General features: G+C 71.4%; 100 protein-coding genes and 1 tRNA gene (2 of these 101 only partly in view). 61 read left to right on the forward strand and 40 right to left on the reverse strand.

Annotation, left to right across the window (positions count from 1 at the left end; translation table 11 throughout):
* The 3 genes from ACFYQ6_RS12530 to ACFYQ6_RS12540 form a co-directional block, all read right to left on the reverse strand.
* On the reverse strand, window positions 1–979 hold the 5' portion of the coding sequence (locus tag ACFYQ6_RS12530; protein WP_361573635.1) for an ATP-binding protein. 98 nt of this gene lie to the left of the window's left edge; the window shows 979 of its 1,077 coding nt (coding positions 1–979); the start codon lies at window positions 977–979; its stop codon lies beyond the left edge, outside the window.
* Window positions 976–1,713 (reverse strand): response regulator transcription factor, encoded by a 738-nt coding sequence (locus tag ACFYQ6_RS12535; protein ID WP_056794186.1) that lies wholly within the window; start codon window positions 1,711–1,713, stop codon window positions 976–978. Before ACFYQ6_RS12535 ends, ACFYQ6_RS12530 begins: the two co-directional genes overlap by 4 nt.
* Window positions 1,714–1,945: 232 nt before the next feature.
* Window positions 1,946–2,629 carry a spermidine synthase gene (locus tag ACFYQ6_RS12540; protein ID WP_361573638.1) on the reverse strand — a complete coding sequence of 228 codons (684 nt, stop codon included), beginning with the start codon at window positions 2,627–2,629 and terminating at the stop codon, window positions 1,946–1,948.
* A gap of 395 nt (window positions 2,630–3,024) precedes the next feature.
* Here ACFYQ6_RS12540 and lon point away from each other — a divergent pair, with 395 nt between their 5' ends.
* Window positions 3,025–5,454: an endopeptidase La gene (lon, locus tag ACFYQ6_RS12545; RefSeq protein WP_361573640.1), complete on the forward strand. Its 2,430-nt coding sequence runs from the start codon at window positions 3,025–3,027 to the stop codon at window positions 5,452–5,454.
* Between the two features lie 242 nt (window positions 5,455–5,696).
* On the opposite strand, the gene ACFYQ6_RS12550 is transcribed toward lon, so the two are convergent.
* Both ACFYQ6_RS12550 and ACFYQ6_RS12555 read right to left on the reverse strand, forming a co-directional pair.
* Window positions 5,697–6,449: a polysaccharide deacetylase family protein gene (locus ACFYQ6_RS12550; protein WP_361573642.1), complete on the reverse strand. Its 753-nt coding sequence runs from the start codon at window positions 6,447–6,449 to the stop codon at window positions 5,697–5,699.
* A gap of 230 nt (window positions 6,450–6,679) precedes the next feature.
* Window positions 6,680–7,522, reverse strand: a complete 843-nt coding sequence (locus ACFYQ6_RS12555) for a lysozyme (RefSeq protein WP_388762818.1) — start codon at window positions 7,520–7,522, stop codon at window positions 6,680–6,682.
* A 251-nt stretch (window positions 7,523–7,773) separates the two neighbouring features.
* On the opposite strand from ACFYQ6_RS12555, the gene ACFYQ6_RS12560 reads away from it, so the two are divergent.
* Entirely contained in the window at window positions 7,774–8,256 is a 483-nt protein-coding gene (locus tag ACFYQ6_RS12560) for a MarR family transcriptional regulator (RefSeq protein WP_361573646.1), read from the forward strand.
* A gap of 81 nt (window positions 8,257–8,337) precedes the next feature.
* Here the strand turns inward: ACFYQ6_RS12560 and ACFYQ6_RS12565 are convergent, their stop codons facing one another.
* Window positions 8,338–9,123 carry a hypothetical protein gene (locus ACFYQ6_RS12565; RefSeq protein ID WP_361573648.1) on the reverse strand — a complete coding sequence of 262 codons (786 nt, stop codon included), beginning with the start codon at window positions 9,121–9,123 and terminating at the stop codon, window positions 8,338–8,340.
* Between the two features lie 367 nt (window positions 9,124–9,490).
* Here ACFYQ6_RS12565 and ACFYQ6_RS12570 point away from each other — a divergent pair, with 367 nt between their 5' ends.
* The 5 genes from ACFYQ6_RS12570 to ACFYQ6_RS12590 are packed head-to-tail and all read left to right on the forward strand — an operon-like array spanning window position 9,491 to window position 15,259.
* On the forward strand, window positions 9,491–12,469 hold the full coding sequence (locus ACFYQ6_RS12570; RefSeq protein WP_388762820.1) for a nitrate- and nitrite sensing domain-containing protein: 2,979 nt from the start codon (window positions 9,491–9,493) through the stop codon (window positions 12,467–12,469).
* Window positions 12,466–12,945: a roadblock/LC7 domain-containing protein gene (locus tag ACFYQ6_RS12575; RefSeq protein ID WP_145803228.1), complete on the forward strand. Its 480-nt coding sequence runs from the start codon at window positions 12,466–12,468 to the stop codon at window positions 12,943–12,945. Before ACFYQ6_RS12570 ends, ACFYQ6_RS12575 begins: the two co-directional genes overlap by 4 nt.
* The gene (locus ACFYQ6_RS12580) at window positions 12,942–13,355 is read left to right on the forward strand and encodes a DUF742 domain-containing protein (RefSeq protein ID WP_145803226.1); all 414 of its coding nucleotides are present in this window, start codon (window positions 12,942–12,944) and stop codon (window positions 13,353–13,355) included. Before ACFYQ6_RS12575 ends, ACFYQ6_RS12580 begins: the two co-directional genes overlap by 4 nt.
* A complete protein-coding gene (locus ACFYQ6_RS12585) occupies window positions 13,336–13,986 on the forward strand; it encodes an ATP/GTP-binding protein (protein WP_361573653.1) in 651 nt (216 codons plus the stop codon). Before ACFYQ6_RS12580 ends, ACFYQ6_RS12585 begins: the two co-directional genes overlap by 20 nt.
* A 37-nt stretch (window positions 13,987–14,023) precedes the next feature.
* Window positions 14,024–15,259 carry a styrene monooxygenase/indole monooxygenase family protein gene (locus tag ACFYQ6_RS12590; protein ID WP_361573655.1) on the forward strand — a complete coding sequence of 412 codons (1,236 nt, stop codon included), beginning with the start codon at window positions 14,024–14,026 and terminating at the stop codon, window positions 15,257–15,259.
* A 142-nt stretch (window positions 15,260–15,401) separates the two neighbouring features.
* On the opposite strand, the gene ACFYQ6_RS12595 is transcribed toward ACFYQ6_RS12590, so the two are convergent.
* The 5 genes from ACFYQ6_RS12595 to ACFYQ6_RS12615 all read right to left on the reverse strand — a co-directional run bounded on the left by ACFYQ6_RS12595 (window position 15,402) and on the right by ACFYQ6_RS12615 (window position 21,571).
* On the reverse strand, window positions 15,402–16,544 hold the full coding sequence (locus ACFYQ6_RS12595; protein WP_361573657.1) for an NlpC/P60 family protein: 1,143 nt from the start codon (window positions 16,542–16,544) through the stop codon (window positions 15,402–15,404).
* A 250-nt stretch (window positions 16,545–16,794) separates the two neighbouring features.
* Window positions 16,795–19,467: a PQQ-binding-like beta-propeller repeat protein gene (locus ACFYQ6_RS12600; RefSeq protein ID WP_388762823.1), complete on the reverse strand. Its 2,673-nt coding sequence runs from the start codon at window positions 19,465–19,467 to the stop codon at window positions 16,795–16,797.
* A 71-nt stretch (window positions 19,468–19,538) separates the two neighbouring features.
* Window positions 19,539–19,814, reverse strand: coding sequence for a hypothetical protein (locus ACFYQ6_RS12605; protein ID WP_361573661.1), 276 nt, complete (start codon window positions 19,812–19,814; stop codon window positions 19,539–19,541).
* 24 nt (window positions 19,815–19,838) lie between these two features.
* Entirely contained in the window at window positions 19,839–20,600 is a 762-nt protein-coding gene (locus ACFYQ6_RS12610; protein WP_361573663.1) for a TetR/AcrR family transcriptional regulator, read from the reverse strand.
* A 35-nt stretch (window positions 20,601–20,635) separates the two neighbouring features.
* A complete protein-coding gene (locus ACFYQ6_RS12615) occupies window positions 20,636–21,571 on the reverse strand; it encodes a diiron oxygenase (protein ID WP_361573665.1) in 936 nt (311 codons plus the stop codon).
* 191 nt (window positions 21,572–21,762) lie between these two features.
* Between ACFYQ6_RS12615 and ACFYQ6_RS12620 the strand changes: the two genes are divergently transcribed.
* The 3 genes from ACFYQ6_RS12620 (at window position 21,763) to ACFYQ6_RS12630 (ending at window position 24,842) form a co-directional block, all read left to right on the forward strand.
* Window positions 21,763–22,872 (forward strand): ferritin-like domain-containing protein, encoded by a 1,110-nt coding sequence (locus tag ACFYQ6_RS12620; protein WP_361573667.1) that lies wholly within the window; start codon window positions 21,763–21,765, stop codon window positions 22,870–22,872.
* A 64-nt stretch (window positions 22,873–22,936) separates the two neighbouring features.
* Complete coding sequence (locus tag ACFYQ6_RS12625; RefSeq protein WP_361573669.1) at window positions 22,937–23,827, forward strand: ADP-ribosylglycohydrolase family protein; 891 nt, start codon at window positions 22,937–22,939, stop codon at window positions 23,825–23,827.
* Window positions 23,828–23,987: 160 nt separating this feature from the next.
* Window positions 23,988–24,842 carry a hypothetical protein gene (locus ACFYQ6_RS12630; protein WP_388762825.1) on the forward strand — a complete coding sequence of 285 codons (855 nt, stop codon included), beginning with the start codon at window positions 23,988–23,990 and terminating at the stop codon, window positions 24,840–24,842.
* Here ACFYQ6_RS12630 and ACFYQ6_RS12635 read toward each other — a convergent pair.
* From ACFYQ6_RS12635 to ligD, 6 genes are all read right to left on the reverse strand, one after another.
* Window positions 24,835–25,908: an amidase family protein gene (locus ACFYQ6_RS12635; RefSeq protein WP_388762827.1), complete on the reverse strand. Its 1,074-nt coding sequence runs from the start codon at window positions 25,906–25,908 to the stop codon at window positions 24,835–24,837. The genes ACFYQ6_RS12630 and ACFYQ6_RS12635 overlap by 8 nt on opposite strands.
* Window positions 25,909–25,950: 42 nt before the next feature.
* Complete coding sequence (locus ACFYQ6_RS12640; RefSeq protein WP_361573675.1) at window positions 25,951–27,408, reverse strand: penicillin-binding transpeptidase domain-containing protein; 1,458 nt, start codon at window positions 27,406–27,408, stop codon at window positions 25,951–25,953.
* Window positions 27,405–28,832: an FtsW/RodA/SpoVE family cell cycle protein gene (locus ACFYQ6_RS12645; protein ID WP_361573677.1), complete on the reverse strand. Its 1,428-nt coding sequence runs from the start codon at window positions 28,830–28,832 to the stop codon at window positions 27,405–27,407. The genes ACFYQ6_RS12640 and ACFYQ6_RS12645 overlap by 4 nt, the downstream gene beginning before the upstream one ends.
* 82 nt (window positions 28,833–28,914) lie before the next feature.
* A complete protein-coding gene (locus ACFYQ6_RS12650; RefSeq protein ID WP_356738256.1) occupies window positions 28,915–29,235 on the reverse strand; it encodes a zinc-ribbon domain-containing protein in 321 nt (106 codons plus the stop codon).
* Entirely contained in the window at window positions 29,232–31,361 is a 2,130-nt protein-coding gene (locus ACFYQ6_RS12655) for a PBS lyase (protein WP_361573679.1), read from the reverse strand. The genes ACFYQ6_RS12650 and ACFYQ6_RS12655 overlap by 4 nt, the downstream gene beginning before the upstream one ends.
* A 271-nt stretch (window positions 31,362–31,632) precedes the next feature.
* Window positions 31,633–32,526: a non-homologous end-joining DNA ligase gene (gene ligD / locus ACFYQ6_RS12660; RefSeq protein ID WP_361573681.1), complete on the reverse strand. Its 894-nt coding sequence runs from the start codon at window positions 32,524–32,526 to the stop codon at window positions 31,633–31,635.
* Window positions 32,527–32,585: 59 nt separating this feature from the next.
* Between ligD and ACFYQ6_RS12665 the strand changes: the two genes are divergently transcribed.
* Window positions 32,586–33,749, forward strand: a complete 1,164-nt coding sequence (locus ACFYQ6_RS12665; RefSeq protein WP_388762830.1) for a Ku protein — start codon at window positions 32,586–32,588, stop codon at window positions 33,747–33,749.
* A gap of 167 nt (window positions 33,750–33,916) precedes the next feature.
* Here ACFYQ6_RS12665 and ACFYQ6_RS12670 read toward each other — a convergent pair whose 3' ends face one another.
* A complete protein-coding gene (locus ACFYQ6_RS12670) occupies window positions 33,917–35,593 on the reverse strand; it encodes a hypothetical protein (RefSeq protein WP_388762831.1) in 1,677 nt (558 codons plus the stop codon).
* Window positions 35,594–35,901: 308 nt separating this feature from the next.
* Between ACFYQ6_RS12670 and glyA (ACFYQ6_RS12675) the strand changes: the two genes are divergently transcribed.
* The 8 genes from glyA (ACFYQ6_RS12675) (at window position 35,902) to ACFYQ6_RS12710 (ending at window position 44,886) form a co-directional block, all read left to right on the forward strand.
* Window positions 35,902–37,218, forward strand: a complete 1,317-nt coding sequence (gene glyA / locus ACFYQ6_RS12675; protein WP_361573687.1) for a serine hydroxymethyltransferase — start codon at window positions 35,902–35,904, stop codon at window positions 37,216–37,218.
* Between the two features lie 164 nt (window positions 37,219–37,382).
* On the forward strand, window positions 37,383–38,555 hold the full coding sequence (locus tag ACFYQ6_RS12680) for an NERD domain-containing protein (RefSeq protein WP_388762833.1): 1,173 nt from the start codon (window positions 37,383–37,385) through the stop codon (window positions 38,553–38,555).
* A 138-nt stretch (window positions 38,556–38,693) separates the two neighbouring features.
* Window positions 38,694–39,653 (forward strand): D-2-hydroxyacid dehydrogenase family protein, encoded by a 960-nt coding sequence (locus ACFYQ6_RS12685; protein ID WP_388762835.1) that lies wholly within the window; start codon window positions 38,694–38,696, stop codon window positions 39,651–39,653.
* A gap of 126 nt (window positions 39,654–39,779) precedes the next feature.
* Complete coding sequence (locus tag ACFYQ6_RS12690) at window positions 39,780–40,460, forward strand: SUMF1/EgtB/PvdO family nonheme iron enzyme (RefSeq protein WP_361573693.1); 681 nt, start codon at window positions 39,780–39,782, stop codon at window positions 40,458–40,460.
* A 66-nt stretch (window positions 40,461–40,526) separates the two neighbouring features.
* Window positions 40,527–41,063 carry a DUF488 domain-containing protein gene (locus ACFYQ6_RS12695; protein WP_361573695.1) on the forward strand — a complete coding sequence of 179 codons (537 nt, stop codon included), beginning with the start codon at window positions 40,527–40,529 and terminating at the stop codon, window positions 41,061–41,063.
* 74 nt (window positions 41,064–41,137) lie between these two features.
* A complete protein-coding gene (locus ACFYQ6_RS12700) occupies window positions 41,138–41,869 on the forward strand; it encodes a hypothetical protein (protein ID WP_361573697.1) in 732 nt (243 codons plus the stop codon).
* Window positions 41,870–42,709: 840 nt separating this feature from the next.
* Window positions 42,710–43,567 (forward strand): hypothetical protein, encoded by an 858-nt coding sequence (locus ACFYQ6_RS12705; RefSeq protein ID WP_388762837.1) that lies wholly within the window; start codon window positions 42,710–42,712, stop codon window positions 43,565–43,567.
* A 320-nt stretch (window positions 43,568–43,887) separates the two neighbouring features.
* Window positions 43,888–44,886: a hypothetical protein gene (locus ACFYQ6_RS12710; RefSeq protein WP_388762839.1), complete on the forward strand. Its 999-nt coding sequence runs from the start codon at window positions 43,888–43,890 to the stop codon at window positions 44,884–44,886.
* A 482-nt stretch (window positions 44,887–45,368) separates the two neighbouring features.
* Here ACFYQ6_RS12710 and ACFYQ6_RS12715 read toward each other — a convergent pair.
* A tRNA-Arg gene (locus tag ACFYQ6_RS12715) sits at window positions 45,369–45,440 on the reverse strand.
* A 137-nt stretch (window positions 45,441–45,577) separates the two neighbouring features.
* On the opposite strand from ACFYQ6_RS12715, the gene ACFYQ6_RS12720 reads away from it, so the two are divergent.
* From ACFYQ6_RS12720 to ACFYQ6_RS12845, 26 genes are all read left to right on the forward strand, one after another.
* Complete coding sequence (locus tag ACFYQ6_RS12720) at window positions 45,578–46,060, forward strand: response regulator (protein WP_361573703.1); 483 nt, start codon at window positions 45,578–45,580, stop codon at window positions 46,058–46,060.
* A gap of 91 nt (window positions 46,061–46,151) precedes the next feature.
* Window positions 46,152–47,339: an ArgS-related anticodon-binding protein NrtL gene (gene nrtL, locus ACFYQ6_RS12725; protein ID WP_388762841.1), complete on the forward strand. Its 1,188-nt coding sequence runs from the start codon at window positions 46,152–46,154 to the stop codon at window positions 47,337–47,339.
* A gap of 24 nt (window positions 47,340–47,363) precedes the next feature.
* Window positions 47,364–48,755: a diaminopimelate decarboxylase gene (lysA, locus tag ACFYQ6_RS12730; protein ID WP_388762843.1), complete on the forward strand. Its 1,392-nt coding sequence runs from the start codon at window positions 47,364–47,366 to the stop codon at window positions 48,753–48,755.
* Between the two features lie 95 nt (window positions 48,756–48,850).
* Window positions 48,851–50,161, forward strand: a complete 1,311-nt coding sequence (locus tag ACFYQ6_RS12735; protein WP_356738288.1) for a homoserine dehydrogenase — start codon at window positions 48,851–48,853, stop codon at window positions 50,159–50,161.
* Window positions 50,162–50,167: 6 nt separating this feature from the next.
* Window positions 50,168–51,238 (forward strand): threonine synthase, encoded by a 1,071-nt coding sequence (gene thrC, locus ACFYQ6_RS12740; protein ID WP_361573710.1) that lies wholly within the window; start codon window positions 50,168–50,170, stop codon window positions 51,236–51,238.
* Between the two features lie 295 nt (window positions 51,239–51,533).
* Complete coding sequence (thrB, locus tag ACFYQ6_RS12745; protein ID WP_361573712.1) at window positions 51,534–52,451, forward strand: homoserine kinase; 918 nt, start codon at window positions 51,534–51,536, stop codon at window positions 52,449–52,451.
* A gap of 388 nt (window positions 52,452–52,839) precedes the next feature.
* The gene (rho, locus tag ACFYQ6_RS12750; protein ID WP_361573714.1) at window positions 52,840–54,900 is read left to right on the forward strand and encodes a transcription termination factor Rho; all 2,061 of its coding nucleotides are present in this window, start codon (window positions 52,840–52,842) and stop codon (window positions 54,898–54,900) included.
* A 162-nt stretch (window positions 54,901–55,062) separates the two neighbouring features.
* Window positions 55,063–56,778, forward strand: coding sequence for a trypsin-like serine protease (locus ACFYQ6_RS12755; protein WP_361573716.1), 1,716 nt, complete (start codon window positions 55,063–55,065; stop codon window positions 56,776–56,778).
* Between the two features lie 186 nt (window positions 56,779–56,964).
* Complete coding sequence (locus ACFYQ6_RS12760) at window positions 56,965–58,068, forward strand: LCP family protein (protein WP_361573718.1); 1,104 nt, start codon at window positions 56,965–56,967, stop codon at window positions 58,066–58,068.
* A gap of 177 nt (window positions 58,069–58,245) precedes the next feature.
* Window positions 58,246–58,470, forward strand: a complete 225-nt coding sequence (gene rpmE, locus ACFYQ6_RS12765) for a 50S ribosomal protein L31 (RefSeq protein WP_145803162.1) — start codon at window positions 58,246–58,248, stop codon at window positions 58,468–58,470.
* A 157-nt stretch (window positions 58,471–58,627) separates the two neighbouring features.
* Window positions 58,628–59,704: a peptide chain release factor 1 gene (gene prfA, locus ACFYQ6_RS12770; protein ID WP_361573721.1), complete on the forward strand. Its 1,077-nt coding sequence runs from the start codon at window positions 58,628–58,630 to the stop codon at window positions 59,702–59,704.
* A gap of 45 nt (window positions 59,705–59,749) precedes the next feature.
* Window positions 59,750–60,595, forward strand: a complete 846-nt coding sequence (prmC, locus tag ACFYQ6_RS12775; RefSeq protein WP_356738302.1) for a peptide chain release factor N(5)-glutamine methyltransferase — start codon at window positions 59,750–59,752, stop codon at window positions 60,593–60,595.
* Between the two features lie 67 nt (window positions 60,596–60,662).
* Window positions 60,663–61,310: an L-threonylcarbamoyladenylate synthase gene (locus ACFYQ6_RS12780; RefSeq protein WP_361573723.1), complete on the forward strand. Its 648-nt coding sequence runs from the start codon at window positions 60,663–60,665 to the stop codon at window positions 61,308–61,310.
* Window positions 61,307–61,948, forward strand: coding sequence for a protein-tyrosine-phosphatase (locus tag ACFYQ6_RS12785; RefSeq protein WP_361573725.1), 642 nt, complete (start codon window positions 61,307–61,309; stop codon window positions 61,946–61,948). The genes ACFYQ6_RS12780 and ACFYQ6_RS12785 overlap by 4 nt, the downstream gene beginning before the upstream one ends.
* 110 nt (window positions 61,949–62,058) lie before the next feature.
* Window positions 62,059–63,369 (forward strand): serine hydroxymethyltransferase, encoded by a 1,311-nt coding sequence (gene glyA / locus ACFYQ6_RS12790; protein WP_361573727.1) that lies wholly within the window; start codon window positions 62,059–62,061, stop codon window positions 63,367–63,369.
* A gap of 291 nt (window positions 63,370–63,660) precedes the next feature.
* Entirely contained in the window at window positions 63,661–65,025 is a 1,365-nt protein-coding gene (locus tag ACFYQ6_RS12795; RefSeq protein WP_361574122.1) for an MraY family glycosyltransferase, read from the forward strand.
* Between the two features lie 262 nt (window positions 65,026–65,287).
* Window positions 65,288–65,725: a hypothetical protein gene (locus tag ACFYQ6_RS12800; RefSeq protein WP_356738310.1), complete on the forward strand. Its 438-nt coding sequence runs from the start codon at window positions 65,288–65,290 to the stop codon at window positions 65,723–65,725.
* Window positions 65,726–65,947: 222 nt separating this feature from the next.
* A complete protein-coding gene (atpB, locus tag ACFYQ6_RS12805; RefSeq protein WP_361573730.1) occupies window positions 65,948–66,763 on the forward strand; it encodes a F0F1 ATP synthase subunit A in 816 nt (271 codons plus the stop codon).
* A gap of 73 nt (window positions 66,764–66,836) precedes the next feature.
* Window positions 66,837–67,082, forward strand: a complete 246-nt coding sequence (gene atpE, locus ACFYQ6_RS12810; RefSeq protein WP_014048348.1) for an ATP synthase F0 subunit C — start codon at window positions 66,837–66,839, stop codon at window positions 67,080–67,082.
* Window positions 67,083–67,124: 42 nt separating this feature from the next.
* Window positions 67,125–67,670, forward strand: a complete 546-nt coding sequence (locus tag ACFYQ6_RS12815) for a F0F1 ATP synthase subunit B (RefSeq protein ID WP_073745251.1) — start codon at window positions 67,125–67,127, stop codon at window positions 67,668–67,670.
* Entirely contained in the window at window positions 67,667–68,482 is an 816-nt protein-coding gene (locus ACFYQ6_RS12820; RefSeq protein ID WP_361573732.1) for a F0F1 ATP synthase subunit delta, read from the forward strand. Before ACFYQ6_RS12815 ends, ACFYQ6_RS12820 begins: the two co-directional genes overlap by 4 nt.
* A gap of 144 nt (window positions 68,483–68,626) precedes the next feature.
* The gene (gene atpA, locus ACFYQ6_RS12825) at window positions 68,627–70,198 is read left to right on the forward strand and encodes a F0F1 ATP synthase subunit alpha (protein ID WP_145803146.1); all 1,572 of its coding nucleotides are present in this window, start codon (window positions 68,627–68,629) and stop codon (window positions 70,196–70,198) included.
* A gap of 3 nt (window positions 70,199–70,201) precedes the next feature.
* Window positions 70,202–71,119, forward strand: coding sequence for a F0F1 ATP synthase subunit gamma (locus ACFYQ6_RS12830; RefSeq protein WP_361573735.1), 918 nt, complete (start codon window positions 70,202–70,204; stop codon window positions 71,117–71,119).
* Window positions 71,119–72,561: a F0F1 ATP synthase subunit beta gene (gene atpD, locus ACFYQ6_RS12835; protein ID WP_356738321.1), complete on the forward strand. Its 1,443-nt coding sequence runs from the start codon at window positions 71,119–71,121 to the stop codon at window positions 72,559–72,561. The genes ACFYQ6_RS12830 and atpD overlap by 1 nt, the downstream gene beginning before the upstream one ends.
* 109 nt (window positions 72,562–72,670) lie before the next feature.
* Entirely contained in the window at window positions 72,671–73,045 is a 375-nt protein-coding gene (locus ACFYQ6_RS12840; RefSeq protein WP_069170672.1) for a F0F1 ATP synthase subunit epsilon, read from the forward strand.
* Between the two features lie 142 nt (window positions 73,046–73,187).
* The gene (locus tag ACFYQ6_RS12845) at window positions 73,188–73,634 is read left to right on the forward strand and encodes a DUF2550 domain-containing protein (protein ID WP_361573738.1); all 447 of its coding nucleotides are present in this window, start codon (window positions 73,188–73,190) and stop codon (window positions 73,632–73,634) included.
* A gap of 68 nt (window positions 73,635–73,702) precedes the next feature.
* Here ACFYQ6_RS12845 and ACFYQ6_RS12850 read toward each other — a convergent pair whose 3' ends face one another.
* From ACFYQ6_RS12850 to ACFYQ6_RS12865, 4 genes are all read right to left on the reverse strand, one after another.
* On the reverse strand, window positions 73,703–74,281 hold the full coding sequence (locus ACFYQ6_RS12850) for a 1,4-alpha-glucan branching protein (protein WP_361573740.1): 579 nt from the start codon (window positions 74,279–74,281) through the stop codon (window positions 73,703–73,705).
* A 162-nt stretch (window positions 74,282–74,443) separates the two neighbouring features.
* Complete coding sequence (locus ACFYQ6_RS12855; protein WP_361573742.1) at window positions 74,444–76,330, reverse strand: glycoside hydrolase family 18 chitinase; 1,887 nt, start codon at window positions 76,328–76,330, stop codon at window positions 74,444–74,446.
* A 167-nt stretch (window positions 76,331–76,497) separates the two neighbouring features.
* Entirely contained in the window at window positions 76,498–77,145 is a 648-nt protein-coding gene (locus ACFYQ6_RS12860; RefSeq protein WP_361573744.1) for a response regulator transcription factor, read from the reverse strand.
* 5 nt (window positions 77,146–77,150) lie between these two features.
* Window positions 77,151–78,338 carry a sensor histidine kinase gene (locus ACFYQ6_RS12865; RefSeq protein ID WP_388762851.1) on the reverse strand — a complete coding sequence of 396 codons (1,188 nt, stop codon included), beginning with the start codon at window positions 78,336–78,338 and terminating at the stop codon, window positions 77,151–77,153.
* A gap of 150 nt (window positions 78,339–78,488) precedes the next feature.
* Between ACFYQ6_RS12865 and ACFYQ6_RS12870 the strand changes: the two genes are divergently transcribed.
* Entirely contained in the window at window positions 78,489–79,046 is a 558-nt protein-coding gene (locus tag ACFYQ6_RS12870) for a hypothetical protein (RefSeq protein ID WP_388762853.1), read from the forward strand.
* On the opposite strand, the gene ACFYQ6_RS12875 is transcribed toward ACFYQ6_RS12870, so the two are convergent.
* The 3 genes from ACFYQ6_RS12875 to ACFYQ6_RS12885 are packed head-to-tail and all read right to left on the reverse strand — an operon-like array spanning window position 79,047 to window position 81,184.
* Window positions 79,047–79,619 (reverse strand): cob(I)yrinic acid a,c-diamide adenosyltransferase, encoded by a 573-nt coding sequence (locus tag ACFYQ6_RS12875; protein ID WP_356738333.1) that lies wholly within the window; start codon window positions 79,617–79,619, stop codon window positions 79,047–79,049.
* Window positions 79,620–79,642: 23 nt separating this feature from the next.
* The gene (locus tag ACFYQ6_RS12880; RefSeq protein WP_388762855.1) at window positions 79,643–80,392 is read right to left on the reverse strand and encodes an ABC transporter permease; all 750 of its coding nucleotides are present in this window, start codon (window positions 80,390–80,392) and stop codon (window positions 79,643–79,645) included.
* A 9-nt stretch (window positions 80,393–80,401) separates the two neighbouring features.
* Complete coding sequence (locus ACFYQ6_RS12885; RefSeq protein ID WP_388762857.1) at window positions 80,402–81,184, reverse strand: ABC transporter ATP-binding protein; 783 nt, start codon at window positions 81,182–81,184, stop codon at window positions 80,402–80,404.
* 82 nt (window positions 81,185–81,266) lie between these two features.
* On the opposite strand from ACFYQ6_RS12885, the gene ACFYQ6_RS12890 reads away from it, so the two are divergent.
* The 4 genes from ACFYQ6_RS12890 (at window position 81,267) to ACFYQ6_RS12905 (ending at window position 86,159) form a co-directional block, all read left to right on the forward strand.
* The gene (locus ACFYQ6_RS12890; RefSeq protein WP_361573755.1) at window positions 81,267–81,908 is read left to right on the forward strand and encodes a TetR/AcrR family transcriptional regulator; all 642 of its coding nucleotides are present in this window, start codon (window positions 81,267–81,269) and stop codon (window positions 81,906–81,908) included.
* A 128-nt stretch (window positions 81,909–82,036) separates the two neighbouring features.
* Window positions 82,037–82,885, forward strand: a complete 849-nt coding sequence (locus ACFYQ6_RS12895; RefSeq protein ID WP_361573757.1) for a 3-hydroxyacyl-CoA dehydrogenase family protein — start codon at window positions 82,037–82,039, stop codon at window positions 82,883–82,885.
* A gap of 244 nt (window positions 82,886–83,129) precedes the next feature.
* Window positions 83,130–83,453: an STAS domain-containing protein gene (locus ACFYQ6_RS12900; protein ID WP_145803121.1), complete on the forward strand. Its 324-nt coding sequence runs from the start codon at window positions 83,130–83,132 to the stop codon at window positions 83,451–83,453.
* 237 nt (window positions 83,454–83,690) lie between these two features.
* The gene (locus ACFYQ6_RS12905; protein ID WP_361573759.1) at window positions 83,691–86,159 is read left to right on the forward strand and encodes an ATP-binding protein; all 2,469 of its coding nucleotides are present in this window, start codon (window positions 83,691–83,693) and stop codon (window positions 86,157–86,159) included.
* Window positions 86,160–86,223: 64 nt separating this feature from the next.
* On the opposite strand, the gene nucS is transcribed toward ACFYQ6_RS12905, so the two are convergent.
* Entirely contained in the window at window positions 86,224–86,895 is a 672-nt protein-coding gene (gene nucS, locus ACFYQ6_RS12910) for an endonuclease NucS (protein ID WP_356738346.1), read from the reverse strand.
* Window positions 86,896–87,155: 260 nt separating this feature from the next.
* On the opposite strand from nucS, the gene ACFYQ6_RS12915 reads away from it, so the two are divergent.
* Complete coding sequence (locus ACFYQ6_RS12915; RefSeq protein ID WP_014154035.1) at window positions 87,156–87,548, forward strand: SCO5389 family protein; 393 nt, start codon at window positions 87,156–87,158, stop codon at window positions 87,546–87,548.
* A gap of 101 nt (window positions 87,549–87,649) precedes the next feature.
* On the opposite strand, the gene ACFYQ6_RS12920 is transcribed toward ACFYQ6_RS12915, so the two are convergent.
* Window positions 87,650–88,681, reverse strand: a complete 1,032-nt coding sequence (locus ACFYQ6_RS12920) for an LLM class flavin-dependent oxidoreductase (RefSeq protein WP_388762861.1) — start codon at window positions 88,679–88,681, stop codon at window positions 87,650–87,652.
* Window positions 88,682–88,894: 213 nt separating this feature from the next.
* Here ACFYQ6_RS12920 and ACFYQ6_RS12925 point away from each other — a divergent pair, with 213 nt between their 5' ends.
* Window positions 88,895–89,224, forward strand: a complete 330-nt coding sequence (locus ACFYQ6_RS12925; RefSeq protein WP_361573764.1) for an ATP/GTP-binding protein — start codon at window positions 88,895–88,897, stop codon at window positions 89,222–89,224.
* A gap of 1 nt (window position 89,225) precedes the next feature.
* On the opposite strand, the gene ACFYQ6_RS12930 is transcribed toward ACFYQ6_RS12925, so the two are convergent.
* The 7 genes from ACFYQ6_RS12930 to mce all read right to left on the reverse strand — a co-directional run bounded on the left by ACFYQ6_RS12930 (window position 89,226) and on the right by mce (window position 98,946).
* The gene (locus tag ACFYQ6_RS12930) at window positions 89,226–90,119 is read right to left on the reverse strand and encodes an ABC transporter permease subunit (protein WP_388762863.1); all 894 of its coding nucleotides are present in this window, start codon (window positions 90,117–90,119) and stop codon (window positions 89,226–89,228) included.
* Complete coding sequence (locus ACFYQ6_RS12935; protein WP_388762865.1) at window positions 90,116–91,246, reverse strand: ATP-binding cassette domain-containing protein; 1,131 nt, start codon at window positions 91,244–91,246, stop codon at window positions 90,116–90,118. The genes ACFYQ6_RS12930 and ACFYQ6_RS12935 overlap by 4 nt, the downstream gene beginning before the upstream one ends.
* 155 nt (window positions 91,247–91,401) lie before the next feature.
* A complete protein-coding gene (locus ACFYQ6_RS12940; RefSeq protein WP_361573774.1) occupies window positions 91,402–92,181 on the reverse strand; it encodes an ABC transporter permease subunit in 780 nt (259 codons plus the stop codon).
* Between the two features lie 5 nt (window positions 92,182–92,186).
* Entirely contained in the window at window positions 92,187–93,281 is a 1,095-nt protein-coding gene (locus ACFYQ6_RS12945; protein WP_361573776.1) for an ATP-binding cassette domain-containing protein, read from the reverse strand.
* An 84-nt stretch (window positions 93,282–93,365) separates the two neighbouring features.
* Window positions 93,366–94,304, reverse strand: a complete 939-nt coding sequence (locus ACFYQ6_RS12950) for a cellulose-binding protein (RefSeq protein WP_361573778.1) — start codon at window positions 94,302–94,304, stop codon at window positions 93,366–93,368.
* Between the two features lie 175 nt (window positions 94,305–94,479).
* On the reverse strand, window positions 94,480–98,274 hold the full coding sequence (gene scy / locus ACFYQ6_RS12955) for a polarized growth protein Scy (RefSeq protein WP_388762868.1): 3,795 nt from the start codon (window positions 98,272–98,274) through the stop codon (window positions 94,480–94,482).
* 243 nt (window positions 98,275–98,517) lie between these two features.
* Window positions 98,518–98,946, reverse strand: coding sequence for a methylmalonyl-CoA epimerase (gene mce, locus ACFYQ6_RS12960; protein ID WP_361573782.1), 429 nt, complete (start codon window positions 98,944–98,946; stop codon window positions 98,518–98,520).
* A 135-nt stretch (window positions 98,947–99,081) separates the two neighbouring features.
* Between mce and ACFYQ6_RS12965 the strand changes: the two genes are divergently transcribed.
* The 4 genes from ACFYQ6_RS12965 to ACFYQ6_RS12980 all read left to right on the forward strand — a co-directional run bounded on the left by ACFYQ6_RS12965 (window position 99,082) and on the right by ACFYQ6_RS12980 (window position 106,079).
* Window positions 99,082–100,284, forward strand: coding sequence for an acetyl-CoA C-acetyltransferase (locus ACFYQ6_RS12965; protein ID WP_356738366.1), 1,203 nt, complete (start codon window positions 99,082–99,084; stop codon window positions 100,282–100,284).
* A gap of 28 nt (window positions 100,285–100,312) precedes the next feature.
* A complete protein-coding gene (gene meaB / locus ACFYQ6_RS12970) occupies window positions 100,313–101,296 on the forward strand; it encodes a methylmalonyl Co-A mutase-associated GTPase MeaB (RefSeq protein WP_361573784.1) in 984 nt (327 codons plus the stop codon).
* Between the two features lie 239 nt (window positions 101,297–101,535).
* Window positions 101,536–103,857 (forward strand): protein kinase, encoded by a 2,322-nt coding sequence (locus ACFYQ6_RS12975; protein WP_388762871.1) that lies wholly within the window; start codon window positions 101,536–101,538, stop codon window positions 103,855–103,857.
* A complete protein-coding gene (locus tag ACFYQ6_RS12980; protein WP_361573788.1) occupies window positions 103,854–106,079 on the forward strand; it encodes a protein kinase in 2,226 nt (741 codons plus the stop codon). The genes ACFYQ6_RS12975 and ACFYQ6_RS12980 overlap by 4 nt, the downstream gene beginning before the upstream one ends.
* Window positions 106,080–106,115: 36 nt before the next feature.
* On the opposite strand, the gene ACFYQ6_RS12985 is transcribed toward ACFYQ6_RS12980, so the two are convergent.
* Window positions 106,116–106,745 (reverse strand): PepSY domain-containing protein, encoded by a 630-nt coding sequence (locus tag ACFYQ6_RS12985; RefSeq protein ID WP_388762873.1) that lies wholly within the window; start codon window positions 106,743–106,745, stop codon window positions 106,116–106,118.
* Window positions 106,746–106,863: 118 nt separating this feature from the next.
* On the opposite strand from ACFYQ6_RS12985, the gene ACFYQ6_RS12990 reads away from it, so the two are divergent.
* On the forward strand, window positions 106,864–107,523 hold the full coding sequence (locus ACFYQ6_RS12990) for a response regulator transcription factor (protein ID WP_361573792.1): 660 nt from the start codon (window positions 106,864–106,866) through the stop codon (window positions 107,521–107,523).
* Window positions 107,520–108,956, forward strand: a complete 1,437-nt coding sequence (locus ACFYQ6_RS12995) for a HAMP domain-containing sensor histidine kinase (protein WP_361573794.1) — start codon at window positions 107,520–107,522, stop codon at window positions 108,954–108,956. Before ACFYQ6_RS12990 ends, ACFYQ6_RS12995 begins: the two co-directional genes overlap by 4 nt.
* Before the next feature lie 134 nt (window positions 108,957–109,090).
* Here the strand turns inward: ACFYQ6_RS12995 and ACFYQ6_RS13000 are convergent, their stop codons facing one another.
* The 4 genes from ACFYQ6_RS13000 to ACFYQ6_RS13015 all read right to left on the reverse strand — a co-directional run bounded on the left by ACFYQ6_RS13000 (window position 109,091) and on the right by ACFYQ6_RS13015 (window position 111,719).
* Complete coding sequence (locus ACFYQ6_RS13000; protein ID WP_356738380.1) at window positions 109,091–109,567, reverse strand: MarR family transcriptional regulator; 477 nt, start codon at window positions 109,565–109,567, stop codon at window positions 109,091–109,093.
* A 96-nt stretch (window positions 109,568–109,663) separates the two neighbouring features.
* On the reverse strand, window positions 109,664–110,440 hold the full coding sequence (locus ACFYQ6_RS13005) for an AIM24 family protein (protein ID WP_388762876.1): 777 nt from the start codon (window positions 110,438–110,440) through the stop codon (window positions 109,664–109,666).
* Window positions 110,437–111,087 carry an AIM24 family protein gene (locus tag ACFYQ6_RS13010; RefSeq protein ID WP_361573798.1) on the reverse strand — a complete coding sequence of 217 codons (651 nt, stop codon included), beginning with the start codon at window positions 111,085–111,087 and terminating at the stop codon, window positions 110,437–110,439. The genes ACFYQ6_RS13005 and ACFYQ6_RS13010 overlap by 4 nt, the downstream gene beginning before the upstream one ends.
* On the reverse strand, window positions 111,087–111,719 hold the full coding sequence (locus tag ACFYQ6_RS13015; RefSeq protein WP_356738783.1) for an AIM24 family protein: 633 nt from the start codon (window positions 111,717–111,719) through the stop codon (window positions 111,087–111,089). The genes ACFYQ6_RS13010 and ACFYQ6_RS13015 overlap by 1 nt, the downstream gene beginning before the upstream one ends.
* 210 nt (window positions 111,720–111,929) lie before the next feature.
* On the opposite strand from ACFYQ6_RS13015, the gene ACFYQ6_RS13020 reads away from it, so the two are divergent.
* From ACFYQ6_RS13020 to ACFYQ6_RS13030, 3 genes are all read left to right on the forward strand, one after another.
* Window positions 111,930–112,280, forward strand: coding sequence for a DUF3817 domain-containing protein (locus ACFYQ6_RS13020; protein ID WP_145803080.1), 351 nt, complete (start codon window positions 111,930–111,932; stop codon window positions 112,278–112,280).
* Window positions 112,277–112,570 (forward strand): MTH1187 family thiamine-binding protein, encoded by a 294-nt coding sequence (locus tag ACFYQ6_RS13025; RefSeq protein ID WP_145803078.1) that lies wholly within the window; start codon window positions 112,277–112,279, stop codon window positions 112,568–112,570. The genes ACFYQ6_RS13020 and ACFYQ6_RS13025 overlap by 4 nt, the downstream gene beginning before the upstream one ends.
* A 325-nt stretch (window positions 112,571–112,895) precedes the next feature.
* Window positions 112,896–113,887 carry the 5' portion of a glycosyl transferase gene (locus ACFYQ6_RS13030; protein WP_388762879.1) on the forward strand. 388 nt of this gene lie beyond the right edge of the window, so the window shows 992 of its 1,380 coding nt (coding positions 1–992); its start codon is at window positions 112,896–112,898; the stop codon falls past the right edge of the window.

Raw genomic sequence — 113,887 nt, forward strand, 5'->3', positions numbered from 1 at the left:
CCCACCGGGCGATCGCGAGCCCCAGTCCCGTACCGCCGTCGCTGCCCGGGCCGTGCGGCGACGGGGCCTGGCCCCGGTTGAACCGCTCGAAGACCCGGTGGCGCTCCGCCTCCGGGATGCCGGGGCCCTCGTCGACGACTTCCAGCTCCAGCGACTCGGGGTGGGCTCCACGCCGGGCCAGCACGGTGACCCGGCCGTGCGGCGGGCTGTGCTTGACGGCGTTGTCGATCAGGTTGGCGACCACCTGGTGCAGCCGCTCGGCGTCGGCGTACGCCGTGAGTTCCGGCGGTGACACGTCCAGATGCAGATGGACGTCCGTACGCGAGTGATTGCCGGAGCCGGAGGAGAGCCGGCGCTGGGAGGCGGCCAGGTTCGCCTCCTTCAGCACGCCCGACAGGTACGGCCAGACCTCGAAGCGGCGGGCCTTGATCGCCACCACCCCGTTGTCCAGCCGGGAGAGGTCCAGCAGGGTCTCCACGAGTCTGCCGAGGCGCTCGGTCTGCTTCAGCGCCGTGCGCATCGTCTCGGGATCGGCGGCGGACACCCCGTCCACCACGTTCTCGAGCACGGCTCTGAGCGCGGCGATGGGGGTGCGCAGTTCGTGCGAGACGTTGGCGACCAGCTCCTTGCGGTGCCGGTCCTCCGCCTCCAGGTCGTCCGTCATGCGGTTGATCGTCTGCGCCAGGTCCCCGAGCTCGTCGCGCCGCCCGGCGCCGCTCACCCGGCGCGTGTAGTCGCCGTGCGAGATCGACCGCGCGACCGCGCGCATCTCGTCGAGAGGCGCGGTCAGGCCGTGCGCCACGAACTGGGTGATCAGCAGCGTGGCGATCACGGAGAAGACCGTGATGAAACGGAATTCCGTCCTGGTCCGCAGGGCGACGATGAGCAGTCCGGTCGTGATGAAGACGGATATCACGACGAGGGTGCCCAGCTTGGCCTTGATGGAGAAGGGCCGCAGTCCGGACCCGGGCCGGGTCATGGCGCTGGGGTCTCCAGGGCGTAGCCGACGCCGTGCACGGTACGGATCCGCTCGGCGCCGATCTTCCGGCGCAGAGCCTTGATGTGGCTGTCGACCGTCCGGGTCCCGGACGCGTCGGCCCAGTCCCAGACCTCCGCGAGCAGCTGTTCCCGGGAGAGCACGGCGCGGGGGGTGTTGGCCAGGCAGACCAGCAGGTCGAACTCGGTCGGGGTGAGGTGGACGTCGTCCGCGCGCACCCGCACCCGGCGCTGGGCGTGGTCGATCTCCAGCTCGCCGAGCCGCAGGATGCCGCTGCGCGGGGTCACGGCGGCCAGCGCGGCCCGTTCGACCCGGCGCAGCAGGACGTGCACCCGCGCCGCCAGTTCCCTCATGGAGAAGGGCTTGGTCATGTAGTCGTCCGCGCCGACCCCGAGCCCGACGAGCATGTCGGTCTCGTCGTCGCGAGCGGTGAGCATCAGCACCGGCACGGGGCGCTGAGCCTGCACGCGACGGCAGACCTCCAGGCCGTCGAAGCCGGGAAGCATGATGTCGAGCACCATCAGGTCGGGCTGCCATGCCTCGGCCGCGTCCACGGCCGCGGGCCCGTCCAGTGCGGTCTGCACCAGGAAGCCCTCGGCCCGCAGCCGGGCGGAAATGGCGTCGACGATCGTCGGGTCGTCCTCTACCACCAGCACCCGGCGCTGAGCCCCGGGGGTGGCCGCGACGCCGTTGTGGGTGGTGTGTGTCTGTTCCATCGCCCCGCCCCTGCCCGTTCTCGCGGAGGCCATTCCCCCGGAGGCACGGTTATCGCTTGTGGATTTCGTCGGTGATCCCTTGTGCCGCCAAGCAGCGTAAAGGCTGAGGACGCCTCTCGGCTACGCAGGGTGTTGTCCGACGTGAAGGTGTTACCCATGGGATAGGGACGGATCGGCGGACTTGAGACGTGTGATCCGCAGGGGAACGGGGGTGGGCATACCGGGTGGGGGTTCAGTCCCCCCGCAGTGCGAGATGGACCACGTCCGGCACACCTCGGGCAACGGCTACTTCTTCGGTGCTTACTGCGCGGAATCCGGCATTCCGCAGAGATTCCCCGAAGTCCTCGGACGGCTGGGCGGACCACACCGCGAGCACTCCGCCGGGCTTCAGGCGTGCGCGGCAGGTCGCGAGACCGGTGGCGGAATAGAGGCTTCCGTTGCCCTCGGTGACGGTCCAGTCGGGCCCGTTGTCGATGTCCAGACACAGTGCGTCGTAACGCTCCGTGGCCGTGCGGAGGTGGGCGACGAGATCGGTACGGAGGATGACGGTGCGCGGGTCCGCGAGGGCGGCGCGGGAGATGCGGCCGAGCGGTCCTTCCAGGTGCCAGTCCACGATCGCCTCCTCCCGCTCGACGACGGTGATCCGGCCCCAGCGCGGCTCGGCGGCGGCGTGTGCCAGGGAGAACCCGACGCCCAGTCCGCCGATCAGTACCGACGGGTCCGCCCGGCCGGCGGGCAGCGCGTCGAGCGCCGCGTCGACCAGCAGGCGTTCGGAACGCCCGTCGGAGGTGTCCATCAGGAAGCAGCCGTTGGCGATGATCTCGAAGTCCTCACCGCGCTCCCGCAGCACGACTTCGCCGAAGGGCCCGTCGCGGCGGTCCAGGACGACGGGGCGGTGGGCGTCTGTGGCGGGCATGGGCGCGGTCTCCGGTCTCCGGTCGGCGGGGCTCGACGGCGGCCATTTTTCCCGTGCGAGGAGACCCGGACCACCGGATTCGCAAGATCTCACCCTCCCCGTCCGGGGGGTGCGCGTCCCGTCCGTCCTGGGCCGCACGGGGGCCGGGCCCGTCGTCCTGTCCTTCGGTGGTGAGGGTCGGGGGAATGGACGCTCCTCGCCGGATGCTGCCGTAGAGGCAGGCGCCCCGTGCGGTCCGTCGGGACCCCCGTGCCGGAGTTCGTCCGTACGCGATTTTGTGGGCTCCGGACCTGGTGTGACGGGTGATCGCTCACAGCGAACACGGCGTGGGGAACATTCGGGGACTCACAAGCATTGAGCCCACATAGCTCAACTTGCCTGCCGAAGGGGAGATCATGACTGCCGAATCCAATGCGTCCAAGGCGTCCACGCCGATCGACCTGCCCGTGCTGCCGCTCGACGACGAGGTCGTACTGCCCGGAATGGTGGTTCCGCTGGACCTGTCGGACGCGGAGGTGCGCGCCGCGGTGGAGGCCGCACAGGCCGTCGCGCGGCCCGGTGGCGGCAAGCCCGAGGTGCTGCTCGTGCCGCGCATCGACGGGAACTACACCGGGACCGGAGTCCTGGGCACCGTCGAACAGGTCGGACGGCTGTCGGACGGCGACCCCGGCGCCCTCATCCGGGCCCGTGACCGGGTGCGCATCGGTGCCGGCACCAGCGGGCCCGGCAACGCCCTCTGGGTCGAGGGCACCAGGATCGACGTGGCCCTGCCCGACCCTCTTCCCGGTGCCGCCGCCGAGCTGGCCAAGGAGTACAAGGCGCTGGCCACCAGCTGGCTGAAGAAGCGCGGTGCCTGGCAGGTCGTGGACCGGGTGCAGCAGATCGACGACATCTCCGCCCTCGCGGACAACTCCGGGTACTCCCCCTTCCTCACCTCGGCGCAGAAGGTCCAGCTGCTGGAGACCACGGACGCGGTCGCCCGGCTGAAGCTCGCCATCCAGTGGCTCGGCGAGCACCTCGCCGAGCAGGATGTCGCCGAGTCCATCGCCAAGGACGTCCAGGAGGGCGTCGACAAGCAGCAGCGCGAGTTCCTGCTGCGGCGCCAGCTCGACGCCGTACGCAAGGAGCTGTCCGAGCTCAACGGCGATCCCGAGGACGAGACGGACGACTACCGGGCCCGCGTCGAGGCCGCCGACCTTCCCGCGCACGTCCGTGAGGCCGCGCTCAAGGAGGTCGACAAGCTGGAGCGTGCCTCCGATCAGAGCCCCGAGGGCTCCTGGATCCGGACCTGGCTGGACACCGTCCTCGAACTCCCCTGGACCGAGCGGACCGAGGACGCGTACGACATCCGGGGCGCTCAGGCGGTCCTCGACGCCGAGCACGCGGGTCTGCAGGACGTGAAGGAGCGCATCACCGAATACCTCGCGGTACGCAAGCGGCGCGCCGACCGGGGCCTCGGTGTCGTCGGCGGACGGCGCGGCGGCGCGGTGCTGGCGCTGGTCGGTCCTCCCGGGGTCGGTAAGACGTCCCTCGGGGAGAGCGTCGCCCACGCCATGGGGCGCAAGTTCGTCCGGGTCGCGCTCGGCGGTGTCCGGGACGAGGCGGAGATCCGCGGCCACCGGCGTACATACGTCGGGGCGCTGCCTGGGCGGATCGTCCGGGCCATCAAGGAGGCCGGCTCGATGAACCCGGTCGTCCTGCTGGACGAGATCGACAAGGTCGGCTCCGACTTCCGGGGCGACCCGGCCGCGGCGCTGCTCGAAGTCCTCGACCCGGCTCAGAACCACACCTTCCGCGACCACTACCTGGAGGTCGAACTCGACCTCAGCGACGTCGTGTTCCTCGCGACGGCCAACGTCCTGGACGCCATTCCGGAGGCCCTGCTCGACCGCATGGAGCTGGTCACGCTGGACGGCTACACCGAGGACGAGAAGGTCGTCATCGCCCGGGACCACCTGCTCCCGCGCCAGCTGGAGCGGGCCGGTCTCGAGGAGGGCGAGGTGAGCCTCGACGAGTCCGCGCTGCGCAAGCTGGCCGGCGAGTACACCCGTGAGGCCGGGGTGCGGAACCTGGAGCGGGCCGTCGCGCGGCTGCTCCGCAAGGCCGCGGCCCAGCACGAGCTCGGTGAACGGGAGCTTCCGTTCACGGTGACCGACCAGGACCTGCGGGGCCTGATCGGCCGGCCGCACCACGTGCCCGAGTCCGCCCAGGACCCGGCCGAGCGCCGTACCGCGGTGCCCGGCGTGGCCACCGGGCTCGCGGTGACCGGAGCCGGCGGCGACGTGCTGTTCGTCGAGGCCTCGCTCGCCGATCCGGAGACCGGGGCGTCCGGACTGACCCTGACCGGTCAGCTCGGCGACGTCATGAAGGAGTCCGCGCAGATCGCCCTGAGTTTCCTGCGCTCGCACGGGGCGGAGCTGGAGCTCCCCGTGGCCGATCTCAAGGACCGGGGCGTGCACATCCACTTCCCGGCGGGTGCGGTCCCGAAGGACGGCCCGAGCGCCGGTATCACCCTGACGACCGCGCTGGCCTCGCTGCTCTCCGGACGGCTGGTCCGTACGGACGTGGCGATGACCGGCGAGGTGTCGCTGACCGGGCGGGTGCTGCCGATCGGCGGCCTGAAGCAGAAGCTGCTGGCCGCTCACCGTGCGGGCATCACCACCGTGGTGATCCCCCAGCGCAACGAGGCCGACCTGGACGACGTCCCGGCGGAGGTCCTCGACACCCTGGAGGTGCACCCGGTGACCGATGTGCGCCAGGTCCTGGAGATCGCGCTCGCCCCGGCCTCGGCCGAGGTGCGGGAGAGGATCCCGGCCGCCGCATAGGTGTCACGTGGTGACGGACGCGGCGCCACGCGCACGGCCGGTACGGACGGCCCGCCCTCCCCCCGGAGGGCGGGCCGTTCCGCGTGCGGGGCGGGGCCGCCGGCCCTTCCCGGCCCGGGGCGCCGGCCCTTCTCGGGCAGGGCCTCCGGCCCCTTCCGGCCCGGGACCGACGGCCCCAGAAGCGGGGCCCGCCGTGGGCCGCAGGTGCGGGTCGCGGTGGCGGCGCAGGGCGGGTCCGCGGGTCAGGGGCGGTAGACCGTGCCGGGCTGCGGCTCCGCGGGGGCCATCAGCTGGGGGACGGTCACGAAGGTGTAGCCCCGCTCCTTCAGCGTGTCGATGATGCCTGGCACCGCGGGCATCGTCCCCGCGTAGATGTCGTGCAGCAGGATGATCCCGTCCCTGCTCGCCTGGTCGAGTATCCGCTCCTCGATCAGCGCGGAGTCGTCGGTGGAGTAGTCCTTGGCGGTCGCGCTCCACAGGACCTGTGAGAGCCCGAGCTCCTCGCAGATCTCCGACACGGTGCCGTCGGTGCGGCCCTGGGGCGGGCGCATCAGCCGGGGCCGTGTCCCGGTGATCCGTTCGATCGCCCGCTGGGTCTTCTCCAGCTCGGCCCGTATCCCGGCGCGGCTCATGTCCGTCAATATCTTGTGCGACCAGGTGTGGTTCGCGACCTCGTGTCCCTCGTCGGCGATGCGCCGCACGGTGTCCGGGTGCTTCAGCACGTGGCTCCGGCCGAGCAGGAAGAACGTGGCCGGCACCTTCTTCTCCTCGAGGACGTCCAGGAGGTGCGGGGTGTCCTTCCCCGGTCCCGCGTCGAACGTCAAGGCGATGCACTTGGCCTCGGCGCAGTCCACGGAGCCGTAGGCCCCCTTGGCGTCGGATGCCGCATCGGCGCGTGCCGACGCGGGGGCCGAGGTCGGCGCCGAACACCCCCCGAGCGCCAGTGTGAGCACGGTCACGAAGACGGCGGTCAACCGCATGCGGGACAAGGGCATCTTTCTGGGCGCAGCAGGCACGGCAGGTCACTCCCCGTGGGCAGGCCGCACACCGGTGGAGCGGCACGGGGTGACTATACATAGCGTGTATACGCTTGGTTCATAGTAGGGGTGGCCGGGCAGCGTGAAGCCCCGGTGACCTGGGGACGGTCACCGGGGCTCATCCGTACGTGGCGCTGTCGGGGCGGGCCCCCGGGCGTGCGCGCGCCGGCTCTCCGCCGTGTGCGGGCTCAGCCGTTGGCGAGCGCCACCACTCGGTCGAGGGCGCCGTTGAAGCGGTTGTGGTCACCGACCGTCGGGCCCGACGACGTGTACTGCCACATCGTGTAGAAGCCCCAGCCGGCCGGGAGCTCGCCGACCGTGGTGTTGTAGCGGGCCACCCAGAGCGGGTTGGTGCTGCCGAAGCTCGCGTTGTTGCCCGTGCAGTCCTTCCACCAGCTGGTCGCGGTGTAGATCACCGCGTCACGTCCGGTGCGCGCCTTGTAGGTGTTCACGAAGTCGCGGATCCAGGCGACCATGCCGGCCTGGGTCTTGCCGTAGCACTGCGCCCCGTACGGATTCCATTCGATGTCCAGCACGCCGGGCAGCGTTTTGCCGTCCCTGGACCAGCCCCCGCCGTTGTCCACGAAGTAGTTCGCCTGGGTGGCGCCGCTGGTCGTGTCCGGGGTGGCGAAGTGGTAGGTGCCGCGGATCATGCCGACGTTGTAGGAGCCGTTGTACTGCTGGGTGAAGTACGTGTTCTTGTAGTACGTCCCCTCGGTGGCCTTGACGTACGCCCACTTCACGCCGCTGTTCCACAGGGTCGACCAGGCGACGTTGCCCTGGTGGCCGCTGACGTCCACGCCTTCCGTCTGGACGGCGGTCGCGCCGATGGGGCCGCCGCCCTGGGCGCCGTCGTGAGCGATCACGCCCTGGCCCATCCTCGCCGTCCCTCGTTCGGGGACGACCGCGGTGCCTGCGGCGGACGCCGCACCGGGCAGTGTGAGCAGCAGGGCGAGGGCGGCGAGGAGCGTGCCCGCCGCGGCGAGACGGGAGCGGCGGGAGCTGGGGGTTCTGGATCTGTGCACGGGCATTGCGTGCCTCCGAGGGCTCGGTGGGGGGAGCTCATGGCCCAGGAGCGGGTGCGGGACGCTCCTGCGGTCGTGCGCCATGGTGTGGACATGCCATCCGTGGCACTCATGAAGCTACGCACGTAGACCCGCCCTCCGGAAGGGGGTCCGGCCGCCGCCGGAGGTCTACGCCTGCGAAATACTGGCCAAGCTGCGGCGATGGCGGCAGGTGAAAGAAATTTTCATGGGCCGGAAAGCAAACGAGGGGTGTTGACGTGCACGGGAGCGAAAGCGGTGGTGAACCCGGCGCGAAGGCCGGAAATGGTGTGGACCACGAGTTCCTCGCGCTGGAGCGCGAGTTGGCGGTCTTCCTGCGCCGGGCGCGTGCCAACTCGGGGGAGATGGCACGCGAGGTGCACCCGGACCTGGAGGCGGCGGCCTACGGGCTCCTCGTGCGGCTGGAGTCGGCAGGGCGGCAGCGCGCGACGGATCTCGCCGCCTACTTCGGCGTCGGCAAGGCGACCATGAGCCGGCAGTTGCGGGCCCTGGAGTCGCTCGGGCTGGTGGCCCGGGAGACCGACCCGGCGGACGGCCGCGCCTCCCTCGTGCACCTCACCGACGAGGGCCTCGCACGCTTCCGCAGGGTCCGCGACGCCCGCCGTGGACGCTACGCCCGCAAGCTCGCGGGCTGGGACCGTGCCGAGGTCGCCGAACTCGCGCGGCTGCTGCACCACTTCAACGAACGGGCCGAGGACTGAGGCGTGCCGCGCGGTGGTGCGCTCCACGCGGAGCGTGCCGGGCGGCGGGCCGGCCCGCGCGCGGACGCGCGGGTGCGGCGCCTAGAACTCCACCAGTACGGCCGTCGCGTCGTCGTGCGTCTTGCCGCGGCGCAGGAACACGCGGCCGGTGTCGGCCCGCTCCAGCTCCCGCACCCGGTCGATGAGCCCCTGCGGCCCCACCTTGCGGAGCATCCCCAGGGTGCCCGCCCAGTCGCCCTCCCGGAACTTCTCCGTCCAGCGGCTCGCCCCGTCGGTCAGGGCGGCCAGCGCCCGGACCTCCGCCCGGAGCGCCTCGCCGGTCACCGCGCGTGACACCACCGAGGGGTCGGCGGCCGCCGTGAAGAAGCCGCCCTCCTTGTTCCTCAGGTGCGCGTCCACCGCCTCCTCCGAGGCGAGGGAGCCCCGAGGCAACCGGTCGAGGCGGTCGTCGAGTACCGGCTCGACCGCCCCGTCGAGGGACTCCAGGAGCAGGACCGAGTCGGAGAGCACCAGGTACTCGACGCGCAGGTCGTCCCAGCGCGCGAGGACCACCGTCGCCTGAGGCGTACGTACGTGAGAAAGGTCACACAGGGAACGATGCGTGTCGGCGGTGCGCCGGATGGACGCCGCGAGAATGTCCGCCAGCGTCAGATCCCGCCGCGAAGCGGACAGTTCGGCCAGGGCGCCTCCGAGCCGTGAGGTGAACCACGGAACCGAGTGCACACACCCGTCGGTGGCGCGGGGTGGCGTGACTCCGTCGAGCAGAACCAGGGTGCCTCCCTGGCCGGCCGCAGGAGCGACGGCCGACGCCCAGTCCTCGTTGGGGCGTTCGGGACTGCCGGGCTCGGTGGCGAGTTCGATACGCATCCAGTCAGTCTGCACCAAGCCTTCACGGGGCCTGCACGATCGCCGCCGGGCCGTACCAGCAGGTCAGAGTGGCCCCTGGCGGCGGAAGAGCGTGCTCCGCGCATATGCGGGCGGGCATACTGCCAAAGCCGGGCGCGAAGTTCCACCCGGGGGCTGATGCATGGCCGGCGGGGCCCCTGGGGAGACTTGTTCGCCAACTCCGGAGTGATGTTCACTCGTTCGAGTGGCGGAGCGGTTGATGCACGGCCCCCTCTCAAAAGCGCTGGAATGGTCGGAAGCCGTACGGTGCACACCAGGGCGGGGTCCGGTTACGTGACCGTGCGTCACCTCTGCTTCATGGGCGGACGAGTCAAGATTGCGAGCACCGGTGCAGAAGAAGCGGCCTCGGAGCAAGGACAGCACGCGCGAGGAGTCCGGGGCGACGCCTCAGACAGCGAGTGCCTCCAAGCGGACCGTGCGGGTACGCAGCCGGCTTGTCGCCGGCGTCGCCGTCGTAGGGATCACCGTCATCGCCGCGGGTGCCCCGGCGGCCCTCGGCGCGTCCTCCGATCTCAACGAGTCCCAGAGCCTGGTCACGCTCGCCGAGCTGAACCAGCAGGCGATCACCCTCGCGCACTCCCTCGCGGACGAGCGGGACGAGGTGATCGCGCACATCGCGGCCGGGCGCAAGACCGATGACGCCAGGGAAGGCTCCTCCAGCCCGGCGGCCCGTGTCGACCAGCAGGTGGACGAGATCCGGGAGGCCGCCCCAGCGGCGCTGCGCCGGGACCTCTCCACCATCCCCTCGCTCCGCCGTGCCGCGCTGACCGGCGAAGGCTCGGCGATGGACGCGTACCAGGCGTATTCCGAGGTCATCGCCAAGCTCCACGGCCTCGCCGACGAGCTCGCCCAGAAGACACCGCCCCGCGCCGCCGACGCCACCCGCGCCCCGCTGGCCCTCGGCGGTGCCGTGGAGCAGGCAGCCGCCACGCGCGGGCTGCTCCTGGCCGCGCTCTCCGTGCCCGGCACCGAGCCGCAGGAACCGGAGACCGATCCGTTCACCGGCCTGCCCGTCCAGGGCCAGGACACGAGCAGCGCCGAGGACGACCGCGACCGCGACGAACTCAGCGCCGCCGCCCAGCAGGCACGGGTGCGCGAGCTGGCCTCCCTCGCCGAGTTCGACCAGGCCGCCGGGCCGTCCGCGCGGGACAAGCTCGGCTCCACGGTCACCGGACCCGAGGTGACCGACGCGGAGAAGTACCTCACCCGGCTCACCGACCGCCCCGAACTGTCCGACTCGGACCGGTCCTCCGACCCCGAGAAGCTCGAGGCCGCCCTCTCCGCCCGGATCGACCGCATGCGTGGCGTCGAGTCCGCGCTCGGCACCGCACAGGTGCAGCGCCTGGAAGGGCTGCGCGACGACGACGTCACCGCGCTGGAGCTGCGCCTCGCCCTCCTCGGCGGCTGCCTGCTCATCGCCGTGGGCGTATCGACAGCCGTCGCCCGCACCCTCACCCAGCCGCTCGCCGTCCTGCGGATCGGGGCCGGCCGCATCGCCGAGGCACCCGAGACCGCGGAGCCGGTCCGCTACACCGGGCGCAACGACGAGTTCGCCCAGGTCGTACGGTCCATCAACGCGCTGCACGGCAAGCTGCACGGGCTGCACCACGACGTCACCGGTCAGCTCCAGAACCTGCAGACCGAGCGCGGCGAACTCGTCGCGGGCCGCGAGGCGCTCACCCTCCAGCGGGCCGAGCTCCAGGTCAAGGTGGCCGAACTCACCAGCCAGCTGGAGCGGCTGAGGAACACGGTCCACCACACCTTCGTCAACCTCTCGCTGCGCACGCTCGGTCTCGTGGAGCGCCAGCTCGGCGTCATCGAGGGCCTGGAGGAGCGCGAGCAGGACCCGGAGCGTCTCGCCACGCTCTTCAAGCTGGACCACATGGCCACCGTGATGCGGCGGCACAGCGAGAACATGCTGGTTCTCGCGGGCGCCGAGCACGGCCAGAGCCACGCGAGCCCGATCCCCCTCGTCGACGTACTGCGCGCCGCGGTCAGCGAGATCGAGCGGTACGAGCGGGTCACCATCCAGTCCCTGCCGCCGCACGCCCAGGTCGCGGGCTTCGCCGCGGACGACCTCAGCCACCTGGTCGCCGAACTCCTGGAGAACGCGACCTCCTTCTCGCCGCCCGACTCCCATGTCGAGCTCTCCGGCTGGCTGCTGGAGACCGGAGAGGTGATGCTCTCCGTGCAGGACGAGGGCATCGGCATGTCGGCGGTCCGGATGGGCGAGCTCAATGCCAGGCTGGCGGACCCGGCGTCCTTCGAAGCGGGCGAACAGGCCGCGGACGGGGCCGGACTGGGTCTTCAGGTGACGTCACTGCTGGCCGCCCGCCACGGCGTACGGGTCCAGCTGCGCGAGCAGAAGGGGGGCGGGGTGACAGCGGTCGTCGTCCTTCCGCAGACCCTGCTGCCCAAGGCACCGCCCGCGTCCTCCCCGCCGCCCGTCCAGCTGCCCGGGGACGCTCCCGCCCTCAACCTCCCGGGATCGGTCGCCGAGGCCAACTCCAACGCCCTGCCCTCGCGTTCCGCCGGTGACCCGCTGATCGCCGCCGCCGAACGGACCCTGCACGCCGCGGGCGCGACGGCAGCACCCGGACCCGCCGCCCCCGCACCGGCAGACGTGGCCCCCACACCGGCGGACGCCGCTCCCGTACCGGCGGACGCGGCGCCCGCGCCGGCCGTTCCCGCGCCTGCGGCGACCGACCCGGCTGCCGGGCCCGGCAGCCCCGCGGAGTCCGAGGCCGAGACCACGATGCAGGTCCGGCTGCCCCTGCAGCAGAACACCGAGCAGAACACCGAGCAGGAGACCGGCCAGGACACCGGGCCCGGCACCCGGCCCGACGCTCCCCGCCACACCCGGCCGGAGACGCAGAGCCCGTACGCCATCGGCCCCGAGCGCCACGAGCGCGCCGCCGACACCAGCCCCGCTCAGGCTCCCGTGCCCGCCGCGCCGGCCGCCGCCGACGCCGTCCCTGGCCCCCGGCAGCCGCTGACCGGACTGGGCGAGGAGGTGCCCGACCCGGCCCCCAGCCCCGCGCGCCTCACCGACAAGGGGCTGCCCAAGCGCACCCCGAAGATCACGGCGCCGCCGACGGCCCCGGTCACCGAGCGCAAGGGGAGCCTCGACAAGGAAGCCCTGCGCCGCAGGCTCGGCGGCTTCCACCAGGGCGCCAAGGACGGGCGGCGCGATGTCGAGGCGGAGATCGCCGACAGCGGCCCACAGACAGACCACACTGAGCTGACCGACCGTAACGACGGTCGAATCGATGAGACGGGGGACACAGTCGAGGAGGCACGCAGTTGACTGCGCCCAGCACATTCGGGCTGAGCACCGAGGCCCGTAACCTGCACTGGTTGCTGAGCAATCTCGTGGAGGAGGTGCCCGGAGTCCACTCGGTCACCGTCGTCTCGTCCGACGGGCTGATGCTGCTCTCCTCGGACCCCGGTCTCGCGGCGGCCAAGGCCGCGGGCGGTGCGGGAGGCCCCAGGGGGTCGAGCGCCGACCTCGCCACGATCGTCTCCGGCATCGGGTCCCTGACGATCGGCGCCGCCAAGCTGATGGACGGCGGCGGCGTCAAGCAGACCATGGTGGCGATGGACGAGGGCAGCGTCTTCGTCATGTCGATCAGCGACGGTTCGCTGCTCGGCGTGCACGCCACCCCCGACTGCGACATGAGCGTCGTCGCCTACCACATGGCGCTCTTCGTCGGCCGTGCAGGACACGTACTCACCCCCGAACTCCGCAGTGAGCTGCGCAAATCGATGGAGAGCACCCAGTGACGTCAGCTGCTGAACCCGTACGAAAACTCCCCGTCCGGGGTGCCGACCGCAAGGCGGCACGGGTCCGCCCGTACTCCCTCACCGGCGGCCGTACCCGTTTCGGTCACGTCCTGCTCGTCGAGACGTTCGTCGCCGCGCTGGAAGCGCCCGAGGAGCGCCGCGAGCTCACCAACGGCAATCTGGCGTCGCGCGTCATGCCGGAGCTCCGCGCCATCGTCGAACTCTGCCGCCGCATGCGTACGGTCGCCGAGATCTCGGCCCTGCTGAAGATGCCGCTCGGAGTCGTCCGGGTGCTGCTCAGCGACCTGGCCGACCAGGGAAAGATCCGCGTGTACGGAACCGGTCACGGAGCCGGCCAGCCCGACCGCGCACTGCTCGAAAGGGTGCTCAATGGACTCCGCCGTCTCTGAGGCGCCGCTCTTCACTCCGCGCCCGCGAGGTTCGCAGGACGCGCCCGTCGAGGCGGTACAGGCCTGGCAGCTCGACACCACCCGCGCGCCGATCGCGACCAAGATCGTGGTCGCGGGCGGCTTCGGCGTGGGCAAGACGACCTTCGTCAGCTCGGTCTCCGAGATAACCCCGCTGCAGACCGAAGCGCTGATGACGCAGGCCAGCGAGGAGATCGACGACCTCACGGCCACGCCCGACAAGGTCACCACGACCGTCGCGATGGACTTCGGCCGTCTCACGCTCGACGACGACCTCGTCCTGTACGTCTTCGGCACCCCCGGTCAGCAGCGTTTCTGGTTCATGTGGGACGACCTGGTGCGCGGCGCGATCGGCGCCGTCGTCCTGGCCGACACACGGCGGCTCGCCGACTGCTTCGCCGCGCTCGACTACTTCGAGAGCTGCGGCCTGCCCTACATCGTGGCTGTCAACCACTTCGAGGGAAGCACCGGTTATGACGAGGCCGACGTCAGGGAGGCCCTGACCGTACCTCCGCACGTACCTGTTGTGATCATGGATGCGCGTAAGAGGATCACCGTCGTCGAGTCGCTGCTCGCCCTGGTGGGCCACGCCCTCGACGTCGCCCCCGAGTAACGACAGACGCACCCAGTACACGTAACGGAGAACCGCGATGCGGAAGATACTCATAGTCGGAGCCGGACAGTCCGGTCTCCAGCTGGCCCTAGGACTCCAGTCCAACGGCTACGAAGTCACCCTGATGTCCAACCGCACCGCGGACGAGATCCGGTCCGGCCGGGTCATGTCCACCCAGTGCATGTTCCACACGGCTCTCCAGCACGAGCGCGACCTCCAGCTCAACTTCTGGGAGTCGCAGGCCCCGCGGATCGAGGGCGTCGGTGTCTCGGTCGCCGGCCCGGACTCCTCGCGGGTCATCGACTGGGTGGGCAAGCTGGACGGTTACGCCCAGTCCGTCGACCAGCGCGTGAAGATGGCCGGCTGGATGGAGACCTTCGCCCAGCGCGGCGGTCAGCTCGTCATCCACGGTGCCGCGGTCTCCGACCTGGACTACTTCTCCCGTACGTACGACCTCGTGATGGTCTCGGCCGGCAAGGGCGAGCTCGTCTCCATGTTCGGCCGGGACGCCTCCCGTTCGCCGTACGACACCCCGCAGCGCGCGCTGGCCGTCGCCTACGTCCACGGCATGGGCCCGCGCCCGGAGCACCCGGAGTTCGACGCGGTGCGCTGCAACCTCGTCCCGGGCGTCGGCGAGCTCTTCATCATGCCGACCCTGACGACCTCGGGCCGCGCCGACATCCTGTTCTGGGAAGGCATCCCCGGCGGCCCGCTCGACGCCTTCCAGGGCATCAAGGACCCGTCGGAGCACCTGGCCAAGACGCTGGAACTCATGGAGCGGTTCACCCCGTGGGAGTACGCGCGCGCCACCAAGGTGGAGCTGACCGACGCCAACGCCACGCTGGCGGGCCGTTACGCCCCGACCGTACGCAAGCCCGTCGGCCGGCTGCCCGGCGGCGGTCTGGTGCTCGGGGTGGGCGACGTGGTCGTGGCCAACGACCCGATCACGGGGCAGGGTTCCAACACCGCCTCCAAGTGCGCCCACTCCTACCTGCACTCGATCCTCGAACACGGCGACCGGCCGTTCGACGAGGAGTGGATGGAAGCCACCTTCGAGCGGCACTGGGAGAAGACGCAGCATGTCGTGAAGTGGACGAACGCGATGCTCGGCCCGCCGCCGGAGCACGTGCTGAACCTGATCGGCGCGTCCGGTCAGCTCCAGCCCGCCGCCGACCGGTTCGCGAACGGGTTCAACGACCCGGCGGACTTCGACAACTTCTTCTTCGAGCCCGAGAAGACGAACGCCTACCTCGGCTCGCTCACCGGCGCGTAGCAAGCGCCCGGCCCGCGAAGCAGCGGTGGGGCCGCCGCATCCGTCAGCCGGACACGGTCACGGATGCGGCGGCCCGGCGCGTCCGCCGGTATCCGGTGCCTTCCCCGGTGTCCGGCGCGTTCCCCTGCCTCCGCCGTGCTCCTCAGGCCTCCGGGGCGTCGTACCCCGTGTCGTCGCCCGAGGTGGCGTCCTCGGGCAGGTCCGGCGGTGTGTACGTGCTCAGCGGCTCGCTCTCCGGGTCGGGCCGGACCGCGCCGAGCAGCGGGTTCGAGGCGAGGGGCGAGACCTTCACCGTGGCACCGGGCCTCGGTGCCTGCACGACCATCCCGTCGCCGATGTAGAGCGCCACATGTGTCGCCTTCGGGAAGTAGACCACCAGGTCGCCCGGGCGCAGCGAACCCAGCGGGACCTCGGGCAGCCGGCGCCACTGCTCCTGCGAGGTGCGCGGGATCTCCCGGCCCGCCGCGGACCACGCCTGCGAGGTGAGGCCGGAGCAGTCGTACGACTCCGGTCCCTCGGCGCCCCAGACGTACGGCTTGCCGATCTGCTCGATGGCGTACTCGACGGCCGCCCGGCCCTCCCCTGACGGTGCCCGGACCGAGCTGAGGGCTCCCGATGCCGTCAGCGCTGCCTGGGCCTTGCCGACGTTCTTCCGTTCCAGTGCCGACAGCGCGGCGAGCTGTCGGTCCGACAGCGAGGCCAGCATCGCCTCGATGCCCTTCAGGCGGGACCGCACGGTGTCGCGCTGCTTCTTCTGGCGCTCGGCCAGCACCCGCTGCCGGTCCCGTACCGCCCGGGACCTGGCGGCAAGCACCTCCGCGTGCCTCTCCGCGCCGGTGAGCCGCTCGATCACGGCCGCCCGGCCCGCCTGGGCGCGTTCGATGACATGACTCTGCTCCAGGGCCCGGGACGGATCGTGGGCGAGCAGCAGCCGCAGGTACGCGGAGAAGTCGGTGCTTCCCTGGTACTGGGCCCGTGCCAGCCGACCCGCCTCGCTGCGACTGGAGCCCAGGGCCGAGCGGGCCTTGGCGACCTCGGCGTCCAGTTTTGCTGCCTGCGCGGTCCGTTTTCTCAGTTCCTCCTCGGTGCCGTTGTGGAGCTCCCCGGCCTCCTCGGCCTGCTGGTAAAGCGTCTGCAACTGCTTCAGCAGCCCGGCGATGCTCTGCGGGGCGGGCCCGGCGGCCGGGGCCGGGTCGTCGCCGGCCGGCTCGGCGACGGCGGGGGAGGCGGCGACGACGGCGGCCAGCGCCGCGGTGCAGAGGGTTCGCGCGAGACGGCCTGACACGGCATCACCTCCGGTGACAAGGGCGATGCCAGTTAATCGGAAAAGCCCATGAATGGTCGGATATCGACCATCCGGTCACTCGCCGCAGGGTGATGCAAGGACTGCCAGGCGCGCCGCCCAGGGCTTGCCCCGAACGGCGTACGCCGTGGGCACGTCCCGAACGGCGTACGCCGTGGGGTGTCCTGAGCGGCGTACGCCGTGGAACATGTCCCGGAGGGCGTACGCCGGGAGCGTTCGGGGTGCGGGGAAGTCACTCCACGGGGAAGGCGTAGAAGGCCCGTTCGCGCTGGACGACCACGTGCTCACCGGCGCCGAGCACCCGGTACGGCGCGGTGACCGTGGCACCCTTCGGGGCCTGGGCGCCGACGTCCTGGAACTTCCACAGCCTGCGCCCGTCCCCGGCCGCGAACGCGGTCACCTGCGTGGCATCGGCGGCGAGCAGCGTCTTTCCGCCGCCGCTCAGGGTGAGCGCGGGTGCGTTGCCGCCGAGAGGCACCTCGGTGGAACGGCGCCACAGCAGCCGTCCCGTGGCCCGCTCGACCGCGCCGACCTCCTGGTTGCGGTTCGTGGTGTGCAGCAGCGTCCCGGCGGGGAGGGGCGTGCCGAAGAGGGAGGACGCGGTGCCGTTGAGCGTCCAGAGCGGCTTCCCCGTGCCCGTCTCGAAGGCCTGCAGATCGTCGCCGACGGCGGCGTACAGCCGGCCCCCTTCGTCACCGGCCGCAGCGCCGGACGGTGCGACCGTGCCGAACTGCCGGTTCCACAGGAGCTTTCCGGTGGTGCGGTCGAAACAGCGGAAGACGGCCCTGCCCTTCCCGGCCGCCACGTCGGCGGGGGTGAGCGTGGCGGCGTCCTGGCGTACCACGAGGTCGGCGTCGCGGACGGCGGTCAGGCGGTAGGCGGGGGTGCCGGGCGCCCGGCCCGCCGGGACCGCGACGCGCCACAGCTCCTCGCGCCGCACGATGTCGTAGGCGAAGAAGTAGGCCTTGACGACCTGGGTGTCCTTGCCGGGCTTCTTGCCCTTCTTCGGCTTCGGTGCCTTCACGGTGACGGTGTGGGAGCCGGTGAACCAGAGGACGGACCCGGTCAGGCCGGTCAGGGGGGCCACCTTCATGCCCGGTACGCCGGTGAACTGGTCGGCGTAGCGCACCCGGTGCCTGATCCGCCCGTCCTCGGGGGACAGCCACAGGAACTCGGTCGGGCTCGCCAGGAAGCAGAGCCCGTCGCCCGCGGCCATGACCGTCTGGGCCCCCGCGGCGGCGGCGCTCTCCCACCGCTTGCGGCCGGTCCGCAGGTCGACGGCGGTCGCCCCGGCGGTGTCCGTCAGGACCAGCAGTTCGTCCCGCCACACGCCCGCGGTGAGCGGGGCGGGCGCGGCGGCCGGGTGGTTGTACATCCACCGTGGGTCCGGGGCCCGGCCGGGTGCGGTGAGGCGGGGCTTCGCCGCCGGTTTGCCGTCGGCGTCCGGTGCGGGGTCCCCGGACCCGAGGGCGGACACCACGGTTCCACCCAGGACCAGGCCGGCGGCCCCCGCAGCCACCGTGGTCAGCAGCGCCCGCCTGCTGGTGGCGGGCGTGGACGCGGCGGCCGCCGGGGAGGCCGGTGCGGCGCCCGGCAGAGGCAGGGGCAGCGGAGCCGGGGCGCCGTGCGGGGGACGGGCGTATCCGTACGGCTGCGCGTGGGCAGGGGCAGGGGCAGGGGCAGGCGTGGCGGGCGGTGCGGGGGCAGGCGTGGCGGGCGGTGCGGGAGTGGGGGGCTGCGAGGGCGCGGCACCGGAGGCCGCGCCGGGAAGCTCGCGAGGGCTCGCGGTGAACGGCGCGCCGGGCTGCCCGCCGGTGATCTCGGCGTGGCGTTCGCCGGGCAGTTCGCGGGGCAGGGCGAGTTGGGCCGTCGCCCGGTCCGACCGGGGTGCGCGCACCGCGGTCCCCAGGAAACGGGTCGTTCCGCTGTCCTCGCCGGTGTCCCCGCTTTCTTCCGCCGCCGCTGCCCGCGCGTCGCCGTCAGCGGGGGCCTCGTCCTGGACCGGGCCCGCCGGAGGCTCCAGCGTCCGGGCCTGTGCCGCCTGGTCCGCCACCGCCGCCGTGAGCGGCCCGGGAAGCCAGCCCCCCTTGGCGAGGCCGGCCGCGCCCTCCAGTGCCAGTTCCGCCGCGACCGCTCCGGCGCCGGGCCGGTCGTCCGGGTCCTTCGCCAGGCAGCTCGCGATCAGGGCACGCAACTCGTCCGGGACGGAACCCAGTTCGGCCGAACCGTGCGCGATGCGCTCCGCCGCCTCGTCCACGGGGCCGTCGGCGAGCGGGGTCGTTCCGGTCGCCGCGTACGCCAGCAGCAGACCCAGGACGAACAGGTCGGAGGCGGGCCCCGCCTCCTTGCCCGCGACCTGCTCGGGGGTGAGGTAGCCGAGCCGTACGGACAGCTGCCCGCCCTCGCGCGCCTCGGCGGAGGCCGCCGCGCCCAGGGGCCCGAACGCCGTCAGCCGGGGCCCGTCCTCGGCCAGCAGCACCGTCTCCGGCGCCAGTCCCTGGAGCACGGCCCCCGTGGCGTGCACCCGGGAGAGGGTCTCGGCCAGCCCGGCGCCCAGTATCCGTACGGCGCGCTCCGGCAGCGGGCCGGCGAGGCCGATCGCCTCGGCGAGGGTCACCGCGGGCACATAGGCGGCGGCCGTCCAGAGGCCGTCGTCCTCGGGCACGGCGAGCGGCGGCTGCACCCAGCCGCCGGCCAGCCGCTCCGCGATCCCCGCCTCGGACCGGAAGCGCCGCCGGAAGGCGGGTACGGAGGCGAGGGCGGGCCGCGCGGCGGTCACCACCGCGAGCTCGTCGCTCTCTGTGTCCCGGGCCAGGTAGTGCACCGCGCTCGCGCTCTCGCGGAAGCGGGCCAGCGCCGTGTACGGGCCGAAGCGGCGTGGATCGTCCTGACGCAGCGCCTCCATGGCGCACCCCCCTTGTGACCGTGCCCTCGGCACCTGACCGTCGATCTTACGGGCGTGGGCGCGCGCACCGCTCAGGACTCGCTGCGGCGCCTGCTCCAGGGCCACTTGGGGGTGAAGCGCTCCCGGCCGCCGGGGGCGAACTCGTAGACCCAGCCGCGCTGGATCCCGAGCCGCTTCGAATAGCCCGCCGGGGCGCGCCGGTAGGCGTACACGGTGGCGGGACCGCCCTCGGCGTCCGGGACCGGGACCTCGTACCACTTGGGCGGATGGCCGGTCGGCCCGAGCAGGATCGGCAGCACCCGGCCGTCCAGGGGCCCGCCGCGGAAGGGGGTGTTCTCACTTTTCACCCGGCCAGTCTGACCCAGGCGGACTCAGGCGGGCGGCAGCAGGTGCGCCGCCCCGCCCGCGACCGGGACGATCAGCGCGGCGAGCCGCCCGGCGGGGCCGTCGGCGGTCTCCTGGCTCAGCAGATCCGCCACCACCACGGCCGTCTCCTCGTCCGAGGCGGCGGTGGCCGCGAGCAGGGCCATCAGGTGATCCACCAGCCAGCTCCGCAGCCCGGCGGCGTCCGGCTGCTTCCCCTCGTCCAGCCATATCAGGGACGCCGCCTCCACGGCCGCGATCCAGGTGCGCACCATCATCCGCAGCCGCGGTCCGGCGGCCTCCTGTCCCGGGCCGCCGCCCCGGCCCAGGTGGAGCAGGATCTGCTCGGCCGCCGCCCTGCGCACGCCGTCCACGATCGTGGTGGTGCGCGAGGTCTCGGCCACGCTGCCCCCGCGCAGCAACGCGCTGAATCCGGCGTCGTGCTCGTCGACGAAGCCGAGATAACGGTCCAGGACCCTGCTCACCCGCTCGGTGGGCGGGCCGACGGCAGGTTCCGCGAAGCAGAGGGTCAGCTGGTCGGCGGCCGAGCCGAGCGCCGCCTCGTACAACTGCTGCCTGCCGCCCGGGAAGTAGCGGTAGACCAGCGGCCGGGAGACTCCCGCGGCAGCCGCCACCTCGTCGATCGACACGTCGTCCGGCGCCCGGTGGGCGAAGAGCGTGAGCGCCGCGGCGAGCAGTTGGGCGCGGCGTTCCTCGACACCGAGCCGTCGGTAGGCGCGGGCCGGCGGAGCTGCGGGGGCGGAGGTCATACTCCGAAGCCTAAGCGGTGCCTTCAAGAGCCCCCTCAGGCCAGCAGTCCGGAGCTCTTCCACAGCCTGCGTCCCACGCCGTTGAGCACGCCGATGTCGTCGAAGAAGTCCGTGAGCCGCTTGGCCCCCGTCTGCATGACCTCGGCACGGTGGCCGCTGGCCTTCACCTGGGCGAGGGCCTCGTGCCGGTTCAGGCCGACGTTGTCGTACACCTGGGGGTTGACGAAGCAGACGGAGAACACGCGGGCGGCCTCCCCGGAACTCAGCCGGGTCATCCGGCGCTCCCAGGCCGGCGCGGTCACCATCTGGCGGCGCAGCTCCTCGCGTGCGTAGCGCACATGGCGGGCCTCCTCGACGACATGGATGCGGGTCACCCCGCGGACGAGCGTCTGGACGCGCTCGTCGGGGAAGGTGAGCCGCTGCATCCAGTCCAGGATCTCCTCGCCGAGCAGCGTCGCGGCGAACGAACCCGGTGTGGTGGAGACGGTCTTCAGCACCCGTGCCAGGTTGTGGTAGCGGGGAGGGACCGGGTAGCTGGGGGCCCCGCCCCACTCGATCATGCGGGCGAACATCATCGAGTGCCGGCACTCGTCCGCTATCTCGGTCAGCGCGTAGCGCACGTGCTTGCTGGTCACGGACTTGTCGTAGATGTGCCGCACGAGCAGCTGCATCAGGATGATCTCGAACCAGATGCCGAGCGAGGCCAGTGACGCCGCCTCGTGGCGTGCCAGCTCCATCCGCTGCTCCTCCGGCATCCTGCGCCACAGCGGGGTGCCGTAGAGGGAGACCAGCTCCGGGGGCCAGAACCACTTGCCGTCCTCGGCGGGGGACGCCCAGTCCAGCTCGGTGTCCGGGTCGAAGGAGTGCTTGGCCGAGGCTTCGAGCAGGCGGACGGCGACCTGTTCGCGGTCCTTCAGGGGGCCGAGCGCGTCGCGCAGCGCCTGGATGTCCTCGTCGGTCACTGGCGTCATGGCTGGAGGCACCTCTCGCATCAGGGGTTACCGGCGGTCAAGTTCCGCTCCTGCATTATGAGACGGCCTGTCAGCAAGGCAGTCAATCCCCCGTGCGCGACTTGTTGACCGCGCGTCTACCAACGTGTGAACCTGCCAACTGACGTCAGCACCACGGAATGCACCATCCTCGCCAGGCGAAGGAGCTGTCCGTGTCGACACACGACCTCTACATCACCCCGCCCCCGACGCCCACGTGGCAGGTTCCTGCCACCGGCGCCGCCCGGTTCAGCTGGGACTACGACGACGGCCGCGAACGCCTCCTCGCCCTCTACCAGAAGGGCAAGGACAAGCAGTGGGACGGCAACAAACGCATCGACTGGAGCCTGGAGGTCGACCCCGCCGACCCGCTGGGCACCCCGGACGAGGCCCTCACGCTCTACGGCACGCCGCACTGGTCGAAGATGACCGAGCGGGACCGGGGTGAACTGCGCAAGCACTACACCTCCTGGCAGTTCAGCCAGTTCCTGCACGGAGAGCAGGGCGCCATGGTGTGCGCCGCCCGCATCGTGGAGTCGGTCCCCGACCTGGACGCGAAGTTCTACTCCGCCACCCAGACGATGGACGAGGCGCGGCACGCCGAGATCTACGGCCGCTTCCTGCACGAGAAGGTCGGGATGCTCTACCCGATCAACGACAACCTCCAGGGGCTGCTGGGCGACACCCTGCGCGATTCCCGGTGGGACATGCCCTACCTCGGCATGCAGGTCCTCATCGAAGGGCTCGCGCTGGCCGCGTTCGGCATGATCCGCGACACCACCACCAAGCCGCTGCCCAAGCAGATCCTCGCGTACGTCATGCAGGACGAGGCCCGGCACGTGGCCTTCGGGCGGATGGCGCTGCGCGACTACTACAAGCAGCTGAGCGACGCGGAACTGCGCGAGCGCGAGGAGTTCGTCATCGAGGGCTGCTACCTCATGCGCGACCGCCTCAGCGGGGTCGAGGTACTGGAGAACTTCGGCATCGGCAAGCAGGAGGCGAAGGACCTCTCCGAGCACTCGGAGTACCTCCAGCTCTTCCGCAAGCTGCTGTTCAGCCGGATCGTCCCGTGCGTCAAGGACATCGGGCTCTGGGGCGAACGGCTCCAGAAGGCCTACGTCGACATGGGCGTGTTCGAACTCGGCGACTCGAACCTGGACCTGCTGATGGCCCAGGACGAGGAGATCGCCGAGCAACTGGACCGGGACCGCTTCGCGGTGGAGGAGCAGGCGCGCGTGGCGGAGGTCGAGGAGGCGATAGCCGAGGGCGGCGCGCGGGACTGATCGGTGGGCCCGGCCGTGCGGGAAAGGGGTGTACGGAGCCGGGCCGTGCGGAGAGGATGGGGGCATGAACTCGACCACCGTCACAGGGGATCGCGCGGCGGCACGGCGCAGCCTGGAAGCACTCGCGCTCGGTGACGCGTTCGGGGAGCGGTGGTTCCCGCTGTTCAGGCCGCCCCGTCAGGCCTACGCGGAGGTCCGGGCGCGCCGGACCCCGCACGAGCCCGTGTGGCACTGGACCGACGACACCGCCATGGCGCTCGCCGTGCAGCGGGTGCTCGACGAGTACGGGCAGGTCGAGCAGGACCGGCTCGCCCTGTACTACGCCCTGGCCTTCGACGCGGACCAGGCCCGCGGTTACGGGCACGGCATGCATCTGCTCCTGCCGCAGCTCCTGTCCTCCCCGGCCGACTGGCGCACCCTGGCGCCCACGCTGTTCGAGGGCGGCAGCCTCGGCAACGGCGCCGCGATGCGTGTCGCGCCGCTCGGGGCACGCTTCCACGCCGACCTCGGCCGTGCCGCCGAGCAGGCGGAGCTCTCGGCGGTCGTCACCCACTCCCATCCCGAGGGCGTGGCCGGGGCGGTGGCGGTCGCCGTGGCCGCGGCCCTCTCGGTGCGGGGGGAGCTCACGCTGGAGGCGGTCGCCGAGCGCACGCCCGAAGGGCTGGTGCGTGAGGGCGTGCTGCGTGCGGCGTCGGTGCCGTTCGCCACGGAGCCGTGGAAGGCGGCCGACATCCTGGGCAACGGGCGGCGGATCAGGGCCGACGACACGGTGCCGTTCGCGCTGTGGACCGCCGCCCGCCATCAGGGCGACCTGGAGGCCGCCCTGTGGTCGACCGCGGAGGGGTTCGGGGACGTGGACACGACGTGCGCCATCACCGGGGGCGTCGTCGGCGCGGCCACGGGTGTGGACGGGGTACCCGCCGAGTGGCGCCTGCGGCGGGAACCACTGAACTGAGTCCCGACGGGTCGATCGGCCCGCCCGTACGCCGGCGGACGGTGCCGGCCGGCCGGCGGGCGGATGCGCGGAACCCAGGCCTGTTGTGGCCCCCGGCGACCATCGGCCCGTACGCGCCCGCTCCGGCCGCCCGTTCCTCCAGGTGACGTACCGTGAGCGCATGAGCATGCCACCGCCGCAGCAGAATCCGTACGGGCAGCCCTCGCCGCACAGCCCTTACGGGCAGCACCCCCTGCCGCAGCAGAACCCGTACGCGCAGCAGCCGCCGTACCCGCCCCAGCAGCCGGTCCACGGCTACCCGCAGCAGCCCCAGGGCGCGCCAGGGCCGTGGGGGAACGCGGGCGGGCCCGGGTGGCCGCAGCAGCACATGCAGCCGCAGCCGCCGCGCAGGAACCGGGCGGGGCTCGTCGTGGGCATCGTGCTGGGGGCGCTCGTCCTCGTACTCGCCGTCGGCTTCGGGGCGTTCGCGCTGCTCGGCAACGGCGCGACGACGGCGTTCCCGGAGGCCACGCACAAGCTCGTGGTGGACAAGACGGTGCTGAAGGGGGAGTTCACCCTCACCCAGGACCTGTCGGACACCGAGGGCAAGGAGATCGAGGAGGCGCCCGACCCGACCGTCCGGGGCGGCAAGGCCGCGCTCGCCCAGTACGGCTCCGAGGAGAACGGCATGCTGGTGCTCTCGGGCCTGTACGGGCGGCTGTCCGACCCTTCGCTCATGAGGACGAAGATCCTGGAGGGGGGCACCGGGGCGGAGGGGACGACCGTGGCCGTGCCTCCGGAGGAGTTCAGGCCCGCGGGGTACGACATCACCGTGGAGTGCCAGGTCGTGAAGATCAAGGAGATCGGCCTGACGGTCAACAAGCCGGTGTGCGCGTGGGCCGACGGGAACACCGCCGCCATGGTCTCCGTGCTCCGCACGGGCGATCTCGACAAGGACGCGCAGTCCGTCGACCTGGACAAGGCAGCCGAGGAGACCGCGCAGGTCCGGTCCGAGCTGCGCCGGCCGATCAGCTGAACCGGGGCGGCCGGGACGCCGGCAGGACGCGCTCCACCGCGCGCGCCATGCCGAGCAGCGCCGCGTCCGTGCCCCGGGCGGTCACCAGCTGGAGGCCCACGGGGCAGCCATCCGGTGTGAAGCCGGCGGGCACGCTCGCCGCCGGATGGCCACTGAGATTGAACGCCCAGGTGAGGGCCGTGGAGTAGACGTCCCCCGGGCCCTCGTGGCCGTGCGGGCGGTTGGGCGTGACCGGGGTGAGCAGCAGGGGCGCACGGGCGAAGCAGGCGTCGAGCGTACGGTCGTTGGCCTCGCCCAGCTTCCGGGCCGAGGGCGTCGGCCGTGCCGCACGCGTGGCGAACCACGCCTCCGCGGGGTCGAGCAGGTCGCACCCGCCCGGCACCGGACGCACGACCCCTGCCGCCACCAGCCGGTCCACCGCCTCCCGGACGACCCGCGCCACCTCCGGGTCCACGGAGGCGAAGCCGAGTCCGGGACTGTGGACCACGGGCACGGGGAGCAGCGCGGGCTGCGGACGGTATCCGTCCAGGACGTGGTGCAGCCAGGTCTCCGCCCGGGCGGCGGAGCTCGCCAGCACGCCCGGCGACGCGAGGCCCGTGCGGTCGGGGGAGGGCAGCAGACCTCTCGTCGTCCGCAGGCCGAAGACACCGCACCAGGCGGCCGGGATCCGTACCGACCCCGCGCCGTCGCTTCCCGTGGCCAGCTCCACCAGGCCCGCCGCGACCGCCGCCGCCGATCCCGCCGAGGAACCGCCCGGAGTCCGGTCGGGCCGCCACGGGTTGACCGTGCGGCCCCGCGCTCCCTGCCCCCAGGTCTGCCACGCGGTGCCCGGGGCGGGCACCGAGGTCGCACCCACCGGTATCCCGCCCGCCGCGGCCAGCCGGACGGCGGCGTACGAACGGATGCCCGCGGCGCCCTTCACGGCGAACGGCAGCCCGGCGAGCGGGAGCCGGGACGCGGCCCGCGCGCGGCCGCGCGCCTCCTCGTGCCAGACCTCGGTGAAGGCGCACAGCTCGGGGTCGAACCGGTCGATCCGGGCGAGGGCCGTCTCCAGTGCCGTTGTCATGGCCCCAGTGTGCTGCGTGTGCCGGACAGCGGCGGGACCGGCTCAGTTCCGCAGCGCGGCCTCCATGACCGCTCGGGCGATCGGAGCCGCGTTGCCGCCTCCGCTGATGTCCGCCCGGTCTGCCGACGCGTCCTCCACGACCACCGCCACGGCGACCGCGGGACGGCCGGAGTCCGGGGCCTGGGCCCAGGAGATGAACCAGGCGTAGGGCCTGCCCGAGTTGTCGACGCCGTGCTGAGCGGTGCCCGTCTTACCGCCCACGGTCACCCCGTCGATCGCCGCGTTGGCACCGGTGCCGTTCTCCACCACGTCGACCATCATCCGCTGGAGCTGCTGCGCTGTGGCCGGGTTCATCGCCTGGTGGTACGACTCCGAGCCGGGCCGCCGGACGGTGTCCCCGTCGTCGGTCGTCAGCCGGTCGACCAGGTGAGGGCGCCTGAGCTCCCCGCCGTTGGCCACCGCCGCGGCCACCATCGCCATCTGCAGCGGGGTCGCCGTCGTGTCGAACTGGCCGATCGAGGAGAGTGCCAGCTGGTCGTCGCTCATGTCGCTGTCGAAGTTGCTGCGGGCCACCCGGGACGGGATCTTCAGGTCGTTGTCGTTGAAGCCGAACCGGCCCACCGCCTCCAGCATCCCGTCCAGCCCGACCTCGACGCCGAGATGGGCCATCACCGTGTTGCAGGAGACACGGATCGCCTCGGCCAGCGAGGCCTTCTCGCAGCCCCGTGCCTCGTTGGGCAGCGTCGTGGAGGTGCCGGGCAGGACGTACGGGGATGGGGTGTCCGTCTCCGCGTCCGGATCGGTCACCACCTGGGCGTCCAGCGCGGCCGCCGCCGTCACGATCTTGAAGGCGGATCCGGGCGGATAGGTCTGCCGGATGGCCCTGTTGAGCATGGGCTGGCTCGTCGAGCGGTTGAGCCTCGTCCACGCCCCGGTGACAGCGGAGCCCGTCCCGGACAGGACCTCCGGGTCGTACGAGGGGGAGGAGACCAGCGCCAGGATGCGCCCGGTGGACGGGTCGAGCGCCGCCACCGCCCCGCGCCGGCCGTCCAGACCTTCGTACGCCGCGCGCTGCATCGCGTCGTCGACGGTGGTGACCACGTCCCCGCCGGGCTGCCTGCTCCGGGTGATGTCGCCCCACAGCGGCAGCGGGGCCAGGATCGGGTCGGTGCCGGAGAGGATCGCGTCCTCGGCGTTCTCCAGCAGCGTGGTGCCGTACGTCTGCGAGGCGTAGCCCGTCACCGGCGCGTACAACGGGCCGTGCCGGTAGGTGCGTTCGTACGCAAGCTGCTGGCCGGTGTCCTTCGAGCCGGTGACGGGCTCGTCGCCGACGAGGATGTTGCCGCGCGGCTGGTCGTAACGGTCGATCGTGGTGCGGCGGTTGGCGGGGTTCGAGTTCAGCTCGTCGGCCTCGAAGAGCTGGACGCGCGCGGCGTTCGCCAGCAGGGCGACGAGCAGCAGCAGACAGAAGCCGGCGGCGCGCCGGATGTAGCGGATCACCGCTCCTCCCCGGCGGTGGGCCCGGGGGCGCCGGGACCGGAGCCGGGAGCGGCGGACCCGGGTGCGCCGGAGCCGGCGGGGGCGGGCCCCGCGGCGGGGTCGGGGGTGCGGGCCACGTCGCTGACCCGGATGAGCAGGGCCACGATGATCCAGTTGGTCACGACCGACGAACCGCCCTGGGCCAGGAACGGCATCGCCATCCCGGTCAGCGGGATCAGCCCCATCACGCCGCCCGCGATCACGAAGACCTGGAGCGCCAGGATCGAGGCGAGGCCGATGGACAGCAGCCGGCCGAAGGGGTCACGCAGCGCCAGCCCCGCGCGGAAGCCGCGGGCCACCAGCAGCGCGTACAGCAGGAAGATCGCGGTGAGCCCGGCCAGACCGAGCTCCTCGCCCGCGGTGGCCAGGATGAAGTCGGACTTCGCGGCGAAGCCGATCAGGATCGAGTGCCCGAGTCCGAGACCGGTGCCGAACATCCCGCCCGCCGCGAAGGCGAAGAGCGACTGGGCGAGCTGGCTGGGCCCCTCGCCCGCCTCGATGGTGGCGTACGGATTCAGCCAGTCCTCCACCCTGCTGTGCACATGGGGTTCGAAGGAGCCCACGGCGAAGGCGCCCGCGGCGGCGAGGAGCAGCCCGACGGCGATCCAGCCGGTCCTGCCGGTCGCCACGTAGAGCATGATCACGAAGAGGCCGAAGAAGAGCAGCGAGGTGCCGAGGTCCCGTTCCAGGACGAGGACGCCGACGCTGAGCAGCCAGATCGCGACGATGGGGCCCAGGACCCGTCCGGTCGGGAACTGGAGTTTCCAGATCCTGCGGCCGGTGTACGCGAGCGCGTGCCGGTTCGCCGCGAGGTACGCGGCGAAGAAGACCGCGAGCAGGATCTTGGCGAACTCGCCCGGCTGGAAGGAGAGCCCGCCGACACGGATCCAGATCTTGGCCCCGTTCACCGCGGGGAAGAAGATCGGCACGATCATCAGCACCAGGGCCGCCGCCACGGAGAGGTACGCGTAGCGCTGGAGCACCCGGTGGTCGCGCAGCAGGACGACGACCGCGATGAAGAAGGCGACGCCGAGCGTGGACCAGATCAGCTGGGTCGTCGCCGCCCGGTCGCTCGGTGTCTCCAGATCGAGCCGGTAGATCAGCACCAGACCCAGCCCGTTGAGCAGCACGGCGATCGGCAGCAGCAGCGGATCGGCGAACGGGGCACGGAAGCGGACCGCGAGATGGGCGAGCAGGGCGAGCAGGCCGAGACCGGCGCCGTACCCGGCGACGTCGGGGGGTACGGCGTTGTTCCGGGCGAGGCCGACGGCGGCGTAGCCGTAGACGGAGACGATCACGGCCCCGATCAGGAGCGAGAGCTCGACCCCGCGCCGCTTGGGCAGGCGTAGCTCGGGCGGGCGCGCGTCCGCCGTCGTTGCGGTCATGCACCGCAACGTAGCAAGAGGCGGGTGTTATTTCCCTTATGTCAGCTTCGTGGCACTCCCTGGCGGACGGTCCCGCGGCGGTTCAGCTCTGGTAGGGGTTCTGGCCGCCGGGCGGCGCGTAGCCGGGCTGCTGCTGCGCGGCGCCGTACGGATTGCCGTCCTGCCCGCCCTGGGCCTGCGCCAGCAACTGGTCGGCCTGCTCCTTGGGTATCTGCCGCTCCCCGCCGCAGAAGGTGCACTGCGTCGCGTACTTCGTGGAGAAGGGGAACAGCGGCACGAAGAACAGCGTGAACTTGGTGACCTTCTTGCGCAGGGTGTGCGCCGCCGGATTGCCGCACCAGCCGCACACCATGGTGAGGACCGCCAGCTGGTACAGATAACCCCGCGTACCGAAAATGATCATGATGTGGTTCCTTTCCCCGCTTCTCCCTGAAGCGCCCGCCGGCAGAGCGCCAGCAGCTTCTCGTCCCTGTAAGTGTCGTGACTCCCGTACCCGCCGTCCATCGCGTTGTGGCGGCGTACGGAGAGGAGCTCGGCGCGCAGCACCCGTGTCGCGTCCGAGCCTGCACCGCCGGGGCCCATCAGCGCCAGGCATTCCGCGACCCGGACCCTGACGTGACGGTTCCTCTCCCATGCCGACAGGAGGACCGGAACCACGTCGGTGGTCCGTCCCGAGACCTCCCACAGGGCGATCGCCGCCTCGACCCTGAGCCACAGCTCGTCGTGCGACAGCAGGGCCCGCAGCCGCGGCGCCGCGGCTGCGGCGAGGGGACCCAGCGCGCCCAGGGCGCTCGCCGCGGCCAGGGACTCGCGCGCCCGGTCCGCCCGCAGCCCCTGGGTCAGCACGGGCAGCACCTCCTCGGCATCGCCGGTGACGGCCCACAGGGCCTCCGCCGCCTCCGTCGCCGCCCCCGTCCCGGGCCGGAGGATCAGTCGCCGCAGCTCCGGAACGGCGCAGCCGGCGGCCGGCCCGAAGGACGCCAGCGCGCGTACGGCCGCCGTGCGCAGCCACTCGCCCCGGTACTCGGGAGCCCCCCGCAGCACCCGCAGCACCTCAGGGGCGGCCTCGCCCGCCCGCAGCGCCGTGAGCCCGGCGAGCAGCGGGCTCGCCCGGTCGTACGCGCTCTCGTCCAGAGCGACCTCGGCGAGCCTGCGCCGCAGCGTCCCGGCGAGCGGGGCCGCCGCGTCACCGAGGCACCGGATGGCGAACCCCGTGTCGTGCGGCACCTCCGGCCGCTCCAGCGCCGACGCCAGTGCGGGCAGCACCCGGGCATCGCCCAGCCCGGCCAGCGCCTTCACCGCCGAACCCAGTCCTGGCGGCCCGCCGGCCCACTCCCTCACCCACGCCGAGGGGTCCGAGGCCACCCGGCCGGCCAGGGCGTCGGCGGCCGGCGCCGCCAGACCGAACAGCTCCTCCAGCACGTGCGATGCGGCGTCGGCGAGGCGCGGCTCCGGATCGCCGAGCTGGGCCCCGATCAGCCGCACCAGGCCCTCGTACGAACCGCGCCAGGCCCGGATCAGCCCGCCGCTCATCCGCACGGCGTCGACGCGCTGCCGGGGATCCGGGCTGCCCAGCTGGTCCATCAGGAGCGCCGTGCGGTCGTCCACCCGGTCGCCCAGCCCGCTGTGCAGCGTCCGCAGCAGGTCGGCGGCCCAGGGGGCGCCGCGCCCCGCGGACTCCTCGGCGGCCAGCTCCCGCAACTGTCCCACCAGGGTCGGCGCGGTGGCGCGGTCCGGCGGCCCGTCCTCGCCGGGCGGCTGTTTCGCGGCGGCCGGTTCCGGCCGGACCGGCCCCGAGCGCAGCTCCCGCAGCAAGGCCGACACCAGCCGTACGACATCGCCGGGCAGCGCGTCCGGGGCGCACCTGGCCAGCTGGGCGAGGGCCGCGAGCCGCAGCCCCGGCGAGTACGCCTCGGCGGCCAGCCGGCTCAGCCAGTCCGCGGCCTGTCGGCCCAGCCGCCGGTGGCGCAGCGCGATCCGCCCCGCGGCCTCGACGAGCGCGAGCCGTACCTCGTCGTCCGCCTCCACCGGCAGCCGCTCCCGCAGCAGCGCGAGCACCCTGTCCGGCCGCTCGTGCAGCGTCGCCAGGGCCAGCGGGGCGGCGAGCCGTACGCCCGGGTCCTCGTCGGCGACGAGCTCGAAGAAGACCGCCGAGCCGGCCGACACCGCCGCCGCGGCCATGGCGTAGTTGGCGACGCCCTCGATCTCGTCCTCGTCCAGCTCGTCGAGACCGTCCTCGTCCTCCTCGTCCAGATCGATGCCCCCGATGCTGGTCAGCAGTTCGACGATGCCGCCCCGGTCCCGTATGCCGGGGTCCACGGCCAGCTCGAAGAGGAAAGGGATGCAGGCGAGCGTGCACGCGTACACGTCGCCCTGGTGGTGCACCGCGCCGTACATCCCGTCGAGCGCGCTCTCCCGCTCCGCCGGATCGGCGGAGGCGAGCCCGTGCAGGAGCCCCGGCACGTCGTCCGCCGGACCGTAGGCATGCTCCATCGAGGCCCAGTCGACCTCGTCGATCCCCCTGAACACGCCACACCCTCCCGTGTCTTGCCTCCGCGTCCCGGGCGCGGCGGGAAACCGCGTCCGCGAAGCAGCGTCTGCGCAGAGTGTGCACCACGGCCAGGACAATCCACCCGCCAGTTGCGGCCTTTCCTCGCGGCGACCCCCACGGCTGTGAACAGGCTGTGCGCCTCCCCTCCACTCAGCGTCCGGGCGGCCGGTGTCCGATGCAGTGCCTGGGCCGGTATCTGGTGCAATGTCCGGGCCGGTGTTCGGGTCAGCGCCCGGGCCGGTGTCCGGGTCAGCGCCCGGGAAGGGGCCTTGCCTGCCCGGGATCGTTCAGCGGGCCGAGCAGGTCACCGTGCCGGTCCAGCCGCGCGGCCATGTCGCCCGCGAGGAAGACCAGCTCCTCCGGTGCCTCGCACGCCTCGATCTCGTCCCAGGTGACCGGCGCGGAGACGGTGGGCCGGCCCTTCGCGCGCAGGGTGTACGGGGCCGCGGTCGTCTTCGCCGCCGCGTTCTGGCTGAAATCCACGAAGACCTTGCCCGGCCGCAGCGCGCGCGTCATCCGGTGCACCGCCAGCTCGGGCAGCGCGCCCTGTGCCTCCACCGCCAGCTCCTTGGCGTACGCCGTCACCTCGTCGGAGGGGGTGGGGACCAGGGGGACGAGCAGGTGCAGCCCCTTGGAACCGGAGGTCTTCCCGTACGCCGCGAGTCCGTCCGCCGCCAGCCGCTCGCGCAGCCACAGGGCGACCACGCAGCACTCGACGGCGCCCGCGGGCGGCCCGGGGTCCAGGTCGAACACCATGCGGTCGGCCACGGCGGGGGAGTCCTGCCGCCACTGATGCGTGTGGAACTCCACCACGAGGTTCGCGGCCCACATCAGTGAGGGGAGGTCCTGCGCGAGCACCTGCCGGGCGCCCGGATCGTCGCTGCGCGGCACCGGGGCCGTGCGCACCCAGTCGGGTGTACCGGGCGGCGGATTCTTGGTGAAGAAGCGCAGCCCTTCCGGGCCGTCCGGATAGCGCAGGAAGGACAGCGGGCGGTCGCGCAGGTGGGGCAGCATGGCGTCCGCCGCCGTGGCCGCGTAGTAGTGCAGCACCTCGCCCTTGGTGGTCCCGGAGGCCGGGTAGAGCACCTTGTCGAGATTGCTGAGCGCCAGGCGCCGCCCCTCCACCTCTGTGATCGGCGTCATACGATAAGAATCACATGAAATCGGATCAATGACGGCGTGCCGGGCGTAAGGGGTGAACGGTGAGGTCCATCTGGAACGGCTCCATCTCGTTCGGACTGGTCAGCATCCCGGTCAAGCTCATGAACGCCACCGAGAACCACTCGATCTCCTTCCGGCAGATCCATCTCGCCGACGGCGGCCGGATCCGCTACCACAAGGTCTGCGAGCTGGACGAGGAGGAGGTCCCCGCATCCGAGACCGTCAAGGCGTACGAGGACGCCGACGGCACCGTGATCCCGGTGACCGACGAGGACCTCGCCTCACTTCCGCTGCCCACCGCCAAGACGATCGAGATCGAGGGGTTCGTGCCCCCGTCGGCGATCGATCCGCTCCAGCTGGACTCGGCGTACTACCTCTCCGCCAACGGCGCCCCCGCGGCCAAGCCGTACGCCCTGCTGCGTGAGGCCCTGAGGCGCAGCGGGAAGGTCGCCGTCGCGAAGTACGCCCTGCGGGGGCGGGAACGGCTCGGGATGCTGCGGGTGGTCGACGACGTGATCGCCATGCACGGCCTGCTGTGGCCGGACGAGATCCGCGCCCCGGAAGGCGTCGCCCCCGACTCGGGCGTCAAGGTCCGTGATGCAGAACTCGACCTGGCCGACGCGCTGATGAACACCCTCGGCGACGCCGACATGGACACGCTGCACGACGACTACCGCGAGGCGGTCGAGGAACTGGTCGCGGCGAAGGCGGCCGGTGAGCCCGTCGCGGAGGCCGAGGGCGAAGAGCCCGAGGGTCAGGTGATCGACCTGATGGCGGCGCTGGAGAGCAGCGTGCGGGCCGCGAAGGAGTCCCACGGGCAGGACTCGGGGCGCGGGGGTGAGGTGGCGGACGTCCACCACATCGGGTCCGGCCGGGGTGGCGGCGCGAAGAAGTCCGGGACGTCCGGGCGGGCCCCGGCGAAACGGGCGGAGAGCGGGAAAGCCGCGGCGGGCAAGCCGGCCGCGAAGAAGACCGGCGCGAAGAAGGCGGCAGGGGACGAACCGTCCGCGAAGAAGACGGCGGCCAGGAAGACCGCGACGAAGAAGGCCCCGGCGAAGAAGGCCGCCCCGGACAAGGCTCCTGCGAAGAAGGCACCTGCGAAGAAGGCACCGGCGAAGAAGACGGCGGCGAAGAAATCGGCGGCGGCTAAGAAGTCGACGGCGAAGCAGTCCGGCGGGGGCACCCGGAAGCGCGCCTCGGCCTGACGCGTTGCCGCGCCGGCCGAAGCGTGTCCGGCGCCGGCCCCGGCAGCGCCGACCGAGGCGTCTCCGGCACCGGCACCCGCCTCGGCCGGCGCAGGCCGAGGTGTGTCCGGCGCCGGCCTCGGCCGGCGCAGGTCGAGGCGGGACGCTCGCAGGTCAAGGCGGGGCGCTCACCGATGGGCGGACGCGGGTTCCAGCGGGTCCGGCAGCAGGGGCAGGTCCAGGCCGTACTCGTCCTGCTCGACGACGTACGTGCAACTCGTGTACGAGTAGCCGGGCTTGACGCTGGTGCCCGACGTGTAGTTGTCCACGGCCGCATCCTCGTCCGAGCCGCGCTTGTACAGGAAGTGGTAGTCGCCCGCCGGGAGGTTCAACCGCGCCTTCGGGTACGACCTCCCGTCGGCCCGGCAGGACTTCGAGGATCCGGCGGCCTCACTGGGGTACCGCGCGCAGCCGCCGCAGGCCTTCAGCTTCAACGTGCCCGTGACCGGGCCCGTGTAGAGCACCTCGACGCCGGAGGGCGCGTCGTTGCTGATGACCAGCTCCATGCGGGCCCCGCCCGGACTTCCGCTCCTGGGCAGGCGCTTTCCGGCCGACGGGCGGTCCTCGGCTATCTCGGCGGCTATGGCGATGTTCCGGGCCTGCTTTCGGCGCCGGTCCTCCTTGTACGTGTCCGCGAAGTCGCCCAGGGTCTGCCGTGCCTCGGTGAAGTGCTTGTCCTCGAACTCGTCCACACCGCAGGCGTACACGCCGTCGCGCACTCCGGCGTCGGCCTGCCGTTCCAGCGAGGGCACCGAGGTCTCGGGGAGCCCGGCGACCAAGGTGCGCGTGCCGCGCAGCTGGTCGGTCACGGCGCAGGGGTCCGAGCCCTTCAGGCCCGCCACCTGCTTGCGTATCGTCGTGCTGATCGCCGGGCCGACCTGCCCGGCCTGCGAGGACTCGGGGAACGTACGCAGCAGGGCGCCCAGCTCCTCGCCGCCCGAGCTCGTCCCCGTACCGCCGAGCCGGGAGACCCCGCAGGCGTACAGCGACTCCGCGAGCGGGGTGTCGGGCCAGTCCGCGAGATCGCCGAGCAGTTTCCCGTCCACGCTGTCGGGCACCGTCCGCAGATACGTCAGGGGGGCGATCGCCTCGCAGTGCTCCTTCGCACGGTACGGCGAGGCGACCGAGGTGTAGTAGGCCTTGAGCCGCGCGGGCACGAGGGCGGCGGCCCGCGAGCCCGCGTGCTCCTCGCCCAGCTCCCGGTAGAGGGTGAGCGCGTAGTGGTAGTCGCCCTTGGACAGCGCGAACGGGCTCTTCGCCGCCTTTTCGACCAGATCGTCGCCCTCCTCCAGACGACCGAGCAGCTCCTGCTCCACGGCCTCGTCCCGGGCGGAGCCGTAGGCGAGGGTCCCGCCGACCGGGACCGCGAGCAGCAGCAGTCCGAGGGCGGCGGCCAGGAGGGGCCGGGACGCCCGGCCGGTGTCCGCGCGCAACGCGATGCGGGCCGCGTCGGCACCCGCGAGGACGAGCAGCAGGAGATAGGCGGCGACGAGCGCCTCGGGAACCCCGTCCGGATCGGCGGGGAGGGCGACCAGCAGGAGAATTCCGGTCGCCGCCCAGCTCACCGCCGCTCGTCGGGTGCGGCGCACCAGGAGGTGGCCGAGGCCGAGGCCGGAGAGGTTGAGCAGGCCCGCCGAGAGGGCGCGCAGTGCGGCTCCCTGCGGTGGCGTGCCTGCGGGTGGGCCCGCGGGCGGGGGCGGCGGCTGGATCCCGCCCCACGGGTACTCCGGAAGACGCTCCGTCCCGGACTCCGCTCCGGACCCGGGTCTGGATCCGGGCACACCCCGCTGATCACGTGATTCCATCACGGCCCCCCACCGCCGAACCTCGTCAGGTCGCGGGGAAACTGCCCACTCCCGCACCCGTTCACGCCCGGTCCGCATCACCCGGCCGAAATGGCGCGAAAGCATTGCTCCGACCGTGTGCGGCCCTCATGGGCCGACCTTGCGCGGCATGCTGCGGCACCGGCCCGCCGCGCAGTAGAGTGCGGAACGCCGCGACTGGCGCGCACCCGGCAGGGTGCTGCGTGGAACCGACCACGAGGGAGCGGCACACTCCGGGCACGCCCGGGGCGTCATCGCCGGAGGGCCGTCCGCCTGGGCAATCCGGGTCCATGTCGCCCGCGTGCGACCGACCCGGGAGGATCCCCGTGGCCGTACAGCCGTCCGAAGCCCGCCGCCCCGCCCTGACCGCCGCCGATCCCGAACTCGCCGCATTGGTGAACGCCGAGGAGCGGCTCCAGGCGGACACCCTGCGCCTCATCCCCAGCGAGAACTACGTCTCCGCCGCCGTGCTGGAGGCGTCCGGCACCGTCCTGCAGAACAAGTACTCCGAGGGCTACCCCGGGAAGCGGTACTACGAGGGCCAGCAGGTCATCGACCAGGTCGAGACGCTCGCCGTCGAGCGAGCCAAGGCGCTGTTCCGCATGGATCACGCCAACGTGCAGCCGTACTCGGGCTCGCCGGCCAACCTCGCGGCCTACCTCGCGTTCCTGGACCCCGGTGACACCGTCCTCGGGATGTCGCTGCCGATGGGCGGCCACCTGACGCACGGCTGGGGTGTCTCCGCCACGGGCACGTGGTTCCGGGGCGTGCGGTACGGGGTGCGCCGTGACACCGGGCGCATCGATCTGGACGAGGTCCGCGACCTGGCGCGTGCCGAGCGGCCCAAGGTGATCTTCTGCGGGGGGACCGCCGTACCCCGCGTGATCGACTTCGCCGGCTTCGCCGAGATCGCCCGTGAGGTGGACGCCGTCCTGGTGGCCGACATCGCCCACATCGCGGGGCTGATCGCGGGGGGAGCGCACCCTTCACCCGCCCCCTACGCCGACGTGGTGTCGACGACCACCCACAAGACCCTGCGCGGGCCGCGCGGGGCGATGCTGCTGACCCGGGCGGAACACGCCAAGGCCGTCGACCGGGCCGTGTTCCCCGGCCTCCAGGGCGGGCCGCACAACCAGACCACCGCCGCCATCGCGGTGGCGCTGAAGGAGGCGGCCGGGGAGGGATTCGCCGCGTACGCACACCAGGTCGTCGCCAACGCCCGCGTACTGGGCGAGGAACTGGCGGCCCGCGGCTTCGACCTCGTGTCGGGCGGCACGGACAACCATCTGCTGCTGGCCGACCTCACCGGCAAGGGCGTCTCCGGGAAGATCGCGGCCAAGGCGCTCGACCGGGCCGGGATCGTCGTGAACTACAACACCGTGCCCTACGACCCCCGGAAGCCCTTCGATCCGTCCGGCATCCGTATCGGCACCCCCGCGCTGACGTCCCGGGGCATCCCCGCATCCGAGATGGCGGCGGTGGCGGAGTGGATCGGTCTGGTGGTCGATGCCGCTCGTACAGGTGACGAAGCGACCGTTTCCAAGGTCCGCGACGAGGTCAGGACGATGATGGACGCCTATCCGGCGCCGGGGCTCCCCCTGGTCTGACGGGGGCGCCGGAGCAGTTCGGGCCGGGGCACGCGGGGCCCGGACTGCTCCGTAACGCCGGGCTCCCGATTCCGCGCGCCCGTCCTGCGCCCTGTGCTGCTGCCGGATAGCCGTACAGGCTGGCGGGGGAGACGGACGCCGGCACTGTGAACAGAGGGGGCACGATGCAGGATCTCAAGGTCACGTCATGGCAGCTCTTCGGGCACGACCGGCTCTATGTGAACCTGCCGGACGGCACAGCGATCGGCTGGGCGGACCGGGGCAGCGGCACCATCACGGTGCTGCACCCTCGCTACCGCGACGCCGTGACCGACGCGCTCGCGCGTCAGGTCCCGGACCTCCCGGCCCTCGTCGGTGAGGACGCCCCGGCGGGGCCGCCGGCGCCGCGCACCCCGCCGCAGGTTCCGAGGATCCCGCCGATGCGGGGGATGCGGAAGCGGGGCGCGGTGAACGGCGTGCCCGCGCAGAAGCCACCGCCCGCAGCGGAGTCGGTCCCCGGACGGAGTCCGGCACCCGTGCCGCCCGGCGTGGACGGAGCGGCGGTGGAGGCGGTCGTGCCGCCCGTCGAGGGCGGGGCGGCGGTGGAGTCGGCCGTGCCGCCCGTCGAGGGCGGGGCGGCGGTGGCGTCCGCGACCGGGGCGGAGGCGGAGGAGGTCCGGCCGTCGCCGTCGGTGCCGCGGCGGGAAGGCTCCCCGCGCGCGCCCGGCCTGCCCGCGCTCACCCCGGCGAACGACCTCGCGGCACGCCGGCCGGGCGCGAAGCTCCGGCAGCAGCTCGGAGAGTCGGGCACCGGGGCGTTCGTACGGGCGGCGACCGGTGCGCTGCGGCGGAACAAGGACGGGGACCCGCGCCGGGGCGCCCTCGCGGGGGAGCGACGCGTGGGGGCGGAGCTCAAGCGGCTGACCCGGCACGGCTGGCGGGTCCTGCACTCCGTGCCCCTGCCGGACGGCACGGAGATCGGGCATCTGCTCATCGGGCCCGGTGGAGTGTTCGCGGTGAGCACCGAGCACCGCCCCGGGGCGTCCGTACGGATCGGCGACGGCACCCTGCGCATCGACGACGGGACCCCGCAGCCGTACGAGCTCGACGACCGCCCGGGCACCCGGTGGGCGCGTGCCGCGCTGGAGACGCACTGCGCCTTCGATGTGCCCGTCCAGACCGTGCTGGTGTTCACCGGCGTCACCGCGCTGGAGGTGGTCGCGACCCCGGCGGGAGTCCGTGTCTGCCGTGAGCGCCAGCTGTCGGCACTCGCCCCGCTGACCGGCGTGCTCACCGCGACCCAGGTGGAGCGCGTCTACGACGTCGCGCGCAACGGGGAGGCCTGGCCGGACGCGTGAGCGCGGAACGGGGCCGGTAGATTCACCCGTGCCGCCGCGGGGCCTCGCCGCCGAAGGCCGCGCAGCCGCGAGGGCTCGCCGCGCCGCCGAGGCCGTCCAGCCGCGGGGGCCTTGCCGCGCCGCCGAAGGGGAAGACACATGAAGCTCCGCTGTGCTGTGCTCGACGACTACCAGTCCGTGGCGTCCACCGCCGCCGACTGGTCGCCGGTCGCCGGTGAGGTCGACGTCGTGTGTTTCGAGGACCACTGTGCGAGCGAGGACGAACTCGTCACGCGGCTGTCCGAGTTCGACATCGTCGTCACGCTCCGGGAGCGCGTGCCCTTCCCGGCGACCCTGATCGAGCGGCTGCCACGCCTGCGGCTGATCGTCGCCTCCGGCATGCGCAACGCGTCCATCGACTACGCCGCCGCCGAACGTCACGGCGTCACCGTCTGCGGCACCGCGAGCACGGCCACCCCGCCCGTGGAGCTCACCTGGGCCCTGCTGCTCGGCCTGGCGCGCGGGATCGTGACCGAGGCCGACGCTCTGCGGGACGGCGGCCCCTGGCAGTCGACCGTGGGCGCCGATCTGTACGGTCGCAGACTCGGCATCCTCGGCCTCGGCAAGATCGGCAGCAGGGTCGCCGCGGTCGGCCTCGCCTTCGGGATGGACGTGGTGGCCTGGAGCGCGAACCTCACCCAGGACCGCGCCGACGAGGTGGGGGTGGGTCTCGCCGCCTCCAAGGAAGAGCTGATGGAGACCAGCGACTTCGTCTCCGTGCACCTGGTCCTCGGCGAACGCACCCGAGGGCTGCTGGGCGCGAAGGAACTAGGTCTGATGAAGCCCGGCAGCTACTTGGTCAACACCTCCCGGGCGGCGATCGTCGACCAGGACGCGCTTCTCGACGTCCTGCGCCGGGGAGCCATCGCGGGTGCCGGGGTCGACGTGTTCGACGTGGAACCCCTCCCGGCGGGCCACCCGATGCGCAGCGCGCCGCGCCTGCTGGCCACACCGCACCTGGGCTATGTCTCACAGGCCAACTACGCGGCGTACTACGGTCACGCGGTCGAGGACATCCGTGCGTATCTCGACGGCGCGCCCGTCCGCAGGCTCGGCTGAGAGGATCCGTCGCAGGGGCCGGGTTCACCGGCCCGTGTGACGCGCCGGGTTCACCGGCGGTCGACCGGCGATCGAAGTAGCCTGTGCGCGGGGGCATTTCGGTCCCCAGGACAGGGAGGGCGCCGCGTGAGCCTGCTCGACGACGAGACGGCGGCGGGCATGGTCCGGATACCGGCCGGAACGGTCGATCTCCGCGACGACCGCCGCGGCACACAGTGGCAGGAGTCCCTCCAGCCCTTCCTGCTCGCACGTCTCCCCGTCACCCTCGGGCAGTACTGGGCCCTCACGGACAGGACCCCCGACCCCTCCGTGTCCCATGCTCTGCCGGTGACGAACGTCAGCTGGCTCGACGCCGTCGACCTGTGCAACCACTTCTCGGCCCGCGTCGGCCTGGCCCCGGTCTACTCCCGCGACGCGAGGAGCGGCGAGGTCGTGCGCGACCCGGCCGCCGACGGCTACCGCCTGCCCACGGAGGCGGAGTGGCAGTACGCGTGCAAGGCGGGTACCACCGGCTACCGCTACGGTGAACTCGACGGCATCGCCTGGTACGAGGGCAACTCGGACGGCAGACTCCACGAGGTCGGCGGCAGGACCCCGAACGCCTGGGGTCTGTACGACATGCTGGGCAACGTCTGGGAGTGGTGCTGGGACCTCTACGACGAGGAGGTCTACGGCGCATACCGCACCTTCCGCGGCGGCGGCTGGGCGGAGGCGGAACGTGGCTGCGGTGCCACGGTGCGCCGTCGCAGCCACCCCACGTTCGCGATCGACGACCTCGGTTTCCGGATGGCCCGCAACGTGAGCTGACCGGCGCGCGGGGACGCCGCGGTGTCGCGAGCGGCCCCAGGGCGCGGCGGAAGGCATCATGACGTGGTGCACGAAATCTGGACGGTCGGCCACTGGACGTGCCCGGAGGAGACGTTCGTCGGCCTGCTCGACGCCCAGCGCATCGACGTCCTGGCCGATGTCCGGGCACACCCCGGTTCGCGCCGGAGCCCGCAGTTCTCCCGCGACGTGATGAGCGAGTGGCTGGAGCCGGCCGGGATCGACTACGTGTACCTGGACGAGCTCGGCGGCCGGCGGCGCAAGCAGGACGTGGACCCGGCCGTCAACGCGGGCTGGCACAACCCCAGCTTCAGGAACTACGCCGACTACACGCTGCTCCCGGCCTACGAGCAGGGCATCACCCGCCTGACCTCGCTCGCGGAGCGCGGCCGTGTCGCCGTCATGTGCGGCGAGCCGACACCGTGGCGCTGCCATCGCCTGCTGATCGCCAACACGCTCACCGCCCTTGGCTGGACGGTCCGGCACATCATGGGGCCCGGCGAGCCACGCGTCCATGAACTGGCTGCCTGGGGCGCGGAGCCCCGGGTCGACGAGAACGGCCGGGTGACGTACCCGGCTCCGTAGGCGCACCTCGGTGAAAAACCGTACGGGTGAACGAGGGTGTGTGAGGTACGTTCTTGGCACTCGAAGGGGGCGAAGTGACCAAGCTCAACCAGATCATCGCCGTGGAGAAGGGTGTCAAGAGCAAGTCGCTCCAGGACATCACCGCGGCCCACCACAAGGTGCAGAAGCCGGCGCTGCTGGCAGGCATCTCGCGTACGTACCAGCCGAAGGACGAGGAGGGCGAGCAGCTGCCGCCCGAGTCCGCCCGAGTGCAGGTCAAGGCCGAGGAGGCGCTGCGTGAGATGTCCGCGTCGCTGACCCGCCTCTTCGACGTCACCGCGACGAAGGACTGGGCCAACTGCTCGGCCCGCGCCGACGTCGTCGTCGACGGACGTACGGTCGTCGCCGAAGTCCCGGTCAGCTACCTGCTCTTCCTGGAGAAGCAGCTCACCGACCTGCACACCTTCGTGAAGAAGCTTCCGGTCCTGGACGCCTCCGAGTCCTGGTCGCTGGACCCCTCGACGGACTGGTGGAAGACGGACCCGGTCCGCACGATCCGCACGAAGAAGGTCCCCCGCAACCACGTCAAGGCGGAGGCGACCGACAAGCACCCGGCGCAGGTCGACGTGTACTACGAGGACGTGCCGATCGGCTACTGGACGACCGTGAAGTTCTCCGGAGCGCTGCCGGCGCGCCGGGTGAACGAGCTGCTGGAGCGGGTCGAGAAGCTCCAGCACGCCGTGAAGTTCGCGCGCGAGGAGGCGAACGGCGCCGAGGTCACCGACCAGCGGGTCGGAGACGCGGTGTTCGGCTACCTGTTCGGCTGACGCCGGACGCGCCAGGCGGCACCCCCAAGAACGCCCCCGCGCCAATGCCGTGGGGGCTGCGCACCCTGCACGAGGCGGAATTGAGGTCCGCCCCGTGTGACGAGCGCAAGCTGAAACTGACGTTCAGCCTGAAGACGCGGTAACGGTGGAGGTTCGAGTCCTCCCCCCGGCACCACATGCCGGGGTGGCCCAACATGGCAGAGGCAGCCGCGATCAATCTCAGACTCTCGCTCCAGCTTCAGTATCGCCGCCGATTGCCAGATCGACCGAGTACGGACGAACACCGTTGAATGCTGGTTCGAATCCGGCCTGCGCCTCTACGCGGCGCGGTAGTTCAAAGGCAGAACGCGACGGTATGACGACTGATCCGCACTCTTAAACGGCGCTGGCAAGCGCAATTGGGTGGCAACCCCAGGGGCCCGGGAGCTGGATACGACTCCCGGGCTCCGCCACGTCCGGGCCCCGGCCGGTTGCGACGTGCGCAGGCTGTAATACATGCGGGGCTCGGCGCCGGCTCCCGCGCCCGCTCCGCCCGCCGCCGTACCCGTAACGCCGTCCTCCGTGTTCTCGCAGGCCACCGTGGTCACCTTCCGCGCGTACCGCCCCGTCGATCCGTTTCTGACGCGCTCACAACGCCAGCCCGCGCGCCGAGCGTTGCCCCGCGTGCGTACGCTGACGCACCGCGCGGCCGGCGCGATCCGCGGTTCGCCCTCCCCTCCCGGGGTAACGGCGACAGAGGGCTCGGTCCAGTCGGCCAACGCCTGCCCCCACGGGCCCGATCCGCGATCACGATGACCGATTCGAGGGATACGGGTCACCCGTCTGCTGTACGTTCCTGACATGGGCACGGGTGAAATGAGCGAGAACGCGGAGTCGCGCTTCTCCGCTCTTCTGGCGAGCGCGGCAAGGCTTCCGGGTGTGCGGGTCGACAGGGAGGCGTACCTCCGGACGGCGCTGGCCCGTCATTGCTCGGAGGACCAACTGCGCCGGGCGATGGAGGAGAACCCCGCAGCGGCGGGCATCCCTCTTGATGTTCTGGACAGGGTGGCCGACGCCTCCATTCGCTACGAGACCGCCAAGGTCAGCGCGGTCTCCGCGGCTGCCGGCCTTCCCGGAGTCCTCGCCCTGCCCGCCACGGTGCCGGCCGATCTGGCCCAGTACGTCGCCCACATGCTGCGCATCGCGCAGAAACTCGCCTACCTCTACAGCTGGCCCGATCTCTTCTCCACCGACAAGGACGACCTCGACGACGCCACCAAGGGAGTGCTCACGCTCTTCTTCGGGGTGATGTTCGGGACCCAGTCCGCGAACGCCGCCGTGGGGAAGCTGGCGGGGATGATCTCCGAGCAGGTGGCCAAGAAGCTGCCTCAGCAGGCGCTGACCAAGGGTGTCGTCTATCCGATCGTGAAGAAGGTCGCCCAGTACCTCGGCGTCGAGATGACGAAACAGACCTTCGCCAAGTCCGTCTCGAAGGCGATTCCCGTGGTCGGGGCCGCAGTGTCCGGCGGGCTCACCTATGCGACCTTCCGCCCCATGTCCAAGAGGCTCAAGACGCATCTCTCAGGCCTGGAACTCGCCAAGCCGGTCGGTGGCCAGGTCATCCCGGGTGAGGTCATCCAGGACGAGGACCGCCCGGCCGCGGACGAGGCGAAGATCCCGAAGCCCGGTCGTGACTGGCGTGTCCTGAAGCGTCGATAGGCCGGGGCTCGGGCCCCGCGCGAGGACGGTCGCCTGGTGGAGGTGTCGGCCGGCCGCTGGGACGTCCTCGACCGCCTGCCCGCGGGCAAGACGGTCGTCGCCGGACTGCACCTGCCGGGCTGACGGCGCCCGACGCCCCGACGCCGGGCAGGCCCCCGTCCGCAGGCTCCGCCTGGCGCGGCGTAAGGCCGACGCGATCCCATCCCTCTGCCTCCTGACCCCGCCGGGCGCCCGGCCCGCCCACCCTGCGGTCAGGGCGACGGAGCCCCGGTTATCCACAGGGGATGCGTGTCTGCCGGTCGCCATCGGACACTTCGTCCGTGCAGGATCTGACTGAACTCACGCACAACGGCGTGTTACTCACCGCCCATGCCCTGGCCGCCGGCTGGCCCGCCCGCAGGCTCACCCGGCGACTGCGCCGCGACGGCTGGGCTCGGATTCACCGGGGCGCGTGGTCGGCGCCGGGCGTGCCGGTCGACTGGCTTCTGAGTGCCCGCGCGATGCAGATACTGCGACCCCGTCTCGTCGCCAGTCACCGTACCGCCGCCGCGCTGCACGGCATCGAACTGCTCTGGAGTGGGCCCGGGTCCGCGCCGCTGGAGTTCAGTACGACGTACCGCGGCTCGACCGACCGGCCCGCCGGTGTCCGCGTGCGGTGGGCGACGAGCCTTGCCGACAAGGACCGGACCGTACGGAAAGGGCTGGCCGTGACCACGCCCGCGCGGACGGTCGCCGACCTCCTGCGCGCCGGACCTGGTGACGACGAGGCGGTCGTCGCGGCGGACTCCGCCCTCTCGCCCCGCCGGGTGGCGGGAGTGACCCGCCCAGCCCTGGTGACCCTGGCCGGCCTCACGGCCGAGCTCGCCCCGCCCCTGGACGGCGCGCAGCGGGCGCGGCTTCGGCTGCGCCTCACGGACCCGGCCGCCGAGTCACCCGCCGAGACGGTCGCGCGCCTGCGGATGCACGACGCCGGACTGCATCCCGCGTCCCAGGTGGAACTGCGCGCGCAGTCCGGCCGCAGCCTCCGCCCGGACTTCCTCTTCCTCGCGGAGGGCCTGGTGGTCGAGATCGAGGGTTATGCCTTCCACGGCACACGCGAAGCCCACGCACGGGACGCCCTGCGCTTCAACGAGTTGGCCACATGTGCGGGCGTGAGGAGGGTTCTGCGCTTCACGGCTGCGGAGGTCTTCCGCCGACCGGACGCGATGGTCGCCACCATCCGCGCGGCACTGACCGACCTGACCGGGACGCCGGGTGTGCCGGACCGTGGGCGGTATGGGACGCGCATGGGGCGTAAAACGGGTGTCGAGGTGTCCTGAAGCGCCGATGACTCCGGCGCCCAGGTCGGTCTTCCGGCCCGTGACGAACGTCTCCGGTTCGGGCAGGCCGAGGTGGTCGAAGGCTGCGTCCTCATCGGCCCTCCTGAACTGCGGTCGGGAGCGGCCTGCTTGACGGTAGGAGCGAGCTGCGTCGTAGGCGTATCTCAGGTCGATGAGATCAGATGTGCGAACGGAGGCGCGGCCGTTCTCGACGCGGCTGATCTTGCCCGTCATGCGGTCGAGCGCCCGTAGGTGCGCGAACGGTTCGCGCAGTTCGTGCGCAAACTCCACCGCCGCGCTGGAGTCGCGGGCACCGAGCGCCTCTGAGCGAGCCCGCTCCCAGGGCTGCGGGGCAGAGGAGTACATGCGCCCGAGGTGGCCCCCGCCATGGCGGAGACGCCTTCGGTTCTCCGGTACATGAAAAAGACCCCCTGCTCAGTGTTCCCACTGGCGAGAGGGTCTTTTCGGCACTTCCTGCGAAGTGCCCCCGGCAGGATTCGAACCTGCGCACCCGGCTCCGGAGGCCGATGCTCTATCCCCTGAGCTACGGGGGCGTTGTCGCTGCGCTCGGCGGCGACGAGTGAAACCCTACCAGCTCCGAGGGGGTGTCCGGGAACAGGTATTTCCGCGTCGCGGGCGCCCACGTGAGGCGGCTGGGGGAGGGGTACCGGCCACTCCTGCGGGGGCGGAAGTGGGCAAAACCCGGACGCAGCTCCTCCGGTCGACCTACTCTCGAAGGGTGTCAGGGGCGTACGGCCGCGTGCTTGTTGTGGACGACAACAAGGTCATCCGGCAGCTGATCAGGGTCAATCTCGAGCTGGAGGGCTTCGAGGTCGTGACCGCGGCTGACGGCGTCGAGTGCCTGGACCTCGTGCACGAGGTGCGTCCCGACGTGATCACTCTGGACGTCGTGATGCCCCGGCTCGACGGAATCCAGACCGCCGCCAGGCTGCGCGCCGATCCCAGGACCGTGCACCTGCCCCTCGCCGTCGTGAGCGCCTGCACTCCGTACGAGGTGGAGTCCGGGGAGTACGCGGGGGTCGACGCCTTCCTCGCCAAGCCGTTCGAGCCGAGCGAACTGGTGCGCATGGTGCACCGGCTCGCGCAGCGGGAGGACCGCGTGCCGCTGGACGGCAGGCGCGGGGCGGGAAGGGCCGGGAGCGCCGCCGGCTGACGGGGCGGCCGCGCGCACCGGCTGCGGGGCCGCTGCCCGTATGGCGAAACCGGTTGGCGAAGTGCCCCCCGTCCTCCCATACGCTTGTCCTGTGACCCCCGCAGATCTCTCCAGGACCGTGCTGCACGCTGTGCGCCGCGCGGTCGACGAGGACGCCCTGCGCGCGCCCGTGCCCGCGTGCGTGCGGGTGGAGCGGACGCGGCCCGGCGGGAGCGGGGACTACGCCTGCGCGGTGGCGCTGCAGCTCGCGGGGCCCGCGGGCATTCCGGCGCGAGGGGTGGCCGAGATCCTCCGGGAGCGGGTCGCCGGGGCGCCCGGGATCGGGCGGGTCGAGATCACCGGGCCCGGCTTTCTGAACTTCACGATCGACACCTCCGCCGACGGCGCCGCCCGCGTGCGCGAGGTGCTCGCGCAGGGCATCCGGTACGGGTGGGGCGCCGAATGCGCCGGGCAGGTCCACCAGCTCCACCACCGGCGCGAGGTCCGGGCCGCGGTCCTGGCGGGCGCCGTGGCGAAGCTGTTGCGCGCGCAGGGCGCCCTGGTGCGCGTCACCTGCGAGGAGGCGCCCGACCTCGACTGGGCGCGCCTCGGTGTCACCGTCGACGCGCACGGACATCCCCCCACGCCGCTCACGGAGGTCCGGCCCCTTCCCGCCGGAGCCACGGCCGGTGAACTGCTGGAACGGCTCGGCGTCGACGCCACCCGCTGGGGCCTGCTGCGCGCCGCGGGGCACGACCGCGCGGCCCTCGGCGACGAACTCCTCGTACAGGGGGAGGGCAACGGGCTCTTCCACGTCCGCTACGCCCACGCCCGCGCCCGCGCGCTCATCCGCGAGGGCGCGCGCCTCGGTCTCACCGGCGCGCACGGGGCCGAGAACGACGCGCCCGAGCGCGCCGACGGCCCGCAAGCCCCCGCGCCCGACGCCCCCGCGTCCGGCTCCCGCGCAGCCGACGCCCCCGCGCCCGACGCCCCCGCCTTGCACGCCGCCCTCGCCGACCACCCCGGTGTCCTCGCCCCCGCCTTGCACGCCGCCCTCGCCGACCACCCCGGTGTCCTCGCCGCCGCCGCCCGCCACCAGGCGCCCGACCGGCTCGCCCGGCATCTCGAGACCCTGGCCGACGCCTTCCTGGACTTCCAGGGAGCGACCCCGCCCCTCCCCGTCGGCGACGAGAAACCCTCGGCCGCCCACCGCTCACGGCTGGCTCTTGCCGAAGCCGCCGGGACGGTGCTCGCAGGCGGCCTGTCCCTGCTCGGCATCAGCGCGCCCGAACACCTCTGAGACCTGAGAGAGCAGAGCAGAACGATGAGCCGATCCGCACACCCCGCCGGGCCCCGTCACGCCGATGTCCTCCCCGAGGGCCACTACTCCGCCCCGGCCACCGACCTGAACGAGCTGGACGCGAAGGTCTGGTCCCGCACGGTCACCCGTGACGCGGACGGCGCGCTCACCGTCGGCGGGATCGAAGTCGCCCGGCTGGCAGAGGAGTTCGGCACCCCGGCGTACTTCCTCGACGAGGCCGACTTCCGGTCGCGCTGCCGCGCCTGGGCCGACGCCTTCGGCCCGGACGCCGATGTCTTCTACGCGGGCAAGGCCTTCCTGTCGCGCGCCGTGGTGCGCTGGCTCAAGGAGGAGGGGCTGAACCTGGACGTCTGCTCCGGCGGTGAGCTCGCCACCGCGCTGGCGGCGGGCATGCCCGCCGAGCGGATCGCCTTCCACGGCAACAACAAGACCGTCGACGAGATCGAGCGGGCCGTGGAGGCCGGCGTCGGACGGATCGTTCTCGATTCGTTCCAGGAGATCGCCCGCGTCTCCCACATCGCCCAGCGGCTCGGCACGCGCCAGCGCGTCCAGATCCGGGTGACGGTCGGCGTCGAGGCTCACACCCACGAGTTCATCGCCACCGCGCACGAGGACCAGAAGTTCGGCATCGCGCTCGCCGACGGACAGGCGGCGGAAGCGGTCCGCAGGGCGCTCACCCTGGACGGGCTGGAGCTCATCGGCATCCACTCGCACATCGGCTCGCAGATCTTCGACATGGCCGGCTTCGAGGTCTCCGCGCGGCGCGTCGTGCAGCTGCTCGCCGAGATCCGCGACGAGCACGGCGTCGAGCTCCCCGAGATCGACCTCGGCGGTGGCCTCGGTATCGCGTACACCTCGGAGGACGACCCCCGCGAGCCGCACGAGATCGCCAAGGCGCTGGGCGACATCGTGACCCGCGAGTGCGAGTCGGCCGGCCTGGCCACCCCGCGCATCTCCGTGGAGCCCGGGCGCGCGATCGTCGGGCCGACCGCCTTCACGCTGTACGAGGTCGGCACCATCAAGCCCCTGGAGGGCCTGCGGACGTACGTGAGCGTCGACGGCGGCATGTCGGACAACATCCGCACCGCCCTCTACGACGCCGAGTACAGCGTCGCCCTCGTCTCGCGCAGCTCGGACGCCCTGCCCATGCTCGTACGCGTCGTCGGCAAGCACTGCGAGAGTGGTGACATCGTGGTCAAGGACGCGTTCCTGCCGTCCGACCTGGCACCCGGTGACCTGATCGCGGTGCCTGCCACCGGGGCGTACTGCCGCTCCATGGCGAGCAACTACAACCACGCCCTGCGCCCGCCGGTCGTCGCCGTGCGCGACGGAGAGGCGCGGGTCATCGTCCGGCGCGAGACGGAGGAAGATCTCCTGCGTCTCGATGTCGGCTGATGAAATTCACATCTCAAAATCCGGACGGGTGGCAGAAACCCCCGTCCGGTGAGTGAGACTGGTCCACACATCAGAAGTATGAGAAACGAGGTCGGATGATGCGTACGCGTCCGCTGAAGGTGGCGCTGCTGGGCTGTGGAGTGGTCGGCTCAGAGGTGGCGCGCATCATGACGACGCACGCCGACGACCTCGCCGCGCGCATCGGCGCGCCGGTCGAGCTCGCCGGTGTCGCCGTCCGCCGGCCCTCGAAGGTGCGGGAGGGCATCGATCCCGCCCTGATCACCACCGACGCGACCGCCCTGGTCAAACGGGGCGACATCGACGTCGTCGTCGAGGTCATCGGAGGGATCGAGCCCGCCCGCACCCTCATCACCACCGCCTTCGAGCACGGCGCGGGCGTCGTCTCGGCCAACAAGGCGCTGCTCGCGGAGGACGGCTCCGCGCTCCACGCCGCCGCGGAGAAGCACGGCCGCGACCTCTACTACGAGGCGGCCGTGGCCGGTGCCATCCCGCTCGTACGCCCGCTGCGCGAGTCCCTCGCGGGTGACAAGGTCAACCGGGTGCTCGGCATCGTCAACGGCACGACCAACTTCATCCTCGACAAGATGGACACCAGCGGCGCCGGCTACTCCGAGGCGCTCGACGAGGCCACCGCGCTCGGTTACGCGGAGGCCGACCCGACGGCCGACGTCGAGGGCTTCGACGCCGCCGCGAAGGCCGCGATCCTGGCCGGCATCGCCTTCCACACCCGGGTGAAGATCGGCGAGGTGCACCGCGAGGGCATCACCGAGGTCACCGCCGCCGACATCGCCTCCGCCCGCCGCATGGGCTGCACCGTCAAGCTGCTCGCCATCTGTGAGCGCGCCGCGGACGGCAGGTCCGTCACCGCGAGGGTGCACCCCGCGATGATCCCGCTCAGCCACCCGCTGGCCTCCGTCCGCGAGGCGTACAACGCCGTCTTCGTCGAGGCAGAGGCGGCCGGGCAGCTCATGTTCTACGGTCCCGGCGCCGGCGGCGCCCCGACCGCCTCCGCCGTCCTGGGCGACCTGGTCGCCGTGTGCCGCAACATCATCGGCGCGACGACCGGCCCCGGCGAGTCCGCGTACACGCGCCTGCCCGTCAGCCCCATGGGCGACGTCGTCACGCGCTACCACATCAGTCTCGACGTGGCCGACAAGCCTGGCGTACTCGCTCAGGTCGCGACGGTCTTCGCCGAACAGGGCGTATCGATCGATACGGTCCGACAGCAGAGCCGGCCGGACAGTCAGGAAACCGGCGGCGAGGCATCTCTCGTCGTCGTCACCCACCGCGCGCCCGACGCCGCCCTCTCCGGGACCGTCGAGGCGCTGCGCAAGCTGGACACCGTGCGCGGTGTCGCCAGCATCATGCGTGTTGAAGGGGAGTAAGGACCCATGACCACCAAGGGCACCCACCAGTGGCGCGGCATCATCGAGGAGTACCGGGACCGGCTTCCGGTCACGAGCACGACGCCGGTCGTCACCCTGCGTGAAGGCGGCACGCCGCTCGTTCCGGCGCAGGTCCTCTCCGAGCGCACGGGCTGCGAGGTGCACCTCAAGGTCGAGGGCGCCAACCCGACGGGTTCGTTCAAGGACCGCGGCATGACCATGGCGATCACCCGCGCCAAGGAGGAGGGCGCGCAGGCCGTCATCTGCGCCTCCACGGGCAACACCTCCGCCTCCGCGGCCGCCTACGCCGTGCGTGCGGGCATGGTCTGCGCCGTGCTCGTGCCGCGCGGCAAGATCGCCCTCGGCAAGATGGGGCAGGCGCTCGTCCACGGCGCGAAGATCCTCCAGGTCGACGGCAACTTCGACGACTGCCTGACCCTGGCCCGCAGCCTCTCGGACAACTACCCGGTGGCGCTGGTCAATTCGGTGAACCCGGTCCGTATCGAGGGCCAGAAGACCGCCGCGTTCGAGATCGTGGACGCGCTCGGCGACGCCCCCGACATCCATGTCCTCCCGGTGGGCAACGCGGGCAACATCACCGCGTACTGGAAGGGCTACAAGGAGTACGCCGCGGACGCGCTCTCCACGCACAGCCCCCGTATGTGGGGCTTCCAGGCCTCGGGTTCCGCGCCCATCGTGCGCGGCGAGATCGTCAAGGACCCGGCGACCATCGCCACCGCGATCCGCATCGGCAACCCGGCGTCCTGGCAGTACGCACTGGACGCGCGGGACGAGTCCGGCGGCTTCATCGACGAGGTGACCGACCGTCAGATCCTGTCCGCATACCGCCTGTTGGCGTCGCAGGAGGGTGTCTTCGTCGAGCCCGCGTCGGCCGCGTCCGTGGCCGGTCTGCTCAAGGCCGCCGAAGAGGGCAAGGTCGACCCCGGCCAGAAGATCGTCTGCACCGTCACCGGCAACGGACTCAAGGACCCCGACTGGGCCGTCGCGGGCGCTCCGCAGCCGGTCACGGTCCCGGTCGACGCGGTCGCCGCGGCCGAGAAGCTGGGCCTCGCCTGACCGCCGGCGCGGCCTGAGGACCGGCCTCGCCCGGCCGGTCGTAGCGGCAGCTCATCCGCCCCGGAGGCGGAGAGCGCATGGGAGGCGTGCGACACGCATCGTGCGCCTCCTGTGCGCCCTATGTCGCCACAGAACCTTCCTTCGATAAGCTGTACTCAACCCGCCCCGCCGCATCCGCCGCGGTGCAGCAGCCGTCGTGACTGCCGGGTCCCCACCCCTCGCACAACGGCACCCCACGCACGCCGAAGTACCTGCACCACATCCCCGCCGCCGTACAGGAAGAGTCGTCCAACCGATGGCCGGTCCCGCGTTCCGAGCCGCCGCCGTCCGGGTGCGCGTCCCCGCAACCAGCGCCAACCTGGGCCCGGGCTTCGACGCCCTCGGGCTCTCGCTGGGCCTCTACGACGACGTGGTCGTCCGGGTCGCCGATTCCGGGCTGCACATCGACATCGCGGGTGAGGGCGCCGAGACGCTTCCCCGCGACGAGAACCACCTGCTCGTACGCTCGCTGCGCACGGCCTTCGACCTGCTCGGCGGACAGCCCCGCGGCCTGGAGATCGTCTGCGCCAACCGCATCCCGCACGGCCGTGGCCTCGGGTCCTCCTCCGCGGCCATCTGCGCCGGCATCGTCGCCGCCCGCGCCGTGACGACGGGCGGCGAGGCCCGTCTCGACGACGCCGCGCTGCTGGAGCTGGCGACCGAGATCGAGGGACACCCCGACAACGTCGCCGCCTGCCTCCTCGGCGGATTCACCCTCGCCTGGATGGACGGCGGAGCCGCCAGGGCGATCAGGATGGACCCCGCGGACTCCGTCGTCCCGGTGGTCTTCGTCCCGGCGACGCCGGTGCTCACCGAGACCGCCCGCGGCCTGCTGCCGCGCACCGTCCCCCATGTGGACGCGGCGGCCAACGCCGGTCGCGCGGCACTGCTCGTCGAGGCCCTGACCAGGCGTCCCGAGCTGCTGCTCGCCGCCACCGAGGACCGGCTCCACCAGGAGTACCGGGGTCCCGCGATGCCGCAGAGCGTGGAGCTGGTGAACCGGCTGCGCGCCGACGGCGTCCCCGCCGTCATCTCCGGCGCGGGGCCCACCGTGCTCGCGCTGACGGAGGAGGGCTCCGCCGACAAGGTCGCCCGGCTGGCGGGTGAGGGCTGGGCCGCGAACCGGCTCTCCCTCGACGCCTCGGGCGCGAGCGTGCTGCCGCTCGCCGCGTGATCGCATGTGATTGCCGGTGCATGAGAGGGGGAATGTTTGTTGGAGCCGGTAGTGTTAACCTCAAGTCAGCAATCGACGTCTTCGTGGCGCGTTGCTTCGTGTCCCCTTCCGGGACCACCACTCTTCCGGGAGCCTCCCCGACTGCCTGAGCAGCCTGCCTGAGCTTTCGAGCACGCTCCGGAACCGGCACGACACCCTCTTGCTCGTCCAGGAGTGGGCCGAGCAGGGGGATCTCGCGCCGGAACCCCGCACATTCGTCTCTCCGCCGTACCCGGCGGACCACCGCCCCGGCACGGTCCGCGATCGACACGATCAACAGACCGCAGTCGGACAGCACAACCGGTCGCCGAGCCAGAAGGCCGACGTCCGCTCCAGGGAAGGACCCTTCGTGAGCGACACCACCGATCTGATGGGCGTGACTGCCGACAAGAGCGTCGACAGCTCCGTGCCCGCCGAAGGTGCTGCCACTGGCACCACCGCACGGCGCCGCCGCTCCGGCACCGGCCTCGAGGGCATGGTCCTGGCCGAGCTGCAGCAGGTCGCGTCCGGCCTCGGCATCAGGGGGACTGCGCGGATGCGCAAGAGCCAGCTGATCGAGGTCATCAAGGAGGCGCAGGCCGGAGGCTCCTCCACGCCCGCCCCCAAGGCCGCCGCGTCCGCCGGTACGGACACCGCGAGCAAGCCGAAGCGCCGCGCCACCTCGAAGTCGCGCACCGGTGACGAGACCGCTGCCGCCGCACCGGCCGAGAAGGCCGCCGCCCAGCAGCAGATCGACATCCCCGGTCAGCCGGCCAGCGACGACCAGCCCACGGGCGAGCGCCGTCGCCGCCGCGCCACCGCGCAGGCGGGCAGCCCCGAGACCAAGACCGAGTCCAAGGCGGAGCCGCAGGCCGAGAACAAGGCCGAGGCCCGCCAGGACAAGGGCGAAGGCCGCCAGGACCGCGCCGAGGAGCGCGGTGAGGCGAAGACCGACGCCAAGGCCGAGTCCGCCACGGACACCGCCGAAGGCCGCCGTGGTGACCGCCAGGACGGCCGTCGTGGCGACCGCCAGGACCGCGGTGACCGCCGGGACCGCCAGCGCGACCGCCGCGGCAAGGGCGACGACCAGGGCCAGCAGGGCGGCGGACGCCGTCAGGGCCAGCAGGGCGGCGGCCAGAGCCAGGGCCAGGGCCAGCAGGGCGGCGGCCCGCAGGACGACGGTTACGACGACGAGGGCGGCCGGCGCGGACGCCGCGGCCGCTACCGCGACCGCCGTGGCCGTCGTGGACGTGACGACTTCGCGACCGACGTGCAGGTGGCCGACGACGACGTCCTGATCCCCGTCGCGGGCATCCTCGACATCCTCGACAACTACGCGTTCATCCGGACCTCCGGCTACCTGCCGGGCCCGAACGACGTGTACGTCTCGCTCGCCCAGGTCCGCAAGAACGGCCTGCGCAAGGGTGACCACGTCACCGGCGCCGTGCGCCAGCCCAAGGACGGCGAGCGCCGCGAGAAGTTCAACGCGCTGGTCCGCCTCGACTCCGTCAACGGCATGGCGCCGGAGAGCGGCCGGGGACGCCCCGAGTTCCAGAAGCTGACCCCGCTGTACCCGCAGGACAGGCTCCGTCTGGAGACCGACTCCAACGTCCTGACCACCCGGATCATCGACCTGGTCGCGCCGATCGGCAAGGGCCAGCGAGGCCTGATCGTGGCCCCGCCGAAGACCGGTAAGACCATGATCCTCCAGGCCATCGCCAACGCGATCACGGTCAACAGCCCCGAGTGCCACCTGATGGTCGTCCTGGTCGACGAGCGTCCGGAAGAGGTCACCGACATGCAGCGGTCGGTGAAGGGCGAGGTCATCTCCTCGACCTTCGACCGTCCCGCCGAGGACCACACCACGGTCGCCGAGCTCGCCATCGAGCGTGCGAAGCGCCTCGTGGAGCTGGGCCACGACGTCGTGGTCCTGCTGGACTCGATCACCCGCCTGGGCCGCGCCTACAACCTGGCGGCACCGGCCTCCGGCCGCATCCTGTCCGGTGGTGTCGACTCGACCGCGCTGTACCCGCCGAAGCGCTTCTTCGGCGCGGCGCGCAACATCGAGGACGGCGGCTCGCTGACCATCCTGGCCACCGCGCTCGTCGAGACCGGCTCGCGCATGGACGAGGTGATCTTCGAGGAGTTCAAGGGCACCGGCAACATGGAGCTCAAGCTCGACCGGAAGCTCTCGGACAAGCGCATCTTCCCGGCGGTGGACGTCGACGCGTCCAGCACCCGTAAGGAAGAAATCCTGCTGGGCACCGACGAATTGGCCGTCGTCTGGAAGCTGCGCCGGGTGCTGCACGCCCTCGACCAGCAGCAGGCGATCGAGTTGCTGCTGGACCGGATGAAGAAGACGCAGTCGAATGCGGAGTTCCTGCTTCAGATCCAGAAGACCACGCCGGGCAACGGCAATGGGAACGACTGAATTCACTTCTGACGCTATATCGGTCAACTTTCGCTGAAATCCGCCCTGTTACTTCGGTGACGGGGCGGATTTCTGCATGTACCATTCAACTCGCCGTCACTCTCCCCCCACATACGGCACCACACACCGAATTACTTTGGACAACGGGAGACTTGTGTGCGCATGTCGCGTCGTGGCATACCGGTAGGAAGGCTCAGCAGATACCTCGCTGCCGGGTTCGCCACGCTGGCACTTCTGGGGGGCGGCCTGACGGCCACCGCCCAGGCCGATGACGGCGGCGAGCAGTTCCTGCCGCCGAAGGGCGCCAAGGTGGTCAGCCCGAAGAACATGTCGTCGAAGATAATCGGCGGCACCAACACCTCGTTCAGCAGCGCTCCCTGGATGGTGCAGCTCCTGTTCGAGTGGGACAACGACGGATATTTCTACTTCACCTGCGGCGGCACGCTCGTCGCGCCCAACAAGGTGATGACGGCGGCGCACTGCGTCACCGACGAGAACGGCAAGGCGCTCGACATGGCCGGGCACGGAATGGTGCTCGCCGGAACCGCCAAGCTCGCGGGCGGTCCCGATGACGAGGGAACCGCAGTCGAGATCACCCGCTCCTACTTCGCGGGTACGTACGACGCGGACGCGATCGACAACGACATCGCGCTGCTGACGCTCTCCAAGCCGCTGTCCTACACCCCGGCCCAGCCGGCCTCGTACGGCGACACCGCCCGGTACACCCCGGGCACCGTGGCCACGACGTACGGCTGGGGCATGACGGGTTCCGACTGGGACACCGCCCCGCTGTCGGACACCCTCCTGCGCCTGGAGCAGCCGCTGCGCTCGGACGCCGAGTGCTCGGAGAACCTGGACACCGCGGTGAACGTACCGGGCGCCTACAAGCCCGGCCACATGATCTGCGCGGGCGTCGGAGGTACCGGGAGCGACACCACGGGCCAAGCGACCTGCCCCGGCGACTCGGGCAGCCCGATGTTCGTCAGCGGCCGGGTCATCGGCATCACTTCCTGGGGTCCGGCCAGCGACTTCGAGGCCTGCAACATCCAGGGCACGTACGACGCCTACACCAAGGTCGCGACGTACTACCGCTCGATCCAGCCGCGGATCGACGACACCAGCTTCAGCCGGGACCACCGTGCCGACCTGTTCGCCCGCACCACCGGGGCGACGGCCTACACGATGAACTCCACCGGCGAGGCGCTCGCCGCGCGCAAGGCCTTCGCGGGCTCGTACAGCGCGTACAACCTGATCATCCAGACGGACCTCAACCGTGACGGTTACGAGGACCTCGTCGCCCGCCAGAGCTCCACGGGTGACGTCTACTGGCTGCACAGGTCGGCGACCAGCTCGACGTACGCGAAGACCAAGATCTTCAGCAACTGGAAGACCGTCCGCGCGATCGTCGCCCCCGGTGACGTGAACAACGACGGCAAGGGCGACATCCTGGCGGTCACCTCGACCGGCGACCTCATGGTGTACCCGAGCTACGGCAACGGGAAGTTCAACACGGCGGTCAAGGCGACGACCGGCTACCAGGTGTACAACCAGGTCCGCGGTCACGGTGACTTCACCTACGACGGCAAGAACGACCTGCTCCTGCGCCGCGGCGGCACCAACGACCTCTACATCGCCAAGGGCACCGGCAAGTCCACCGCCCCGTTCGAGACCCCGGTCAAGGTCCGCAGCAACTGGTCCGCCTACGACCTGCTGGTCACGCCCGGCGACGTCAACGGCGACGCCAAGTCGGACCTCGTGGCACGCACCCCCGCGGGCGCCCTGTACCTCCTCAAGGGCACGGGCGTCGGCACCTCCGAGATCTTTGCCACACAGGTGAAGCTCGGAACCGGCTGGAACAGCTACTACACGGTCGGCTGAAACACCAGGTGAGCGCCGGGTTCCCGGTCCGCTCACCTGCCACGGGTGAGGCCCCCGCCGTCCGGCGGGGGCCTCAGCTCGTTGTGCAACGCTTCTCGCTGCTCCGGTCGTCGCACCGTGTGACACCGGACCACGCCCGTGCACCACGGCAGGGGGTAGCAGCGAGGAACGGAAAGAGGGATCCGCATGAGCGACCAGAGCAGGAGCACCGGCCGAATACGCGGCACCGGCAGCCGCCGGAAGAGGCCCTCGCGAGGCCGGCGGGTCAGGAACACCGCCCTGTGGGGCGCCGCCGCCCTGGTGGTCGTCGGCGGTTCCGGACTCGGCTACGCCTACTTCACGCTCAACGGGAACCTGAAGGGCGTCGACATCGACGCCGCCCTGGGGACCGACCGCCCTGACGACGTGGACAACGGGTCCCAGGACATCCTGGTCCTCGGATCGGACTCCCGTTCCGGCGCCAACGGCGAGTACGGCGCCGACGAGGGCACCGCGCGTGCCGACACCGCGATGATCGTCCACGTCAACGAGGGCCACACCTCCGCCAGCGTGGTCTCGGTCCCGAGGGACACCCTCGTCGACCGTCCCGCCTGCACGAGCGACACGACCGGCGAACAGGTCGGCGCCGAGCACCAGACGATGTTCAACTCGGCCTACCAGGTCGGCGGGCCCGCCTGCGCGGTGAAGACCGTCGAGGCCATGTCCGGCATCCGCATGGACCACTACGTCGAGGTCGACTTCACCGGCTTCAAGAAGCTCGTCGACGGGCTCGGCGGCGTCGAGATCACCACCTCGCAGGCGATCGACGACCCCGACAGCCACCTCGCGCTGAAGCCCGGCACGCACACCCTGAGCGGGGAGCAGTCGCTCGGCCTCGTCCGCACGCGCCACAGCGTCGGCGACGGCAGCGATCTGGGCCGCATCCAGCTCCAGCAGGCCTTCGTGAAGGCGCTGATGGACCAGGCGAAGAGCGTCGGGGTGTTCTCGAACCCGAAGACGTTGTTCCAACTCGCCGACACCGCCACCAAGGCCGTCACCACCGACTCCGAGCTGGCCTCCGTCAAGAAACTCACCGGCTTCGCGAACGGGCTCAAGGGGCTCGGTTCCCAGAACGTCGACATGATCACGCTGCCCGTCGAGTACGACCCCCAGGATCCCAACCGGGTGCTGCCCCAGGAGAAGGCCGACCGCCAGGTGTGGGCGGCGCTCAAGCAGGACAAGCCCGTCCCGGCGTCCGCCACCGCGCAGTCGGCCGGCGACAAGGGCGAGGCGGGGAAAGTCGTACGGTGACGGCACGTTCCGCGACCGCACGGTCGCGGAACGTCCCCCGGACGCGCGGGAATACCCGCGGCCGGGTCCTCGTTTTGGGAGATACGGCCGGTCCTGGCAGACTGGTACGTCGGCCCCGGTTCACGGACGCGCAATCCGCGCGAACGACCCGGAGCCCTCCCGAAACTAGGAGACACCTTGAAGCGCGACATTCACCCCGAGTACGTCGAGACGCAGGTCAGCTGCACCTGCGGTGCGTCGTTCACCACCCGGAGCACCCTGCAGGGCGGCGCCATCCGCGCCGACGTCTGCTCCGAGTGCCACCCGTTCTACACGGGCAAGCAGAAGATCCTCGACACCGGCGGCCGCGTGGCCCGCTTCGAGGCCCGCTTCGGCAAGGCTGCCGGCTCCGCCAGCAAGTAGCGAGCCACTGCGCCGGTTCCCGGCGCCCTCTAGCGGGGGCGCCGGGGCCGGCGTTTTTTCCGGCTGCGCGGCAGGGTGCGCCCTCCAGGGCGCGGAACCGCCGGTAAGCCGTCCAGCAGGCCCGCAGACGTATGACGCAGAAACCAGGAGCCCGAAGATGTTCGAGGCGGTCGAGGAACTGATCGGCGAGCACGCCGATCTCGAGAAGCAGCTCGCCGACCCGTCGGTCCACGCCGACCAGGCCAACGCGCGCAAGCTCAACAAGCGCTACGCGGAGCTGACCCCGATCGTCTCCACGTACCGGTCCTGGAAGCAGACCGGCGACGACATCGGGACGGCCCGCGAATTCGCCGCCGACGATCCGGACTTCGCCGCCGAGGTCAAGGTCCTGGAGAAGCAGCGCGAGGAGATCACCGAGAAGCTCCGGCTCCTCCTGGTCCCGCGCGACCCCAGCGACGACAAGGACGTGCTGCTGGAGATCAAGGCGGGCGCGGGCGGCGACGAGTCCGCCCTCTTCGCCGGCGACCTCCTGCGCATGTATCTGCGCTACGCCGAGCGCGTCGGCTGGAAGACCGAGATCATCGACTCCACGGAGTCCGAGCTCGGCGGCTACAAGGACGTGCAGGTCGCCGTGAAGACCAAGGGCGGCAACGGCGCGACCGAGCCCGGCCAGGGCGTCTGGGCGCGGATGAAGTACGAGGGCGGCGTGCACCGGGTGCAGCGCGTGCCCTCCACCGAGTCCCAGGGCCGCATCCACACCTCCGCCGCCGGTGTGCTCGTCACGCCCGAGGCCGAGGAGGTCGACGTCGAGATCCACGCCAACGACCTCCGCATCGACGTGTACCGCTCGTCAGGTCCCGGTGGCCAGTCCGTCAACACCACGGACTCCGCCGTCCGTATCACGCATCTGCCGACCGGCGTCGTCGCCTCCTGCCAGAATGAGAAGAGCCAGCTCCAGAACAAGGAGCAGGCCATGCGTATCCTGCGCTCCCGGCTGCTGGCCGCGGCCCAGGAAGCCGCCGAGCAGGAGGCCTCCGACGTACGCCGCAGCCAGGTGCGCACGGTGGACCGCTCCGAGAAGATCCGGACGTACAACTTCCCGGAAAACCGGATCTCGGACCACCGCGTCGGCTTCAAGGCGTACAACTTGGACCAGGTGCTCGACGGCGACCTCGACGCCGTCATCCAGGCCTGCGTCGACGCCGACTCCGCGGCGAAGCTCGCCGCCGCATGAGTTCGACCGCCCCGCCCCGCTCGTGAACCCGTACGGAGAACCGCGATGAACCTGCTGCTCGCCGAGGTGGCCCAGGCCACCCAGCGGCTGGCCGACGCCGGTGTCCCCTCACCGCGATTCGACGCCGAGGAACTCGCCGCGTTCGTGCACGGGGTCAAGCGGGGCGAGCTGCACAACGTGCCGGACGCCGACTTCGACGCCCGCTACTGGGAGACGATCGCCCGCCGCGAGGCCCGCGAGCCGCTCCAGCACATCACCGGCCGCGCCTTCTTCCGCTACCTGGAGCTCCAGGTGGGCCCCGGCGTCTTCGTGCCCCGCCCCGAGACCGAGTCGGTCGTCGGCTGGGCCATAGACGCGGTCCGCGCGATGGACGTCGTCGAACCGCTCATCGTCGACCTCTGCACCGGTTCCGGCGCGATCGCGCTGGCCATGGCCCAGGAGGTGCCGCGCTCCCGCGTGCACGCCGTGGAGCTGTCCGAGGACGCCCTGAGGTGGACCCGGAAGAACGCCGAGGGGTCCAGGGTCACGGTGCACCGCGGCGACGCGCTGAGCGCCCTCCCCGAGCTCGACGGCCAGGTCGACCTGGTCATCTCCAACCCGCCCTACATCCCGCTCACCGAGTGGGAGTACGTGGCGCCCGAGGCCCGCGACCACGACCCGCAGATGGCGCTGTTCTCCGGCGAGGACGGTCTCGACACCATCCGGGGCATAGAGCGCACCGCCCACCGCCTGCTCCGCCCTGGCGGGCTCGTCGTCATCGAGCACGCCGACACCCAGGGCGGCCAGGTCCCGTGGATCTTCACCGAGGAGCGTGGCTGGGCGGACGCCGCCGACCACCCCGACCTGAACAACCGGCCCCGGTTCGCGACGGCCCGCAAGGCCATGCCGTGACCACCGGCACACCGGCAGCGCAACGATCCCACCCTTCACACCCGTACATGTCCGAGGAGGCCGGCTGATGGCACGGCGATACGACTGCAACGACGCGACCGACCGCACGACCGGTCTGCGTGAGGCCGCGTCCGCCGTCCGCCGGGGCGAACTGGTCGTGCTGCCCACGGACACCGTGTACGGGATCGGCGCGGACGCCTTCAGCTCGGAGGCCGTCGCCGACCTGCTCGACGCCAAGGGCCGTGGCCGCAACATGCCGACTCCCGTCCTGATCGGCTCCCCGAACACCCTGCACGGCCTGGTCACCGACTTCTCCGAGCAGGCCTGGGAGCTCGTCGACGCGTTCTGGCCCGGCGCCCTCACGCTCGTCGCCAGGCACCAGCCCTCGCTCCAGTGGGACCTCGGCGACACCCGTGGCACCGTCGCCGTCCGGATGCCGCTGCACCCGGTCGCCATCGAGCTCCTCACGGAGGTCGGCCCGATGGCCGTCTCCAGCGCGAACCTCACCGGACACCCCTCGCCGGAGACGTGCGACTCCGCCCAGGAGATGCTCGGCGACAGCGTCTCGGTCTACCTGGACGGCGGACCGACCCCCGGCATCGTCCCGTCCTCGATCATCGACGTCACCGGCAAGGTCCCGGTGCTGCTGCGAGCGGGAGCGCTCACCGTCGAGGAACTCCGCAAGGTGGTACCCGACCTCGAGGTGGCCAATTGACCGCCCCGCAGGGGCGTGGCATAGCGGGGCAGCAGGACACTTTCCGCATCCTCCACGTCAGCACCGGCAACGTCTGCCGCTCGCCCATCACCGAGCGGCTGACCCGCCATGCCCTCGTGGACCGCCTCGGCGATCCGCTGAGCGGCGGCCTCATCGTCGAGAGCGCGGGCACCTGGGGACACGAGGGCGCGCCCATGGAGGCCAACGCCGAGGTCGTCCTCGCCGACTTCGGCGCGGACGCCACCGGCTTCGTCGGCCGTGAGCTCCTCGACGAGCACGTGATCCGCGCGGACCTGGTGCTCACCGCCACCCGTGACCACCGCGCCCAGGTGATCTCGATGGGCCACTCGGCGGGCCTGCGCACCTTCACCCTCAAGGAGTTCACCCGGCTGGTGCGGGCCATAGACCCCGCCACCCTGCCGGACGCCCGCGAGGAGGGCGTCGTCGAGCGCGCCCGCGCGCTGGTGCGCGCCGCGGCGGCCCTGCGCGGCTGGCTGCTGGCGCCGACCGCGGAGGCGGACGAGGTCTACGACCCGTACGGCGCCCCGATCACGTTCTTCCGCTCCATCGGCGACGAGATCAGCCAGGCGCTCGACCCCGTCATGACGGCGCTGACCGGCGTACGCGCTCCGCACTGAGGGTGCGCCGACCGGCGTAGAGGACCGCACGGCAGCGGGCAGAGGGCCGGGGGCGGGCCTACATTGGAGCTGACGCCACGCACCCCCCTCCTCAGGCCCGGAGCCGTCACATGTCGGTCACCACTCCAGCCGCACGCGCCACCGCCCCACCACCCTCCTCGTACGGCACCGGCGTGCCGCAGGATGCCGGCGTCCTGCTCCGCCAGGATCCGGAGATCGGCGGCATTCTGCTGGCCGAGGCGGACAGGCAGGCGAACACGCTCCAGCTGATCGCCGCCGAGAACTTCACCTCGCCCGCCGTGCTCGCCGCCCTCGGCTCCCCGCTCGCCAACAAGTACGCCGAGGGCTATCCCGGAGCCCGCCACCACGGTGGGTGCGAACAGGCCGACGCGGCCGAGCGCGCCGCGATCCGGCGCGCCATGTCGCTGTTCGGCGCCGAGCACGCCAACGTCCAGCCGCACTCCGGCTCCTCGGCCGTCCTCGCCGCCTACGCCGCGCTGCTGCGCCCCGGCGACACGGTGCTGGCCATGGGCCTTCCGTACGGCGGGCATCTCACCCACGGCGCCCCGGGCAACTTCTCCGGACGCTGGTTCGAATTCGCCGGATACGGCGTCGACCCCGACAGCGGGCTCATCGACTACGCCCAGGTGCGTGCCCTGGCCAGGGCACGGCGCCCCAAGGCGATCGTCTGCGGGTCGATCTCGTACCCGCGCCATCCCGACTACGAGCAGTTCCGGGACATCGCCGACGAGGTGGGCGCCTATCTGATCGCGGATGCCGCCCACCCCATGGGGCTGATCGCCGGGGGAGCGGCGCCCAGCCCGGTCCCGTACGCGGACGTGGTGTGCGCGACGACGCACAAGGTGCTGCGCGGACCGCGCGGCGGCATGCTCCTGTGCGGCGTCGAGCTGTCGGAGCGCATCGACCGCGCTGTGTTCCCCTTCACCCAGGGCGGCGCCCAGATGAACACGATCGCGGCGAAGGCGGTGGCGTTCGGGGAGGCCGCGACGCCGGCCTACGCGGTCTACGCCCACCGTGTCGTCGCCCACGCCCGTGTCCTCGCCTCGGCGCTGGAGGCCGAGGGCTTCGAGATCACCACCGGCGGCACGGACACCCACATCGTCGTCGCGGACCCCGGCCCGCTCGGCGTCGACGGCCGCGTCGCACGCGAGCGGCTCATGGCGGCCGGCATGGTCCTGGACACGTGCGCGCTCCCGTACGGGGACGCGCGCGGCATCCGGCTCGGCACCGCGGCCGTCACCACCCAGGGCATGGACGAGGACGACATGGCCGAGATCGCCGGACTGTTCGGCGCCGCCGTACGCGAGGAGGGCGGCACGGGCGCGATCCGCGCGCAGGTCCGCGATCTCGCGGCGCGTCACCCGGTCCCGCCGGAGACCGCGCCCCGGGCGCGTCCTTAGTCGGCCGCGGAGCACGGAACCGGCGGAGGTCCTTTCCTCGTCGTGAAGAGTGGCCGCACCGTCGCGGCGGGCGTGTCCTGGCGGCTCGCGGGTCCGATCTACACTGTGGCCGGAGCGGATGCTCCCTCCACGCTTCCCTTCGCCGGTATCGGGGTCGTGGGCTCACGGGCGTCGCGCTCCTCGGTCCGCCGGGGGAAGCCGTCCGGTTCCCACCGGATCCGGCGCAGCAGGAGCCCTCGCCGTCCCGCACGGTACGGTCGACGGTGTGAGGCTCGGTCAACAGCTAGATTTCTGGGGCAGCCCGTGCGTGATTACCTGCTGACGCTCTGTGCCACGGCCGCAGTGACCTATCTGCTGACCGGGCCGGTGCGGAAGTTCGCCATCGCGGTCGGGGCGATGCCCGCCATCCGCGCGCGCGACGTGCACCGCGAGCCGACGCCGAGGCTCGGCGGCATCGCGATGTTCGGCGGACTGTGCGCGGGGCTGGTCGTCGCCGCCCATCTGTTCAACCTGACGAGTGTCTTCAAGCTCTCGAACGAGCCGCGCGCGCTGCTGTCCGGCGCCGCGCTCATCTGGCTGATCGGCGTCCTGGACGACAAGTTCGAGATCGACGCGCTGATCAAGCTGGGCGGGCAGATGATCGCCGCCGCGGTGATGGTCATCCAGGGTCTGACGATCCTGTGGCTGCCCATCCCCGGTGTCGGCACGGTCGCACTCACCCAGTGGCAGGGCACGCTGCTCACCGTCGCCCTGGTCGTGATCACCATCAACGCGGTCAACTTCGTCGACGGCCTGGACGGCCTGGCCGCGGGCATGGTCTGCATCGCGTCGGCGGCGTTCTTCATCTACGCCTACCGGCTCTGGTACGGCTACGGGATCGAGGAGGCCGCGCCGGCGACGCTCTTCGCCGTGATCCTCATGGGCATGTGCCTCGGCTTCCTGCCGCACAACATGCACCCCGCGAGAATCTTCATGGGCGACTCGGGGTCGATGCTCATCGGTCTGGTGCTGGCCGCGGGCGCGATCTCGATCACCGGGCAGGTCGACCCCGACCGTCTGGGCATCTTCGTCGGCGGCGAGCGCGGGGCCACCCACGCGATGCTCCCGGTCTTCATCCCGCTGCTGCTGCCCCTGACGATCATCGCGATCCCGGCCGCCGACCTGGTGCTGGCCATCGTGCGGCGTACGTGGAACGGGCAGTCGCCGTTCGCGGCCGACCGCGGTCACCTGCACCACCGGCTGCTGGAGGTCGGGCACTCGCACAGCAGGTCGGTGCTGATCATGTACTTCTGGTCCGCGCTGATCGCCTTCGGCGCCGTCGGGTACTCCGTGCACTCCGCGTCGCTGTGGATCGTGCTGGTGATCGTGGGGCTCAGTGCCGTGGGCCTGGTCCTGCTGCTCATGCCCCGGTTCACCCCGCGCGCACCGCGCTGGGCGGAGTCCTTCGTGCCGCCGCGCTACCGGCGCAGGCAGCGGCGTGAGGAGGGCGACGAGGAGGCCCCGCAGGGACAACAGGGCCTGGACGGTTCACAGATGACCTCCCCGGCACCGGAACGGACCCCGGTCGCCGTGGGCGTCTCGGGCGTCAACGGAGCGACAGCCATCGGCCCCCGTTCGCGCTTCACGGATCGGGACCGTGCCGACTCGCCGCGCTGATCCTGCCGTACAGAAGTCCCCATACCAGACATTGCGTCGTGATGTTCTGCACACACGCGCGGAGTAACCCTCATGTGTGACAGCTGGCACACGTTCTGAGTAAAGACCTCATCAAATAGTTTGTGATACCGTTCACGAAGCCCGGTGAGGAAGCCGAAGGACCTGAGTAGCACGGTCCATTGGCCCGAAACATCGACTCGGACCGGGCCTACGCTCGTCCCTGACGACCTTTGCCCACCCCCTGCAACGCGGAGTAACCGCCATGCCGTCCAACGACGTCCGGACTCTCCTTCACACCGCCGTGCCCACTGCTGCCGTCGGTGTCGTCACCGTCGCCGTCAGCGCTGCGCTCGCCGGCGGCAAGGGAGCGGTCGGTGCGACGGTCGGGACGCTGGTGGTGATTCTCTTCATGGGAATCGGGCTCGGCGTCCTGCAGCGCACCGCGAAGTCGCTGCCGCATCTGTTCCAGTCCATGGGGCTGTTGCTGTACACGACCGAACTGCTGCTGCTGTTCGTCTTCGTCGCCGCGTTCAAGGACACGACGCTGTTCAATCCCAGGGCTTTCGCCGCCGGGGTGATGGTCGCGACTCTCAGCTGGGTCGCGGCGCAGATCCGCGTGCACATGAAAGCCAAGATCCTCTACGTCGAGCCGGACTCGTCCGCGGGCAAGAAGCCCGAGAACATGGGGTCGTCGACGTGAGGGGTAGGGCCGGGATAAGCGGTCGTTCGAGACCCTGCTATCGTCCGGTGCCAACTGCGGCACTGCGGGCGCGGGCATCAAAAACGGCGCCTGCTTCATCGCGAGGCGTAATGCCTGAGCCGCCCCCCATCCGTAACACCAGTCCAGTGCCGACCAGCGGCTGCCTGCCGCGCCGACACAACGAGGTTGCCGTACCTATGCGCCACGCTGAAGGAGCCCGCGGTGAGTGCTGACCCGACGACGGTGCTCGCCTTCGAGACCGACTGCCACATCTTCGACGGATGCGGCTTCCCGGCTCCTGGCCTGCACTCCTTTGTTTTCGAGCCGATGTTCACCGTCGGCGGCATCGAGTTCAACAAGCCGATGCTGCTGGCGGTCCTGAGCACCGTTGTCGTCGTCGGCTTCTTCTGGGCGGCTTTCAGCAAGCCGAAGGTCGTGCCCGGAAAGCTCCAGATGGTCGCCGAGGCGGGTTACGACTTCATCCGCACCGGTGTGGTGTACGAGACGCTCGGCAAGCGTGAGGGCAAGAAGTACGTGCCCCTCATGGTCTCGCTGTTCTTCTTCATCTGGATCATGAACCTCTGGGCGATCATTCCCTTCGCCCAGTTCCCGGTGGTCTCGGTCATCGGATTCCCGGTGGCGCTGGCCGCGATCGTGTACGTCCTCTGGGTCAGCCTGACCTTCAAGCGGCACGGTTTCGTCGGCGGCTGGAAGAACATCTCCGGCTACGACCCGTCGATCGGCCCGGCTCTTCCCTTCGTCATGCTCATCGAGATCATGTCGAACCTGCTGATCCGGCCCTTCACGCACGCCGTGCGACTGTTCGCCAACATGTTCGCCGGCCACGTGCTGCTGCTGATCTTCACCATCGCCAGCTGGTACCTGCTGAACGGCATCGGCATCGCCTACGCCGGTGTGTCGTTCGTGATGACCATCCTGATGACCGCCTTCGAGCTGTTCATCCAGGCGCTGCAGGCCTACGTGTTCGTCCTTCTGGCCTGCAACTACATTCAGGGCGCTCTCGCCGAGCACCACTGAGCAGCCAGCTCCACCCCCGATAGTCGTCCGGTGGCCAACCCCCACCGGTTCTGAAAGAGAAGGAAGAAACGGCATGTCCGCTCTTGAGACCCTCGCCGCCGTCAACATCACGGGCAACCTCGGTTCCATCGGTTACGGCCTCGCCGCGATCGGCCCCGGCGTCGGCGTCGGCATCATCTTCGGTAACGGCACCCAGGCGCTGGCCCGTCAGCCCGAGGCAGCCGGCCTGATCCGCTCGAACCAGATCCTCGGCTTCGTGCTCTGTGAGGCGCTCGCCCTGATCGGTCTCGTCATGCCCTTCGTCTACCCGGTCGACTAAGTCGCGGCATTCCGACTGCCCGATGCGACGAAAGGCATTGATGTGAACGCCCTACAGCTGGCGGCCGAGGAAGAGATCCAGAACCCGCTGCTTCCGGCGATCCCCGAGATCGTCATCGGCCTGATCGCCTTCGCCATCGTCTTCGGCTTCCTCGCCAAGAAGCTCCTCCCGAACATCAACAAGGTTCTGGAAGAGCGCCGCGAGGCCATCGAAGGCGGTATCGAGAAGGCCGATGCGGCCCAGACCGAGGCCCAGAGCGTTCTTGAGCAGTACAAGGCTCAGCTCGCCGAGGCCCGCCACGAGGCCGCCCGTCTGCGCCAGGAGGCGCAGGAGCAGGGTGCCGTCATCATCCAGGAGATGAGGGCGGAAGGTCAGCGGCAGCGCGAGGAGATCATCGCCGCCGGCCACGCCCAGATCGAGGCCGACCGCAAGGCCGCGGCGTCCGCGCTGCGTCAGGACGTGGGCTCCCTCGCCACCGCCCTGGCCGGCAAGCTCGTCGGCGAGTCCCTCGAGGACCACGCCCGGCAGAGCGGCACCGTCGACCGGTTCCTCGACGAGCTCGAGGCGAAGGCCGAGGCCGTCCGATGAACGGAGCGAGCCGCGAGGCGCTGGCCGCCGCGCGCGAGCGCCTCGACGCACTGACCGACTCCACGTCGGTCGACGCGGCGAAGCTCGCCGAGGAGCTGGCAGCCGTCACCGCGCTGCTCCACCGCGAGGTATCGCTGCGCCGGGTCCTCACCGACCCGTCGCAGGGCGGCGAGGCCAAGGCCGAGCTGGCCGGACGGCTGCTGCGCGGCCAGGTGGGCGGCGAAGCCGTGGACCTGGTCTCCGGCATGGTCCGTTCGCGCTGGTCGCAGTCGCGTGACCTGGTCGACGCGGTCGAGGAGCTGGCGAACACCGCCGACCTCACCGCCGCCCAGCGCGCCGGTGGCCTCGACGACGTCGAGGACGAGCTGTTCCGGTTCGGCCGGATCGTCTCCTCCGACGTGGCACTGCGGTCCGCCCTGACCAGCAAGTCGGCCACGGTCTCCGCCAAGAGCGAGCTGCTCCGCAGCCTGCTCGCCGGCAAGGCCCAGCCGGTCACCGAGCGCGTGATCACGCGCCTCGTGACGCAGCCCCGAGGACGTAGCCTGGAATCGGGACTCGACTCCCTGTCCAGGCTCGCCGCGGAGCGCCGGGATCGCACGGTCGCCGTCGTCACCTCAGCGGTGCCGCTGTCCGACCGGCAGAAGCAGCGCCTCGGCGCGGCTCTGGCGAAGATCTACGGTCGGCAGATGCACCTGAACCTGGACGTGGACCCCGAGGTCCTCGGCGGGATCTCGGTGCGCGTCGGTGACGAGGTCATCAACGGCACGATCGCGGAGCGCCTCGAAGAGGTCACCCGCAGGATGGCCGGCTGACAGCGCACAGCGCCACAGCACCAACTGAACGAGCAAGAATTGCGGCCCGGTTGGGCCGTGCAGAAATTGCAGAAGATTCCTGGGGGTCGCCCCCAGACCCCTTTGAGAAACTTCGGGCCCAACAAGGAGAGCAGGGAACCCCAGATGGCGGAGCTTACGATCCGGCCGGAGGAGATCCGGGACGCACTGGATAACTTTGTCCAGTCGTACCAGCCGGACGCGGCCTCGCGCGAGGAGGTCGGGACGGTCAGCGTTGCCGGCGACGGCATCGCGAAGGTGGAGGGCCTGCCCTCCGCCATGGCGAACGAGCTGCTGAAGTTCGAGGACGGCACCCTCGGTCTCGCCCTCAACCTCGAGGAGCGCGAGATCGGTGCGATCGTCCTCGGCGAGTTCAGCGGGATCGAGGAGGGCCAGCCGGTGCAGCGCACCGGTGAGGTGCTCTCCGTCGGCGTCGGCGAGGGCTACCTCGGCCGCGTCGTCGACCCGCTCGGCAACCCGATCGACGGTCTCGGCGAGATCGCGACCGAAGGCCGTCGCGCCCTCGAGCTGCAGGCCCCTGGCGTCATGGTCCGCAAGTCGGTGCACGAGCCGATGCAGACCGGCTACAAGGCCGTCGACGCCATGGTGCCGATCGGCCGCGGCCAGCGTCAGCTGATCATCGGCGACCGTCAGACGGGTAAGACCGCTCTGGCCGTCGACACGATCATCAACCAGCGCGACAACTGGCGCTCGGGCGACGTGAACAAGCAGGTGCGCTGCATCTACGTCGCCATCGGTCAGAAGGGCTCCACCATCGCCTCCGTGCGCGGTGCCCTCGAAGAGGCCGGCGCGCTCGAGTACACGACCATCGTCGCCGCCCCGGCGTCCGACCCGGCCGGCTTCAAGTACCTGGCGCCGTACACCGGTTCGGCCATCGGCCAGCACTGGATGTACGACGGCAAGCACGTCCTCATCATCTTCGACGACCTCTCGAAGCAGGCCGACGCCTACCGCGCCGTGTCGCTTCTGCTGCGCCGTCCGCCGGGCCGTGAGGCCTACCCGGGCGACGTCTTCTACCTGCACTCGCGTCTGCTGGAGCGCTGCGCCAAGCTCTCCGACGAGATGGGCGCCGGTTCGATGACGGGTCTCCCGATCGTCGAGACCAAGGCGAACGACGTGTCGGCGTTCATCCCGACCAACGTCATCTCCATCACCGACGGCCAGTGCTTCCTGGAGTCCGACCTGTTCAACGCGGGTCAGCGTCCGGCGCTCAACGTCGGTATCTCGGTCTCCCGAGTCGGTGGCTCCGCGCAGCACAAGGCCATGAAGCAGGTGTCCGGCCGGCTCCGCGTGGACCTCGCCCAGTACCGCGAGCTGGAGGCGTTCGCCGCCTTCGGTTCCGACCTGGACGCGGCCTCCAAGGCGTCGCTGGAGCGCGGTAAGCGCATGGTCGAGCTGCTGAAGCAGCCCCAGTACGCGCCGTTCCCGATGGAGGAGCAGGTCGTCTCCGTCTGGGCCGGTACCACGGGCAAGATGGACGACGTCCCGGTCGAGGACATCCGTCGCTTCGAGACCGAGCTGCTCGAGTTCCTGCGCCGCGAGCGCAAGGACCTGCTGACCAGCATCGCCGAGGGCGGCAAGATGTCCGACGACACGCTGCAGTCGATCGCCGACGCGATCGCCTCCTTCAAGCAGCAGTTCGAGACCTCGGACGGCAAGCTCCTGGGCGAGGGCTGATCGATGGGCGCTCAGCTTCGCGTTTACAAGCGCCGCATCCAAGCCGTCACCGCGACCAAGAAGATCACCAAGGCGATGGAGATGATCGCCGCCTCGCGCATCGTCAAGGCGCAGCGCAAGGTGGCGGCGTCGATGCCGTACGCGACCGAGCTCACCCGCGCGGTGACCGCGGTGGCGACCGGCTCGAACACCAACCATCCGCTCACCACCGAGGCCGAGGCCCCGGCCCGGGCCGCGGTCCTGCTCCTCACGAGCGACCGCGGTCTGGCCGGCGGCTACTCCTCCAACGCCATCAAGGCGGCGGAGCGGCTGCGGGAGCGGCTGGCGGCCGAGGGCAAGGAGGTCGACACGTACATCGTCGGCCGCAAGGGTGTCGCGTACTACGGCTTCCGTGAGCGCAAGGTCTCGGATTCGTGGACCGGTTTCACCGACAGCCCCGAGTACTCGGATGCCAAGAAGATCGCCGAGCCCCTCATCGAGGCCATCCAGAAGGACACGGCCGAGGGCGGCGTCGACGAGCTGCACATCGTCTTCACGGAATTCGTGTCGATGATGACGCAGAACGCGGTCGACGGCCGGATGCTGCCGCTGTCGCTCGACGAGAGCGAGAAGGAGAACACCGAGAAGGGCGAGATCCTTCCGCTGTTCGAGTTCGAGCCGTCGGCGGAGGACGTCCTCGACGCCCTTCTGCCGCGCTATGTCGAGAGCCGTATCTACAACGCACTGCTGCAGGCCGCCGCTTCCGAGCACGCCGCCCGCCGTCGTGCGATGAAGTCGGCGACCGACAACGCCGGGGACCTGATCAAGAGCCTCTCCCGGCTTGCCAACGCGGCCCGCCAGGCCGAAATCACCCAGGAAATCAGCGAGATCGTCGGCGGTGCAGGTGCGCTGGCCGACGCGTCCGCGGGGAGTGACAAGTAATGACGACGACAGTTGAGACGGCCGCTGCCACGGGCCGCGTCGCCCGGGTCATCGGCCCGGTCGTCGACGTGGAGTTCCCCGTCGACGCGATGCCGGAGATCTACAACGCCCTCCACGTCGAGGTTGACGACCCGGCCGAGGCCGGCGCTCGTAAGACGCTGACCCTGGAAGTCGCCCAGCACCTGGGTGACGGCCTGGTCCGCGCGATCTCGATGCAGCCCACCGACGGCCTGGTCCGCCAGGCCCCGGTGACCGACACGGGCGCGGGCATCACCGTCCCCGTCGGTGACATCACCAAGGGCAAGGTGTTCAACACCCTCGGCAAGATCCTGAACGAGCCGGAGGCCGAGGCGCAGATCACCGAGCGCTGGCCGATCCACCGCAAGGCCCCGGCCTTCGACCAGCTCGAGTCGAAGACCGAGATGTTCGAGACCGGCCTGAAGGTCGTCGACCTGCTGACCCCGTACGTCAAGGGCGGCAAGATCGGTCTGTTCGGTGGTGCGGGCGTCGGCAAGACGGTCCTCATCCAGGAAATGATCATGCGTGTGGCGAAGCTGCACGAGGGTGTGTCGGTGTTCGCCGGCGTCGGTGAGCGCACCCGTGAGGGCAACGACCTCATCGACGAGATGACCGAGTCGGGCGTCCTGGACAAGACCGCGCTGGTCTTCGGCCAGATGGACGAGCCGCCGGGCACCCGTCTGCGGGTCGCGCTGTCCGCCCTGACCATGGCGGAGTACTTCCGCGATGTGCAGAAGCAGGACGTGCTGCTCTTCATCGACAACATCTTCCGCTTCACGCAGGCCGGTTCCGAGGTCTCCACGCTGCTCGGCCGCATGCCGTCCGCGGTGGGTTACCAGCCGACCCTGGCCGACGAGATGGGTGTGCTCCAGGAGCGCATCACCTCGACGCGTGGTCACTCGATCACCTCGATGCAGGCGATCTACGTCCCCGCGGACGACCTGACCGACCCGGCCCCGGCCACCACGTTCGCCCACCTCGACGCGACGACGGTTCTCTCCCGTCCGATCTCCGAGAAGGGCATCTACCCGGCCGTGGACCCGCTGGACTCGACGTCCCGCATCCTGGACCCGCGCTACATCGCGCAGGACCACTACGACGCGGCCAGCCGCGTCAAGGGGATCCTCCAGAAGTACAAGGACCTCCAGGACATCATCGCGATCCTCGGTATCGACGAGCTGGGCGAAGAGGACAAGCTCGTCGTCCACCGTGCCCGTCGCGTCGAGCGCTTCCTGTCGCAGAACACCCACGCCGCCAAGCAGTTCACCGGCCTGGACGGTTCGGACGTTCCGCTCGACGAGTCGATCGCCGCGTTCAACGCGATCTGTGACGGGGAGTACGACCACTTCCCCGAGCAGGCGTTCTTCATGTGCGGTGGCATCGACGACCTCAAGGCGAAGGCCAAGGAGCTCGGCGTCTCCTGAGCCACCGGCTCACCGAGGGGGGTGGGTGTGTCCCGCCCCCCTCACCACGCCCCGTAGAATTGAAACGACACCCGGCACGACCGCCGGGTGGTGACCCGAGGAGCCACCCTTGGCTGCTGAGCTGCATGTCGAGCTGGTCGCCGCGGACCGCAGTGTCTGGTCCGGCGAGGCCACCCTCGTTGTCGCACGTACCACGTCCGGCGACATCGGCGTCATGCCCGGTCACCAGCCGCTCCTGGGTGTGCTGGAATCGGGCCCCGTGACGATCCGTACGAGCGACGGCGGGACTGTTGTCGCCGCTGTGCACGGCGGTTTCATCTCGTTCGCGGACAACAAGCTCTCGTTGCTGGCGGAGATCGCCGAGCTTGCCGACGAGATCGACGTCCAGCGCGCCGAGCGTGCGCTGGAGCGCGCGAAGTCGGACACGGACGCCGCCGCCGAGCGGCGCGCCGATGTGCGACTGCGTGCGGTGGCGGCGCACTGAGCGTCCCCACGAGGAGTTTTTGACTCAGCCGCGGCCCGAGCTGGAGAGATCCAGACCGTGTCGCGGCTGAGGCGATGCAGGTGCGGTGCGTTTCGGCTCGGTTCGGTATCCGTTACTCGACGATGCGAGGAGGTCGGTGGAGATGGTCCTCGCTTTGTGGGTGGGCGGCCTGGTCGTCGTACTGGTCGCGGTGGGCCTGTTCGTCTTCGGCCTCCGCAGGCGGCTGATCCAGCGTTCGGGCGGTACCTTCGACTGCAGTCTGCGCTGGGACGTGTCCGAGGAACCGGACCAGTCCGGCAAGGGCTGGGTGTACGGGGTGGCCCGCTACAGCGGTGACCGCGTCGACTGGTTCCGGGTCTTCTCGTACTCACCCCGTCCCCGCCGTGGCCTGGAGCGCTCCGCCATCGAGGTGGTCGCGCGCCGGCTGCCCGAGGGCGAGGAGGAGCTCGCGCTCCTGTCCGACTCCGTCGTGCTCGGCTGTCTCCACCGGGGGACGCGCCTGGAGCTGGCGATGAGCGAGGACGCCCTGACCGGTTTCCTCGCCTGGCTGGAGGCGGCGCCTCCCGGCCAGAGGGTCAATGTGGCGTGAACAGAGGCTGTCTCTGACAGAGGCCCCCCGGACGAAGTCCGGGGGGCCTCTGCCGTCCGCGCGGCTGCCTACCGCGAGGCGGAGGTGGCGACCACGCCCCGGACGGACGTTCCGTCGGGCCAGGTCCACCCCGCGACGATGCCCGCGGACGAGTCCTCCGCGGTCTCGGCGGGCCGCAGGATCCGGTTGACCCGCAGGTCCGCCCCGTCCTCGGGCCCGGCCGGGTGCACGGCGACGGAGGGGTCGGCGGTGTCGCTCTCACTGCGGTGCTGCGCAACCGCCTCACCGCGCAGGAGCGCTCGCAGTTGATCCACGGCCACGGGGTCCCGCACGCCGTCGTAGATCCACCGGGTCCCGAGCACGCCGTGTTCGGAGGTACCGATCAGGGCCGTGCCGGGGACGTTCTCCGCGGGAGCGCCCCGGTAGCTCATGGGCACCAGGTACGCGACCGGCCGCTGCGCGGCGGTGTCCACCACGATCATGATCTCGATCCCGACTTCCCCCTCCGGATCGTCCAGACGGAAGCCGCCGGCCACGGCGAGCTCCGGCTCCCTCGCGTCACCCACGTACCAGGTCTGCTCCGGGAGCCATCCGGCGAGCAGTTCCAGCTTGGTGGGTGCCATGGTCGTGCGGTGGACGACAGCCACATGCGCTCCTTCGACGGGTCACGTCCGCCCTTCGGCAGGACGTGACCGAACCTATAGGAACCCGCCACCTCTTCAGGGGGCCGGAACGCGAAAACCGGGGAGACAGGGGGCGGTCCTGTCTCCCCGGCGCTTTTCCGGGGGGTGGCGGTACTTCCTCCGGGGCTAGTTGAGGCCGCTGTCCATCGCGCTCACGAGCTCACCGTTCGCGGTGTCACCACTGAACTCCCAGAAGAACGCCCCGCCCAGACCCTGGGTGTTCGCCCAGGCCATCTTGGACGCGATCGTCGCCGGGGTGTCGTAGCTCCACCAGTTGGTGCCGCAGTGGGCGTAGGCGGTGCCGGCGATCGTGCCGGTGGCGGGGCAGCTGTTCTTCAGGACCTTGTAGTCCTCGATGCCCGCCTCGTACGTGCCCGGGGCCGCCCCCGTCGCCGTGCCGCCGGGTGCCGCCTGGGTGACTCCGGTCCAGCCGCGGCCGTAGAAGCCGATGCCGAGCAGCAGCTTCTTCGCCGGGACGCCCTGGGCCTTCAGCTTGGCGATCGCGGCGGCGCTGTTGAAGCCCTCCTGCGGAACGCCGCTGTACGAGGTCAGCGGGGAGTGCGGGGCCGTCGGTCCCTTGGCCTCCCAGGCACCGAAGAAGTCGTACGTCATGACGTTGTACCAGTCGAAGTACGCGGAGGCACCCGCGTAGTCGGCCGCGTCGATCTTGCCGCCCGACGAACCGTCCGCGGTGATCGCGGCGGTGACCAGGTTGCTGGAACCGAACTTCGTACGCAGTGCGGACGAGAGGTTCTTCAGCGCGGCCGGGCCGCTGGTGTCGCAGGTGAGACCGCAGGCGTTCGGGTACTCCCAGTCGATGTCGATGCCGTCGAAGACATCGGCCCAGCGCGGGTCCTCCACGAGGTCGTAGCAGGACTGGGCGAACGCGGCCGGGTTCTGCGCCGCGGCACCGAAGCCGCCGGACCAGGTCCAGCCGCCGAAGGACCAGATGACCTTGATGTGCGGGTACTTGGCCTTCAGCTTGCGCAGCTGGTTGAAGTTGCCGCGCAGCGGCTGGTCCCAGGTGTCGGCGACGCCGTCGACCGACTGGTCGGCGGTGTAGGCCTTGTCGTAGTCGGCGTAGGCGTCACCGATGGTGCACTTGCCGTTCTGGACGTTGCCGAACGCGTAGTTGATGTGCGTGATCTTCGCGGCGGAGCCGGAGGTCACGAGGTTCTTCACGTGGTAGTTGCGCCCGTAGACGCCCCACTCGGTGAAGTAACCGAGGTTGACCTTGTCGCCGGTGCCGGGGGTTCCCGGGTCGGTGGTGCCGGTGGTGCGGACCGCGACCGAGGCGCTGACCGGACCGGTCTGGTCGGCGGTGTCACGGGCCTGCACCGTGTACGAGTAGTCGGTGCCCTTGGTGAGGCCGGTGTCGGTGTACGTCGTCGTGGTGACCGTCGCGACCTTGGCGCCGTCACGCAGGACGTCGTAGTTCTTGATGCCCTTGTCGTCCGTGGCGGCGCTCCAGCTGAGCTTCGCCGAGGTGTCCGTCACGTTGCTCGCGGTGGGGGTGCCGGGCTTCGACGGGGCGCTGTCGCCGGGGACGGTGGGGCCGCCGTCACAGGAGGCGCCGTTCAGCTTGCAGCCGCTGGGGGAGCCGGAGCCGGTGCCGTTGAAGCCGAAACTGATGCTGGCGCCCGGGGCCACCGAACCGTTCCAGCTGAGGTTCTTGGCGGTCCAGTGGGTTCCGGAGCTGGTCACGGAGGCGTCCCAGGCGGAGCCGACCGCGGTGCCGGAGGGGAAGTCCCACTCGATCGTCCAGGAGGAGAGAGCGGTGGTGCCGGTGTTCTTGACGGTCCACTGGCCCTCGAAGCCGGTGCCCCAGTCGGACTTCTTGACGTACGTGGCGGTCGCGGAGGTGGCGGCCTCGGCGGGGGAGGCCAGGCCGACCATGGCGGCGAGCGGCAGCAGCAGCGCGGTGAGACCCGCGACGGCCTTGGACCTGGTGCCTGCGCCGGCTTCACTTCTCCATCTGAGTCGGGACCGGCGTACGGGGTTGTCAGTGCTCAACGGTGCTCCTCGGGTGAGGTCCGGCAAAGGGGGATGATCCGTAACCTGCAGACCCTGCGTCGCCCTGAGCCCGCTTTGTCATGGCGTACTCACCGCAGCGTGTTCGGTGAGATTAGGAAGGTCTGGACCAATCGTCAAGAGGTCCAGACCAAAGATCCCCGCCGAAATCAGAGGCCCAACTCCTGCGCGAGCACCGCTGCTTGTACCCGGCTGCGCAGTTCCAGCTTCCCGAGCAGCCTGCTGACGTGCGTCTTCACCGTCGCCTCGGCCATCGAGAGCCGGTCCGCGATCTCCGCGTTGCTCAGCCCCTCGCCCAGGCAGCCCAGCACCTCGCGCTCCCGGCGCGTCAGCGTGCCGAGCGCCTCGGGGGCGTGCGCCGGCCTGCGCGCGGACGGCGCTCCGGCGAACTCCTCGATCAGCCGGCGCGTCACGGCCGGGGCGATCATGCCCTCGCCGCGCGCCACGGTGCGGACCGCGTCGAGCAGGTCCCCGGCGTCGGTGTTCTTCAGCAGGAAGCCCGAAGCGCCCGCGCGCAGCGCGCCGAAGACGTACTCGTCCAGGTCGAAGGTCGTCAGCACCAGCACGTCCGCCAGCCGCTCCGTCACCACCTGCCGCGTCGCCGACACCCCGTCGAGCCGCGGCATCTGTACGTCCATCAGCACCAGATCCGGCCGGAGTTCACGGGCCAGGCGCACGGCCGCCTCTCCGTCCGCCGCCTCACCCACGACCTCGATGTCCGGAGCACTGCCCAGGATCAGCACCAGCCCGGCGCGCACCGCCGCCTGGTCCTCCGCGACCAGAACCCGGATCGTCATGTGCTCTACGTCCCTTCCTCGACGGGCAGTTCAGCCCGGACCAGCCAGATCTCCGTACCGTCGTCGCGGGGACGCGGCCCCGCCCGGAACGTCCCGCCCAGCAGGGCGACCCGTTCCCGCATCCCCACCAGGCCTGCCCCCGAACCCGGCGCCCGCGGCCCCGGCCGGTCCCCGGACACGCTGCTCACCTGCACGGTCAGCAGCTCGCGCGACCGCGCCAGCCGTACGGTCACCGGGCCTGGCGCCGCATGTTTCAGCGCGTTCGTCAGCGACTCCTGGACGATCCGGTACGCCGCCAGTTCCACGGGCGCGGGCAGCGGGCCGGAACCCTCGCGGGCGTCGTCCAGGGTGACGGTGAGACCGCTGGAGGCCGAGTTCGCGCCGGCCTGCTCCACGAGCGCGTCCAGGGAGGCGAGGGTCGGCGCCGCGCTCGGCGGCCCGGCCGCGCCGTTCTCCCTCAGCAGCCCGATGAGCCGCCGCATCTCGGCCAGCCCGTCGACGCTGTTCTGCCGGATCACCCCGAGGGCGTCACGGGAGGTGCCCGGGTCGTCGATGGAGAGGGCCGCGGTGGAGTGGATGGCGATCGCGGAGAGGTGGTTGGCGACCATGTCGTGCAGTTCGCGGGCCATGCGCGCCCGTTCGGCCGTCACCGCCTGGGCCCGGTCCATCTCGGCCAGCAGCGCGGTCTGGTCCGCCCTCAGCCGGGCGGCCTCGGCGGCGTCGCGGTGGTTGCGCACGGCGGCGCCGGTGAGGGCGGGGCCGAAGGAGACCATGCCGACGACGATCCCGATGAGTACGGCGTCCGCCGACGGGGCCCAGGCGATGAAGCCGACCGTCGTGGCGACCGTGACGAGCAGGGTGATCACCGGGATCCGGCGTGAGGCGGAGGGGGAGCCGTACAGCACCGCCGCGTACACGAGGTCGGTGAACAGCAGCAGGGTCGCGATGCTTCCCACCGTGAACTGGTCGGCCACCAGCGCGAGTGTGCCGACCGCCAGAGCGGTGAGCGGGGCGCGGCGCCGTAGCAGTTCGAGGGCCGACATCACCACGAGCGGCAGCAGGGACACCCAGGGCGCGTCGAAGAGACGGCCGTTCTGGATGTGGACCCCGATCAGCCACAGGATCACACCGCCGGACAGCCCGGCGACCGCGAGCAGTACGTCGTCGCGGTGCGGGCGCGCAAGGGAGATCACGCTCTCATCCAACACGGCGCCACGGCACGGCACGTCCGTACGGGGAGGGAGACGCGGCTACATCGAAGGATGCAGTCACGTTTCGTCACTGCTGACGACGATCCGGCGCCGCACGACAGGGAGTCTGGAGGGGACGGAAGGAGAAGTGCCGTGATCGTCACACTGATCGTGCTCTGCGAGGTCGGCTTCTGGGTCCTGCTGGCCGCCGGACTCGCGCTGCGTTACGTCGCGAGGAAGCCCCGGCTGGGCGCGGCGGTGCTGCTGTGCGAGCCGCTGCTGGAGGTCGTCCTGCTGGTGGTGACGGCCGTCGACCTGAAGAACGGCGCCGAGCCCGACTGGAAGCACGGCCTGGCCGCCGTCTACATCGGCTTCACGGTGGGACTGGGCCACTCCACCGTGAAGTGGGCCGACGCGAGGATCGCCCACCGCTTCGCGGGCGGCCCGCCTCCGGTGAAGCCACCGAAGTACGGGATGGCGCGGGCCGCCCACGAGTGGCGCACCGCCGCCCGCTGGATCGTGGCCGCGGGGACGGCCATGGCCCTGCTCCAGGCGGCGGTCTGGTACGTCGGCGGGGACGGGGACACCGGCTCGTTGCAGATGTGGCAGCAGAAGATGCTCTGGGTGATCGGGATCAACCTGCTCATCGCCGGCGGCTACACGGTGTTCCCCAAGCAGGAGCCCAAGGACCAGGTGGGGGCGCAGCGCTGATCAGCGTTCGCCGCCCGGCACCCACAGTACGTCGCCGACCTCCTTGTTCGCCGTCCTGGCGAGGATGAACAGGAGGTCGGAGAGGCGGTTGAGGTACGTCGCCGTCAGGGCGTTCATCTCGTCCCCGTGGACCTCCAGCGCCGCCCACGTGGAGCGCTCCGCACGCCGGACGACGGTGCAGGCCTGATGCAGCAGCGCTGCCCCGGGCGTGCCACCCGGAAGGATGAAGCTCCGGAGCTTCTCCAGCTCCTCCAGGAAGGTGTCGCAGTCCGCCTCCAACTTGTCGACGTAGGACTGTTCCACGCGCAGCGGCGGGTACTTCGGGTCCTCCACCACCGGTGTGGACAGGTCCGCGCCCACGTCGAACAGGTCGTTCTGCACACGGACGAGAACCTTCACGACGGCCTCGGGGAGGTTCCCGAGCGCGATGGCCGTACCGATGACGGCGTTGGCCTCGTTGGCGTCGGCGTAGGCCGAGATCCGCAGATCGGTCTTGGCGGTCCGGCTCATGTCACCGAGGGCTGTGGTGCCCTTGTCGCCTGTACGGGTGTAGATGCGCGTCAGATTGACCATGGAGCCAGCCTAAGGGCCTCAGGTCACGCCCCGGCCCTGTGGAAGACACGCGTGCCGACCGTCACAGCCAGGAGGGCGAAACCGAGCGCGACGAGCACTCCGTACAGCATGTGCGCCGTCGCGTACTCCCCGATGTACGCGTCCCGTACCGCGTCCACGAGGTAGCGGAACGGCGTGAAGTGCGACAGGACGTCGAGCCAGGCGGGGCCGAGCGTCATCGGGAGCATCAGCCCGGAGAGCAGCATGGCCGGCATGGTGAGCGCGTTGATCACCGGCCCGAACTCCTGGGGCGTACGCACCTTCATGGCGAGGGCGTAGGAGAGCGAAGCCAGCGAGACCGTGAGCAGCCCGACGAACGCGAAGCCTATGAGCACCCCGGGCAGTGGTGCCCGCAACCCCATGACCAGGGCCGCGAGCACCAGCAGCACCGCCTGGAACATGAACAGCAGGGCATCTCGCAGCACCCGGCCGAGCAGGAGGGCGAAGCGGCTGACGGGGGTGACGCGCATGCGCTCGGCCACGCCCGTCGACTTCTCGATGATGATCGAGAAACCCGCGAACGAGGCACCGAAGAGGCCCAGTTGCAGCAGCAGCCCGGGCACCAGGACCTGCCAGGAGTCACCCGGGGAGCCGAGGGGGAGGCCGGTCAGGAGCGGGCCGAAGAAGAGCAGGTGGAGCAGCGGCATCAGGATCCCGAAGAAGATCTGGAACCGGGAGCGCAGGGTCTGGCGGACGTACCGGCCGAAGACCAGTGAGGTGTCGTGGAGAAGCATCGATAGGTCCTATACGGCGACGGGGGCGGCCTCGGCGGTGACCGGTGACCGCCCGGTGATCGCGAGGAAGGTGTCGTGGAGCGAGGCGTCCGGTGAGCCGGCGTGCTCGGCCTTGAGCGCGGCCGGTGCGCCCTCGGCGACGACCAGGCCTCCGTCGATGACGACGAGCCGGTCCGCGAGCGCGTCCGCCTCGTCGAGGTGGTGGGTGGTGAGCACGACGGTCGTGCCGAAGTCGTCGCGCAGCCCCCGGACCAGGTCCCACAGGTCCTGACGGCTCTGCGGATCGAGCCCTGTGGCCGGCTCGTCGAGGAAGAGCACGGCCGGGCGGTGGGTGAGGCCCATCGCGATGTCGAGGCGGCGGCGCTGCCCGCCGGAGAGCGCGGCGGTCCTGCGGTCCAGCAGGCCGGACAGACCGAGTGCCGCGGCGAGTTCGGCCGCGCGCCCTATCGCCTCCGCCCTGCCCAGCCGGTACAGCCGCCCCTGGGTCACCAGCTCCTCGCGCACGCTGACGTGCGGATCGACCCCGCCGGACTGTGCGACGTATCCGCACGCCGCGCGCACGCCCGACGGATCGCCGGCCAGGTCGAAGCCCGCGACGGTGGCCGCGCCGCCGGTGGGGGCGAGCAGTGTGGTGAGCATCCGCAGCGTGGTGGTCTTTCCGGCGCCGTTGGGCCCCAGGAGGCCGACGATCTCCCCGGGCATGACGGCCATGTCGACCGACCGCACGGCGTGGACCGGTCCCGCCTTGGTCCGGAAGGTCCGGGCGAGCCCGGACGTGCTGATGATTGGCATAGTGAGCACAAAAACAGAACGACTGGAAAATTGCAATGCCACCAAAATTCCAGCAGCCCCAGTCAAGCCGTAGGATGGGGCCATGGCTGAGGGACTCAGGGAGCGGAAGAAGCGTCAGACGAGGCAGCAGCTCTCGGACGTGGCCACCGGGCTCTTCCTGGAGCGCGGCTTCGACGCGGTCACCATCGCCGAGATCGCCCTGGCCGCCGACGTGTCGGTGAACACGGTCTACAACTACTTCCCGGCCAAGGAGGATCTCTTCCTCGACCGGAGCAGCGGCATCGTCGACCGGCTCGCGCGTTACGTCCGGGGCCGTGACAAGGGCGAGTCCGCGGCCGACGCCGTCCTGCGTGAACTGCGGATCCAGGTGGAAGGCGTCTCGCCCGCGGTCGGCCTCATGCACGGCTACGAGCGCTTCATGCGGGTCATCGAGGGCGCCGACGGCCTCAAGGCCCGCCTCTGGCACATCCAGCAGGAGGTCCAGCTCCGCCTGGAGGAGACGCTGCGTGAGGAGGCCGGCGCGGACCAGAGCGACCTCACCCCCGTCCTGGTGGCCGGTCAGCTCTCCTGGGTGCACAGCACACTCATGGCGTACATCGGGCACGAGATGGTCGCGGGGCGCGGACCTGAGGAGGTCTCGCGCGACGCGCTCGTCCTGCTCGACGACATGGAGGACCTGCTCGGCGCGAAGGTGACCGACTACGCGCGGCGCGCCGCCGTGTGACGGGGGCCGGTGTGATGTCCGTCATGTGAGACGTGACGCGCATCTCTTCGCGGCCTCAAGGCCCCTCACGGGTACTAATCTCCGCCGGAGAGCATGCGAACTACCGAGAATGCATAGGGGTGCGAAACGTGGCCAGGAAGCTCGCCGTCATCGGCGCCGGACTCATGGGGTCCGGTATCGCGCAGGTCTCCGCGCAGGCGGGCTGGGACGTGGTGCTGCGTGATGTCACCGACGAGGCGCTGGCCCGCGGGCGTGGCGGTATCGAGGCCAGCTACGGCAAGTTCGTCGCCAAGGGCAAGCTGGAGGCCGCCGACGCCGAGGCGGCGCTCGGCCGGATCACCACGACCACCGACCTGGACGCGGTGGCGGACGCCGACGTCGTCGTCGAGGCCGTCTTCGAGAAGCTGGAGATCAAGCACGAGATCTTCCGTACGCTCGACGGGATCGTGCGGGAGGACGCCGTCCTCGCCTCCAACACCTCCGCCATCCCGATCACCAAGATCGCGGCCGTGACGGAGCGCCCGGAGCGGGTCGTCGGCGTGCACTTCTTCTCGCCCGTCCCGATGATGCAGCTGTGCGAGCTGGTGCGCGGCTACAAGACCAGCGACGAAACCCTCGCCACCGCGAAGGAGTTCGCGGAGTCCGTCGGCAAGACGTGCATCGTCGTCAACCGTGACGTCGCCGGCTTCGTGACCACCCGGCTGATCTCGGCGCTGGTCGTCGAGGCCGCCAAGCTGTACGAGTCGGGCGTCGCCTCCGCCGAGGACATCGACACCGCGTGCAAGCTGGGCTTCGGCCACGCCATGGGGCCGCTCGCCACGGCGGACATGACCGGCGTCGACATCCTCCTGCACGCCACGGGCAACATCTACACCGAGTCCCAGGACGAGAAGTTCGCCGCTCCCGAGCTGATGCGCCGGATGGTCGACGCAGGTGACATCGGGCGCAAGAGCGGGCAGGGCTTCTACACCTACTGATCACGACCGGCCCCCCGGGCTGTCTGATGTGCCGTCAATCAGACCCGGGGGACCGGGATCCGTGCGCCGCGCCGGGCACGGATCCACACGTACCGCCGGACCTGCTTCACCCCTCGGGGTGAATTCGGTATCGGTTCGCTTACAGACGGCAACTTCCCTGTCGCTGCGGCAGTCAGTTGTGGCAGAGACAGAAAGCGAAACCAGACAGACGACCTTTGCTACGGAGTACTTCCGGGGAGCGCATATGCACATCAGGGGCGACCACGCCGAGCTGGTTGTCGGGGGCCGCCTCGATGTCCGAAGCGCGGCGGACGCCCGTACGGTTCTGCATTCCGCGGTCGACGACGGGTCCGGCGACCTCGTGCTGAACCTGACCGAGCTGGACTCCTGGGACGCCACCGGACTCGGCGTCATCATGGGGGCGCACCGCAGAGCCGGCCGGGCCGGCCGGAGGCTGGTGCTGCGCGGAGTGCCTCCGCAGATGCAGCGCCTGCTGGTGGCGACGAGACTCCACAGGATCCTGGCCATCGAGGGGGGCATCGCCGCGGACTCCCTGCCCCGCGTCTGAGGCCTCCGAAATGGGCTGTGGCCGTTCGTCCGAGGGCGATACACGCACAATCCTCACGAGAATGTGACGTCGTGGGCGGCGCGGCCCCCCACTGGTTCGTAGATACTGTGCGAAGGTTTAGGGTTCGGCCGTCTGCCGATCGACAAGGACCCACTGGCGGACACCGGACCGGGAGCGACGACGGGCGTGCGAGGCCGGAGGGGCAACCGCGCGCTGCGCGTCTGGGGGACTTTGACGATGGACCCGATCAGCCGGGGACCGGAAGAGTACGGCCACGGCAACGACCGCACCGGTGACGACGCAGGCCGCCGACGGCAGTCCCGTGACCCTCTGACGCCCGACTTCGGGCACCAGACGCCGCAGCAGTCCCGCACGGTGCAGCTGATATCGGGTGACTTCCTGCTCACCGTCAATCCGGTCGACGGCAGCGAGATCGAGCCCTGTCGGCCGGGGGAGCGCCCCGAGCCGCCCGTGCGGTACACCACCGCCCAGCGCGTCGACCGCGAGCGTGCCGCCGCACCGCCGGTGCCCCCGGGACCGCCACCGCCCCAGCTGCCCCTCCTGGAGCGCCAGGAGGAGCGTGAGCGCCTCGTGCGGCTGCTCGCCCGCGGGCGCTCGGTGTGCCTCACGGGCCCGGCCGGCTCCGGCCGCACAGCACTGCTCGACGCCGTCGCCGGTGACTGCGCGGACCTCGCGCCCGACGGGGTCGTCCGCCTGTCCGGCTACAAGCGGACCGTCACGGACCTGCTGTACGGGCTCTTCGAGGCCGTCCACCACTCCCCGTCGCACCGCCCCGACCGTGAAGGGCTCCTCGCCCTCGTCCACGGCATCGGCGCCGTCGTCGTCGTCGACGACCTGGAGCTCGGCGGCGCCCCGCTCCAGGAGCTGCTCGACGCGACCCCGGAGTGCGCGTTCCTCTTCGGGGCGACCGCCGACGTGCCCGCGCCCTCCGCAGACTCTGCCCTGGAGGAGGTCTTCCTCACCGGGCTCGGCCGCAGCGCCTCGATCGAGCTCCTGGAACAGGTCGTGGAACGCCCGCTCACGGACGAGGAGGCGAACTGGGCGGGAGACCTCTGGTTCGAGTCCCAAGGGCTGCCCCTGCGCTTCGTCCAGGCCGGCGCCCTGCTGCGCCAGCGCGACGAGCTGCGCACCGTCCAGGCCGGCTCCGGCGGCTACGACGACGATCCTGACGACACGCCCTTCGGCACCGCCCGGCCGGCGGAGCTGCCCCTGCCCAGCCTCGGTGACGGCGCGGCGCCCGCCGCACTGCTCGCCTCCCGGCTGAGCGAGGCCGCGCGCCAGACCCTGCGCTTCGCCGTGGCTCTCGGAGGCGAGGTGCCGCACCAGGCGCATCTGCCGGCCCTCGTGGGCGACACCCACGCCGACGCCGCGCTGGGCGAGCTGTCCCGCAGTGGACTGCTCTCGCCCGCGGGCCCTCGTTACCGGCTGGCCGCGGGCGCCCTGGCCCAGCTGGAGGCGAGCGGATACGGCGAGGACGCGGACGCGCACGCGCGCAGCGCCGCACAGCACTACGCCTGGTGGGCCGGGCATCCCTCCGTCACCCCCGAGCGGGCGGTCGCCGAGGCGGACGCCCTCCTCGCGGCGATGACCCGCCTGGTCCCCGGTGACCAGGCGGGACAGGCCAGCGCGGCCGTGCTGCTGGCCCGCAGCGCGGCTCCCGCCTTCGCGGCCGGCCTGCAGTGGGGCGCCTGGGAGAAGGCGCTCAGGGCGGGCCAGGAGGCCGCACGGATCGCCGGTGAGGTGGCGGAGGAGGCCTACTTCCACCACGAGCTGGGCGTCCTGGCGCTCTGCACCGGTCATCTGGACCGGGCCAGGGCCGAACTGGAGACGTCCGTCAGCATGCGCGGCGCGCTCGCCGACAAGCCCGGCGCGGTGGCGGGCCGCAGGGCCCTCGCGCTCGTCGCCGACCGCTCCGGCGAGCCGGTCCTGAGCACCCCCGCGGGCGAGGAGGTGCCCGCGCCCCGTCACGACGAGTCGGCGTCACCGCCCGGCGGCGTACCGGCGGCCAAGCCCCTCTTCCCGCGGCTGACCGATACGTCCTCAACCCTGATCACCCGTCAGGCGCCGGTCCCGGCGAGCAAGGCCGGCGGGCCCATGGGCATCCTCCGGGGCGCACGGCGCAACGTGGTCGCGGTCGGCGCGGGTGCCCTGCTGGCGGCCGTCCTCGGCACGGTGGTCACCCTGGGCGCCACGTCCGGGAACGAGGAGCCGGAAGGGCAGAACGTCACGACCGAGCAGTCGGCGATCGAGGACGACAGCGAGAGCGGCCTCTCCGCGGACGAGCCTGCCGACGACACGTCGTCCGACGACGGCGCGGCACCCGGCACCTCCGAGTCCCCGGGCCCTTCGGGGTCCGCCACGCCGTCCGCGAGCGGCTCCCCGTCGCCCGGTGCCTCGGAGTCCTCGGCCGGCCCGGGCACGGGCACCACGTCGAGCGGCAGTCCCAGCGGACGCCCGACGTCCGGCGGCCCCTCACCGACGAAGAAGCCGACGAAGACGCCGAGTCCCACCGCCACCCACACAGAGACCCCGACCGAGACGCCGACCGACCCGCCGACCACGGAACCGACCCCGACGGAGACCGTGACGACGGAGCCGGACTCCTCCAACTCGGCGAGCGGACCGGCGGAGACCGTCACCGCGTCGGCGACGGAGAGCGGCCCCGAGTCGCCCGACGTGGCCTGAACGCGGAAATCGCCGTGCGGCCCGGAAACAGGGCCGTACGGCGATCAGGGGCGCGGACTCAGGATCAGAACAGCCGCAGCTTGTCGTCCTCGATGCCGCGCATCGCGTCGTAGTCCAGCACCAGGCAGCCGATCCCGCGGTCGGTCGCCAGCACCCGGGCCTGCGGCTTGATCTCCTGCGCGGCGAACACGCCCCGCACCGGCGCCAGATGCGGGTCGCGGTTGAGCAGCTCCAGATAGCGGGTCAGCTGCTCCACGCCGTCGATGTCACCCCGCCGCTTCAGCTCCACGGCCACCGTCGCACCGTCCGCGTCCCGGCACAGGATGTCCACCGGGCCGATCGCGGTCGGGTACTCGCGGCGGATCAGGGTGTAGCCCTCGCCCATCGTCTCGATGCGGTCGGCCAGCAACTCCTGGAGATGCGCCTCGACGCCGTCCTTGATCAGCCCCGGGTCCACACCCAGTTCGTGGGACGAGTCGTGGAGGATCTCCTCCATCGTGATGATCAGTTTCTCGCCCGCTTTGTTGACCACGGTCCAGATGCCCTCGCTGTCGTCGGCACCCTCCTTCAGGGTGCACGGCGGGGACATCCAGTTGAGCGGTTTGTACGCCCGGTCGTCGGCGTGGATCGAGACGCTGCCGTCCGCCTTCACCAGGATCAGACGGGGGGCGGAGGGCAGGTGGGCAGTGAGCCGGCCCGCGTAGTCGACGGAGCAACGGGCGATGACGAGACGCATGGTCGGCAACGCTACTCGACGGCGACGGGTCCACGCGATTCCTGCCCCACGCACCCCGTACACCTCTTGACGTATGCCACGCGGGCTTGCCCCTCTTTGCGACCGTTCGTCGTTGGCCGGTTGTGTTCCCAATCTCCTGGTGCGGCCCGGACTGCGCCCTTACGGTGGAAGCAGGAGGTCGCCGTCTGTGTACGCAGCGTCGCCGTCCTGCCCTGCCCGTAAGGCCCCGGCCACCTGCCGGGGCCGCGAGAGGAGAACCCATGTCGCTCGACGTCTCACCGGCGCTGTTGGAACAGGCCGAGCGAGGCGAGGTCGACGAAGCCGACTTCGTCGACTGCGTCCGGACCTCCCTGCCCTACGCATGGGAGATGATCAGCTCCCTGGTGGCCCAGCTGAAGGTCGACGGCGGACAGTTCGCCGACAACCAGACGCCTCCGCCGGACGAGCAGGCACGTGGTCAGCTGCTGCGCGCGCTCGCGAGTGATGCGATACGCGGCGCGCTCCAGCGGCACTTCGGGGTGCGCCTCGCATTCCAGAACTGCCACCGCGTCGCGGTGTTCCCGCTGGACGCGTCGGTCGACGAGCGACTGGCCCGATTCACCTCGGTGAGGGGTCAGCTGCTCAACCAATCGCCCGAACTCCGGGACTGCTGAACGCTTCTGCTGCCGCTCCGGGCCGCGGGAGGTGCAACTGGCTCCGGGGCGGCAGCTCCCGCACCACCGTTCGCACCACCAGGACGACCAGCGTGAACGCCTCACTCCAGCAGGGGCAGCACCTCCGCGCCCAGGCGCTGCACATTCGTCTCCGTCGCGGCGAGATCGCCCGAGCCCTCCACCATGAGGGCGAAGCGGGTGATGCCCGTACGCTCCGCCGTGGCCGCGAGCCGGTCTGCGGCGAGACGCGGCGGACCCACCGGATGCAGACCGCAGAGGAACTCCGTGTACGCGACGGGATCGCGCATCACACGGTGCCTGCCGTCGACCGTCACATGGGCGCCGAGCCCTTGGCGCAGCCAGCCCGGCATGGCCTTCACGAGCGTCTCCACGGCGTCCGCGGACCGGTCCGCGATCTGGGCCACCCCTGCGGACACATGTGCTACCCGCTCCACGACCTCGGCGGGCTGCCCGGCCTCCCGGGCGGCGGAACGCCACAGCGCGACCATGTCGGCCTTCTCCTCGTCGCCGCAATGCATCCCGAGGAGCATCGGCAAACCCTTTCCAGCGGCGAGTTTCACGCTTTTCGGGGACGTGCACGCGACGATCACCTCGGGGCTCGGCGGGCCGTCCCCGAGGAGCTCGTCCGCCCGGGGCACCACGGCCACCTCGCGGAAGCCGTACCGCTCCCCGCGGCCCGCCACCCGGGGCTTGCCGAGCCAGTCGAGCAACAGCTCCAGCGACTCGGGGAAGCCGTGCTCGTAGGCTTCGAGCCCGCCCCCGAACACCTCCAGGTCGACCCACGGACCGCCGCGCCCCACCCCGAGCGTGAAGCGCCCGCCGCTGGTCAGGTGCAGGAGCGCGGCCTGCTCGCCGAGCGTGACGGGGTGCTGGGTCGGCAGGACGCTCACCGCCGTGCCCACGCGGATTCTGCGGGTGCGGCCGAGCAGCAGCCCTGCCAGGGTCACCGCGGACGGGCACACCCCGTACGGCACGAAATGATGTTCGGCCAGCCAGACGGAATCGAGCCCGGACTCCTCCGCGACCTCCGCGGACCGGACGGCCCGGTGCAGGGCCTCACCCTGCCCCTGACCCGGAAACTGGGCTGCCAGTACGAACGTTCCTACGCGCATCGCCAATTGCCTCCTTGCGGCCGACGCGGCCATCCCCCATTGGCAACAACGTCTGACACGTGCCAAAGGCACGGTCCATGAAGAAGTTGTTGCGATTTTCCGCTAACCCACCCGCCTCATCAGTCCTCTGGTGCCCCACCCGACACGGGTCAACAGCCGATGGCTCTACGCTGGACGGGACGAACTGCCCGTACACACCCCGTGAGGTGTTCCGTGTCCCCGCGCCGCAACCGCCCCCGAGGCGGCGAGAGTCCTGCCGGCAACCCTCCCGACGCGGCGGGCCGGTACGGCGGGGGAGGGGCCACGGAGAGCTGGCAGGGCGAGGAGTGGTCGGTGCGCCCGGTGAGCGGCGCGAGTGCCGCGGGCAAGCGCTACCGCTGCCCCGGCTGCGACCAGGAGATCCCGGCGGGGATCCCGCATCTCGTCGCCTGGCCCGAATTCGGCGGGGTCGACGACCGCAGGCACTGGCACAAGGCCTGCTGGAACGCGAAGGACCGCCGCACCACACGGGTGCAGCGGTCCAGGAACGCTCCGCGCTACTGAGTCAGACGTCCCGTCGTTCCAGCGCGAAGAAGGCGCCGGCCATGGCCACGGCGGTCACGCCGAGGATCACCCAGAGCGGTTCCCAGCCCGTCGGTCCTGACGAGGTGACCGTCGCGTCGTACATCGCGCCGATCTGGTTGGGGATGGAGTACTCGAAGAGCGCCTTCTGCACGGAGGCCAGCGACGCGGAGAACATGAACATCGCGAGCACGAGCGGGAGCAGCACCACGGCGATCATGATCGTGATGGCCCCGGCGGAGTGCCGCACGATCGCGCCGACGGCGAGCGAGAGCAGCCCGAGCGTCGCGACGTAGAGACCGATCCCCACGGTGGAGCGCAGCCAGAAGCCCGTGTCGGGCGTGGCGCCGTCGAGCATGGCCGTCTGCAGGACGCCGACGACGCCGGTGGTCACGGTGGTGATCGTGAAGGAGAGCAGGAAGAAGACGACCGACTTGGCGATCAGGATCCGCGCGCGGCTCGGGCACGCGGTCAGCGTCGTGCGGATCATTCCGGTGGTGTACTCCGACGCGATGGTCAGCACGCCCAGAGTGATCACACAGATCGATCCGAGCAGCACGCCGAAGAACCCGAGGGTCAGGACGGGGGCGTCCCCCATGGGGGCGTCGGACATGCTCACGACGAGCGCCACGAGCAGCCCGATGCCGACCAGCAGCACGATCATCACCCCGAGCGTCCACATCGTGGAGCGCACGGAGCGGATCTTCGTCCACTCGGATGCGATGGCGTCGCCCAGCCCGGGCGTGCGCACGGGAATCGGCGAGGCGTAGGAGCCGGCCGGAGCGCCCCAGCCCTGCTGCGGCTGCTGGTACGACGGCTGAGGGGCCTGCGGCGGCTGGGGCGCCTGCGCGGGCGGCGGAGTCGCCGGCATCGTCATCGGGAGTCCTCGCTGGTCTTGCGCTCGGCCGGTTCCGGGGCCGGCGCGGCGTACGGGTTCTGTCCTGGCGGCGGCGGGGCGTACCAGCCCTGCTGCGGCACCTCGGGCGGCGGGGCGTAGCCGGGCTGCGCGTGGCCCTCGAACCCCGGCTGTCCGTAACCGGGCTGCCCGTATCCGGGCGGCGGCGCCTGGAGGCCCGCCTTGGCGTCCGCCGTCGAGCGGTAGTCCACGGCGCCCTGCGTCATCCGCATGTACGCCTCCTCCAGGGAGGCCTGGTGCGGCGAGAGCTCCCACAGCCGTACGTCGGACTCGTGCGCCAGATCGCTGATGCGGGGCAGGGCGAGCCCGGTCACCCGGAGGGCGCCGTCCAGTTCGGGCATCACCTGGCCGCCGGCCTCCGTCAGCGAGGCGGTCAGCTTCTCCCGGAACTCGGGCCGGTCCGCCGGGAGGCGTACCCGGGCGAAGTCGGCGGAGTTGGCGGAGATGAAGTCGGTGACGCTCATGTCCGAGAGCAGCCGGCCGCGGCCGATCACGATCAGATGGTCCGCCGTGAGCGCCATCTCGCTCATGAGGTGGCTGGACACGAAGACCGTGCGCCCCTCCGACGCCAGCTGCTTCATCAGGTTGCGGACCCAGAGGATGCCCTCCGGGTCGAGCCCGTTGACCGGCTCGTCGAAGAGAAGCACCTGCGGGTCGCCGAGCAGGGCCGCGGCGATCCCGAGCCGCTGGCCCATGCCGAGGGAGAAGCCCTTGGAGCGCCGCTTCGCCACGTCCTGGAGCCCGACGACACCGAGGACCTCGTCCACCCGGGCCGCCGGGATGCCGGCCAGCTGCGCGAGCGAGAGCAGGTGGTTACGGGCGCTGCGCCCGCCGTGCACGGCTTTGGCGTCGAGCAGCGCCCCCACCTGCCGAGGCGCGTTGGGGAGACTGCGGAAGGCGTGGCCGCCGATCGTCACGTGCCCGGACGTCGGCCGGTCCAGGCCGAGCATCATGCGCATGGTGGTGGACTTGCCCGACCCGTTGGGACCGAGGAACCCGGTGACCGCACCGGGCCGCACCTGGAAGGAAAGGTTGTGCACGGCCGTCTTCGCGCCGTAGCGCTTGGTCAGGCCGACTGCCTCGATCATTCTCCAGCCCCATCGACTTATCTGTCGTCGGGGCCCAGGCCGTCGGCCGCACGCCCCCGTAAGAGTTAGGAGGATAACCAGCCGCCGGTGGTTCCGGCCAAGCCGCTGCCCGGGGCGTCGGCCGGGTACGGACGGCCCCGGGGACGCTCCACGCGTCAGGCGTCGCGCTTCTTCAGCACGAGGTAGCCGCCCACGAGCGCCGCCACCACCCACAGGGCCATGATCCCGAGCCCGCCCCAGGGACCGTACGGCGCGGGATCGCTGTTCATGGCGTCCGGCACCACCTGCATGATCTTGGAACCGGCCTGGTCGGGGAAGTACCGGGCCACGCTCTTGGCGCCGGGGACCGCGGAGAGGATCTGCGAGACGAGGAAGAAGAAGGGCATCAGGATGCCCAGCGAGAGCATGGAGCTGCGCAGCATCGTGGCCACGCCCATGGAGAAGATCGCGATCAGGCCCATGTAGACGCCCCCGCCGAAGACCGCGCGCAGCACGTTCTCCGCGCCGATGTCGGTGCGGTGCTCACCCAGCAGGGCCTGGCTGAGGAAGAAGGTGACGAAGCTGGTGGCGAGGCCGACCAGCAGGGCCAGGACACCCGCCACGGCGACCTTGCTGAAGAGGAACGACCCGCGCCGGGGCACGGCTGCGAGCGAGGTGCGGATCATGCCGGAGCTGTACTCCGTGCCCACCACCAGGACGCCGAAGACGACCATCGCCAGCTGTCCCAGGATCATCCCGGAGAAGCCCACGAACGTCGGGTCGAAGGTGGCCTGCTCGGCGGCGGAGAGATCGTCGAACTGGCTCTTCAGCAGGGCGCTGAGCGCCGCGCCCATCGCGACGGTGACGGCGAACGCGGAGATCAGGGTCCAGGTGGTCGAGGAGACCGTACGGATCTTGGTCCACTCGGAGTTCAGTACAGCGGGTACCGATGCCATCGCCGTCACACCCTCTTCGTGCCGTCGCCGGGAGCACCGACGCCGGGACCGGTCGCGCCTGAAGCCCCGGGGGCGTCGGAAGCAGTGGGCGCACCAGCAGTACCGGGCGCACCGGGAACGCCGCCGCGTGCGGCCTTCCGGTTCCACTGCTCGCCCCACTGCGGGCCCGCGGGCGGTGGCCCGCCGGTCTCGCCGTCGGAGTGCGCGTGGTACTCCACCGAACCCGCCGTCATCTGCATGAAGGCCTCCTCCAGGGAAGCGCGCTGCGAACTGAGCTCGTGAAGCACGATCCCGTGCCGGGCGGCGAGTTCACCGAGCCGCTCCGGTGCCTCGTCGTCGATCTCCAGCGTGCCGTTGCCCGCCTCGACCACGACCACGCCCTCGGCGTGCAGCAGGTCGCGCAGCCGCTCCTGTTCCGGGGAACGCATCCGCACGAAGCTGCGGGAGTTCTCGTGGATGAAGTCGGCCATGGAGGTGTCGGCGAGCAGCCTGCCCTGCCCGATGACGATCAGGTGATCGGCGGTCAGCGCCATCTCGCTCATCAGGTGCGAGGAGACGAAGATCGTCCGGCCCTCCGACGCGAGGGTCTTCATGAGGTTCCGGATCCAGTGGATCCCCTCGGGGTCCAGACCGTTGACGGGTTCGTCGAACATGAGGATCTCGGGATCGCCGAGCAGGGCCGCCGCGATGCCCAGCCGCTGGCCCATGCCGAGGGAGAAGCCCTTGGACTTCTTCCTGGCCACCGCGCTCAGACCGACGGTGTCGAGTACGTGGGAGACCCGGCTCGCCGGGATGCGGTTGCTCTGGGCCAGGCACAGGAGGTTGTTGTACGCGCTGCGCCCGCCGTGCATCGACTTGGCGTCCAGCAGCGCCCCGATGTGCTTGAGCGGCTCGTCGAGCTCGCGGTAGTGCCGGCCGTCGATGCGCACCGTGCCGCTGGTCGGGTTGTCGAGGTCGAGCATCATCCGCATCGTCGTGGACTTGCCCGCCCCGTTCGGGCCGAGGAAACCCGTCACCATGCCCGGCTTGATCCGGCATGACAGACGGTCGACGGCAAGCTTGTTGCCGAAGCGTTTGGTGAGACCGTCGAGCTCGATCATGCGCTCACGCTAGAACGGCCGCACGCCCGGCGCCACCACAAGGGCGGAACCGGGCGCGCAAGGGGTACAGCTGATGTACGTGTCTCAGCGGGTCTGCTGAGCCGGGACCCCGCGGCCCGCGGACTCGTCCTCCGCCGGGGAGCCGGCCGCCGCGACGGCGGCACCGGTCAGCGTGGCCAGCATCTCGCGGACGTTGGTCAGCTGGGCGTTGATCGAGTCGCGGCGGTTGGTGAGCGCAGCCAGCTCGCGCTCGGACTCGCTGCGGATCCGGTCGGCCTTGGCGTTGGCGTCGGCCACGATGTCCTCGGCCTGGCGCTGTGCCGTCTCGACCGTCTGGCGGGCCCGGCGCTCGGCGTCCGTACGGAGCTTCTCGGCCTCCAGGCGCAGCTGCTCCGCGCGGTGCTCGATCTCCGCGAGGCGCTTCTCGGCCTTGGCCTGACGCGACGCGAGGTCGCGCTCCGACTGCTCGCGGCGCTTGGCGAGGTTCGTCTCGAAGTCCGCGGCGGCCTGGGCGGCCTTGGCGCGGGTCTCCTCGAAGAGGGCGTCCGCCTCCTCGCGCTTCTGCTGGGCGTCCTTCTGGGCGTCGGTGCGCAGCGTGCCCGCCTCGCCCTGGGCCTTCTCGACGATCCGGACGCCCTCGTCCTCGGCCTTCGCCTTGCGCTCCGCGGCGAAGGTCTCCGCGTCGTTGCGCACCTGCTGGGCGGCCGACTCGGCCAGCTCACGGTGCTGCTCGGCGGCGCGGCGGGCCTCCTCACGAAGGTCCTTCGCCTCCTCCTCGGCGAGGCGGAGGATCTTCTCGACGCGGGCGCCGAGCCCGGCGTACGACGGCTCGGCGTCGTTGACCTGGGCCTGGGCGTTCTGCGTCTCGAGGTGGAGCTCCTCGATGCGCTTCTCCAGAGAGGTGATCCGGGTGAGCGCGCTGTCACGGTCGGCGACGAGTTTGGTGATGCGGTCGTCCACCTGACCGCGGTCGTATCCACGTCGCACGAGCTCGAAGCCGAAGGGGGAGGAAGGGTCGCTCATGGGGTTCCTGTCGAATGAGACCGGTGAGGTGTTAGAGGGAATCCTAGGGGCCTGGGCGGCGTGTCAACGTGAAGATGCCGCTTTGGTATGGAGAATGACACCCCTTTTGAGTGGCTGACCCTGGGACTGGTTGCGACCCCAGGGCTTGAATGTTCATGGCGAATTGCGTGCGTGGCTACCCGTCCGAGGCCTTGCCACCCGACCGGGTGCCCGCCGTCGCTCCCGCTTTGACGCCCCCCGCGCCACCGCCTGCCGCCTTGCCCGCCCCGCCCGGAGCCTCGAAAGATTCCAACGCCTCCAGCACGTCCTGGACACGGGAGATCTCCGTATTGATGTCCTCGCGCCTGCGGACCAGCAGGTCCAGCTCCCGGCGTCCCTCGTCGACCATCTGCTTCGCCTCGGCCTCGGCGTCGGCCCGCAGCTTCTCGGCCGCGCGGGTCAGCTCCGTCTTCTTCGCCTCGGCCTCCTTGAGCAGCGACTCGGCGCGCTTCACGGCGGCGATACGGACCTTGCTCGCCTCCGAGTTGGCGTCCGCCAGCAGCTCCTTGGCCTTGGCCTCCGCCTCCGCCCGCTGCTCGGTCGCCGCCTTCATCAGCTTGTCGACCCGCTCGCCCGCCGTCTTCATCTGCTCGGAGGTCTCGCGCCGGGCGCGCTCGTGCAGTTCCTCGATCTCGCTCTCGATCCGGGCCCTGAGCTCCTCCGCCCGCTCCCGGGTGGCGGTGGCGTCCCGGCGGGCGCCGACGAGCAGCTCGTCCGCGTCCGTACGGGCCCGCTCCACCAGGGAGTTGCCCTCGACCGTCGCCTCCGAGGTGATCCGGACGGCCTCGTTGCGCGCGGCGCCGACCATCCTGTCGGCCTGCTCCTCGGCCTCGGTCGCGGCGCGCAGCGCCTCCTCCTGGGCCTTCTCCACGAGCTGGTCGGCCTGCTCGGCGGCATCCGCACGGCGCTTGGCCGCCGATTCGCGCGCCTCGTCCAGCATCCGGTCCGCCTCCTGGCGGGCCTCCGCGCGCAGTTGCTCCGCCGCGGCCTCGGCGTCGGCGCGCAGCCGCTCCGCCTCCTCGCGGGTGCGGGACGCGTGCTCCTGGGCGGACCCGACGGTCTGTGCCGCCTCCGCGCGCAGCCGCTCCGCCTCGTCGGTCGCCTCGCCGATGAACCGCTCCGACTGCTCGGTGGCCTCGGCGCGGATCCGCTCGCTCTCGCCGGTCGCCTCCGCCATCAGCCGGTCGGCCTGGGCCGCCGCCTCGGAACGGATGCGGTTGGCGTCCTCACGCGCTTCCGCACGGGCACGCGAGGCGTCCTGCTCCGCCGACGTGAGGGCGTCGGAGGCCTCCGTACGGACGCGCTGGCTGTACTCCGAGGTGTCCGAGCGCAGTTTCTCCGACTCGGCGATCGCCTCCGAGACGGTCCGCTCGGCCAGGGACTTGGCCGCCTCCGCCTCCTCGTGCGCGACCGAACGGATGCGGTTGGCGTCCTCGGTGGCCCGCTCCCGCTCGGCGTAGGCGTCGGACCTGACCCGGTCCGCCTCCTCCTGCGCCTCGGTCCTCGTACGCTCCGCCGCGTGCTCGGCCGCGGAGCGCAGCCCGGTGATCTCCTCCTCGGCCTGCTCCTGCAGCCCGGCCACGGAGTCCCGCACCTGCTGCGCGGTCTGCTCGGCGGCCGAGACCAGCTCGGAGGCCCGGCTCTCCGCCTCCTCGACCAGGCGGTGCGCCTCGGCCTGTGCCTCCTCGACCCGCTTGCGGGCGGAGGCCAGGAGCTCCTCGCTCTGCTCGCGGGCGCGCTCGCGCTCCTGCTCGGCCTCGGCACGCGCGGAACCCAGCGCCTCCTCGGCGGCGCGGCGCCGCCGGTTGGCCTCCTCCTGGGCGGCTGCCAGCGCTTCCGCGGCCTCCGCGCCGACCCGCTCGGCCGCGGCGGCGGCCTCGGAGCGCACCCGGTCGGCGGTCTCCTGCGCCTCGGTCTTGAGCCGCTCCGCCTCGGTGGCGGCCTCGGTGCGCAGCCGTACGGCCACGTTCTCGCCCTCGGCGCGGGACTGCGCGGCGTCGGCCGCGGCCTCCGTACGCAGCCGGTCGGCCTCCGCCGTGGCCTGCTCCTGGAGCGTGCGGAGCCGTTCGGCGGCCTCGGCGCGGAGCCGCTCCGACTCCTCGCCCGTCTCACGGCGGATCCGCTCCGCCTCCGTACGCGCCTCGCCGAGCGCCTCCTCCGCGGCGGCGACCCGGGACTCGGCCTCGGTGTGCAGCCGGCTGAGCTCCTCCGCCGCCTCGGCCCTGCGGGCTTCCATCCCGCGCTCGGTCTCCTCGCGCAGGGCCTCGGCCGCCGTCTCCGCCGCGGCGGTCAGGGCGGTCGCCTGCTCCTCCGCTTCGGCGCGCAGCTTCTCCGCCTCGGCGCGGCTGCGTTCCAGAGCCTCCTCGGCCTGCTTGCGCAGGGTGGCGGCACGCTCGGCCGCCTCGGCCCTGACCCGCTCGCTCTCGGTGCTCGCGGACGCCCGCAGCTCCTCCGCGTCGGCCTTCGCCTTGGTGAGGAGCTCCTCGGCGGTACGGGCGCCCTCCTCCAGCTGCTGGACGGCCTCCCGGCGGGCCTCGCCGCGGATCCGTTCGCCCTCGGCGACGGCCTCGGACCGCAGCTGCTCGGCCTCGCCCCGGAGACGGCGGGCCTCCTCCTGGAGCTCGACCGTCTTGGCCCGGTACTCCTTGGTGTCGTCCTTGGCCGCGCCCTTGAGCTGATCGGCCTGCTCCGCGGCCTCGCCGCGCAGCCGGTCCGCCTCGGCCTCGGCCTCACGGCGGATCCGGTCCGCCTCCTCGCCGGCGGCCCGGGTGGTGGACCTGGCGTCCTCGGAGGCCTTGGTCAGGACCTCCTCGGCGCTGCGCGCCGCCTTCGCGAGCTGGGCAGCGGCGTCCTCGGCGGCCAGGGTGCGGGCCTTCTCGGCCGCCTCGGCGACGAGCCGCTCGGCCTCGGCCCGGGCGTCGACGAGCGCCTGCTCGGCCTCCTCCTTGAGGGTCTCGGCCTGCTTCGTGGCCTCGCCGACCAGCCGGGCGATCTCCGACTTGGCCGTACGGGTGCGCTGCTCGTTCTGCGACTCGGCGCCGGCCAGCCGCTTGACCGCGGCCTCCTTCGCCTCGGCGAGCACCTTCTCGGACTCGAGCCGCGCCTCACGCAGGCGGGTCTCCGCCTCCTGCATGTGCTGTTCGGCGGCGCGGTTGAGCTCCGCGGTCTGCTGCCTGGTCTGGTCCGTCTCGGCGGTGGCCGTCGAACGCAGCTGCTCGGCGTGGCTGGTGGCCTCCTGGGCCTGCGAGGAGGCGGCCTCCAGCAGCCGCTCGGCGTCCCGGCGGGCCCGCAGCAGCGTGGCCTCCGCCTCGGCACGGGCGGCCTCAGCCTCGGAGTTGAGCCGTCTGCGGGTCTCGTCGGCCAGCCGGGCGGCCTCGGCACGGGCGGCGGCCAGCGACTGCTCGGCCTCGGCGCGCGACTCGTCCAGCAGACGGCGCGCCTGGGACTCGGTCCTGGCCCGCAACTGCTCGGCCCAGGCGACGTTCTCGTTGACGTGGGACTCGACGGTCTGCCGGCGCTCCGCCAGCTCCTGGTCGAGCCGCTGGCGCCGCTGCACCGCCTCGGCGTGCAACTCGGCCTGGAGCCGGGCCTGGTGCTCGGCGTGCTCCTGGAGGATCCGCTGCGTCTGAGCCCTGGCCTCACGCAGCTCGCGCTCGGCGTCCGTACGCAGCTGATCGGCCTGGATCTGGGCGTTACGGAGCATCTGTTCGGCCTGGTAGCCGATGTCCGCGCTGTCGTGTGCGGGACGGGTCGCCAGATTGCGCCGCGCCTCGTGCAGCTTGGCGCGCAAGACCTCGACCTGGTAACCGAGGTCCTCGGCGTGCTGGACGGCCTTCTCCCGGTCGGTCTTCAGCCGGTCCATCTCGGCTTCGAACCGCGAGAGATGGTCGTCGTCAGCTCGGTGGCTCTGCTGGCTCTCGTAGCCCCGCACTGCGCGGTCCCATCCTTCCCCGAGCTCTCAACATCTTCCCCGAGCTCTCAACTTCGTTCGAGCAGGGGATGCCCCATTGAGCAGGGGAGGCCCCAACCCTGGTCGCAATTCTCCATGCGAGTACCGCTCGCCCGCGAACGGTCCCCCGGGGAATGGTGACAGATCTACGGCGAGGACGCGGCACGGCCCCGACCCGGCCCCGGCCCGGAACCGCCCACTCTACCGGGCCGGGTATCGGTCGGGTCAGTGCTCCTTCGCGGAGGTGACCAGTTCGGTCAGCACGCCGTGGCAGTCCTTGGGGTGCAGGAAGGTGATCCTGGAGCCCATCGACCCCTTCCTGGGCTCGTCGTACAGCACCCGGACGCCCTTCCCGCGGATGTCCGCGGCGTCCGCGTCGACGTCCGCGGTCCCGAAGGCGATGTGGTGCACGCCTTCCCCGTTCTTCGCCAGCCACTTGCCCACGGCCGAGTCCTCACGGGTCGGTTCGAGCAGCTGGAGGTAGGAAGCACCGCCGTCCGAGGTGTCGTTGATCTTCAGCATGGCCTCCCGGACACCCTGCTCCTCGTTGACCTCGGAGTGGAACACCTCGAAGCCGTAGGTGTCGCGGTAGAACCTCACTGTCTCGTCGAGGTCGAAACAGGCGATTCCGATGTGGTCGATTCGCGTCAGCATGGAACCAGTGCAGCGCCCCCGGGATGGTTACGCAACGTGCGCGCGATCACACCGACAGCCGGATGACGGGCGCCGTACCGCTCAGTACATTCAGGTAAACCCTCGTTCACAACCGATCCCAAGGGGCTGCGCCTCATGTCAGGAACGACCGGAACCACCTCAGTGATCGTCGCGGGCGCGCGGACGCCCATGGGCCGTCTGCTCGGCTCGCTGAAGAGCTTCTCCGGAGCCGACCTCGGAGGCGTCGCCATCAAGGCGGCGCTGGACCGGGCGGGCATCGGCGGGGACCAGGTCGAGTACGTGATCATGGGCCAGGTGCTCCAGGCCGGGGCAGGGCAGATCCCGGCCCGCCAGGCAGCCGTCAAGGCCGGGATCCCGCTCAACGTCCCGGCGCTCACCGTCAACAAGGTGTGCCTCTCGGGGCTCGACGCGATCGCCCTCGCGGACCAGCTGATCCGCGCCGGTGAGTTCGACGTCGTGGTGGCCGGCGGCCAGGAGTCCATGACCAACGCCCCGCACCTCCTGCCGAAGTCCCGTGAGGGATACAAGTACGGTGCGATCGAGATGCTCGACTCCATGGCGTACGACGGCCTGACCGACGCCTACGAGAACATCCCGATGGGTGAGTCCACCGAGAAGCACAACAGCCGCCTCGGCCTGGCCCGTGCCGACCAGGACGAGATCGGCGCCCTGTCCCACCAGCGCGCCGCCGCGGCGCAGAAGAACGGCATCTTCGAGGCCGAGATCACCCCGGTCGAGATCCCGCAGCGCAAGGGCGACCCGGTCCTCTTCTCCAAGGACGAGGGCATCCGCCCCGAGACCACCGCCGAGTCCCTCGGGAAGCTGCGTCCCGCCTTCACCAAGGACGGCACGATCACCGCGGGCACCTCCTCGCAGATCTCCGACGGCGCCGCGGCCGTCGTCGTGATGAGCAAGGCGAAGGCCGAGGAACTGGGCCTCGACTGGATCGCCGAGATCGGCGCCCACGGCAACGTGGCCGGCCCGGACAACTCGCTGCAGTCGCAGCCGTCCAACGCCATCCGGCACGCCCTGAAGAAGGAGGGCATCGGCGTCGAGGACCTCGACCTCATCGAGATCAACGAGGCCTTCGCGGCCGTCGCGGTCCAGTCGATGAAGGACCTCGGCGTCACCTCCGACAAGGTCAACGTCAACGGCGGCGCGATCGCTCTCGGCCACCCCATCGGCATGTCCGGCGCCCGTGTGGTGCTGCACCTGGCGCTGGAGCTGAAGCGGCGCGGCGGCGGCACCGGAGCGGCGGCGCTGTGCGGCGGCGGCGGTCAGGGCGACGCGTTGATCATCCGCGTACCGGGCAAGTAGTCGGTACGAGCGAGCGAGGAGGCCGAGCGTGAAGGTGGACGTCCCCACCCTGGTCGAGCAGGCACGTGAGGGCAGGCCGCGTGCGGTGGCCCGGCTCATCTCCCTGGTGGAGGGTGCCTCGCCGCAGCTGCGCGAGGTCATGGCGGCGCTGGCGCCGCTGGCGGGCCGCGCCTACGTGGTCGGCCTGACCGGATCGCCGGGGGTCGGGAAGTCCACCTCGACCTCGGCGCTGGTCTCCGCCTACCGGAGGGCGGGCAAGCGGGTCGCGGTACTGGCCGTCGACCCCTCTTCGCCGTTCTCCGGGGGCGCGCTCCTCGGGGACCGGGTCCGGATGTCGGAGCACGCCTCCGACCCGGGCGTCTACATCCGTTCGATGGCCACGCGGGGCCATCTGGGCGGCCTCGCCTGGTCGGCGCCGCAGGCGATCCGGGTGCTGGACGCGGCGGGCTGCGACGTGATCCTCGTGGAGACGGTGGGGGTGGGCCAGTCGGAGGTGGAGATCGCCTCCCAGGCCGACACCTCCGTCGTCCTCCTCGCCCCGGGCATGGGCGACGGCATCCAGGCGGCGAAGGCCGGAATCCTGGAGATCGGCGACGTCTACGTCGTCAACAAGGCCGACCGGGACGGCGCGGACGCCACCGCCCGCGAGCTCAACCACATGCTGGGCCTCGGGGAGTCCCGGGGACCCGGCGACTGGCGTCCGCCGATCGTGAAGACGGTCGCCGCCCGGGGCGAGGGCATCGACGAGGTCGTCGAGGCCCTGGAGAAGCACCGGGCGTGGATGGAGGAGCACGGGGTCCTGGCCGAGCGGCGCACCGCGCGCGCGGCCCGCGAGGTCGAGACGATCGCCGTCACCGCGCTCCGCGAGCGCATCGCCGATCTGCACGGCGACCGCAGGCTGGACGCGCTGGCCGGACGGATCGTGGCCGGAGGCCTCGACCCGTACGCGGCGGCGGACGAGCTGGTCGCCGGACTCACGGACGGGAGCGCGGGGCCCACCGACGCTTGCTGAGGCCCCCGGGCGGCGTGCGGGCCGCCCGGGGGATCGGCCTCCGCGCTCGGCCTCCGCGCTCGGCCTCCGCGCTCGGCCTCCGCGCTCCAGGACACGGCGCCCGAGGACACAGCGCGGAGGAGAAGGTGTTCCCCGGGACGCTGTTCCGGGAGACCGCGGCCCCGTCCGGCGGGGCGTGAAAGTATTCCGCGCGTGGAACGCGTGCGGTGCGCGTTCCTGCCATGCACTCGGGGGGACGCATGCTGGAGCCGTTGCGCGAGGACTCACCGAGACGGATCGGGCCGTACGCCGTCCTGGCCAGGCTCGGCGCGGGCGGCATGGGGGAGGTCTTCCTCGGGAAGCGCGACGGTGGCGGTGGCGCCACCGGAGACGGCGCGGCGCCGGTCGCCGTCAAGACCGTCCGCCGTGACGTCGCCCAGGACCCCGGCTTCAGACAGCGCTTCCGCCGCGAGATCGAGGTCGCCCGCTCGGTCACCGGCCCCGCCCTGGCCCCCGTCCTCGACGGCGACGCGGGCACGGAGGTGCCCTGGCTGGCCACCGCCTATGTCGCGGGCCCCACGCTCTCGGCCGCCGTACGCCGTTCGGGTGCCCTGGACGAGGAAGAGGTCCGGAAGCTCGGGGCGGAGCTCGCCCGGGCCCTGGAGACCGTCCACGCCGCCGGTGTGGTGCACCGGGACGTCAAGCCCGGCAACGTCCTGCTCGCCGCCGACGGGCCCCGGCTGATCGACTTCGGGATCGCCCGTGGCGCGGGCGCCACCCCGCTCACGACCACCAGCCGCATGATCGGCAGCCCCGCCTTCATGTCCCCCGAGCACGTGGCGGGCAGCGGTCGCGTGGTGCCGGCGTCCGACGTCTTCTGCCTGGCGTCCGTCCTGTGCTTCGCGGCGACCGGCCGCGACCCGTTCGGCGACGGCCCGGTGGCCGCGGTGCTCTACCGGGTCAAGTACGTGGAGGCCGACCTCGACGGGGTGCCGGGCGCGCTGCGCGCGGTGCTCCAGGACTGCCTCGTGGCCGACCCCGCCGCCCGGCCCACCCCCGCGGAACTCGCCGCCCGCCTCGCGCCGGAGGGTTCCGTGCGCTGGCCGGAGCCGGTCGCGGCCCACATCGCCGAGTACGAGCGGGAGCTGGCCTCCGTACGGTCGCTCGGCGGGCCGCTGCTGCCGGGTTACACCCCGACCGAGGCGGCGACCGGCAGCCGGGCGACGGTGGACCAACTGCCCACCCAGGGGCCCGGACTGCCGCCCGCCGACGCCCCCGCCCGCCCTGCGCGCCGCCGTCGCCTGCTCGGTGCGGCCCTCGCTGTGACCGTCCTGGCGGGGGCGGCCGCGGGAGGTCTGCTCGCGCTGCGGGACGACGACGGGGGCGGGGGCGCCGAGGACGGGAACAGTGCCGCGCCGTCCGCTCCCGCCGGCTGGAAGGCATGGCACGCGACCTTCGAAGGAACCCCGCTCGGCTGCGACGCCGGCCAGGAGGTGGTGGCCTGCCGCATGGCGGACGGCTCGTACGAGGCGCTCTCCGCGTCCGACGGCAAGAGCCTCTGGACGTACGCGGCTGTCGAGGAACAGGGTGGCGGGGACGCCCGGATCAGCCCCACCGGGCAGTTCTTCATGCCCGGGGGATCCACCCGGCCCGTGGTGGACGCGGACTCGGTGTACTTCGCCACTGGCAACCGCCTCCTCGCGGTCGACGCGAAGACCGGAACCTCCCGCTGGGAGGCCAGGTCCGGCGGGGCCCACATGGAGTGGAGCTCACCGCGCGTGGCCGACGGCATGGTTTTCGCGGACATCGGTGACCTGCCCGACGGATCCGAGATCGCCGCCTTCGATGTGCGTGACGGCACGGAGAAGTGGCGGAAGCCGCTCGTCGGGCAGGACCTCGCCCAGGCCGAGCGCGGGGACTTCTGGCCGCTGGGCGCCCAGGACGGGGTGCTGTACGTCAGCAACGAGAAGGGCCTGCAGGCTTTCGGCACCGATGACGGTGCGAAGCGGGACACCGGCTGCCCGAAGAAGACGCCGTCCGACTTCGCCGTCCTCTGCCCGGAGAACCAGGACGGCGGCGAGGAGGCCCCGCCCGCCGGGATCGGCGCGTACGCGGCCGTGGTGGCGCAGACCGACCGGGTGACCGTCTACCGGACGGGTGCGACGGCGCCGGCGGGCGAGGAGGAGGCCGCGGAGGACAGCGAGGAACCGGAGGTCGTCCTGGTCGGGCGGGCCGACGGCAAGATCCTGGGCCGCTACGGTCTGGGCAAGGACGCGGAGGCACGCAGGAAGAACCCCGCCTCCGCCCCGGAACTCGTCGACGGCACGCTCGTCTGGGCGGACACCAGCGCACTCCACAGCATCGCGCTCGGCGACGGGGGGACCCCGGGGCCGCTGAGGCGGACCCCGATCGAGGACGTACCGGTACCCGAGATCGAGGATCCGTACGACCCCGCCTACGGCATCGCGCTGGGCAAGGAGAACCGGCCGCCCGAGATCTTCCCGGTGGGCCGGGTCGTGCACATCGTCTACCGGCACGGCATCGCCGTCTCCGTCGCGATCCCCGGCCCGGACGCCTCATGATCGGCCCCCTGCCGCCCGGCAGCCGTACCCGCGTCGGTCCCTACAGGCTCCTGGGGCTCCTCGGCGCGGGCGGTATGGGCGAGGTGTACCTGGCGCGGGAGGAGGGAGTCACGCCGGTTCCCGGCGCACCGCTCGCCGGGCTGGTCGCGCTGAAGACCGTGCTCCCCGGGCTCGACCTCGACGACGGATTCCGGATCCGCTTCCGCCGGGAGATCGCGGCGGCCGGTGCGGTGCGCAGCCCCCGTACGGCCGCGCTCGTCGCGGGGGACGCCACCGGTGCGACGCCCTGGCTCGCCACGGAGTACGTCCCGGGCCCGTCGCTCGCCGAGGCGGTCACCCGCACCGGCCCGCTGCCCGAGGCCGTGGTCCGGGCGGCCGGCTCGCACCTCGCCCTGGCACTCGCCGACATGCACGCCGTCCGGGTGCTCCACCGCGATCTGAAGCCCGGCAACGTCCTGCTGGGCGCGGACGGGCCCAAGGTGATCGACTTCGGGATCGCCCAGGCCTTCGAGGCGACCCAGCTGACCCGGACCGGCGTGGTGGTCGGCAGCCCCGGCTACATCTCGCCCGAGCACGTCAACGGCTCACGTGCCCTCGTGCCGGCCTCGGACGTGTTCTGCCTCGGAGCGGTGCTCGCCTTCGCCGCGTGCGGACGCGGTCCGTTCGACGACCCGGACATGGCCGCGGTCATCTTCCGCATCGCGCACGGCGAGCCGGAACTCGACCGCGTCCCGGCCGGGCTGCGTGCGGTGGTCGAACGCTGCCTGGCCCCCCGCCCCGAGGACCGGCCCACCCCGCACGAGCTTGCCGGTCTGCTCCTGCCGGGTGGTGTGCCCGGCCCCTTCCCGTGGCACGACGCGCTCCGGGAGCAGTTCGCGGCCCACACCGAACAGGCCCTGCGCTGCGCGGAATCGGTGCGGGCGGCTCCGCCGAGGCCCTCCGTACCGCCGCAGGCCCCGCCCGCGCGCTCCCGGCGACGGGGGCCGCTGGTCGCCCTGGCCGCGATCGCGGTGGCCGGCGCAGTGCTGGGGGCCGTGTACCTGCCCGGTCTGCTCGACGGCGGCGGTGGTGAGGGCCCGGCCGCGGGACGGCCCGGTGCGTCGGCGTCGGCGTCCGCGCCGGGGACCTCCTCCGGTCCCACGGTCGTGCCCGGTGCGGATGCCGGCCGCACCGACGACTTCGGGTCCGGCGACCGGAAGCTTGCCGCGCGGCCGGCCGGATGGAAGCCCTGGAAGTCCGAGGAGGGCGTCGGCGAACACGGCTGCCTGCTGTCGGCCGGCACCCTCGTCTGCTCGGGTGAGCACGGCGTCACCGCCCTGGACGCGGCGGCCGGCCGCGAGCGCTGGAACCTCCCGGAGAAGGCCGGGGCCGGGGACGGGACGGCCGGCCGGTCCGTCGTCGCGGTGGAGGGCGGCACGGTCTACGCCTTCGTACAGGACGAGTTGGTCGGGCTGCGCCTCACCGACGGCAAGCGGGTGTGGCGGCAGCCCCTGCCGAAGGGGCGCCTCGGGATGGGCGCGGTGTACGCGGACGGGGTGATCTACTACGTCGCCCAGGTGAAGGGCGGCTCGGCCGGCACCCTGGTCGCCCAGCAGATCACCGGCGGGAAGAAGCCGCAGAAGTGGGACGTGGACTACGACGAGTTCGAGTTCACGCTCCTCGCCGGTGACGGCCGGGTGGTGGCCGTGGGAAGCGACGTCCGGGTCTTCGACGCCGGGACGGGCGAGCGGCTGCCGGGCGACGGAGAGGCGGACGCCCGGTGCGGCCACCCCGTGCTCAGGGAACGGGAGCTGATCTGTGTCGACGGGGACAGCCTCACGGTGACGGACCTCTCCGCCCCGGCCAGGCGCCGGGTCCTGGCCGACGGGATGGAGGGTGCGATGAAGCCGGCCGTGACGGCGGACGGCACGGTCGTGGTCTCCGTACCCGGCGAGGTGCGCGCCTTCAGGCTCCGCGACGGACGGCAACTCTGGTACCACGTCGACACCCTCCTGGACGAGGAGGCCGGGAACGTCTCGATCGCAGGCGATCACGCCCTCGTCCACGCGGACGACACGGTGGACGCCTTCGAGCTGGACCGCACGGGCGAGAACCCTTCCGACGCGGGCAAGATCTTCGATCTGCCCCTGCGAGGAACCCTGCCCTCCCTGATCGCGGTCAGCGACGCCCTGTTCCTCTCCTCACCCGACGACGGCACGGTCCTGTCCGGCTTCGCCCCGTGAGGCGCGGCCGGCCAGGACCGCCGGTCCGGGGACGGATCAGTCGTCGTCGTGGTTGTCGTCGCTGTCGTCGTCCTGGTCCACGGTGACCTTGCCGGTCTTCGCGTCCACGCGCAGCTCGTGCTCCTTGCCGTCCTTGCCCGCGACGTCGACGTCCCAGCGCAGCGCACCGCGCCCGGCGTCGTCATCGTCTTCGTCCAGGTCCACCGACGTCACCTTGCCGGGCTGCTCGGTGAGCGCCGCCTTCACCGCCGCGTCCAGGGAGACGTCCGCCGAGCGGGGCGCGTGCCGGTCGCGGTCGTCGTTGTCGTCGTCCTCGCGGTCGGACAGCACCTTGCCGTTCGCGGCGTCCACCGTGACGTCGTGCCAGACCTTGTCGGAGCCGTACACGTCGAGCTCCCAGACGGTACGGCCGCTGTCGTCGTCATCGTCCCGCTCGGCCTCGGTGACCGTGCCGGGGACGGCCTTCAGCGCGGCGGTGACGGCCTCGTCGATCCCGGTGCTCCCTGCCTTCCCGGCGGGTGCGGAGTCGTCGTCCGCGCGGGCCGGGGCCGCCGTCCGGTCGTCCTTCACGCCGTTGTCGGAGTCCGCGAACGCGGCGGTCGTGACGAGCCCGCCGCCGACGAGTACGGCGGCGGTGAGGGTGGCGATGGCGATGTTGCGCTTCATGGGTGTTCCTCCCCGATGGGATGTGCGGTGCGACGGGAACCACACTGGCCCGGCGATGCTGAACGCAGGCTGAAGCCACCTGAAGCCTTCTTCAGGTCCGGTGCGGGAAGCTGTCCCCATGCGCCTGTTGATCGTGGAGGACGAGAAGCGTCTGGCGACGTCCCTGGCACGAGGACTCACCGCCGAGGGCTTCGCCGTGGACGTCGTGCACGACGGCTTGGAGGGACTCCACCTCGCCGGCCAGGGCGTGCACGACCTGGTGGTGCTCGACATCATGCTGCCCGGGATGAACGGCTACCGGATCTGCGCCGCCCTGCGCGCCGCCGGGCACGAGATGCCGATCCTGATGCTGACGGCGAAGGACGGGGAGTACGACGAGGCCGAGGGGCTCGACACCGGCGCCGACGACTATCTGACCAAGCCGTTCTCGTACGTCGTGCTCGTCGCCCGGATCAGGGCGCTGCTGCGCCGGCGCGGCGGTTCCGCCTCGCCCGTGCTCAGCGCCGGCACGCTGCGGATGGACACCTCCGCCCGGCGGGTCCACCTGGGCGACGACGAGATCGCGCTCACCGCCAAGGAGTTCGCCGTCCTGGAACAGCTCGTGACGCGGGCCGGGGAGGTGGTCAGCAAGGCGGACATCCTCGAGCACGTCTGGGACTTCGCGTACGAGGGGGACCCGAACATCGTCGAGGTCTACATCAGCACCCTGCGGCGCAAGCTGGGCGCCGCCTCGATCCGTACGGTGCGGGGCGCGGGCTACCGGCTGGAGGCACCGTGAGGTCCGTACGCGCCAGGGCCGCGCTGGGCGCCACCCTGGTCGTCGCCGTCGCCCTGGTCGCCGCGGGGCTCGCCGTGCTGACGGTGCTGCGGGGCAATCTGACCGAACGGGCGGGCCTGGAGGCGGAGGTGGCCGCGCGCGAGGTCGCCGGGCAGATCGCCCTGGGGGTGCCCTACACGGATCTGGAACTGGACGACGAGGAGACCCATCCCGTCCAGGTGACCGACGAGGCCGGGCGCGTGGTGGCCGTCTCCAAGGATCTGGAGGCCGTCTCGGGTACGGGGACGGACGAGGTCGCGCCGACGTCGTCGGCACCGGCGCGGGATGACGACGACGCAGACGATGACGACGACCCCGCCCGCAGCGAGGTCTCCTCCGGGACACCCGACTTCGTCAACGGCGCCGCCACCGTCGACGGGGAGAGCGCGGACTACCGCTTCGCCGCCGTCGAGGTCACCACCGACCGCGACGTCACCCTGACCGTCCACGCGGGTGCCCCGCTCGCGGCCGAGCAGGAGGCCGTGGACACCGTACGCAACGCCATGCTGACCGGGCTGCCGCTGATGCTGCTCGTCGTAGCCGTGGTGACCTGGATGGTCACCCGGCGGGCGCTGCGCCCGGTGGAGGGCATCCGGCGGGAGCTGGCCGCGATCACCGCGTCCGAGGACCTCGGCCGCCGGGTCCCCGAACCGGGCTCGCGTGACGAGATCGCCCGGCTGGCCCGGACGACCAACGAGACACTGGCGGTGCTGGAGGCGTCCGTGGACCGGCAGCGGCGCTTCGTCGCCGACGCCTCGCACGAACTGCGCAGCCCCATCGCCTCGTTGAGGACCCAGCTGGAGGTCGGGGAGGCCCATCCCGAGCTGCTGGACGTGCCCGGCGCGGTCGCCGACACCGTACGGCTCCAGGTGCTGGCCGCCGATCTGCTGCTGCTCGCCCGGCTGGACGCGGGGGAGCGGCCGGCGAACGCGGTGGTCGACCTCGGGGCGCTGGTGCGCGAGGAGGTCTCCCAGCGTCCGGCGGACCGGCTTCCGCCCGAGGTGTCTGTCGCGGACCCAGGGTCGTACGACGTCGTCGGTTCCCGTGGGCAGCTGGCCCGGGTCGTGGGCAATCTCCTGGACAACGCCCAGCGTCACGCGGAGAGTTCGGTCGCCGTCACGGTGAGGCCGGACGGCGGCGAAGTGCTGGTGGAGGTCACCGACGACGGTGCCGGGGTGGCGCCGGCCGAGCAGGACCGCATCTTCGAACGCTTCGTACGGCTGGACGACGCGCGCAGCCGTGACGACGGCGGAGCCGGCCTCGGCCTGGCCATCGCCCGGGACGTGGCCACCCGCCACGGCGGCACGCTCACGGTGAGCACGGCACCCGGCGGCGGGGCGAGATTCACCCTGCGGCTCCCGGTGGCGCCCGTCGCCCGGCCCGAGCCGGGCTGAGACGCCGAGCGGTGGTGGTGCCTGCCCCGGGGCGGGCCCTGAGCAGAGCAGGCGCCGGGGCGAGGCCCTGAGCAGGGCAGGCGCCGGGGCGAGGCCCTGAGCTGGGCAGGCGCCGGGGCGAGGCCCGAGCCCCGTTACGGCTTGCCGCGCCGCCCGTGCAGGTGGTCCGCGATCGGGGTCAGTGCCGAGTGCAGTGCGGTGAGCTGCTCGGGGGAGAGCAGGTCCATGAAGTGCCTGCGCACCGACTCGACATGGTGCGGCGCGACCTTGCGCATCGTCTCCGAGCCCAGGTCGGTGAGGACGGCGAACAGCCCGCGCCGGTCGGACTCGCAGTGCTCGCGCCGCACCAGCTGGGCGTTCTCCATGCGGGTGATCTGGTGCGAGAGCCTGCTCTTGGACTGCAGGGTGGCAGCGGCGAGATCGCTCATCCGCATCCGCTGGTCCTCGGACTCGGAGAGATTGACCAGGATCTCGTAGTCGTTCATGGTCAGGCCGAACGGCTGGAGGTCCTTCTCCAGCTGATGCGTCAGCAGCCTGCTGACGTCCAGGTGCGTGCGCCAGGCGCACTGCTCCGCATCGGTAAGCCAGCGGGTGGCCGTCTCGGTCTCCATGTATGGATTCTACCTAAGAAGTTGAAAGACGGACGAAGTGGGGGCGTGTGACGCCGCGCACGTGAGGGCAGGGCGTCACACTCCGCAGACTACCGTTCACAATCCGAAGCGCCGCTGGAGGTCCCCCAGCTGACCGGGCATGCGGGGTGCGGAGCCGTGTTGACCCCCTGCCCCGGGGCCGCCGCCGGGCACACCCGGCTGGTGCGGCACCGCGCCCGTCGCCTGCTCGGGCATCAGCACCTCGGTCGACTGGAGCAGCACCGTGCCGGCCCCGACGAACTCGAACTGGTGCTCCTCGCCCGACGTGCCGCCGATCCCCGTCAGCGAGCGCAGCCCGCCCATGACGCCCTTCATGTAGCCGTGGTCGTAGTGGTGGCACGGCGAGGGGCAGTCCGCCCAGCCCACGAGCGCCTGCGGGTCCACACGCAGCGGCGGCTCCATGAAGACGACGGGGCCGTTGGACGCGGCGACGAACTTCCCCGTACCGATCAGGGTCAGGAAGCCCGGCACGATGGACTGCTTCAGCGCCAGCGTCGGCTGGTACGCCAGCAGGTTGCCGGACCGGATCGTGAGGTTGCCCTCCTCCAGGTCGAAGGAGTTCACGTCGAAGGCCCGGTCGGCGAGCAGCATCTTCCCGCTGCCCTCGGCGACCACCCAGTCGCTCGCGTGCAGCGGCGAGTGGAAGCTCGTACGGATCAGCCGCTCGAACCGGCCGTGCCCGATGCCGTTGAAGTCGATCTGCCCGTAATAGGCGATCATCTTGCCCTTCTGCAGGAACCACTGGCTCCCCTTGAGCTCCACGCAGAAGGTGTACGCGTTGACGTTGTCGTCCGACGGCAGCGTCATCGGGTCGAAAATCACCGGCGTGCTCACAGCTTCTCCTCCGACGCCTGGACGTACACCGCTCCGTTGCCCTCGAGCTCCAGCTGGAACGCCTCGCCCGAGCCGCGCCCCACCATGTCGCGCCAGCCCAGTGCGGTGGACAGCTTGTTGGTCACGTCCCCGTGGTGGGCGACGTACGCCTGCGGGTCCACGTGGACCGGGCGGCCCGGGGTGATCGGCAGCTCGATCACCCCCCCGTGCGCCATCACGGCGACCGCGCCGTGGCCCTTGAGCGTCGTGGTGAACAGGCCCTGCCCGGTCACCTGGCCGCGCACCATGCCCATCACCCCGCCCTGCGAGCCCATGAACATCGTGCCCTGCTGGAGCGTCCCGTCGAAGGCGAGCAGCCGGTCGGCCTCCACGTAGAGGGTGTCGCCGGCCAGGCCGATCACCTGGATGTGGTGGCCGCCGTGACCGAACATCACGGTGCCGCTGCCCTCGACCGTCATCAGGGGGGTCGCCTCGTTGGCCACCCGCCTGCCGATCATCGACGCCAGGCCGCCCTGGCCGCCCTGGATGTTCGGGGTGAACGAGACGTCGCCGCGGTAGGCGAGCATCGCGCCGCGCTGGCTGTACATCTTCTGGCCGGGCACCACCTGGGCCTCGACCATCTTCGAGTTGATCTCACGGAACGGCATCAGACATCGCCCCCGACGGTGTTCCGCTCGCTGGGCTGCACATAGACGAGTCCGTCACCCTCGAAGCGGATCTGGAAGGACTCGCCCGAGCCCTCGCCCATGAGCGTCCGGAAGTTCACCCCGGACTGGAAGTGCTGCTGGAGCCTGCCCTGGTGAGCTATGTACGCCCCGGGGTCGACGTTCAGCGGGTACTGGGGCGTCACCCGCAGCACCACCGCCGAGCCGTCCGACATGATCGCCGCCTGCCCGGTGCCCTCGACGGTCGTGGTGAACAGGCCGTTGCCGCTCGCCCCGCCGCGCAGGCCCGTGAAGCTGGTGCCGGTGCGCAGGGCGGCGTCGGTGGCCAGCAGGTTGCTCGCCTCGACGTACAGCGTCTCGCCGTGCAGCGAGACGAGGTTGATCTCGCTCGCACGGTCGGCGAAATAGCAGGTGCCCTGCCCCTTCACCTCCATCATCTCCATCTGCTCGCCGGTCAGCCGGCGGGTCACCATCCCGCGGAGGCCCTCACCGCCGCCGGACATCTTCTTGAACGCCATCCGGCCGTCGTACGCGACCATCGAGCCGTTCTTCGCCTTGACGGCGTCGCCTGTCAGGTCGACGGCCAGCGTCTTGCTGCCTTGGAGTCGGAACATCGCCACGGTGCGACGGTAGCCGCCCGGAAGTCCGGCGGACAGAGCCCGGTGACCGATACGCACCCCGAGACGACCCTGATATGCGCCGATACGTGCCGCACGGGCCGGACCCGGACCCCCCGGTCCCGGGGGCAGGGGGCGATGCCACAATGGCTGTGCTTGTGCGTGCGTTCACAAGCCGACACGCCCACTCCCACCGAAGGTGCCCTCGTGGACATCAAGACCGCTTCCGCCCTGCACCGGCTGCGCCTCATCTCGCTTCCCGAGGCGCTGTCCTTCCCGGCGCTGCTGATCTTCGGCTCGCTGCTCATGCGAATCTCGGACATCGACTTCCTGATGCCGCCCCTCGGCGCGCTGCACGGCCTCCTCTTCACGATCTACGTGGTGTTCCTCCTGGACGTGTGGGTCAAGGCGAAGTGGCCGCTCAAGCGCGTGGCCCTCTTCTTCCTCCTCGCGGTCGTCCCCTTCGGCGGGCTCTACGGCGAGAAGCTGCTCAAGAAGTACGAGGCCGACGGCGTCATCGCCGCCCGCGCCCGCGCCGAAGGCACGGTGAACGCATGATCGTCGCCTTCTCCGTCAGTCCGCTGGGCGTCGGTGAGGACGTCGGGGAGTACGTCGCCGACGCCGTCAGGGTCGTCCGCGAATCCGGGCTGCCCAACCGCACCGACGCGATGTTCACGTCGATCGAGGGCGAGTGGGACGAGGTCATGGACGTCGTCAAGCGCGCCGTGGCCGCCGTCGAGGCCCGCGCCGGCCGGGTCTCCCTGGTGCTGAAGGCCGACATCAGGCAGGGCGTCACCGACGGCCTGACCTCCAAGGTCGAGACGGTGGAACGCCACCTGGCGGGCTGACGCCCCTCCACATTGGGAACGCCCACCCGCGCCACCTGGCGGGCTGACGCTCCTCCAGAACCGGAACGCCCACCCGCGCGACCCGGCGTGTGACGGACGGCCGCGACCTCGCGCGGGACCGCACCCGCTGCCTCGCGCGGCCACGGACACCCGCGCCCCCGTGCACCGCGCGGGACTCCCCGCGACAGGACCCCCCGCGCCCCCGGCGCCGGGGGTCCTGTCGCGTTCGGGCGAAGAAATCCGCTCACTCGGACGTGCCGGGTCGACACCTCGCGCCGTCTCCCCTTCTGTGGGGATACCGGCATATCCGACCGTTGGAGGCGCGATGCCGTCGGAAAGACATGACCACGACCGCTGCGGGCGGCCCACCGGACCGCTCACCGAGCCGCCCGCGACCGGGTACCGCGTGAGCTACCGCGGCCACCGGCGCACCGGACGCTCGCGAATACGAGCCGTCCTCCTGCCGGCGCTCGCCCCCTCGCTCGCGGGGCTCCTGCTGCTCGTCGCGCTCCTGCCCGCCTACCGGGCCGGGCGTGCGAAGGGGCAGGGGTGGCTCGTCGTCGTGGACTCCCTGACCCTGGTGTGCCTCGGTCTGATCACGCTGTACGCCTCGGCCGTCGTCGTCCTGACCCTCCACGCCGTGGCGGTGGCCCGGGACCCGGTCCCGATGACGCCGGAGCCCGGCACCCGGATCGCCTTCCTCACCACGTACGTCCCGGGCCGCCGTCCGCTCTCCGCGGTGCGGACCGTCCTGGAGGGCGCCGTACGGATGCGGTGTCCCGGACCGCTGGACGTCTGGCTGCTGGACGAGGGCGACGACCCGGAGGCCAGGATGCTCTGCGCCGAACTGGGCGTGCACCACTTCACCCGGCTCGGGGTGCCCGAGTGGAACCGGGAGGAGGGGCCGCACCAAGCCGGGACGGAGCACGGCAACCACAACGCCTGGCTCGCCAAGCACGGTGACTCCTACGACCTGCTGGCCTCGGCGGACACCGCGCACGTGCCCCTGCCGGGCTTCCTGGAGCGGACGACGGGTTACTTCCGCGACCCGGACACCGCGTTCGCCGTCGGCGCGCGGCTCGACGGCGACAACGGCTTCGGCGCCCTGGTCCAGCGAGCGGGGAACCGCTACGGGGCGCCCCTCCTGGCCGGCGCCGGCAGTGTCGTCCGCATCGCCGCGCTGCGCGGGGCGGGCGGCTTCCGGGCCTCGCCCGCCGAGGACCTGGCCACCGGCTTCGAGATGCACCGCCGCCGCAACCCGCTGACGGGGCGCCACTGGCGCTCCGTCCGCACCCCGGACGTGCCGGCCGTGGGAAC

Origin of the sequence: Streptomyces sp. NPDC005494, assembly GCF_042872025.1 — a bacterium.
Lineage (GTDB): Bacteria > Actinomycetota > Actinomycetes > Streptomycetales > Streptomycetaceae > Streptomyces.

Excerpts from the sequence above, each read along its gene's own strand:
- ACFYQ6_RS12535 (WP_056794186.1), bottom strand. The coding sequence starts at position 1,713 with ATGGAACAGACACACACCACCCACAACGGCGTCGCGGCCACCCCCGGG.
- ACFYQ6_RS12540 (WP_361573638.1), bottom strand. The coding sequence starts at position 2,629 with ATGCCCGCCACAGACGCCCACCGCCCCGTCGTCCTGGACCGCCGCGAC.
- lon (WP_361573640.1), top strand. The coding sequence starts at position 3,025 with ATGACTGCCGAATCCAATGCGTCCAAGGCGTCCACGCCGATCGACCTG.
- ACFYQ6_RS12550 (WP_361573642.1), bottom strand. The coding sequence starts at position 6,449 with ATGCCCTTGTCCCGCATGCGGTTGACCGCCGTCTTCGTGACCGTGCTC.
- ACFYQ6_RS12555 (WP_388762818.1), bottom strand. The coding sequence starts at position 7,522 with ATGCCCGTGCACAGATCCAGAACCCCCAGCTCCCGCCGCTCCCGTCTC.
- ACFYQ6_RS12565 (WP_361573648.1), bottom strand. The coding sequence starts at position 9,123 with ATGCGTATCGAACTCGCCACCGAGCCCGGCAGTCCCGAACGCCCCAAC.
- ACFYQ6_RS12585 (WP_361573653.1), top strand. The coding sequence starts at position 13,336 with ATGGACTCCGCCGTCTCTGAGGCGCCGCTCTTCACTCCGCGCCCGCGA.
- ACFYQ6_RS12590 (WP_361573655.1), top strand. The coding sequence starts at position 14,024 with ATGCGGAAGATACTCATAGTCGGAGCCGGACAGTCCGGTCTCCAGCTG.
- ACFYQ6_RS12600 (WP_388762823.1), bottom strand. The coding sequence starts at position 19,467 with ATGGAGGCGCTGCGTCAGGACGATCCACGCCGCTTCGGCCCGTACACG.
- ACFYQ6_RS12610 (WP_361573663.1), bottom strand. The coding sequence starts at position 20,600 with ATGACCTCCGCCCCCGCAGCTCCGCCGGCCCGCGCCTACCGACGGCTC.
- ACFYQ6_RS12615 (WP_361573665.1), bottom strand. The coding sequence starts at position 21,571 with ATGACGCCAGTGACCGACGAGGACATCCAGGCGCTGCGCGACGCGCTC.
- ACFYQ6_RS12625 (WP_361573669.1), top strand. The coding sequence starts at position 22,937 with ATGAACTCGACCACCGTCACAGGGGATCGCGCGGCGGCACGGCGCAGC.
- ACFYQ6_RS12630 (WP_388762825.1), top strand. The coding sequence starts at position 23,988 with ATGAGCATGCCACCGCCGCAGCAGAATCCGTACGGGCAGCCCTCGCCG.
- ACFYQ6_RS12635 (WP_388762827.1), bottom strand. The coding sequence starts at position 25,908 with ATGACAACGGCACTGGAGACGGCCCTCGCCCGGATCGACCGGTTCGAC.
- ACFYQ6_RS12645 (WP_361573677.1), bottom strand. The coding sequence starts at position 28,832 with ATGACCGCAACGACGGCGGACGCGCGCCCGCCCGAGCTACGCCTGCCC.
- ACFYQ6_RS12650 (WP_356738256.1), bottom strand. The coding sequence starts at position 29,235 with ATGATCATTTTCGGTACGCGGGGTTATCTGTACCAGCTGGCGGTCCTC.
- ligD (WP_361573681.1), bottom strand. The coding sequence starts at position 32,526 with ATGACGCCGATCACAGAGGTGGAGGGGCGGCGCCTGGCGCTCAGCAAT.
- ACFYQ6_RS12670 (WP_388762831.1), bottom strand. The coding sequence starts at position 35,593 with ATGGAATCACGTGATCAGCGGGGTGTGCCCGGATCCAGACCCGGGTCC.
- glyA (WP_361573687.1), top strand. The coding sequence starts at position 35,902 with ATGTCGCCCGCGTGCGACCGACCCGGGAGGATCCCCGTGGCCGTACAG.
- ACFYQ6_RS12680 (WP_388762833.1), top strand. The coding sequence starts at position 37,383 with ATGCAGGATCTCAAGGTCACGTCATGGCAGCTCTTCGGGCACGACCGG.
- ACFYQ6_RS12685 (WP_388762835.1), top strand. The coding sequence starts at position 38,694 with ATGAAGCTCCGCTGTGCTGTGCTCGACGACTACCAGTCCGTGGCGTCC.
- ACFYQ6_RS12705 (WP_388762837.1), top strand. The coding sequence starts at position 42,710 with ATGGGCACGGGTGAAATGAGCGAGAACGCGGAGTCGCGCTTCTCCGCT.
- lysA (WP_388762843.1), top strand. The coding sequence starts at position 47,364 with ATGAGCCGATCCGCACACCCCGCCGGGCCCCGTCACGCCGATGTCCTC.
- ACFYQ6_RS12735 (WP_356738288.1), top strand. The coding sequence starts at position 48,851 with ATGATGCGTACGCGTCCGCTGAAGGTGGCGCTGCTGGGCTGTGGAGTG.
- thrC (WP_361573710.1), top strand. The coding sequence starts at position 50,168 with ATGACCACCAAGGGCACCCACCAGTGGCGCGGCATCATCGAGGAGTAC.
- thrB (WP_361573712.1), top strand. The coding sequence starts at position 51,534 with ATGGCCGGTCCCGCGTTCCGAGCCGCCGCCGTCCGGGTGCGCGTCCCC.
- ACFYQ6_RS12755 (WP_361573716.1), top strand. The coding sequence starts at position 55,063 with ATGTCGCGTCGTGGCATACCGGTAGGAAGGCTCAGCAGATACCTCGCT.
- ACFYQ6_RS12760 (WP_361573718.1), top strand. The coding sequence starts at position 56,965 with ATGAGCGACCAGAGCAGGAGCACCGGCCGAATACGCGGCACCGGCAGC.
- prfA (WP_361573721.1), top strand. The coding sequence starts at position 58,628 with ATGTTCGAGGCGGTCGAGGAACTGATCGGCGAGCACGCCGATCTCGAG.
- prmC (WP_356738302.1), top strand. The coding sequence starts at position 59,750 with ATGAACCTGCTGCTCGCCGAGGTGGCCCAGGCCACCCAGCGGCTGGCC.
- ACFYQ6_RS12780 (WP_361573723.1), top strand. The coding sequence starts at position 60,663 with ATGGCACGGCGATACGACTGCAACGACGCGACCGACCGCACGACCGGT.
- glyA (WP_361573727.1), top strand. The coding sequence starts at position 62,059 with ATGTCGGTCACCACTCCAGCCGCACGCGCCACCGCCCCACCACCCTCC.
- ACFYQ6_RS12800 (WP_356738310.1), top strand. The coding sequence starts at position 65,288 with ATGCCGTCCAACGACGTCCGGACTCTCCTTCACACCGCCGTGCCCACT.
- atpE (WP_014048348.1), top strand. The coding sequence starts at position 66,837 with ATGTCCGCTCTTGAGACCCTCGCCGCCGTCAACATCACGGGCAACCTC.
- ACFYQ6_RS12820 (WP_361573732.1), top strand. The coding sequence starts at position 67,667 with ATGAACGGAGCGAGCCGCGAGGCGCTGGCCGCCGCGCGCGAGCGCCTC.
- atpA (WP_145803146.1), top strand. The coding sequence starts at position 68,627 with ATGGCGGAGCTTACGATCCGGCCGGAGGAGATCCGGGACGCACTGGAT.
- ACFYQ6_RS12830 (WP_361573735.1), top strand. The coding sequence starts at position 70,202 with ATGGGCGCTCAGCTTCGCGTTTACAAGCGCCGCATCCAAGCCGTCACC.
- atpD (WP_356738321.1), top strand. The coding sequence starts at position 71,119 with ATGACGACGACAGTTGAGACGGCCGCTGCCACGGGCCGCGTCGCCCGG.
- ACFYQ6_RS12845 (WP_361573738.1), top strand. The coding sequence starts at position 73,188 with ATGGTCCTCGCTTTGTGGGTGGGCGGCCTGGTCGTCGTACTGGTCGCG.
- ACFYQ6_RS12860 (WP_361573744.1), bottom strand. The coding sequence starts at position 77,145 with ATGACGATCCGGGTTCTGGTCGCGGAGGACCAGGCGGCGGTGCGCGCC.
- ACFYQ6_RS12875 (WP_356738333.1), bottom strand. The coding sequence starts at position 79,619 with ATGGTCAATCTGACGCGCATCTACACCCGTACAGGCGACAAGGGCACC.
- ACFYQ6_RS12880 (WP_388762855.1), bottom strand. The coding sequence starts at position 80,392 with ATGCTTCTCCACGACACCTCACTGGTCTTCGGCCGGTACGTCCGCCAG.
- ACFYQ6_RS12885 (WP_388762857.1), bottom strand. The coding sequence starts at position 81,184 with ATGCCAATCATCAGCACGTCCGGGCTCGCCCGGACCTTCCGGACCAAG.
- ACFYQ6_RS12890 (WP_361573755.1), top strand. The coding sequence starts at position 81,267 with ATGGCTGAGGGACTCAGGGAGCGGAAGAAGCGTCAGACGAGGCAGCAG.
- ACFYQ6_RS12900 (WP_145803121.1), top strand. The coding sequence starts at position 83,130 with ATGCACATCAGGGGCGACCACGCCGAGCTGGTTGTCGGGGGCCGCCTC.
- ACFYQ6_RS12905 (WP_361573759.1), top strand. The coding sequence starts at position 83,691 with ATGGACCCGATCAGCCGGGGACCGGAAGAGTACGGCCACGGCAACGAC.
- nucS (WP_356738346.1), bottom strand. The coding sequence starts at position 86,895 with ATGCGTCTCGTCATCGCCCGTTGCTCCGTCGACTACGCGGGCCGGCTC.
- ACFYQ6_RS12915 (WP_014154035.1), top strand. The coding sequence starts at position 87,156 with ATGTCGCTCGACGTCTCACCGGCGCTGTTGGAACAGGCCGAGCGAGGC.
- ACFYQ6_RS12920 (WP_388762861.1), bottom strand. The coding sequence starts at position 88,681 with ATGCGCGTAGGAACGTTCGTACTGGCAGCCCAGTTTCCGGGTCAGGGG.
- ACFYQ6_RS12930 (WP_388762863.1), bottom strand. The coding sequence starts at position 90,119 with ATGACGATGCCGGCGACTCCGCCGCCCGCGCAGGCGCCCCAGCCGCCG.
- ACFYQ6_RS12935 (WP_388762865.1), bottom strand. The coding sequence starts at position 91,246 with ATGATCGAGGCAGTCGGCCTGACCAAGCGCTACGGCGCGAAGACGGCC.
- ACFYQ6_RS12940 (WP_361573774.1), bottom strand. The coding sequence starts at position 92,181 with ATGGCATCGGTACCCGCTGTACTGAACTCCGAGTGGACCAAGATCCGT.
- ACFYQ6_RS12945 (WP_361573776.1), bottom strand. The coding sequence starts at position 93,281 with ATGATCGAGCTCGACGGTCTCACCAAACGCTTCGGCAACAAGCTTGCC.
- ACFYQ6_RS12950 (WP_361573778.1), bottom strand. The coding sequence starts at position 94,304 with ATGAGCGACCCTTCCTCCCCCTTCGGCTTCGAGCTCGTGCGACGTGGA.
- mce (WP_361573782.1), bottom strand. The coding sequence starts at position 98,946 with ATGCTGACGCGAATCGACCACATCGGAATCGCCTGTTTCGACCTCGAC.
- ACFYQ6_RS12965 (WP_356738366.1), top strand. The coding sequence starts at position 99,082 with ATGTCAGGAACGACCGGAACCACCTCAGTGATCGTCGCGGGCGCGCGG.
- ACFYQ6_RS12975 (WP_388762871.1), top strand. The coding sequence starts at position 101,536 with ATGCTGGAGCCGTTGCGCGAGGACTCACCGAGACGGATCGGGCCGTAC.
- ACFYQ6_RS12980 (WP_361573788.1), top strand. The coding sequence starts at position 103,854 with ATGATCGGCCCCCTGCCGCCCGGCAGCCGTACCCGCGTCGGTCCCTAC.
- ACFYQ6_RS12985 (WP_388762873.1), bottom strand. The coding sequence starts at position 106,745 with ATGAAGCGCAACATCGCCATCGCCACCCTCACCGCCGCCGTACTCGTC.
- ACFYQ6_RS12990 (WP_361573792.1), top strand. The coding sequence starts at position 106,864 with ATGCGCCTGTTGATCGTGGAGGACGAGAAGCGTCTGGCGACGTCCCTG.
- ACFYQ6_RS13000 (WP_356738380.1), bottom strand. The coding sequence starts at position 109,567 with ATGGAGACCGAGACGGCCACCCGCTGGCTTACCGATGCGGAGCAGTGC.
- ACFYQ6_RS13010 (WP_361573798.1), bottom strand. The coding sequence starts at position 111,087 with ATGCCGTTCCGTGAGATCAACTCGAAGATGGTCGAGGCCCAGGTGGTG.
- ACFYQ6_RS13015 (WP_356738783.1), bottom strand. The coding sequence starts at position 111,719 with ATGTTCCGACTCCAAGGCAGCAAGACGCTGGCCGTCGACCTGACAGGC.
- ACFYQ6_RS13025 (WP_145803078.1), top strand. The coding sequence starts at position 112,277 with ATGATCGTCGCCTTCTCCGTCAGTCCGCTGGGCGTCGGTGAGGACGTC.